The sequence below is a fragment of the Rhizobium sp. rho-13.1 genome (assembly GCF_007000305.1).
GTDB classification, from domain to species: domain Bacteria; phylum Pseudomonadota; class Alphaproteobacteria; order Rhizobiales; family Rhizobiaceae; genus Rhizobium; species Rhizobium rhododendri.
Window position 1 is genome coordinate 955,980 of sequence record NZ_SCFL01000001.1, and the last position, 115,343, is coordinate 1,071,322.

Annotated in this window: 104 protein-coding genes and 1 pseudogene (1 of these 105 only partly in view); 57 read left to right on the plus strand and 48 right to left on the minus strand. The window is 61.2% G+C overall.

Annotated elements, in window-relative coordinates:
• From EQW76_RS29235 to dnaG, 6 genes are all read right to left on the minus strand, one after another.
• A protein-coding gene (locus EQW76_RS29235; protein ID WP_142823283.1) for a DUF930 domain-containing protein crosses the window boundary here: on the minus strand, positions 1-1,287 show its 5' portion. Its footprint begins 42 nt before the window's first position; only the first 1,287 of its 1,329 coding nucleotides appear in the window; the start codon lies at positions 1,285-1,287; its stop codon lies beyond the left edge, outside the window.
• Positions 1,288-1,716: 429 nt separating this feature from the next.
• Positions 1,717-3,771, minus strand: coding sequence for an RNA polymerase sigma factor RpoD (gene rpoD, locus EQW76_RS04810; protein ID WP_142823284.1), 2,055 nt, complete (start codon positions 3,769-3,771; stop codon positions 1,717-1,719).
• 438 nt (positions 3,772-4,209) lie between these two features.
• A complete protein-coding gene (locus tag EQW76_RS04815) occupies positions 4,210-7,032 on the minus strand; it encodes a type I restriction enzyme HsdR N-terminal domain-containing protein (RefSeq protein WP_142823285.1) in 2,823 nt (940 codons plus the stop codon).
• Between the two features lie 34 nt (positions 7,033-7,066).
• Complete coding sequence (gene recQ / locus EQW76_RS04820) at positions 7,067-9,061, minus strand: DNA helicase RecQ (protein ID WP_142823286.1); 1,995 nt, start codon at positions 9,059-9,061, stop codon at positions 7,067-7,069.
• Between the two features lie 295 nt (positions 9,062-9,356).
• Positions 9,357-10,745: a gluconate:H+ symporter gene (locus EQW76_RS04825; protein WP_142823287.1), complete on the minus strand. Its 1,389-nt coding sequence runs from the start codon at positions 10,743-10,745 to the stop codon at positions 9,357-9,359.
• Positions 10,746-11,277: 532 nt separating this feature from the next.
• Positions 11,278-13,284 (minus strand): DNA primase, encoded by a 2,007-nt coding sequence (gene dnaG / locus EQW76_RS04830; protein ID WP_142823288.1) that lies wholly within the window; start codon positions 13,282-13,284, stop codon positions 11,278-11,280.
• Between the two features lie 419 nt (positions 13,285-13,703).
• Between dnaG and EQW76_RS04840 the strand changes: the two genes are divergently transcribed.
• Positions 13,704-14,039, plus strand: coding sequence for a BrnA antitoxin family protein (locus EQW76_RS04840; protein WP_142823289.1), 336 nt, complete (start codon positions 13,704-13,706; stop codon positions 14,037-14,039).
• Between the two features lie 244 nt (positions 14,040-14,283).
• Positions 14,284-14,460 carry a hypothetical protein gene (locus EQW76_RS28990; protein ID WP_153816481.1) on the plus strand — a complete coding sequence of 59 codons (177 nt, stop codon included), beginning with the start codon at positions 14,284-14,286 and terminating at the stop codon, positions 14,458-14,460.
• A gap of 175 nt (positions 14,461-14,635) precedes the next feature.
• Here EQW76_RS28990 and EQW76_RS04845 read toward each other — a convergent pair whose 3' ends face one another.
• Positions 14,636-15,088: a GatB/YqeY domain-containing protein gene (locus tag EQW76_RS04845; protein ID WP_142823290.1), complete on the minus strand. Its 453-nt coding sequence runs from the start codon at positions 15,086-15,088 to the stop codon at positions 14,636-14,638.
• A gap of 285 nt (positions 15,089-15,373) precedes the next feature.
• On the opposite strand from EQW76_RS04845, the gene carA reads away from it, so the two are divergent.
• Positions 15,374-16,579 (plus strand): glutamine-hydrolyzing carbamoyl-phosphate synthase small subunit, encoded by a 1,206-nt coding sequence (gene carA, locus EQW76_RS04850; RefSeq protein WP_142823609.1) that lies wholly within the window; start codon positions 15,374-15,376, stop codon positions 16,577-16,579.
• Positions 16,580-16,618: 39 nt separating this feature from the next.
• Here the strand turns inward: carA and EQW76_RS04855 are convergent, their stop codons facing one another.
• The 5 genes from EQW76_RS04855 to EQW76_RS04875 form a co-directional block, all read right to left on the minus strand.
• On the minus strand, positions 16,619-16,915 hold the full coding sequence (locus EQW76_RS04855; RefSeq protein ID WP_307877639.1) for an addiction module antidote protein: 297 nt from the start codon (positions 16,913-16,915) through the stop codon (positions 16,619-16,621).
• A gap of 6 nt (positions 16,916-16,921) precedes the next feature.
• Positions 16,922-17,215: a type II toxin-antitoxin system RelE/ParE family toxin gene (locus EQW76_RS04860; protein WP_142823292.1), complete on the minus strand. Its 294-nt coding sequence runs from the start codon at positions 17,213-17,215 to the stop codon at positions 16,922-16,924.
• An 82-nt stretch (positions 17,216-17,297) separates the two neighbouring features.
• Complete coding sequence (locus EQW76_RS04865) at positions 17,298-18,704, minus strand: MATE family efflux transporter (RefSeq protein WP_142823293.1); 1,407 nt, start codon at positions 18,702-18,704, stop codon at positions 17,298-17,300.
• Between the two features lie 146 nt (positions 18,705-18,850).
• Positions 18,851-20,089: a TCR/Tet family MFS transporter gene (locus EQW76_RS04870; RefSeq protein ID WP_142823294.1), complete on the minus strand. Its 1,239-nt coding sequence runs from the start codon at positions 20,087-20,089 to the stop codon at positions 18,851-18,853.
• Positions 20,090-20,259: 170 nt separating this feature from the next.
• The gene (locus tag EQW76_RS04875; RefSeq protein ID WP_142823295.1) at positions 20,260-21,171 is read right to left on the minus strand and encodes a LysR family transcriptional regulator; all 912 of its coding nucleotides are present in this window, start codon (positions 21,169-21,171) and stop codon (positions 20,260-20,262) included.
• Between the two features lie 114 nt (positions 21,172-21,285).
• Here EQW76_RS04875 and EQW76_RS04880 point away from each other — a divergent pair, with 114 nt between their 5' ends.
• Together EQW76_RS04880 and EQW76_RS04885 are read left to right on the plus strand one after the other, a co-directional pair.
• The gene (locus EQW76_RS04880) at positions 21,286-22,290 is read left to right on the plus strand and encodes an aldo/keto reductase (RefSeq protein ID WP_142823296.1); all 1,005 of its coding nucleotides are present in this window, start codon (positions 21,286-21,288) and stop codon (positions 22,288-22,290) included.
• 97 nt (positions 22,291-22,387) lie between these two features.
• A complete protein-coding gene (locus EQW76_RS04885) occupies positions 22,388-24,199 on the plus strand; it encodes a tetratricopeptide repeat protein (protein ID WP_143134236.1) in 1,812 nt (603 codons plus the stop codon).
• 27 nt (positions 24,200-24,226) lie between these two features.
• Here the strand turns inward: EQW76_RS04885 and EQW76_RS04890 are convergent, their stop codons facing one another.
• Positions 24,227-25,075, minus strand: a complete 849-nt coding sequence (locus EQW76_RS04890) for a helix-turn-helix transcriptional regulator (RefSeq protein ID WP_142823298.1) — start codon at positions 25,073-25,075, stop codon at positions 24,227-24,229.
• A 95-nt stretch (positions 25,076-25,170) separates the two neighbouring features.
• On the opposite strand from EQW76_RS04890, the gene EQW76_RS04895 reads away from it, so the two are divergent.
• A complete protein-coding gene (locus EQW76_RS04895; RefSeq protein ID WP_142823299.1) occupies positions 25,171-26,058 on the plus strand; it encodes an SDR family oxidoreductase in 888 nt (295 codons plus the stop codon).
• Between the two features lie 76 nt (positions 26,059-26,134).
• Here the strand turns inward: EQW76_RS04895 and EQW76_RS04900 are convergent, their stop codons facing one another.
• Together EQW76_RS04900 and EQW76_RS04905 are read right to left on the minus strand one after the other, a co-directional pair.
• Positions 26,135-27,058 carry a neutral zinc metallopeptidase gene (locus tag EQW76_RS04900; protein ID WP_142823300.1) on the minus strand — a complete coding sequence of 308 codons (924 nt, stop codon included), beginning with the start codon at positions 27,056-27,058 and terminating at the stop codon, positions 26,135-26,137.
• Between the two features lie 94 nt (positions 27,059-27,152).
• Entirely contained in the window at positions 27,153-27,635 is a 483-nt protein-coding gene (locus EQW76_RS04905) for a DUF2306 domain-containing protein (protein ID WP_142823301.1), read from the minus strand.
• Between the two features lie 184 nt (positions 27,636-27,819).
• Here EQW76_RS04905 and EQW76_RS04910 point away from each other — a divergent pair, with 184 nt between their 5' ends.
• The 4 genes and pseudogenes from EQW76_RS04910 to EQW76_RS04920 all read left to right on the plus strand — a co-directional run bounded on the left by EQW76_RS04910 (position 27,820) and on the right by EQW76_RS04920 (position 33,761).
• On the plus strand, positions 27,820-28,854 hold the full coding sequence (locus EQW76_RS04910) for a zinc-dependent alcohol dehydrogenase family protein (RefSeq protein ID WP_142823302.1): 1,035 nt from the start codon (positions 27,820-27,822) through the stop codon (positions 28,852-28,854).
• A 159-nt stretch (positions 28,855-29,013) separates the two neighbouring features.
• Complete coding sequence (gene carB / locus EQW76_RS04915; RefSeq protein WP_142823303.1) at positions 29,014-32,499, plus strand: carbamoyl-phosphate synthase large subunit; 3,486 nt, start codon at positions 29,014-29,016, stop codon at positions 32,497-32,499.
• A gap of 72 nt (positions 32,500-32,571) precedes the next feature.
• Positions 32,572-32,664, plus strand: a pseudogene (locus tag EQW76_RS30130) (hypothetical protein); the annotation flags it as partial.
• Positions 32,665-32,765: 101 nt separating this feature from the next.
• Positions 32,766-33,761, plus strand: a complete 996-nt coding sequence (locus EQW76_RS04920) for a DUF2235 domain-containing protein (RefSeq protein WP_279309157.1) — start codon at positions 32,766-32,768, stop codon at positions 33,759-33,761.
• 4 nt (positions 33,762-33,765) lie between these two features.
• Here the strand turns inward: EQW76_RS04920 and EQW76_RS04925 are convergent, their stop codons facing one another.
• Both EQW76_RS04925 and EQW76_RS04930 read right to left on the minus strand, forming a co-directional pair.
• Positions 33,766-35,274 carry a UdgX family uracil-DNA binding protein gene (locus tag EQW76_RS04925; protein ID WP_142823610.1) on the minus strand — a complete coding sequence of 503 codons (1,509 nt, stop codon included), beginning with the start codon at positions 35,272-35,274 and terminating at the stop codon, positions 33,766-33,768.
• Between the two features lie 14 nt (positions 35,275-35,288).
• Entirely contained in the window at positions 35,289-36,521 is a 1,233-nt protein-coding gene (locus tag EQW76_RS04930) for a putative DNA modification/repair radical SAM protein (protein WP_142823304.1), read from the minus strand.
• A gap of 248 nt (positions 36,522-36,769) precedes the next feature.
• On the opposite strand from EQW76_RS04930, the gene greA reads away from it, so the two are divergent.
• Both greA and EQW76_RS04940 read left to right on the plus strand, forming a co-directional pair.
• The gene (greA, locus tag EQW76_RS04935) at positions 36,770-37,246 is read left to right on the plus strand and encodes a transcription elongation factor GreA (protein ID WP_142823305.1); all 477 of its coding nucleotides are present in this window, start codon (positions 36,770-36,772) and stop codon (positions 37,244-37,246) included.
• A gap of 5 nt (positions 37,247-37,251) precedes the next feature.
• On the plus strand, positions 37,252-38,316 hold the full coding sequence (locus EQW76_RS04940; protein ID WP_224127746.1) for a glycosyltransferase family 4 protein: 1,065 nt from the start codon (positions 37,252-37,254) through the stop codon (positions 38,314-38,316).
• Here the strand turns inward: EQW76_RS04940 and EQW76_RS04945 are convergent.
• Together EQW76_RS04945 and EQW76_RS04950 are read right to left on the minus strand one after the other, a co-directional pair.
• Complete coding sequence (locus EQW76_RS04945; RefSeq protein WP_142823306.1) at positions 38,280-39,194, minus strand: glycosyl transferase; 915 nt, start codon at positions 39,192-39,194, stop codon at positions 38,280-38,282. The two genes, EQW76_RS04940 and EQW76_RS04945, sit on opposite strands and share 37 nt — an antisense overlap.
• A gap of 2 nt (positions 39,195-39,196) precedes the next feature.
• A complete protein-coding gene (locus EQW76_RS04950) occupies positions 39,197-39,664 on the minus strand; it encodes an Lrp/AsnC family transcriptional regulator (protein ID WP_111223008.1) in 468 nt (155 codons plus the stop codon).
• A 243-nt stretch (positions 39,665-39,907) separates the two neighbouring features.
• Between EQW76_RS04950 and trxB the strand changes: the two genes are divergently transcribed.
• The 5 genes from trxB to EQW76_RS04975 all read left to right on the plus strand — a co-directional run bounded on the left by trxB (position 39,908) and on the right by EQW76_RS04975 (position 44,970).
• A complete protein-coding gene (gene trxB, locus EQW76_RS04955; RefSeq protein ID WP_142823307.1) occupies positions 39,908-40,882 on the plus strand; it encodes a thioredoxin-disulfide reductase in 975 nt (324 codons plus the stop codon).
• A gap of 23 nt (positions 40,883-40,905) precedes the next feature.
• Positions 40,906-41,802, plus strand: a complete 897-nt coding sequence (locus tag EQW76_RS04960) for a LysR family transcriptional regulator VtlR (protein WP_111222730.1) — start codon at positions 40,906-40,908, stop codon at positions 41,800-41,802.
• A gap of 541 nt (positions 41,803-42,343) precedes the next feature.
• Positions 42,344-42,637, plus strand: a complete 294-nt coding sequence (locus tag EQW76_RS04965) for a metalloregulator ArsR/SmtB family transcription factor (RefSeq protein ID WP_142823308.1) — start codon at positions 42,344-42,346, stop codon at positions 42,635-42,637.
• 1 nt (position 42,638) lies between these two features.
• A complete protein-coding gene (locus EQW76_RS04970) occupies positions 42,639-43,808 on the plus strand; it encodes an MFS transporter (protein WP_142823309.1) in 1,170 nt (389 codons plus the stop codon).
• A gap of 37 nt (positions 43,809-43,845) precedes the next feature.
• Positions 43,846-44,970, plus strand: a complete 1,125-nt coding sequence (locus EQW76_RS04975; RefSeq protein ID WP_142823310.1) for an alkene reductase — start codon at positions 43,846-43,848, stop codon at positions 44,968-44,970.
• Between the two features lie 57 nt (positions 44,971-45,027).
• On the opposite strand, the gene EQW76_RS04980 is transcribed toward EQW76_RS04975, so the two are convergent.
• Positions 45,028-45,993, minus strand: a complete 966-nt coding sequence (locus EQW76_RS04980) for an SDR family oxidoreductase (RefSeq protein ID WP_244615315.1) — start codon at positions 45,991-45,993, stop codon at positions 45,028-45,030.
• A gap of 95 nt (positions 45,994-46,088) precedes the next feature.
• Here EQW76_RS04980 and EQW76_RS04985 point away from each other — a divergent pair, with 95 nt between their 5' ends.
• Positions 46,089-47,006: a LysR family transcriptional regulator gene (locus tag EQW76_RS04985; protein WP_202617113.1), complete on the plus strand. Its 918-nt coding sequence runs from the start codon at positions 46,089-46,091 to the stop codon at positions 47,004-47,006.
• A gap of 31 nt (positions 47,007-47,037) precedes the next feature.
• Here the strand turns inward: EQW76_RS04985 and EQW76_RS04990 are convergent, their stop codons facing one another.
• Positions 47,038-47,319, minus strand: coding sequence for a DUF2188 domain-containing protein (locus EQW76_RS04990; RefSeq protein WP_142823313.1), 282 nt, complete (start codon positions 47,317-47,319; stop codon positions 47,038-47,040).
• Between the two features lie 208 nt (positions 47,320-47,527).
• Here EQW76_RS04990 and EQW76_RS04995 point away from each other — a divergent pair, with 208 nt between their 5' ends.
• Positions 47,528-48,625 (plus strand): calcium:proton antiporter, encoded by a 1,098-nt coding sequence (locus tag EQW76_RS04995; protein WP_142823314.1) that lies wholly within the window; start codon positions 47,528-47,530, stop codon positions 48,623-48,625.
• 721 nt (positions 48,626-49,346) lie between these two features.
• On the opposite strand, the gene EQW76_RS05000 is transcribed toward EQW76_RS04995, so the two are convergent.
• Positions 49,347-50,549 (minus strand): pyridoxal phosphate-dependent aminotransferase, encoded by a 1,203-nt coding sequence (locus EQW76_RS05000; RefSeq protein WP_142823315.1) that lies wholly within the window; start codon positions 50,547-50,549, stop codon positions 49,347-49,349.
• A gap of 232 nt (positions 50,550-50,781) precedes the next feature.
• Here EQW76_RS05000 and EQW76_RS05005 point away from each other — a divergent pair, with 232 nt between their 5' ends.
• The 4 genes from EQW76_RS05005 (at position 50,782) to EQW76_RS05020 (ending at position 54,120) form a co-directional block, all read left to right on the plus strand.
• Positions 50,782-51,927: a PQQ-dependent sugar dehydrogenase gene (locus tag EQW76_RS05005; RefSeq protein WP_244615313.1), complete on the plus strand. Its 1,146-nt coding sequence runs from the start codon at positions 50,782-50,784 to the stop codon at positions 51,925-51,927.
• A 117-nt stretch (positions 51,928-52,044) separates the two neighbouring features.
• A complete protein-coding gene (locus EQW76_RS05010) occupies positions 52,045-52,935 on the plus strand; it encodes a DMT family transporter (protein ID WP_142823316.1) in 891 nt (296 codons plus the stop codon).
• A 409-nt stretch (positions 52,936-53,344) separates the two neighbouring features.
• Positions 53,345-53,560: a cold-shock protein gene (locus EQW76_RS05015; protein WP_142823317.1), complete on the plus strand. Its 216-nt coding sequence runs from the start codon at positions 53,345-53,347 to the stop codon at positions 53,558-53,560.
• A gap of 137 nt (positions 53,561-53,697) precedes the next feature.
• Positions 53,698-54,120 carry a BA14K family protein gene (locus tag EQW76_RS05020; protein ID WP_142823318.1) on the plus strand — a complete coding sequence of 141 codons (423 nt, stop codon included), beginning with the start codon at positions 53,698-53,700 and terminating at the stop codon, positions 54,118-54,120.
• 60 nt (positions 54,121-54,180) lie between these two features.
• Here EQW76_RS05020 and EQW76_RS05025 read toward each other — a convergent pair whose 3' ends face one another.
• Entirely contained in the window at positions 54,181-54,825 is a 645-nt protein-coding gene (locus tag EQW76_RS05025; protein ID WP_161991057.1) for an MBL fold metallo-hydrolase, read from the minus strand.
• 228 nt (positions 54,826-55,053) lie between these two features.
• On the opposite strand from EQW76_RS05025, the gene EQW76_RS05030 reads away from it, so the two are divergent.
• Genes EQW76_RS05030 through EQW76_RS05045 form a run of 4 tightly spaced genes read left to right on the plus strand, consistent with a single transcriptional unit; the run spans position 55,054 to position 58,255 of the window.
• Positions 55,054-55,548, plus strand: a complete 495-nt coding sequence (locus tag EQW76_RS05030) for a MarR family transcriptional regulator (protein WP_111222719.1) — start codon at positions 55,054-55,056, stop codon at positions 55,546-55,548.
• Positions 55,549-56,250, plus strand: a complete 702-nt coding sequence (locus EQW76_RS05035) for a response regulator (protein ID WP_142823319.1) — start codon at positions 55,549-55,551, stop codon at positions 56,248-56,250.
• 34 nt (positions 56,251-56,284) lie between these two features.
• Positions 56,285-57,664, plus strand: coding sequence for an ATP-binding protein (locus tag EQW76_RS05040; RefSeq protein WP_142823320.1), 1,380 nt, complete (start codon positions 56,285-56,287; stop codon positions 57,662-57,664).
• Between the two features lie 9 nt (positions 57,665-57,673).
• Positions 57,674-58,255, plus strand: a complete 582-nt coding sequence (locus tag EQW76_RS05045; protein ID WP_142823321.1) for a DUF1349 domain-containing protein — start codon at positions 57,674-57,676, stop codon at positions 58,253-58,255.
• A 13-nt stretch (positions 58,256-58,268) separates the two neighbouring features.
• Here EQW76_RS05045 and EQW76_RS05050 read toward each other — a convergent pair whose 3' ends face one another.
• The 4 genes from EQW76_RS05050 to EQW76_RS05065 all read right to left on the minus strand — a co-directional run bounded on the left by EQW76_RS05050 (position 58,269) and on the right by EQW76_RS05065 (position 60,611).
• Entirely contained in the window at positions 58,269-58,610 is a 342-nt protein-coding gene (locus EQW76_RS05050) for a tRNA-binding protein (protein ID WP_142823322.1), read from the minus strand.
• A gap of 16 nt (positions 58,611-58,626) precedes the next feature.
• Entirely contained in the window at positions 58,627-59,460 is an 834-nt protein-coding gene (gene proC / locus EQW76_RS05055; protein ID WP_142823323.1) for a pyrroline-5-carboxylate reductase, read from the minus strand.
• A gap of 1 nt (position 59,461) precedes the next feature.
• A complete protein-coding gene (locus tag EQW76_RS05060) occupies positions 59,462-59,962 on the minus strand; it encodes a YbjN domain-containing protein (protein ID WP_111222713.1) in 501 nt (166 codons plus the stop codon).
• A 388-nt stretch (positions 59,963-60,350) separates the two neighbouring features.
• A complete protein-coding gene (locus EQW76_RS05065) occupies positions 60,351-60,611 on the minus strand; it encodes an accessory factor UbiK family protein (protein ID WP_142823324.1) in 261 nt (86 codons plus the stop codon).
• Positions 60,612-60,816: 205 nt separating this feature from the next.
• Between EQW76_RS05065 and lgt the strand changes: the two genes are divergently transcribed.
• From lgt to EQW76_RS05095, 6 genes are all read left to right on the plus strand, one after another.
• On the plus strand, positions 60,817-61,683 hold the full coding sequence (gene lgt, locus EQW76_RS05070) for a prolipoprotein diacylglyceryl transferase (protein WP_142823325.1): 867 nt from the start codon (positions 60,817-60,819) through the stop codon (positions 61,681-61,683).
• A gap of 19 nt (positions 61,684-61,702) precedes the next feature.
• Positions 61,703-62,803: a class I SAM-dependent methyltransferase gene (locus tag EQW76_RS05075; RefSeq protein WP_142823326.1), complete on the plus strand. Its 1,101-nt coding sequence runs from the start codon at positions 61,703-61,705 to the stop codon at positions 62,801-62,803.
• Positions 62,804-62,893: 90 nt separating this feature from the next.
• On the plus strand, positions 62,894-63,691 hold the full coding sequence (gene pgeF / locus EQW76_RS05080) for a peptidoglycan editing factor PgeF (RefSeq protein ID WP_142823327.1): 798 nt from the start codon (positions 62,894-62,896) through the stop codon (positions 63,689-63,691).
• A gap of 1 nt (position 63,692) precedes the next feature.
• Positions 63,693-64,844, plus strand: coding sequence for a Xaa-Pro peptidase family protein (locus EQW76_RS05085; RefSeq protein WP_142823328.1), 1,152 nt, complete (start codon positions 63,693-63,695; stop codon positions 64,842-64,844).
• 95 nt (positions 64,845-64,939) lie between these two features.
• On the plus strand, positions 64,940-65,833 hold the full coding sequence (locus EQW76_RS05090; protein ID WP_142823329.1) for a hypothetical protein: 894 nt from the start codon (positions 64,940-64,942) through the stop codon (positions 65,831-65,833).
• Positions 65,834-65,938: 105 nt separating this feature from the next.
• Positions 65,939-66,871: a ribose-phosphate pyrophosphokinase gene (locus EQW76_RS05095; RefSeq protein WP_142823330.1), complete on the plus strand. Its 933-nt coding sequence runs from the start codon at positions 65,939-65,941 to the stop codon at positions 66,869-66,871.
• 28 nt (positions 66,872-66,899) lie between these two features.
• On the opposite strand, the gene EQW76_RS05100 is transcribed toward EQW76_RS05095, so the two are convergent.
• From EQW76_RS05100 to EQW76_RS05115, 4 genes are all read right to left on the minus strand, one after another.
• Entirely contained in the window at positions 66,900-67,286 is a 387-nt protein-coding gene (locus EQW76_RS05100) for a DUF779 domain-containing protein (RefSeq protein ID WP_142823331.1), read from the minus strand.
• Positions 67,287-67,361: 75 nt separating this feature from the next.
• On the minus strand, positions 67,362-68,870 hold the full coding sequence (gene adh / locus EQW76_RS05105) for an aldehyde dehydrogenase (protein WP_142823332.1): 1,509 nt from the start codon (positions 68,868-68,870) through the stop codon (positions 67,362-67,364).
• 245 nt (positions 68,871-69,115) lie between these two features.
• Positions 69,116-70,075 (minus strand): GAF domain-containing protein, encoded by a 960-nt coding sequence (locus tag EQW76_RS05110; protein ID WP_142823333.1) that lies wholly within the window; start codon positions 70,073-70,075, stop codon positions 69,116-69,118.
• A 119-nt stretch (positions 70,076-70,194) separates the two neighbouring features.
• Complete coding sequence (locus tag EQW76_RS05115) at positions 70,195-71,649, minus strand: hypothetical protein (protein WP_142823334.1); 1,455 nt, start codon at positions 71,647-71,649, stop codon at positions 70,195-70,197.
• A gap of 435 nt (positions 71,650-72,084) precedes the next feature.
• Here EQW76_RS05115 and EQW76_RS05120 point away from each other — a divergent pair, with 435 nt between their 5' ends.
• The 5 genes from EQW76_RS05120 (at position 72,085) to EQW76_RS05140 (ending at position 77,332) form a co-directional block, all read left to right on the plus strand.
• Positions 72,085-72,705: a 50S ribosomal protein L25/general stress protein Ctc gene (locus tag EQW76_RS05120; protein ID WP_142823335.1), complete on the plus strand. Its 621-nt coding sequence runs from the start codon at positions 72,085-72,087 to the stop codon at positions 72,703-72,705.
• A gap of 233 nt (positions 72,706-72,938) precedes the next feature.
• Positions 72,939-75,305, plus strand: a complete 2,367-nt coding sequence (locus tag EQW76_RS05125) for an EAL domain-containing protein (protein WP_142823336.1) — start codon at positions 72,939-72,941, stop codon at positions 75,303-75,305.
• A gap of 20 nt (positions 75,306-75,325) precedes the next feature.
• Complete coding sequence (locus EQW76_RS05130) at positions 75,326-76,045, plus strand: transporter substrate-binding domain-containing protein (RefSeq protein WP_142823337.1); 720 nt, start codon at positions 75,326-75,328, stop codon at positions 76,043-76,045.
• Positions 76,046-76,139: 94 nt separating this feature from the next.
• Positions 76,140-76,874, plus strand: a complete 735-nt coding sequence (gene pth / locus EQW76_RS05135; RefSeq protein ID WP_142823338.1) for an aminoacyl-tRNA hydrolase — start codon at positions 76,140-76,142, stop codon at positions 76,872-76,874.
• Entirely contained in the window at positions 76,871-77,332 is a 462-nt protein-coding gene (locus tag EQW76_RS05140) for a GNAT family N-acetyltransferase (protein WP_142823339.1), read from the plus strand. The genes pth and EQW76_RS05140 overlap by 4 nt, the downstream gene beginning before the upstream one ends.
• 44 nt (positions 77,333-77,376) lie before the next feature.
• Here the strand turns inward: EQW76_RS05140 and clpS are convergent, their stop codons facing one another.
• On the minus strand, positions 77,377-77,688 hold the full coding sequence (clpS, locus tag EQW76_RS05145; protein ID WP_142823340.1) for an ATP-dependent Clp protease adapter ClpS: 312 nt from the start codon (positions 77,686-77,688) through the stop codon (positions 77,377-77,379).
• 358 nt (positions 77,689-78,046) lie between these two features.
• On the opposite strand from clpS, the gene ychF reads away from it, so the two are divergent.
• From ychF to EQW76_RS05160, 3 genes are read left to right on the plus strand one after another with little or no spacing between them, the layout of a single operon-like run.
• Positions 78,047-79,150 (plus strand): redox-regulated ATPase YchF, encoded by a 1,104-nt coding sequence (ychF, locus tag EQW76_RS05150; protein ID WP_142823341.1) that lies wholly within the window; start codon positions 78,047-78,049, stop codon positions 79,148-79,150.
• A gap of 41 nt (positions 79,151-79,191) precedes the next feature.
• On the plus strand, positions 79,192-79,662 hold the full coding sequence (locus EQW76_RS05155) for a MaoC family dehydratase (protein WP_142823342.1): 471 nt from the start codon (positions 79,192-79,194) through the stop codon (positions 79,660-79,662).
• Positions 79,659-80,126 (plus strand): MaoC family dehydratase, encoded by a 468-nt coding sequence (locus EQW76_RS05160; protein ID WP_142823343.1) that lies wholly within the window; start codon positions 79,659-79,661, stop codon positions 80,124-80,126. Before EQW76_RS05155 ends, EQW76_RS05160 begins: the two co-directional genes overlap by 4 nt.
• 27 nt (positions 80,127-80,153) lie before the next feature.
• On the opposite strand, the gene EQW76_RS05165 is transcribed toward EQW76_RS05160, so the two are convergent.
• From EQW76_RS05165 to petA, 4 genes are all read right to left on the minus strand, one after another.
• A complete protein-coding gene (locus tag EQW76_RS05165; RefSeq protein ID WP_142823344.1) occupies positions 80,154-80,696 on the minus strand; it encodes an adenine phosphoribosyltransferase in 543 nt (180 codons plus the stop codon).
• Between the two features lie 166 nt (positions 80,697-80,862).
• Positions 80,863-81,720: a cytochrome c1 gene (locus EQW76_RS05170; protein ID WP_142823345.1), complete on the minus strand. Its 858-nt coding sequence runs from the start codon at positions 81,718-81,720 to the stop codon at positions 80,863-80,865.
• Positions 81,721-81,743: 23 nt separating this feature from the next.
• On the minus strand, positions 81,744-83,066 hold the full coding sequence (locus tag EQW76_RS05175; protein WP_142823346.1) for a cytochrome b N-terminal domain-containing protein: 1,323 nt from the start codon (positions 83,064-83,066) through the stop codon (positions 81,744-81,746).
• Between the two features lie 15 nt (positions 83,067-83,081).
• Positions 83,082-83,660 carry a ubiquinol-cytochrome c reductase iron-sulfur subunit gene (petA, locus tag EQW76_RS05180; protein ID WP_142823347.1) on the minus strand — a complete coding sequence of 193 codons (579 nt, stop codon included), beginning with the start codon at positions 83,658-83,660 and terminating at the stop codon, positions 83,082-83,084.
• Positions 83,661-84,039: 379 nt separating this feature from the next.
• On the opposite strand from petA, the gene EQW76_RS05185 reads away from it, so the two are divergent.
• Positions 84,040-84,972 carry an endonuclease/exonuclease/phosphatase family protein gene (locus tag EQW76_RS05185; protein WP_142823348.1) on the plus strand — a complete coding sequence of 311 codons (933 nt, stop codon included), beginning with the start codon at positions 84,040-84,042 and terminating at the stop codon, positions 84,970-84,972.
• 5 nt (positions 84,973-84,977) lie between these two features.
• Here EQW76_RS05185 and EQW76_RS05190 read toward each other — a convergent pair whose 3' ends face one another.
• Entirely contained in the window at positions 84,978-86,840 is a 1,863-nt protein-coding gene (locus EQW76_RS05190; protein WP_142823349.1) for an ABC transporter ATP-binding protein, read from the minus strand.
• A 256-nt stretch (positions 86,841-87,096) separates the two neighbouring features.
• On the opposite strand from EQW76_RS05190, the gene EQW76_RS05195 reads away from it, so the two are divergent.
• Positions 87,097-88,077: an acyltransferase gene (locus tag EQW76_RS05195; RefSeq protein WP_142823350.1), complete on the plus strand. Its 981-nt coding sequence runs from the start codon at positions 87,097-87,099 to the stop codon at positions 88,075-88,077.
• 27 nt (positions 88,078-88,104) lie between these two features.
• On the opposite strand, the gene EQW76_RS05200 is transcribed toward EQW76_RS05195, so the two are convergent.
• Positions 88,105-89,955 (minus strand): ABC transporter ATP-binding protein, encoded by a 1,851-nt coding sequence (locus EQW76_RS05200; RefSeq protein WP_142823351.1) that lies wholly within the window; start codon positions 89,953-89,955, stop codon positions 88,105-88,107.
• Between the two features lie 381 nt (positions 89,956-90,336).
• Here EQW76_RS05200 and EQW76_RS05205 point away from each other — a divergent pair, with 381 nt between their 5' ends.
• Positions 90,337-90,798 carry a tRNA (cytidine(34)-2'-O)-methyltransferase gene (locus EQW76_RS05205; RefSeq protein ID WP_142823352.1) on the plus strand — a complete coding sequence of 154 codons (462 nt, stop codon included), beginning with the start codon at positions 90,337-90,339 and terminating at the stop codon, positions 90,796-90,798.
• A gap of 201 nt (positions 90,799-90,999) precedes the next feature.
• Positions 91,000-92,646, plus strand: coding sequence for a Na/Pi cotransporter family protein (locus EQW76_RS05210; RefSeq protein ID WP_142823353.1), 1,647 nt, complete (start codon positions 91,000-91,002; stop codon positions 92,644-92,646).
• A 68-nt stretch (positions 92,647-92,714) separates the two neighbouring features.
• Here the strand turns inward: EQW76_RS05210 and EQW76_RS05215 are convergent, their stop codons facing one another.
• Entirely contained in the window at positions 92,715-92,975 is a 261-nt protein-coding gene (locus EQW76_RS05215) for a hypothetical protein (protein ID WP_161990946.1), read from the minus strand.
• A gap of 170 nt (positions 92,976-93,145) precedes the next feature.
• Here EQW76_RS05215 and hemF point away from each other — a divergent pair, with 170 nt between their 5' ends.
• Positions 93,146-94,054: an oxygen-dependent coproporphyrinogen oxidase gene (hemF, locus tag EQW76_RS05220; RefSeq protein ID WP_142823355.1), complete on the plus strand. Its 909-nt coding sequence runs from the start codon at positions 93,146-93,148 to the stop codon at positions 94,052-94,054.
• An 83-nt stretch (positions 94,055-94,137) separates the two neighbouring features.
• The gene (locus EQW76_RS05225; protein WP_111222682.1) at positions 94,138-94,407 is read left to right on the plus strand and encodes a hypothetical protein; all 270 of its coding nucleotides are present in this window, start codon (positions 94,138-94,140) and stop codon (positions 94,405-94,407) included.
• 66 nt (positions 94,408-94,473) lie between these two features.
• Here the strand turns inward: EQW76_RS05225 and EQW76_RS05230 are convergent, their stop codons facing one another.
• From EQW76_RS05230 to EQW76_RS05240, 3 genes are read right to left on the minus strand one after another with little or no spacing between them, the layout of a single operon-like run.
• A complete protein-coding gene (locus EQW76_RS05230; RefSeq protein WP_142823356.1) occupies positions 94,474-95,724 on the minus strand; it encodes a CCA tRNA nucleotidyltransferase in 1,251 nt (416 codons plus the stop codon).
• Positions 95,721-96,356, minus strand: a complete 636-nt coding sequence (locus tag EQW76_RS05235) for a CoA pyrophosphatase (RefSeq protein ID WP_142823357.1) — start codon at positions 96,354-96,356, stop codon at positions 95,721-95,723. Before EQW76_RS05235 ends, EQW76_RS05230 begins: the two co-directional genes overlap by 4 nt.
• Entirely contained in the window at positions 96,349-96,975 is a 627-nt protein-coding gene (locus EQW76_RS05240) for a DUF1285 domain-containing protein (RefSeq protein WP_142823358.1), read from the minus strand. The genes EQW76_RS05235 and EQW76_RS05240 overlap by 8 nt, the downstream gene beginning before the upstream one ends.
• Before the next feature lie 160 nt (positions 96,976-97,135).
• Here EQW76_RS05240 and EQW76_RS05245 point away from each other — a divergent pair, with 160 nt between their 5' ends.
• Genes EQW76_RS05245 through EQW76_RS05265 form a run of 5 tightly spaced genes read left to right on the plus strand, consistent with a single transcriptional unit; the run spans position 97,136 to position 104,408 of the window.
• On the plus strand, positions 97,136-98,149 hold the full coding sequence (locus tag EQW76_RS05245; RefSeq protein ID WP_142823359.1) for a MoxR family ATPase: 1,014 nt from the start codon (positions 97,136-97,138) through the stop codon (positions 98,147-98,149).
• Positions 98,150-98,163: 14 nt separating this feature from the next.
• The gene (locus tag EQW76_RS05250) at positions 98,164-99,084 is read left to right on the plus strand and encodes a DUF58 domain-containing protein (protein ID WP_142823360.1); all 921 of its coding nucleotides are present in this window, start codon (positions 98,164-98,166) and stop codon (positions 99,082-99,084) included.
• A complete protein-coding gene (locus EQW76_RS05255) occupies positions 99,081-101,906 on the plus strand; it encodes a DUF4159 domain-containing protein (RefSeq protein WP_142823361.1) in 2,826 nt (941 codons plus the stop codon). The genes EQW76_RS05250 and EQW76_RS05255 overlap by 4 nt, the downstream gene beginning before the upstream one ends.
• Position 101,907: 1 nt before the next feature.
• Positions 101,908-103,977: a hypothetical protein gene (locus tag EQW76_RS05260; protein WP_142823362.1), complete on the plus strand. Its 2,070-nt coding sequence runs from the start codon at positions 101,908-101,910 to the stop codon at positions 103,975-103,977.
• A 2-nt stretch (positions 103,978-103,979) separates the two neighbouring features.
• Positions 103,980-104,408 carry a GNAT family N-acetyltransferase gene (locus EQW76_RS05265; RefSeq protein WP_142823363.1) on the plus strand — a complete coding sequence of 143 codons (429 nt, stop codon included), beginning with the start codon at positions 103,980-103,982 and terminating at the stop codon, positions 104,406-104,408.
• 9 nt (positions 104,409-104,417) lie between these two features.
• Here EQW76_RS05265 and EQW76_RS05270 read toward each other — a convergent pair whose 3' ends face one another.
• The gene (locus tag EQW76_RS05270) at positions 104,418-104,987 is read right to left on the minus strand and encodes an N-acetyltransferase (RefSeq protein ID WP_202617111.1); all 570 of its coding nucleotides are present in this window, start codon (positions 104,985-104,987) and stop codon (positions 104,418-104,420) included.
• Between the two features lie 198 nt (positions 104,988-105,185).
• Here EQW76_RS05270 and EQW76_RS05275 point away from each other — a divergent pair, with 198 nt between their 5' ends.
• Complete coding sequence (locus EQW76_RS05275) at positions 105,186-106,163, plus strand: glutathione S-transferase family protein (RefSeq protein WP_142823364.1); 978 nt, start codon at positions 105,186-105,188, stop codon at positions 106,161-106,163.
• A gap of 10 nt (positions 106,164-106,173) precedes the next feature.
• On the opposite strand, the gene EQW76_RS05280 is transcribed toward EQW76_RS05275, so the two are convergent.
• Positions 106,174-106,572, minus strand: a complete 399-nt coding sequence (locus tag EQW76_RS05280) for an NUDIX domain-containing protein (protein WP_244615318.1) — start codon at positions 106,570-106,572, stop codon at positions 106,174-106,176.
• Positions 106,573-106,767: 195 nt separating this feature from the next.
• Between EQW76_RS05280 and EQW76_RS05285 the strand changes: the two genes are divergently transcribed.
• The 3 genes from EQW76_RS05285 to EQW76_RS05295 all read left to right on the plus strand — a co-directional run bounded on the left by EQW76_RS05285 (position 106,768) and on the right by EQW76_RS05295 (position 109,341).
• Positions 106,768-107,676, plus strand: coding sequence for a metallophosphoesterase (locus tag EQW76_RS05285; RefSeq protein ID WP_111222671.1), 909 nt, complete (start codon positions 106,768-106,770; stop codon positions 107,674-107,676).
• A gap of 316 nt (positions 107,677-107,992) precedes the next feature.
• Positions 107,993-108,505 (plus strand): RNA polymerase sigma factor, encoded by a 513-nt coding sequence (locus EQW76_RS05290; protein WP_142823366.1) that lies wholly within the window; start codon positions 107,993-107,995, stop codon positions 108,503-108,505.
• A 2-nt stretch (positions 108,506-108,507) separates the two neighbouring features.
• Entirely contained in the window at positions 108,508-109,341 is an 834-nt protein-coding gene (locus EQW76_RS05295) for an anti-sigma factor (RefSeq protein ID WP_202617110.1), read from the plus strand.
• A gap of 77 nt (positions 109,342-109,418) precedes the next feature.
• Here EQW76_RS05295 and leuA read toward each other — a convergent pair whose 3' ends face one another.
• From leuA to EQW76_RS05310, 3 genes are all read right to left on the minus strand, one after another.
• On the minus strand, positions 109,419-111,161 hold the full coding sequence (leuA, locus tag EQW76_RS05300) for a 2-isopropylmalate synthase (protein WP_142823368.1): 1,743 nt from the start codon (positions 111,159-111,161) through the stop codon (positions 109,419-109,421).
• A 523-nt stretch (positions 111,162-111,684) separates the two neighbouring features.
• Positions 111,685-112,875, minus strand: coding sequence for a benzoate/H(+) symporter BenE family transporter (locus tag EQW76_RS05305; protein ID WP_142823369.1), 1,191 nt, complete (start codon positions 112,873-112,875; stop codon positions 111,685-111,687).
• A gap of 233 nt (positions 112,876-113,108) precedes the next feature.
• Complete coding sequence (locus EQW76_RS05310) at positions 113,109-113,693, minus strand: ATP-dependent Clp protease proteolytic subunit (RefSeq protein WP_142823370.1); 585 nt, start codon at positions 113,691-113,693, stop codon at positions 113,109-113,111.
• A 228-nt stretch (positions 113,694-113,921) separates the two neighbouring features.
• Between EQW76_RS05310 and EQW76_RS05315 the strand changes: the two genes are divergently transcribed.
• Positions 113,922-114,743, plus strand: coding sequence for a DUF2076 domain-containing protein (locus EQW76_RS05315; RefSeq protein ID WP_142823371.1), 822 nt, complete (start codon positions 113,922-113,924; stop codon positions 114,741-114,743).
• 63 nt (positions 114,744-114,806) lie between these two features.
• Here EQW76_RS05315 and queF read toward each other — a convergent pair whose 3' ends face one another.
• On the minus strand, positions 114,807-115,271 hold the full coding sequence (gene queF / locus EQW76_RS05320) for a preQ(1) synthase (protein ID WP_142823372.1): 465 nt from the start codon (positions 115,269-115,271) through the stop codon (positions 114,807-114,809).
• Positions 115,272-115,343: the final 72 nt, after the last annotated feature.

Genomic DNA, 115,343 nt, shown 5'->3' on the forward strand with positions numbered 1-115,343 from the left:
TATAATTCCATTTATGCGAAACGCAAAATTGACTACCTGGGTTGCGTCGTCGTCGACTTCACACCGAAAACTCACATCGTAAGCCTTGCCATCCCCTAGCACGGGACTACTGGAAACCTCCAAGACATTGCTGGCGATAGCTCTGTATGTCCAAACCACCGGAGTTCCAAGAAGTTGTAGAGCGTGACCAATCTGTGAGGTTAGTTCGGAAGCGCAGAGCCTGGTAAATCGCGCACTCCGTGGCATGCCGCTGGTCGACTGGGTTGCTATGGCATCGCCCGTCTCGCTGCGAGAAAACAGCGTCTTGGCCTTCGTGAGACCTGCCTGTTTGGGGTTTCCACCCGGCTTTGGCGGAGCAGGCTTGCCTTTCGGCAGATCGGAGGGCGGTGCTGGCGCAAGTTCGACTTTGGCACTGTCGGGGCTGTTGGAGGGCGGGCCATTTTTTTCGGCGGAGTTGTTGGGGACATCGACCTGCGGAAGGTCGATTTGCGGCGGCAAAGGCCCTGCCCCGGCCGGAGGATCCATCGGCGACGTATCGGCGAGAGGCGTCTCGCTCGGTGGTTTTGCAGCTGGCGGCTGGTCGCTAGGAGGCGCCTCAGGGGGTGTTTCCGGGTTTTCCGCGTCATCCGGCGTTTGCGCCGCTGCGGCATCTGGCTTGACATTAGTCGCATCAGCCTTTGCTGCCTCGTCAGGCGTCGCCGGTTTGGTATCGCCCTCGGCGCTGCTGCCGTCCTCCGATTTTTTCGGCCCGGCATCCTTGTCGCCATAACGGAACGCCCCATCGAGCGCGCGGACCTGTGACTGCCGGGCGGGAGGCTCTGCCTTCGGGGGCTCCTCGGGCGGCTTTTGCTCTGGAGGTGGCGGCTTTTCCTCCGGCGCCTTCTCAGCTGGCGGCGGCGGCGGCGGCGGTGGTGGCGGCGGTGCCGGCTTTTCCTCTGGCGGCTTTTCAGCCGGAGGCGGCGGCGGGGGCGGTGGCGGCGGTTCGGGAGGAGCCGGCGGTTGCTCGGCTTTCGCAGGTTCGGCTGGTTTGGCCGGTTCGGGCGGCTTTTCCGGCTCCGGCATTTTCAAAGGCTCGGGCGGCTTTTCAGCCGGAGGCTTTGGCTCCGGCGGTTTCGGCTCTTCCGGCGGCGGCACCAGTTCGACGCTGACGGTATCCTCCTTGGCGGGCTCCGGCATCTTCACGGCGTCCGGCAGGAAGAACAAAGCTACGACCAGCACATGCACGACAAGCGAGGCAAGCACCACCCAAAGCGTCTTCCGCCACCGCACAAGCCGTTCGCTCGCCATGCTTCAGTGCCGGTCAAGCGACGCGTCGCCGCCTGGAAAATATGCCAGAATACCAATCATACGAATTCCTTAACGCCTGCCGACTTGCGAAGATACCGGATTCTCGATCACCATCCCGTCAGCAGACAGAGAGAGCAGAGATGGGGATTGCGGGACGGCGCGTCCAGCCATGACCGACAGAGCTCGCGAAATTGCCGCAAGATTGCCGGTCTTCGAGGCTGCGGCACTCCTGTGTGACCGACATGAGCTCGGGATACGCGCCGCCGGCGCTGCATCTGACGATTGCCATGGACGCGTCCCCAACCCTGCTCACCTTCGACCATCTTCTCCTGAAAGCCGCGTCGAGCCTTGGCCACCCCAGCCCGCCCCATAAAAAAACCCGGCCAGTGAAAACTGACCGGGTTTCTGTTGGTAACCTCTCGCAAAACCTCAGCTGTCGAGGAACGAGCGCAGCTTGCGGCTGCGGCTTGGGTGCTTGAGCTTGCGCAGCGCCTTGGCTTCGATCTGGCGGATACGTTCGCGTGTGACCGAGAACTGCTGGCCGACTTCTTCCAGCGTGTGGTCCGTGTTCATGCCGATACCGAAGCGCATGCGAAGCACGCGTTCTTCACGCGGGGTGAGCGAGGCCAGCACCCGGGTCGTCGTTTCGCGAAGGTTCGCCTGGATGGCGGCGTCAATCGGCAGCAGCGCGTTCTTGTCCTCGATGAAGTCGCCGAGATGGCTGTCTTCCTCGTCGCCGACAGGCGTTTCGAGCGAGATTGGCTCCTTTGCGATCTTCAGGACCTTGCGGACCTTTTCGAGCGGCATGGCGAGCTTTTCGGCCAGTTCTTCCGGCGTGGGCTCGCGGCCGATCTCGTGCAGCATCTGGCGCGATGTCCGGACGATCTTGTTGATCGTCTCGATCATGTGCACCGGAATGCGGATCGTCCGCGCCTGGTCGGCGATCGAGCGGGTGATCGCCTGGCGGATCCACCAGGTCGCATAAGTCGAGAACTTGTAGCCGCGGCGATACTCGAATTTGTCGACCGCCTTCATCAGGCCGATATTGCCTTCTTGGATAAGGTCGAGGAACTGCAGGCCACGGTTGGTGTACTTCTTGGCGATGGAAATGACGAGACGCAGATTTGCCTCGACCATTTCCTTCTTGGCGATGCGCGCCTCGCGCTCACCCTTCTGCACCATGTGGACGATGCGGCGGAATTCCGAGATGGAAATGCCGGTTTCGGTCGCAAGGCTCTGGATATCGCCCCGGATGTCGAGGATCGTCTTGGCTTCGCTCTCGGCAAACTGCTTCCAGCCGCGGCCGGTCAGGTTGGAGATGAAGGTCATCCAGTTCGGATCGAGCTCGGCACCGGAATAGTGCTCGAGAAAACTGTCGCGCTTGACGCCGTAGGATTCCGACAGGCGCAGCAGCTTGCCCTCGTTCTGCACGAGACGCTTGTTGATGTCATAAAGCTGCTCGACCAGCGCATCGATGCGGTTCTGGTTGAGCGACAGCGACTTGACCGACTTGATGAGCTCGTCTTTCAGCTCCTTGTAGCGGCGCTCCTGGGCCGACGACAGGGCGCCGGCGGCAGCAAGACGCTGCTCGACCTGCTGGTCCTGCAGCTTGCGCAGCTTCTTGTAGGTCTCGGCAATGGTGTCGAGGGTCAGCATGACCTGCGGGCGCAGCTCGAATTCCATCGCGGCAAGCGAAAGGCTGGACTCGTCGTCCTCCTCTTCCTCTTCCTCGCGCTGGCCTTCGCCGCCGACATTGGTGATGTCGTCGTCGCCGAAGCGTGCCTTGCGGGTCTTTTCCTTTTCCTCGGCGAGCTTACGGTCGGCCTCGATCTTCTCAGGCGACTGGAATTGCGGAGCGGCCTTTGCTTCCGGGCCGGAATAGGTGGTTTCGAGATCGATGATCTCGCGCAGCAGCGTCGTGCCCTCGTTGAGCTCGTCGCGCCAGATGATCAGCGCCTGGAAGGTCAGCGGGCTCTCGCAGAGACCGCCGATCATCGTCTCGCGACCGGCCTCGATGCGCTTGGCAATGGCGATTTCGCCCTCGCGCGACAGAAGCTCGACAGAGCCCATTTCGCGCAGGTACATGCGCACCGGATCGTCGGTGCGGTCGGTCGGCTCTTTCTTCTTGGCGGTGGCCAAGGCGGTGCCAGCCGAAGGCGCAAGCTCGCCGCCTTCGCTCTCTTCCTCGTTATTGTTGTCATCGTCGTCGGAAGAGGCCGGCGTGCCGGGCTCCTCGACGTCCTCGTCTTCCACGACGTTGATGCCCATGTCCGAGAGCATGGCCATCGTATCTTCGATCTGCTCGGAGGTGACTTCCTCGGACGGGAGGACGGCATTGAGCTCGTCCATCGTCACGTAGCCGCGCTTCTTGGCGGCCTTGATCATCTTCTTGACCGCGTCATCGGAAAGATCGAGAAGCGGGCCGTCGGAGGCGCCGTCGCGTTCGACTTCAGCTTCTTCGTTTTCTTTGACTTTGGTTGCCATCTATATAGTCGCTTTCCCTGACGCTGCCCTGCCTGCGGTTGGGCTTGAGAGCCCCGGGCAAAAAACTCGCCCGCCGCAATTGTTCACGAACACCTACGGAATGATCTTTAATTCCGAATTAACCACGCGCGCCCAAAAGCTCAAGGCCAGACGGTTCACCTGGCGAACTGCTGGACATTTCTGCCCCATGACGCGCGAGACCTTCTCTGCCTGAAATGGTGATTCCCACTATTTCCCTTCCCGTCAAGCTATTCCGCGAAGAATGATGCGGAAAACCCGGAAAAAGCCCGACATACATGGGCCGACTTGGCACGGAGGCCGGTATGGGTGGGATATGGGGAGGATTGGGGGGAAAGACAAGGGTGGGGGTGGGAGGGGTGAGGCCCTACCATTCAGATAACTTGAAGCGCGCGCATATCGGATCGAACGGCACCGTTCTTACGTCGCGGAAAAATCCGAGAAAAGCATTTTTAGTTCCGCCGCGATCCAATCATGCGCAAGGGTAAGCGCCGGAGTTTCACCTGTGAAGCCACCGGTCGGAGCGTAGCCATCAAACGCAGGCAATTGTCCAGACCTTGTCTCAACAGTCACATCAGACGGCCTACCCAACTTATCCAGTCGTGACAGAACATTTTGGTAATGCCCATTAAATTCAACCCGCCGACTACTACCGATGTCAGGTCCTGAAACAGGCTGAACAACAACTTTGGGATCAGTGTAGCTTTCAACAGGAATCCACCACTGCTTCAGTTGCCAATCCCCATCTTCTGAACCATTCAATCTCAGGCACCACTGAATTGGCCTAATTAGATATCCCTGCATTTCGTCGCGGATAGAGAGAAAACTGAATTGAACAATCTCAACAAATATTTTTTCTGCGCGCTCATATGTCTCAATAAGTGCTTCGGGCGCTTTTCCAATATCAATTCCGCCGCATTGGCCAGAATATTTTGTCCACCAAACATCAATTTGGACGTCACCAGCGTCTAGGCAGATTTGCAAGTCATCTAACAGCGCGCTGATAGCGAAATCTCTGTTGTCACTCCCGAAATCACTAACACTGACAAAACTCTCCCTTGCAGGATCGAGAGCCATCTTGATCGAAACAAGATCAATGCAGTCTCGCGGGAAATTTTCCTGCTCAACCAATATCCTCATACGAGACACTAACCGCTCTCGGGAAAGGTTAACTCCACCCTTTAACTTTCGCCCTTTAATAATATTCTTGAGGGTTTCACGTAAGACTCCGACACCGATCGCGCGGCCATCGTCTGGCTTTAATCTTGAAAGTAGGATATTTACATATCGTTGACGAAAACGGGTATCAGTCTGACCCAATGAGACCCGAGCATCATTTACTGAACGCATTTGGAACGAGTATGAGACGCTCGACAAACGGGTGTCCAACATTCCTTCTATACCTAATCCACAATTGTTAACCCCTACTTCCTCAAGACAAATTTCATCCCATAACTCTGGAAAATAGGCTAAACTTGTCCCCTCGAAGCCATCAAGAATGTCTTGCAACACATTTTGTTGAGCCTCCATCTCCGGAAGCTGGAATAGCATGGAAGACGCGTCGGCTCGAAATTTGAAAGCTCCAAGATATTCGCATATGCCAGACTGGCTGAGACGTTCCCACAGCGCACGTTGGTAGTGGGGATTGGGTATTTGGCCCATCAGCAACGTTGCTAACAATGAATCGTTTCGAAAGGTAGTCCGCTCGGTAGAGGTCCTAAATTCTTCTAGCGAGAGCGATGCAAGATGCTTCGCCCTTAAAAAATCCGCCAGCGCCTCATGTACAAGCTCGACATTGCTCTGCGAAATGTTAAGCGCATCAGATTGCACCAACGCATTAAAAATCTCCTCATCGAAACCAGCTTTTATTAACATACCAAAGGCGGCTATGTTTGAAAGTGGCTCGACAAGGCTCTGCTGCGCAAGCAAAAGCAGGGCTGCTTCACGCCGCACACGTATTGCAGGCGACCCATCCGACCATCCCAAAAACTTTGTCAGCCAGTCATCAAAGAGCTTTGTTAGTGTTTCTGGGCGACTTCCAAATTTGCTGTAGTGTTCACAGATTAACCTGAGGAATAAAGGGTGCCCCAACCGAGCATTGAGCGCCTTCGGCAAATCCCACGATATATTGTGAGCTATTCCTGAAATTATGCCCTTCTGGAACTCTTGTCTTTGTTCGTAGTCCAGCTCCTTAAGTCTGACCGCGGGGAGGTAGACATCAGCCGTAGCGGATGGACGTGAAAAGACGAATAGGACAACTTTCGGAAAGTCGCGTCGAATGGCAGAAATTTCTGCGGCAATGTGTGCTCTACGTGAACTCTGGACTCTCTCTAACCCATCGCAGAATATTATCGCGCCATCCTGCCTACAGACATCCCGCCATTTAGAATCTGTAATATGTGGACAATGCGCATTGATCCGCTCATGGGCATATTTGAAAATAGAGATCCCTTCTGCCACCAACTCTACTAAGGGAACTTCAACTGGAATTTTATTACTGGCAGATTTAGAATAAGATCCGACGGCAACATGAAAAAGATGCTCACATAGCTGAGTTTTGCCGAATCCGGATGGTCCGGTTATTAAAGCGCCCTTAGGAAATTCTGCTTGCAACTCGGCGCTTGAAATTGTCGGCAGATCCTGTCCCCTAGCTAATGACCGTTGAACAAATCGCTTCGGAGGATTTGTCCTATCGATCTCTGCCGCAATGTAAGCCGCCATTTCACCCGCAGCGGTGGCAAAATCCTTTCCCCACAGTCCCTGACAATGTGATATAGCGGCCTGACGCGATATCAATGCCTCAACATCACCGCGCCGTAAGGCCAGTTCAGTTACGCTGCATGTAAACACCAGACTGTTTTCAGCGGACAATTGCTGCTGCCATATTTCAAACTTGAGGCCGTTTGTAATAATAATGAAGGGTGTTCGAAGCACTCGAGCGTAAGATTCTACCTGCTGAAAAGCACCCTTTATATCTTTACTTGGGCGCTTCGCCTCAATGACAGCAAGGGAGGTATTTTCGTCTTTTATTGGACCGCAATATACGACGAAATCCGCTTCAAACGGCCGCCCCTTTTTTACTTGCCCCTGATGAAATTCGACACTTTTTTTTGGAACTATGTCATCATCTTTGTCGTACCCCAGCGCATGCAACAATGGAGTTACTAGCCGAGATTCGACAACGGCCTCGGTGTCATCCGGATCAAAAATGATAGCTCCAACCGAACTCCAGAAGTCGTTCATAGACAGACCCAAAACACCAGCATCATCCCCCCAATCACCCCCGCCCAATCACCGCCAAAAACGCATCCCCATAGCGCTCCAGCTTCGCCTGCCCCACGCCCGAGATCGCCAGCATCTCGTCCGCACTGCCCGGCCGTTCGCTGGCCATGGCGATCAGCGTCGTGTCCGGAAACACGACATAGGGCGGCACGCCCAGCGTCTTGGCGATCTTCATGCGCTCGGCCCTCAATTCCTCGAACAGCGCCGCATCCGCTGCCGACAGGCCGGCCGTCCTCGGCGCGCCGCCGCTTGCAGCGCTCGCGCCGGCACCGCGCCTCGCGGACTTGGCCGTGGCCGGGCGATCCTTGCGGAACTGGATGCTGCGTTCCTTCTTGAACACGGCCTTGGCATCCGGCGTCAGCTTCAGCGCGCCATAGGCGGTATGATCGACGCTGACGAGGCCGGCGGCGAGAAGCTGGCGGAAGACGGATTGCCAGGTGCGGACGGGGATGTCCTTTCCGACGCCGAAGACCGGCATGTCGGCATGGCCGAAGCGCTGGGTCTTCTCGTTGACATTGCCTGTGAGCACATCGATGACGTGGCCGGCGCCAAAGCGTTCGCCGGTGCGGTAGATGGCGGCCAGCGCCTTGATCGCCGCCTCCGTGCCGTCCCAGGTTTCCACCGGCTTCAGGCAGGTGTCGCAATTGCCGCAGTTCCCCGCATGGCTCTCGCCGAAATGGGCAAGAATCGCCTGGCGGCGGCAGCCGGAGGTCTCGCAGATGGCGAGCAGCGCGTTGAGCTTGGCGCGCTCCACCCGCTTGATTTCGGGGGCCGACGCGCCTTCGTCGATCATCTTGCCGCGCTGGATGACGTCGGCCATGCCATAGGCCATCCAGACGTTGGACGGCAGGCCATCGCGGCCGGCGCGTCCCGTTTCCTGATAATAGGCCTCGACGGAGCCCGGGATGTCGAGATGGGCGACATAGCGCACGTTCGGTTTGTCGATGCCCATGCCGAAGGCGACCGTGGCGACAAGGCAGAGGTCTTCCTCCTTCAAAAATGCATCCTGGTTGGCATCGCGCACCGCCCGGTCCATGCCGGCGTGATAGGCGAGTGCCCTGATGCCCTGCCCGTTCAGCCATTCGGCGGTGTCTTCGACCTTGGCGCGCGACAGGCAGTAGACGATGCCGCTGTCGCCCTTGTGGCCGGAGAGAAAGCGCAGCAGCTGCTGGCGCGGCTGGTCGCGCTCGACGATCTCGTAGGCGATGTTGGGGCGGTCGAAGCTGGTGGAGAAGATTTTTGCGGTGTCGAGCTGCAGCCGGGCGATGATGTCGTCGCGGGTGTGAGGATCGGCCGTCGCCGTCAGCGCGATGCGCGGCACGCCCGGAAACTGTTCGGCGAGCTTGCCGAGTTCGCGGTATTCCGGCCGGAAATCATGGCCCCACTGCGACACACAATGGGCCTCGTCGATGGCAAACAGCGCAATCTTCGCGTCACCGATGGTCTGACGGAAATTGTCGGTAAGGATGCGCTCGGGCGTCATGTAGAGCAGTTCGAGCGTGCCGTTGCGGATGTCGCGATAGATGGCTTGCGCCTCTTCGCGGGTGATCGACGAATTCAACGCTGCCGCGTTGACACCCAGCTGCTTCAGCGCCTGCACCTGGTCGCGCATCAGCGCAATCAGCGGCGAGACGACAATGCCAATGCCGTTGCGGCAGAGCGCCGGGATCTGGAAGCACAGCGACTTGCCGGCGCCGGTCGGAAACAAAACGACCGCATCGCCGCCGGAAACGACGTGCTCGACCACCTGCTGCTGCTTGCCGCGAAAGGCCGGATAGCCATAGATCCGCTTCAGCACATCGAGCGGCGCCTGCCCGGCGGACGACCTCGGTAACGCCCGCGAGGTGTGCGGCTCTGGCGCAGCGTACGGCTCGCCGTAGGGCTCCCATCCGGCCGCTTGATCCGGCTCGAAGACATCCCTCGGCGGTTCGAGGCCAAACAACGCCTCGTCGGTGGAAAACCGTGGATCGTTCTTCTCCGGCTTCGACATTATCTTCCTTCGCTCGGCAGGTCTTCACGCCCGCCCTGGCCCTTCCCGGGCTGCTGTTTCATTTCGGCCGCCGCCGTCGAATCGACGGGTGGGAGGCACCCCCGGGGCTGGCCCACCATGGCATGTTTCGAAGTCGACTGCACCCGCTGCACTTCCCTTCTCCCCTCGGGGAGAAGTGCCGAGCGAATGCGCGGCGATGAGGGGGTCTTCGCGCCGTCGCCGTCGGCTCAAGGCCCCTCATCCGCCCTTCGGGCACCTTCTCCCCCGAGGGGAGAAGGGGAAACGTCCTTCCCGATCAGATCAGCGGCGGCAGCAGGTTCATGAGCAGCACCATGACCAGCCCGACCGCCGAGACGATGGACTGGACCACGGAGATCGTCTTCGTCGCTTCGCCCATAGACATGCCGAAGGATTCCTTCACCAGCCAGAAGCCGGCATGGTTGGCATAATTGAAGAACAGCGAGCCGCAGCCGATCGAGAGCGCCAGCAACGGCACATTGAGCCCCTCGCCGCCCGCTAGCGGCCCGAGCAGGCCGGATGCTCCGACGATGCCGACGGTGGCCGAACCCGTCGACACCGACAACAGCATCGAGATGATCCAGCCGAGGATAAGCGGCGATAGGGAGAACTGCTGGCTGAGATGCATGATCGCATCCCCGACCTTGGCGTCGGTCAGGACGTGCTGGAACGCGCCGCCGCCAGCGATGATCAGGAGCACGTTGGCGACCGGCTTGACGCTCGCCGACATCGAGCTGCGCAGCGTCTCCGTGTTTCCATTTCTGATGTAGACGAGCATCAGGGCGGCAAACAGCACACCGATCAGCATGGCAATGGCCGGCTCGCCCAGAAACCCGGTGACATGGACGATAGCCGCGTCCTTGGGGAAGACCAGTTCGGCAATCGCGTTCGCCAGCATCAGCAGCGCCGGCAACAGGGCTGTGAGCAGGCTGAGCGCGAGGCCAGGCGGTGTATGGTCTGCACCGTCGACGGGGCCTTCGGACGAGAACTGGTCGATGAGCGCCTGATCCGGCCGAACGGACAGTCGCGGGGTGATGAAGGCGCCATAGACCGGTCCGCCGAGAATGATGGCCGGGATTGCGGCGAGGAAGCCATACAGCATCGTCGCGCCGATATTCGTATGCAGCGAGGCGATGGCGGTGAGCGGTCCCGGATGCGGCGGCACCATGCCGTGCATGGCGGCAAGCGCGGCGATCACGGGAACGCCGACATAGACATAGGCCGAGCCGCGAATACTGGAGGCCGCATCGAGCTTGCGCGCCACGCTGAAGACCAGCGGCAAGAGGACGACCAGCCCGACCTCGAAGAACATCGGGATGCCGATGATGAAGGCCGCCCCGGCCATCGCCCAGGGAAGCAGGCGCACGGAGGTCTTGCGGATGATGATGTCGGAGATGCCTTCGGTCACCCCACCATCCGCCAGTATCCTGCCCAGCATCGCCCCCAGCGCGACGACGAGACCGACGGCGCCAAGCGTGTTGCCGGCACCCGACTCGATGGACTTGACCAGCTTGTCCGTCGGCATCCCCGTCAGCAGACCGACAGCGATGGACGTGATGATCAGCGCGATCAGCGGATGCAGACGCGCGCGGGAAACGATGAGAACGACGAGAAAAATGACGCCGCCAAGGGCGGTCAGCAAGAGCGCAATGTCCGAGTTTTGCATGGTCTTTTCCAGCGCCCCCACGGGCCTCGGCGGCTGTCCGCCCGGGCTCGGGAAGCGAATCCTTGATGCCTCGACGATAATGTCGGCCCCTCTTCGCAGAGCGCCCGGTTTCTGTAAACCGTAGTTGCGCGAACGATGCGTTCCGACTTCGGCCCTCTGCACCGGAGGCGCCGCTGCAGAGGCTGCGGGGCAGACGCTGTGTCAGCGCAGGTTACCTGGTCCACAGACCGATCGGGATCGGCGGTGATCAAAGGGAACGGGAGACGCATGAGAGGAAGCGCGTCCCGGCGCGTCGCTTCCCTCCGGCTCAGGCGGAAAATGGGACGGTTCCGCTGATCGAGAATCATCTGGCGCGGTGACCGCAATGGATTGTGAGTTTGCGGCGGCGCCCCCCTCTGTCCCTACGGGACATCTCCCCCACAAGGGGGGAGATTGGCCGAGAGCTTTGGGCCCAAAAGGGAAAAGAATGATCTCCCCCTTTGTGGGGGCAGATATCAGCGCAGCTGACAGAGGGGGGTATAGCCCATAGTCATCAGCCGCCGTGGGTGACGGCTGCCTTGACGCGGCCGGACAGCAGGCCAAAGCCGTCGATGATGGCTTCCTGGTTTTCCATGCGGGAGATTTCCAGCTGGATCTCGTTCAGCGCCCGCATCAGTTGATCGATGTCATCCTCGGCACCGGCCTCGGTGGCATCGGCAATCTCGCGCTCGAGCTCGATCTTCTGCCAACGCAGCGCTTTGGTGCGCTTGTGCAGGCCAAGCGCCTGACGATATCCCTCGCGGGCATCCTCGATGGCGGCCTCCTCGGTGGCAGTCCAGAGCCGCGCATTGCGCACCTGCTGGTCCAGCCCCTTGATCAGCGCCGCAAACCCCTGCGCCTCCAGCCTCTCGACCAGATGCTCGCGGGTCAGGTGCGGCCCGGCCAGTGCCGCCGCGGTACCGAGCATGGCCGACCACAGGCGCTGCAGATCACGGTTGTCGTAGTCGATCGAGGCGATCTCGTCGTACTCATCCTGCAGCAGCAGCGGATGGTTGACGATGGTCAGCGCCAGCACGCTTTCGCGTAAGGCCGGCGCAGCGCTATGGCCGCGCACCATGCCGGAGCCGGTCAGCCGGTTGGAAATGGCATTCGGCGCCTTGGTGCTGGCAGGGCCGTTGCCGCGCGGATCGTTGCGACCGGCGCGACCGCCGCTGGCGTTGCCGCTCCTGAAATTGCGGCCCTGCTGGTTGCCGCCGTTGCGAAACTGCGGCTGGAAGAAAGCATTCAGCCGGTCGCGGATATCCTGCTGGTAGTGGCGGCGGACATTTTCGTCGGCAATGACCGATACCATCTGCTTCAGTCGTGCCTCGAGTTCGGCGCGGCTTTCCGGCGTGTCGAACTTGCCGCTCGAGACCTCGCGGCTCCAGACCATCTCGGCCAGCGGCCGCGCCTGCGACATGACCTTGTCGAACGGAGCCCTGCCCTCGTGGCGGACCATGTCGTCGGGGTCCTTGCCGTCGGGCAGCATGGCAAAGCGCACCGAATAGCCGGGCTTCAGCCGCGGGAGGGCGAGATCGACGCCCCGGTTGGCGGCGCGGATGCCGGCGGCATCGCCGTCGAAGCACAGAACCGGCTGCGGCGTCATCCGCCAGAGCAGCTCCAGCTGGTTTTCCGTCAGCGCCGTGCCGAGCGGCGCCACGGCATTCTCGATGCCCGCCTGATGCAGCGCGATGACGTCCATGTAGCCTTCGACGGCAATGATCGTGCCTGATCCATCAGCGCCCTGGCTGGCGCGCCGGGCGCGATTGAAATTGTAGAGCACGTTGCCCTTGTGGAAGAGCTCGGTCTCGTTCGAGTTCAGGTACTTGGCCGGCGCATCCGGCGCCATGGCGCGGCCGCCGAAAGCAATCACCTTATCGCGCGACGACAGGATCGGGAACATGATGCGGTCGCGAAAGCGGTCGTAGGCAACGGGGATATCCGGCCCGTGGACCACGAGCCCGCAGGCCTCGATCTGGTCCTTCGGGACGTTCTTTCCCGCCAGATATTCCTTCAGCGCGTTGCGGCTGTCGAGCGCAAAGCCAAGCCGGAAGGTCTCGATGGTCCGGCCCGTCAGGCCACGGTCACGCAGATAGGCCCGCGCCCGCGCACCGCTCGGGCTCTGCAGCTGCTCCTGGAAATACTGCGTCGCCATCTCCATCACGTCGAGCAGCGAGGTCTGCTCGCGCTGGCGTTTTTCCGCGACAGGATCGGCCGCCGGCATGGCGATGCCGGCCATGTCGGCCACCTGCTGCACCGCCTCGGGAAAGCTCAGGCCCTCGAGATCGGTGAGGAAGCGAAAATGGTCGCCGGTGACGCCGCAGCCAAAGCAATGATAGCGGCCCTTGCGGTCCTCGCAGTGAAAGCTCGGCGATTTCTCGCCGTGGAACGGGCAGCAGGCCCAGTAGTCGGCCCGCGACACGTTGGTCTTGCGCTTGTCCCAGCTGACGCGCCGCGCGATCACGTCCGATATCGGAACGCGGTCGCGGATCTCGTCAAGAAAGGTCGGGGAAAATCGCATGGACACCTCTGGCTGATGCTTCTCCTATAAGCCCTAACGTCCGCCATTGCCATGAAACTCGTGGGGGTCAGTGCTGATCCACAGGATTGACAAAGCGGGTGCTGTATATACAAATTGAAATACAGAAATCGAGTTTAGCGGCTGTGAGGGACGAGAGAACTCCATGCCGCTGATCCGAATACAATTTGCCTCCCACGAATGGGATGAGGACAAACGCCAATCGAATTTGCGCAAACACTGAATAGATTTCGAAGATGCCGTTCTCGCTTTGCGTGAACCGCATATCGAATACGGCTTTGACAGAGAAGGAGAAGTCCGCACGGTGGCAATCTGCCCCGACTCCGGAAAACTGATCGCCGTTGTCTATACGATGAGAGGCGAGATCTGCCGGATCATTTAAGCCTGTGCGGCACGAAAGAATGAAATCAGAGAATATCACCAGAATAACCGCTGACGAAATCCTTGCGAAACGCGCCCGTGGCGAGGTGAGCGAGACAGACTGGGCGCGCGTCGATGCCATGAGCGACGAGGACATCGAGCGCGCCATGCGCGACGATCCCGATTGGGCTGACTTCATCGACATCGACTGGTCGAAGGCCGAGTGGGTCGTTCCCGTTGCCAAGAAAGCCCTGTCGATCCGGCTCGATCAGGATATCGTCGATTTCTTCCAGGCCAGCGGCAAGGGCTACCAGACCCGGATCAACGCTGTCCTGCGTCACTACATGAGCGAGGAAAAGAAGCGGCGCGCCAAATAGTGGCGGCATCGGTCGCAACAAGGATGCAGATCGCCGCTGCCGACACCTCGATCACGGCGCATTTGCGGCCGAACTTGCCGCGCGAAACATTATTTTTTTGTAATTTGAAAAGCATGCTGCAGCGCAATAGCTTGCAGATACGGACTGGGACATGCCGGCAGAGTTGATATCTTTGCGACGCGACATGTCCGGACAGCCCCGCCAAACCGGAAGCCGAGGAGAGCTTCCTGTTTAGGAGACTGGCATGCGAATACTGATCGTCCCCTTTGCCGCCGCAGCCATCTTCGCGATGGCAAACTACAGTGCCTCGGCCATGAACGACAGCCAGGCAAATAGCCTGAAATCTTTCGACCAAGCTGTCATGGCTTGGCAGATGGCGCATCACCCCGCGACACCAACGAAGGCCTCGACAAACCGCTGATTTCTCGAATTCCCGTGTGAGACACCATCCCTACCCCCGGCGCGGTCTCACATGGGTGGCTTTGCTATAGACGTCTGATTTTGGGCCCCACCCTGCGTCATCAGACGGCTGCAAAGTACAAAGGCAGGAGCTCCCCCCAGCTCCTGCCTTTTTTATGTCCTTGGGCTCGTCGGGATTATTTCAGCAGATCCTTCAGTATCCCGGAGGCTTTGGCGAAATCCATCTGGCCGGCATAGCGCTCCTTCAGCACGGCCATGCACTTCCCCATGTCCTTAATGCCGGCAGCGCCGGTCTCGGCGATGACCCCGGCAATGATCTCCCGGGCCTTGTCGTCGGAAATCTGCTCCGGCATGTAGCCTTGGATAATGGCGATTTCCTCGCGCTCCTTGGCAGCCAGTTCCGGGCGCTTGCCCTCGTCGTAGATCTTGGCCGATTCGTCGCGCTGCTTGATCATCTTGGCGAGGATCTGCAGGATCTCGTCGTCGCTGGCCGCCTCCTTGGCGACGCCGCGATTGGCGATGTCGCGGTCCTTGATGGCCGACAGGATCAGCCGCACGGTCGAAAGCCGGGCAGCATCCTTGGCACGCATCGCATCTTTCTGGGCGTTGGCAAGCGTTTCGCGGATCATGGTACACTCCTTCAACGGGCCAGCCGCGAAAATCGGCCGCCCCTCATCTGTTTGCATGTCTCTTAGACTATCGGGTCGCGACCGATCAACGCAATTGCACCGGAATTGCCCTAGATAGATTGACCGGCGGGACACATTTGGCTATTGACCGGGACCTGCACACACATCGATATCAGGACCTGATACAGCGCGACCCTTGTCGTGCGCTCCTGTCCGCGAACCAGAATGGCGACTGCGGCCGACCTTTGCAAGGTTTGGCACGCGCACGCCGGAAACGGGATGACAATGACCGCGACTGCCCCTTGGACGACCGAACTGCCGACCGCCATGCTGGTTCTTGCTGATGGCACCGTGATCGAGGGCAAGGGCATCGGGGCCACCGGCAAGGTGCAGGCCGAAGTCTGCTTCAACACGGCGCTGACCGGCTATGAGGAAATCCTCACAGACCCCTCCTACCTCGGCCAAATCGTCACCTTCACTTTCCCGCATATCGGCAATGTCGGCGCCAATGACGAAGACGTAGAGGATCTGACGCCCGCCGGGCGCCACGGCGCCGTCGGCGTCATTTTTAAGGCCGACATCAGCGACCCTTCGAATTATCGGTCGCTCAAGCATCTCGATGCCTGGCTGAAGGGCCGCGGCATCATCGGCATGTGCGGCATCGACACAAGGGCGCTGACCGCCTGGATCCGCGAGCATGGCGCGCCGAACGCCGTCATCGCCCACGAACCGACCGGCACCTTCGACATCGACCAGCTGAAGGCCGACGCCAAGGCGTGGAGCGGCCTCGAAGGCCTCGATCTCGCCAAAGTCGCGACTTCGGGCCAATCGGCCCAATGGGCTCAGACCCCTTGGGTCTGGAACGAAGGCTATGGCGAACTCGGCCCCGAAGAGGCAAAATACCACGTCGTCTGCCTCGACTACGGGGTCAAGCGCAACATCCTCCGACTGTTTGCCGGCCTCGACTGCAAGGTCACGATCCTGCCGGCCAATGCCTCGAGCGAAGATGTGCTTGGCCTCAAGCCGGACGGCGTCTTCCTGTCAAACGGGCCTGGCGACCCAGCAGCAACCGGCGAATATGCCGTGCCTGTCATCAAGGACCTGATCGACAGCGACATCCCTATGTTCGGGATCTGCCTCGGCCACCAGATGCTTGGCCTGGCGCTCGGCGGGAAGACCGAAAAGATGCATCAGGGCCACCACGGCGCCAACCATCCGGTCAAGGACCACACGACAGGCAAGGTCGAGATCGTCTCGATGAACCATGGTTTCGCGGTCGACGCGAAGTCGCTGCCGGAAGGCGTTGAAGAGACTCACGTATCTCTGTTCGACGGCTCGAACTGCGGCCTCAGGCTTTCCGGTAAGCCGGTGTTCTCCGTCCAGCACCATCCGGAGGCTTCGCCAGGCCCGCAGGACAGCCACTACCTCTTCCGCCGCTTCATGAACATGGTGCGCGAGAAGAAGGGCGAACCGGCCCTGACTGAACGCTAAACCTTATTGAGGAAGATAGATCGAGCCCCGGCTGAATTTTCAGTCCGGGGCTTTTTTGTTGCGAGGGGCCAATTTCAGCTGGATGTCGAGAGCGTTGAGCACGCCAAGCAGCGTGCTCAGCTTCGGATCGCCGTCGGCGCTGAGAGCTTTGTATAGCGCTTCGCGGGTTATGCCTGCCGTTTTCGATACTTCCGTCATGCCTTTGGCGCGCGCAATGACGCCCAACGCCACCGCGACATAGGATGCGCTCCCGGAATTAAAAGCATCGCTCAGCAACTCAAGCTGGGATTGGCCGCTCTGCAAATGATCTGCAGCATCGAAAGGTAGCGTCTTCACTGGCAATCAAATCTCCAAATCATCCGCCATGGCCTTGGCTTTCCGTATATCGCGGGTTTGAGAACTCTTGTCGCCGCCCCACAGTAAAATGACCAGGACAGATCCGCGCTGCACAAAATAAACCCGATACCCAGGCCCATGATCGACGCGCAACTCGCCGATGCCATCGAAGAATTTTATGTCTCCAAACAAACCGGCTTGCAGTCGAACGATACGCTGGGTGATCCGCTCGACCGCACGCTTGTCTTTCAGGCCATCGAACCAACGCCTGAACAAGATCGTCTGCCGAACTTCGAGCATCGACACAATGTAGAGACAGCTCACAGTTTTGTAAACTGTAGATTACAGCTTCTTCACAGGACTCATCCTCCGAGCCGCAAATTCAGTCAGCCAACTCGTCGCGCCCTTCCGCCTTCACCAGCAGATAAAGCCGGACGCACAGCATCGTTGCTGCTGCGGCGAGACCTAGAAGGAAGCCGAGCCAGATACCTATGCCGCCGAGGCCGAGTGGGAAGGCCAGCACCCATGCTAGCAGGAAGCCGATAGGCCAGTAGGCGACCAGCGCGATGATCATCGGCACCCGCGCGTCCTTCAGACCGCGCAAGAGGCCGCTGGCGATGGCCTGCAAACCATCCACCAGCTGGAAAATTCCGGCAACGACGATCAGCGGCGCGGCATAGGCGAGCACCTGCGGCGCCTCGGCAGAGGTCACATCGAGGAACCAGCTGCCGAAATATTCAGGCATCGTGGCAAACAGGATGCCGCCAATGACGGACAGCGTCGAGGAGATGATGAGCACGGTGATGGCGGCCCGCACGAGTGCGGTGCGGTCGCCACGGCCATGGGCAACACCGATCAGCACGGTGGCCGCCTGCGAAAGCCCGAGCGGGATCATGAAGGCGATCGATGCCCATTGCAGCGCAATGCCGTGGGCGGCAAGCTCGATGGTGCCGATCCTGCCGATCAGCAACGAGGCTGCGGTAAACAGGCTGACTTCGGCAAGGATGGTAATGCTGATGGGCAGGCCGAGCCGGACGACGTCCCACAAGGCATGCCAGTCCGGCCGCCAGAGGCGAACGAAAATCTCATAGCGGCGTGTCTCGGCAATGCTCTGCACATAGCCGACGATGAACAGGAAGCCAGCCGTCTGCACCGCAAGCGCCACATAGGCGGCACCCCGCAGACCCATGGCAGGCAGGCCGAAATGGCCGAGCACCAGCCCGTAGGCCAGCAGCGCATTCATGGCGAGCATGGCGATGGTGACGTATAGCACGATACTCGCCCGCCCGATGGCGCTGACCAGCGAGCGGATCACATTGTAGAGCGACGCCGGCAGCAGCGCGAAGTGGCCGATCTCGATATAGCCTGCGGCAAGTCTGGCGACATCCGGCTTCTGCCCGGCGGCAAGCAGAATGTCCTCGGCGTAGTAAAACGCCGGCTGCATGATCAGCCAGTAGGCAACGGCCACCCACAGCCCCATCCGCAGAGAGCGGCGAACGCTGATGACGTCGTCGCGCCCATAGGCCTGCGCCACCATCGGAATGACGGCGATGGAAAAGCCGGAGCCGAAGATCAGGATGGTGAACAGGAACTGGCCCGAAAGCACCATGGCGGCCAGTTGCTCGGCCCCGAGCCTGCCGACGATCATCACATCCGTCGTGTTTATACCGAGCTGCGCCAGCTGTGCGCCGATCAGCGGCACGCCAAGCATGATTGCAGCGCGGAAATGCGCTGGCCAGGAATTGTCGTCGTTATGCGCAAAACGCTGCGCAAGCAAAGGCGTATCCATGTCGAAAGTCTCGTCGTTCGCTGCGCCGGTCGACCGGATGGGTCGCAAGCGTTTCGGGCGCTGGTAGCGCAAATAGGCTTTATAAGCCAGTCGCGAGAGCAATTTTGACGAAGAATGCGGCAGATTCCATGAGGAATGACTAAGCCTTAGGCATTTTCTTCAATGTCTCGCGCTTTCGAGCGCACCCTGACCACAAAGACCACAAGCGCCACCAGCAGGAAGACCGATGCCATCGCATAGGGAGCCCCGGCAAAGACGATGGGTGCGCTGGGCCCGGTGAACCAACCGAACAACTGGGTGAAGATCAGCGGTCCGATGATCGTCGTCAGACTGGAAAGGCTGCTCATGGCACCCTGCAACTCGCCCTGCGCCGAGGCCGGCACCGAGGCTGAGGCAATGCTGCGCAGCGGCGCATCCGCCACGCTTTCCAACGCTGTCGCAACGATGACCGCATAGACCATCCACCCCTCCCAGGCGAAGGCATAGCCGGCAAGACCAAAGGTACAGAAGGCAAGGCCGACCAGCGCCGTCCGCCATTCGCCGAGGACGGGCACCAGGCGCGGCATGACGAAGCCCATGACGACGGCGCTGCCGATGCCGAACACGCCGAGCGAAAGACCGATCTGCCGTTCGTTCCAGCCGTACCGGTCGGCGCTGACGAAAGGCCAGACGGCGGGATAGACGGTGTGAGCCAGCCAGTAGAGAAAAAACACCAGACCGATCCAGCCGATACCGGGATAGCTGCGCATCTGCTTCAGCGCACCGAAAGGGTTGGCCCGCGAGAGGTCGAACCGGCGGCGGTTCTTCGCCTCCAGCGTCTCCGGCAACATGAAGCAGGCGAGCACGAAGTTGACCAGCGACACGAATGCAGCGCCGAAAAACGGCACGCGCGCACCGAACCCGCCGAGAAAACCGCCGATGATCGGCCCGAGCACGAAACCCACGCCGAAAGCGATGCCGATCAGCCCGAAATTTTTCGAGCGGTTCTGGTCATCGCTGACATCGGCGATGTAGGCCGAGCATGTGGCGATGCTGGCACCGCTGATGCCGGCCAGGATTCGGCCGACGAACAGCATCCAGTAACTTGTCGCCAGCGCGCAGATCAGGTTGTCGATGGCAAAGGTCAGTACCGACGCCAAAAGGACGGGCCGGCGCCCGAACCGATCCGAGAGATTGCCGATAAGCGGGGCAAACAGGAACTGCATGCCGGCATAGGCGAGCAGCAGCCATCCCCCTTCCACCGCAGCCTCGCTGATCGAGGCCCCCGTCAATTCCTCGAGATAGGCCGGCAGCACCGGCATGATGATGGCTATGCCGATGATGTCGAGGAGCAGGATGACAAAAACGAGGAAGAGGCCGCGGCGGGCAAATGTCGGATCGATCATGAAAGGCGCCTGTATTGATACGCCCGGGCGTCTGAAGAGACAGAACGGGAACGCAAAACCGCAGTACTTGTGAGCGCTATCGTAGCGCAGAAACAATGGGTGAACAGATCAAATTTATTGATCGATAAATCGCTAAAATTCGTTCCAGACCAGAACATTAGATATTGATTTCACGGCTGCACGGCCCGTTTCTGGTCGGCCTTCAGAAAATCCACGAACGCGCGCAGCGGCCCGGGCATGTGGCGGCGGCTGGCATAGTAGAGAAACGGTCCGGGAAAACGGCTGACCCATTCGTCGAGAATAAGGACCAGCTCTCCCGTTGCGACGGCTGGCGCGACAATCTCCTCGAAGCAGCGCAGCACGCCCAGTCCGCGCACGGCGGCACCGACCTCGATCTCGAGCGAATCGGTGATCAGCGAGGCCGGCGGCGACAGGACGAGGCTCTCCTCGCCTCGCTCGAATTCCCAAAGTCCCACCGAACGGCTGACGAAGCGGTGTCGGATGCAGCGGTGCTCGAGCAGGTCGCTCGGATGTTGCGGCGTACCATTGGCTTCGAGATAGGCCGGAGACGCGGCGGTCACATAACGCTGCTCGCGCGGCCCGAGCGGTACCGCGATCATGTCCTGTTCCAGCCGCTCGCCATAGCGCACACCGGCGTCGAAGCCGGCGGCCAGCACGTCGATGAAGCTATCGTCGGCCGCCACCTCCAGCCGGATATCCGGATAGAGCGCCATGAAACGACCAAGCAGCCCGGGCATGATATAACGGGCAACGATGGAGGGGATGTTCAGCTTCAACGTGCCGGCCGGGTTATCGTCGGAACTGTTGATCTGGTCGAGAGCGGCAGCAACGTCGCTGAACGCCGGCGCCAGCCGCTCCATTAGCCGCTCACCGGCTTCCGTCGGTGTAACGCTGCGGGTGGTACGGTTCAACAGCCGCAGGCCGAGCTTTTCCTCCAGCCGGCGCACTGCCTCGCTAAGCGCCGAAGGCGAGACGTTGCGCTTGCGGGCGGCGGCGCGAAAACTGCGCTCTCGGGCAACGGCATGGAAGGCGGCGAGGTCGCCGAGCGGCAGGTCGTCCATTGTGCAAAAATCCGTACGGCCTGTTTCTAAATATACCGATTATCGCACAACGCGGGACGGAGTAAACGTCTTTCGAAGACTTCAGACGGAAGTCCGCCATCAAGGAGAATGAGCATGGAAAAGGTTCGTCTGGGCACCACCGGCCCGCAGGTATCGTCAATCGGCCTCGGCTGCATGGGCATGTCCGGCATGTACGGTCCATCGGACCGGGCAGAAAGCATCGCCACCATCCACGCGGCTCTCGATGCAGGCGTCAACCTGCTCGACACCGGCGACTTCTACGGCATGGGCCACAACGAGTTGCTGATCGGCGAAGCCATCAAGGACCGCAGTCGCGACGACTTCCTGCTCAGCGTCAAGTTCGGTGCGCTCCGCGATCCCGCCGGCGGCTGGAGCGGCTATGACTGCCGGCCTGCGGCAATCAAGAACTTCGTCGCCTACACGCTGCAACGGCTCGGCGTCGATCACATAGACATCTACCGCCCTGCGCGGCTCGATCCGAACGTGCCAATCGAAGAGACGGTCGGCGCCATCGCCGACCTCATCAAGGCGGGATATGTCAGGCATATCGGCCTTTCGGAAGTCGGTGCCGATACCATCCGCCGGGCCGCAGCCGTGCACGAGATCGTCGACCTGCAGATCGAGTATTCGCTGATCTCGCGCGGCATCGAGGAGAAGATCCTGCCAACGTGCCGCGATCTCGGCATTGCCATCACCGCCTACGGCGTCCTGTCCAGGGGCCTGATCAGCGGCCACTGGCAAAAGGATGGCGGCAAGTCCATGGGGGATTTCCGCGCCTTCAGCCCGCGCTTCCAAGAAGGCAATATCGATCAGAACCTCGCACTGGTAGAGGCGCTTCGCACGGTTGCGAAAGCCCGGAATGCCTCGGTGGCGCAGATTGCCATTGCCTGGGTGGCGGCCAAAGGCGCGGACATCATCCCCCTCGTCGGTGCCCGCCGTCGCGACCGTCTGAGCGAGGCGCTCGGCTCGCAGGCCGTGCATCTTTCCGCCGACGATCTGGCCGACATCGAGACAGCCGTCCCGAAAGATGCTGCCGCCGGCGACCGTTACCCGACCGCAATGCTGGCCCACATGGACAGCGAAAAGAGCCAGCGCTGAATTCACCAATGCGCTGGTCAGCTTCAAACAAGACTGAATTGGCAATGAGACAACGGGGCAGAAACTACGATTACCGCGTCTCTTGAAAGCCGATTTTATGAACCAGTACGTCGTGCCTTTGTCTCCCGAGCCGTCAGCCCTGCCCGCCATCCTCGGCCGAACGGCGGAATTGCTGGGCGCGGCAGACTATCATGGTGCCATTGCCCTCCTGCAGTCGGAGCACAGGCTCGTCACCGGCGAACCTGTCGCCTGCAATACGCTCGCCTATCTCCTGATCCAGGTCGACAGGCCATTGGAAGCCGTTTCCTGGTTCGAAGCATCGCTGCGCATCCGACCGGACGATATTCAGGCGCTGAACGGCCTGGCGATGGCACTGCGATCGACGGGCGATGCGGCAGGTGCCTTGCAATGCTACGACAGGCTCGTGACCTTGCGGCCGGACGATGCTGTCTGCTGGTACAACCGCGGCGAGTTGCAGGCAGAAGGCCGGCGTCTGCAGGAAGCCCTCTCCAGTCTCGACCGGTCGATTGCCCTGAAAAACGATCATGCCCCGGCCTTCGTGAAGCGCAGCCATGTGCTGGAATCGCTGGGCGACCTGCCGGCGGCGATCGATGCCGCTGCCCGAGCCTGCACGCTTCAGCCGGCCGACGTCTCGTCGTGGTCGTTGCTCGGCGATCTCCTGCAGAAAGCAGGCAACCTCGGCCAGGCGATTGCTGCCTATGGACGCGCCCTGACGCTCTCGCCCGATGATATCTCATGCATGACGAACCTCGGTGTAGCCCTGAAAGCTGCGGGAAAGATGGACGAAGCGCTGCTGGCCGCTCGTGCCGTGCTGGCACTCGAACCCGGCAACCAGGACGCGCTGCTTCTCTGCGGCAACGCCGAACTGCATCTCGGCAACGCCGATGCCGCAAGGACGAGCTTTCTTGCCGCCGCCAAGGCCGGCGTGGCCTGCAGCTATCCGGCATCGCAACAGCCGGCAGCTTTCCGGGCGCTGATGCTGTTCTCACCCTTTGCTGGCAATACACCCTACGAAGATCTCATCCGGAATGTCCGCTTCGATACGGACCTCGTGATCGTGCTGGAGAACCATTACTACGATGTCGCGGCACTCGCCAAAAGTGCCGACGTCGTCGTCAACCTCATCTCCGATGCCGACCTCGGCCTCGACATGATCGGCGCTCTCGGTGAACTCGTCGCGTCGCTGCGCAAACCGGTAATCAATCATCCGGCGCTGATCGTCGGAACCGACCGCCAGACAATCTCGCGGCGCCTGGTCGCCGTCCGCGATACCGTCGTGCCCGCTACCAGCCGTATCGGCGCGGCCGAACTCCTGCGCCGCCTTGCCGATGGTGAGAGCCACGCCTTTCCGCTGATCGTGCGCCATGCCGGCACGCATGGTGGCGAGATGATGGAAGTTGTGGCCAGCCGGCAAGAATTGCGGACTTTTGCCGAGCAAGCCGGCGATCAGCCGCTCTATCTCACAGACTTCGTAGACTATCGCTCGCAGGACGGTTTCTTTCGAAAATACCGGCTGATTTTCGTCGGCGACGAGATCTTTCCCTACCATCTGGCGATCGGCGAAAGCTGGAAAGTCCATCATATCTCGACACGCATGACGGAACTCGAATGGATGCGCCGGGAGGAACAAGCTTTCCTGGAAAAGCCGACGCATGTCTTCGGCCCATCCGCCATGGCAGCCCTCGAGACCATCAGGCGCATCGTCAATCTCGATTATTTCGGCATCGACTGCTCCATCGATGCAAGTGGCAAGGTCGTGGTCTTCGAGGTCAACGCCACCATGCTGGTCCATCTCCACAATGAAGGCTTCGAATACAAGACGCCGCATGTCATGAAGATCAAAGCGGCTTTCGAACGGCTCCTGGAGAAGCGGGCGTCCGCCGTTTGAAGGTCTCTCAGGCTATTCTGGCGGCGTTCAGGTCGAATTTCCCTCGCGAGCATGTTGACGCTCTGCGGCAAGCACGCGGATGCGGCCGGCGATATCTGGGTCGACTGGATTGTAGATGAACAGGCTGAGATCGGGCCGGCCATCGACGGCGAAGGCGGAGTATTCCAGTTCAACCAGGCCGAGGATAGGATGCTGGATCCGCTTCAGGCCATCGCCGTGGATCTTGACGTCGTTTTCCCGCCATAGCGCCGTGAATTCGGGGCTGGCCTGACACAGTTCCTCGACAAGATCTGCAACCTCGGACACTGCGCCTGCCCGCGCCACATCGGCCCTGAAGGCGCTGACGACGACGCGCGCGACACTTTCCCAGTCGTGCTGCTTGCCCTTGATGGCTGGGTTGCAGAACATCAGGCGCAGGATATTGCGCTGCTCGGCCGGAAGTGCGCCGTAGTCCGTCAAAACGACCGCAGAGGCCTGGTTCCAGGCGACGACATCCCAGGTGGCTGTCTTGATGAACGCAGGACTGGCGTCGAGCGTATCCAGCAGTCGTTGAAGACGGGGAGAGACGCCCTCGACCGATTTGTAGCAGACCTCGGGTGGCCGCCCGAGACCAAGCATGAACAGATGCTCGCGTTCCGGCTCTGTCAACATCAGCCCGCTGGCAATCCGGTTCAGGACGTCGGCAGACGGTGCGCCACCGCGCCCCTGCTCCAGCCATGTGTACCAAGTCGGACTGATGTTGGCGCGCTGGGCGACCTCCTCCCTGCGCAGTCCGGGCGTCCGCCTGCGTCCCGAGAACCCGAACGCCGCCGGGTCGAGCCGTGTGCGACGATCCTTCAGGAAGGACGCCAGTGAACCTGCGGCATTTGTCGGCATAGCGATCCCGTTATAGTTTATACCCTGATAAGGTCACTACTTTAACAGGATAAGTATGTCGGCGATAGTGATTGCACCCAACAAGGAGGTCTATCGTGCGAATATTTCTGACCGGTGCTACCGGCTTCATTGGTTCGGTCCTGGTGCCCGAACTCCTTAAGGCAGGCCATCAGGTGATCGGCATGACGCGCTCGGATGCGGGTGCTGCGGCGTTGGCTGCAGCGGGTGTCGAAGTCCACCGTGGAACGCTGGAGGACACCGACAGCCTGCGCAGCGGAGCGGCAAAGGCGGACGGCGTCATCCACGCTGCATTCGACCACGAGTTCTCGCGATTTGTCGAGAATTGCGCAAAAGACGGACGCGCTATCGAAGCACTGGGATCGGCGCTTGCCGGTTCGGACCGGCCGCTGGTCATCACATCAGGCACCGGCATCGGTAGCCGCGGCCCTGGCGAGCCTGCCACGGAAGACGTGTTCGATGTCAGCCATCCCAATCCACGCATTGCCTCGGAGTTTGCCGGCAACGCGCTTCTGGAACAGGGGATCAACGTCTCGGTGATGCGGTTGCCGCAGGTCCACGACACGTACAAACAAGGCCTGATAACGCCGCTGCTCGATATAGCGCGGCAGAAAGGCGTCTCGGCCTATGTTGGCGATGGCCGCAATCGCTGGCCTGCCGGCCATCTCCTGGATGTCGCGCGCCTCTATCGGCTCGCCATCGAAAAGGCCGAACGGGGAGCGCGCTATAACGCTGTTGGCGAGGAAGGCATCGAGAGCCGCGCAATCGCCGAAGCCCTTGGGCGAGGTCTCAACGTGCCAGTCGTCTCGATCGCACCTGAAAAGGCGTCGGAGCATTTTGGCTGGATGGGCATGTTTGTCGGCATGGACATGCCCGCATCGAGCGCCCACACTCAGTTAGCGCTCGGCTGGCGCCCAACAGGCCCGACGCTGCTGTCGGACCTCAATGCCATGAAATACGCGTAACAAGCAAAAGGCCGGCGTCGCAGTATCCCTGCAATGCCGGCCTCTATCGATACCAAACCGGACAGCGAGCGTTCGCTCAGACCGGGTTCGAGAACGTGTCGCAGGAGGTCAGTTTGCCGCTGTCGAAACCCTGCTTGAACCATTTGACACGCTGCGCCGACGTGCCGTGGTTGAAGCTGTCAGGCACGACATAGCCCTGGCTCTTCTTCTGCAGCGTATCGTCGCCGATCTGCTGGGCTGCGTTCAACGCCTCCTCCAGATCGCCATTGTCGAGAATACCCTTCTGCTGCGTGAACTTGCCCCAGATCCCGGCAAAGCAGTCAGCCTGCAACTCGATGCGAACGGACATCTTGTTGCTGTCCACCTCGTTCATCTGGCTGCGGGCCTGATCGGCCTTCGGCAGGATGCCGAGCAGGTTCTGCACGTGATGGCCGACTTCGTGCGCGACGACATAGGCCTGCGCGAAATCGCCTGAAGCACCGAACTTGTCCTTCATCTCCTGGAAGAATCCCATGTCGAGATAAATCTTGCGGTCGGACGGGCAGTAGAACGGTCCCGACGCGGTCGACGCGAGGCCGCAGCCCGAGTTCAGCCTGTTGGTGAACAGCACCAGCTTCGGGTCCTCATAGGTCTTGCCCATGGATTTGAAGATGCCGCCCCAGGTATCCTCGGTCTCGGCAAGCACGGTGGCGACGAACGCCTTTGTTTCATCGTTGCCCGGGTTCTGCGGCGCCGAGTTGCTCTGCTGGTAGCTGGAACCGGTATTGCCGGTGTCGCCTTGGCTGAGGATCTGTAGCATGTCGATGCCCATCGCCTTGAGAATGAGGTAGATCACCACCAGGAAGACGATCGTGCCAATGCTGAGGCCGCCGCCGGCCCGCCGCATGCCACCGCCCGGAAAGTTGAAACCTCCACCACCGCCGCCAAGCGGTCCGGTGCCTCCTGAAGAGCCACGCTCATCCTCGATATTGTCGGACTGTCGACGTCCCTTCCATTCCATGACCTGTCTCCCCGGCTGCGCTCACGGATATCCCGTTAAAGCCTATATATCCGCCGCATGCCCAATGACCAGTCGCGAAGGCCAACATCGCACATCAGACAGGAATGCTCGGGGCGCCCCAGGCGGCCCATGCAAGAAATAATGCCATCGCCACCAGCAGCAGCAGGGGCATCGTCTCGTGACCGGTAAAGACCACAGCGTTCATGATCCGGTGCGGCAGCAGCGTGAAGGCGCCGGCACCCCCGATGCCACCAAAATAAAGTCCCAGGACAACACGACGATGACGCGCAATGTCATGCCGGCGGGCAGCGACAATCGCCTGGACGCAGGAATAGAGGACGAAGACCGACAGAAGATGGATCGGGCTGAAGCCATGAAAGACGTTCAACTCATGGATGAAGAAGCTGGAAAACGCCCCGACGGCCATCAGCAAAAGCCAGATCTTGCCAAGCAGCCGATGCAGCCACGTCCCCTTGCGCCGCAACAGCACGTAGGCGCCGAGCAGCGCTGATGTGACCACGGCAACCACATGGATGTGAATGGCGGGCGAAGCCGACAGCAGCGGTTCGAGGGTCATGGTACAGCACCTCACAAGGCTACCGATCCGACGTCGGCTGGCTCGATCATACCCGACGGCTGCCCGAAGTCGAGGGGCCAACGCGGGCGAGAATTCAATTATAATAGCAGCAGATAGCCTTGACGCGGCAAGGCTTTTGACGCCCATTGCCCGCCAGTCCTTATATCTCTGGGAGGAGACATCGATGCAAGCCATACGTCTCGACGCCGTCGGCCAATTGACCGTCAGCGAGATCGAAAAGCCGGTGCCCGGTAGAGGCGAACTGCTCGTCCGCGTCGAGGCTTGCGGCATCTGCGGCACGGATCGCCATATCCTCCACGGCGAATTCCCGTCCGCACCGCCGGTCACGCTGGGCCACGAATTTGCCGGCATCGTCGAGGCCGTCGGCGCTGATACGACAGGCTTTGCGCCCGGTATGCGCGTCACCTGCGATCCGAACATTTCCTGCGGCCTCTGCAGCCAGTGCCGCAGCGGCCGCGTCAACCTCTGCGAACGGCTGCAGGCAATCGGCATCCACCGCGATGGCGGCTTTGCCGACTACGCGATCCTGCCCGTCACCCAGGCCTTCGAACTGCCGCTTGGGCTCGACCCGCTGCACGGCGCCTTCTGCGAGCCCCTCGCCTGCTGCCTGCACGGCGTCGACATGGCGAAAATCGAAACCGGTGCCTCGGTGGTCGTGCTCGGCGGCGGCGTCATAGGCCTGCTGGTGGTGCAACTGGCACGGTTGGCCGGCGCCACCCGCGTCGTCCTAATCACCCGTCACAAGGAAAAGCGCGCCCTTGCCGAGCGCCTCGGCGCCACCGCGACACTCGATCCAGGCCTCAGCGACCCCATCGCCGCCATATCGGGGCCGGATGGCCTGCTGCCCGGCGGTGCCGATGTGGTGTTCGAATGCGCCGGCGTCGCCGAGACGGTGCAGCAATCGACGCGCATGGCAAAGAGCGGCGGCACCGTTGTCATCCTCGGCGTCATGCCGCAGGGGCAGACCGTGCCGATTGAGCCCTTCGACCTTCTGTTCCGCGAACTGAAATTCATCGGCTCCTTCATCAACCCGTTCACCCACCGGCGCGCCGCCGATCTCATTGCCTCGGGCGCCGTCGACGTCGCACCACTCATCTCCCGCGTCGTCGGCATGACAGACGGTGCCGAAGCCATCCGCCAGCCGGCCCGCCCCGGCGAAATCCGCGTCCTGGTGGTGCCCGATCACGCCGCAAGGTAGGCCACACTCGGAATCCTGTCGATTGGACGATTTATGGGGTTCCGTTTGCAAAAACATTTGCCTATAAGCCGCTTCTAGCCTTTTGAGATGCAGAGCGCGCGCCCGGCCGGTGGACACACCTGGCTGGTTTTTGGCGCACGCAGAAAATGGATAGAGATCATGCCGAAGCGCGAAGACATTAAATCGATCCTCATCATCGGCGCGGGGCCGATTGTCATCGGTCAGGCATGCGAATTCGACTATTCAGGCACCCAGGCCTGCAAGGCACTGAAAGAGGAAGGCTACCGCGTCATCCTCGTCAACTCTAATCCGGCGACGATCATGACCGACCCGGATCTGGCCGACGCCACCTATGTCGAGCCGATCACGCCTGAAGTCGTCGCCAAGATCATTGCCAAGGAGCGCCCCGACGCGCTGCTGCCGACCATGGGCGGCCAGACTGCGCTCAACACCGCGCTCTCCCTGAAGAGAATGGGCGTCCTCGACCGCTACAATGTCGAGATGATCGGCGCCAAGCCGGCCGCCATCGACATGGCTGAAGACCGCGCCCTGTTCCGCGAAGCCATGGCCCGCATCGGCCTCGAAACGCCGAAGTCGCTGCTCGCCAACGCCACCGACATCAAGGAACTTGATCGCAACCGCCACGAAGCAGCGCGCGACGAGGTCAGGTCCAGGTTGAGCGGCGCCGAGCTGGACACAGCGCTTGACGACCTCGAAAACACCTGGAACCTCGGCGAAACGGACCGCAAGCAGCGCTACATGAGCCACGCCATGGCTCTGGCAGCCCAGGCGATCGACGTCGTCGGCTTGCCCGCCATCATCCGTCCGTCCTTCACCATGGGCGGCACCGGCGGCGGCATTGCCTACAATCGCTCGGAATTCTTCGAGATCGTCGGCTCCGGCCTCGACGCCTCGCCGACCACGGAGGTGCTGATCGAGGAATCGGTGCTCGGCTGGAAGGAGTATGAAATGGAAGTCGTCCGCGACAAGGCGGACAACTGCATCATCATCTGCTCCATCGAGAACATCGACCCGATGGGCGTCCACACCGGCGATAGCATCACAGTCGCCCCGGCCCTGACGCTGACCGACAAAGAATACCAGATGATGCGCAACGCCTCGATCGCCGTGTTGCGCGAGATAGGCGTCGAGACCGGCGGCTCAAACGTGCAGTTCGCCGTCAACCCGGCCGATGGCCGCCTCGTCGTCATCGAGATGAATCCGCGCGTTTCGCGCTCATCGGCGCTGGCCTCCAAGGCGACCGGCTTCCCGATTGCGCGCGTCGCCGCCAAGCTCGCGGTCGGCTACACGCTCGACGAACTCGACAACGACATCACCGGCGGCGCGACGCCTGCTTCGTTCGAACCGTCGATCGACTACGTCGTCACCAAGATCCCGCGCTTTGCCTTCGAGAAATTCCCGGGCGCCTCGCCAGTGCTGACGACAGCGATGAAGTCGGTCGGCGAAGTCATGGCCATCGGCCGGACCTTTGCCGAATCCCTGCAGAAGGCGCTTCGCGGCCTTGAAACCGGCCTCACCGGCCTCGACGAGATCGAGATCCCCGGCACCGAGGAAGGCGAAGGCAGCCGCAACGCCATTCGCGCAGCCATCGGCACGCCGACGCCGGACCGCCTGCGCATGGTGGCCCAGGCGCTGCGCATGGGCATGAGCGCCGAAGAGGTGCACGAAGGCTGCAAGATCGACCCATGGTTCATCGCGCAACTCAAGGCCATCGTCGACATGGAAGCCCGTGTTCGCGAACATGGCCTGCCGGACGATGCGGTCAATCTGCGCATGCTGAAGGCCATGGGCTTTTCCGACGCGCGCCTGGCGACCCTCACCAACAAGCGGCCGAAGGAAGTGGCCGAGAAGCGTAACGCCCTCAACGTGCGTCCGGTTTTCAAGCGGATCGACACTTGCGCTGCCGAATTCGCCTCGCCGACTGCCTACATGTATTCGAGCTACGAGACGCCCTTCGTCGGCGAAGCGCGCTCCGAAGCCAATGTGACGTCGGCCAGAAAGGTCGTCATCCTCGGCGGCGGTCCGAACCGCATAGGCCAGGGTATCGAGTTCGACTATTGCTGCTGCCACGCCGCCTTCGCGCTGCAGGATGCCGGCTATGAAGCGATCATGATCAACTGCAACCCTGAAACCGTGTCGACCGACTACGACACCTCGAACCGCCTCTATTTCGAGCCGCTGACGGCCGAGGACGTGATCGAGATCCTGCGCGCCGAGCAGGAAAGCGGCGAAGTCGTCGGCGTCATCGTCCAGTTCGGCGGACAGACTCCGCTGAAGCTGGCCGAAGCGCTGGAAAAGAACGGCATCCCGATCCTCGGCACCGCGCCAGATATGATCGATCTCGCCGAAGACCGCGACCGGTTCCAGAAGCTGCTGATGAAGCTCGACCTCAACCAGCCCAACAACGGCATCGCTTATTCGGTCGAACAGGCTCGCGTCGTCGCTTCGGAAATCGGCTTCCCGCTGGTGGTCCGCCCATCCTACGTGCTCGGCGGCCGGGCGATGCAGATCATCCACTCGGAATCGATGCTGCAGAGCTACCTGCTTGATACCGTCCCCGGCCTCGTGCCGGAAGATATCAAGCAGCGTTACCCGAACGACAAGACCGGCCAGATCAACACGCTGCTCAGCAAGAACCCGCTGCTGTTCGACAGCTACCTGTCGAATGCCATCGAGATCGACGTTGATTGCCTGGCCGATGGCGAGAACGCCTTCATCGCTGGTATCATGGAACACATCGAGGAAGCCGGCATCCACTCCGGCGACAGCGCCTGCTCTCTGCCGCCGCGCACGCTGTCCTCGGAGATGATCGACGAACTGGAACGCCAGACCAAGGCGATGGCCAAGGCGCTGAATGTCGTCGGCCTGATGAACGTCCAGTACGCCATCAAGGACGACGTCGTCTACGTGCTCGAAGTCAATCCGCGCGCCTCGCGCACCGTGCCTTTCGTTGCCAAGGCGATTGGCGCGCCCATTGCCAAGATCGCTGCTCGCATCATGGCCGGCGAAAGCCTTGACGCAGCTTTTGCCGCCTACGGTGAAAAACCCGATCCGCGCAACCTCAAGCACATTGCCGTCAAGGAAGCCGTTTTCCCGTTCGCCCGCTTCCCCGGCGTCGACACGCTGCTCGGCCCTGAAATGCGCTCGACCGGCGAAGTCATCGGCCTCGATACCGACTTCGCTCTCGCCTTCGCCAAGGCGCAGCTGGGCGCCGGCGTCGAACTGCCACGCGGCGGCACGGTTTTCGTGGCCGTGCGCGACGATGACAAGCCACGCGTCCTGCCGGCCATCCGCATGCTCGTCGAACAGGGCTTCAAGGTGATGGCAACCGGCGGCACGGCCCGCTTCCTCGCCGAACACGGCATCGCCACGACCAAGATCAACAAGGTGCTGGAAGGCCGCCCGCACATCGAGGACGCCATCCGCAACCGCCAGGTCCAGCTGGTGATCAACACGACGGACAGCAACAAGGCGATCTCGGACTCCAAATCGATCCGCCGCGCAACGCTGATGCAGAAGGTGCCCTACTACACGACCATGGCCGGCGCCGAAGCCGCCGCCATGGCGATCCAGGCCCTGAAAGCCGGCAATCTCGAAGTCCGGCCGCTGCAGAGCTATTTTTGATCGGCAAAATCTACCATTAGTTGCATTCTCCTTGAAGGCGCGCTAGCGTGGCCAGTCTTCAGGGGGAATTCAATGTCGAAGAATATTGTTATCCTTTTTGACGGTACCTCGAACGAGATATCGAACGACCGTACGAACATTCTGCGCTTGTTCGGCACACTCGAGCATTCAGCACGCCAGATCGTCCGGTACGACCCCGGCGTTGGCACCTTCGGAGCCGACGACAGCTGGTCCCGCTGTGGCGTGGAACAGTCGAGGTCTGGGGCTTGGCAACGGGTTGGGGTCTGGATCAGAATGTCAAGGAAGCCTACCGCTTCCTCGTCGAGAACTATGATGCGGGACCAGTCGAGGATGGCCAGAATGTTGACCGGGACCGGATCTTTATCTTCGGGTTCAGCCGTGGCGCCTACACCGCCCGCGTTCTTGCCGGCTTCCTTCACGCCTTCGGATTGACGAGCAAATACAACCTCAACCTCATCGACTATGCATACAGGACCTACAAAAGCGTCAACGCCGACGGCGATGCCGCGGCGGTGGACGGAACATCGCGCTTCGCCAAAATGCGCCTGTATGAGAAAACACTCGTCAACGACCACCCGCCGATCAAACTCCTCGGTCTTTTCGAAACGGTAGCGTCGCTGCTTGAAGTTGGCCACGGCCGTCTGCAGATGAAAACGCATCCCTTCACGGACGCTAATCCCAGCGTCGAATGGGTGCGGCAAGCGCTGGCGATCGATGAGAAGCGAACGATGTATCGGCCGGAGTACTGGAAACCCGACCAAGACTATCACGCCCGTCACTCTGCTACCGCGAAGTCGAAGCAGAATTTCATGGAAGTCTGGTTTGCGGGCGTACATTGCGATGTCGGCGGCGGCTATCCCGAAACGGAGAGTGCTCAGATCAAGATACCCCTCGACTGGATGATCCGGGAGACGGAACCAACCGGGCTCCATTACCGGCACGAAGTCATAGACCGGATCGTTCTCGGCAAAGATCCGGAGATGCCAAGATATCAACCTCTTTCACCGACCGGGCCGCTGCACAATTCGATGAATGCCGCGTGGCGTATCCTGGAGTGGATACCGAGGGAGATTCCACGATCCTCGTTGCGAAAGGCACACGCTCACGGCATGTATATTCCCCGCAGCGATCCACGTCTGATCCCCGCAGGCGCGCTCCTGCACGAATCCGTCAGGACAAGGCTAGAGACGGGTGACTACAAACCGCAAAACCTGCCGCGCACCCATCACTATGTGCCCTGAGAACTCAAGATGCGCCCTCCGCCTGCCCTACGAGACGGCTTATGGAACGAATTTCCGCTTGAAACCGCGCCAGTTCCTCGGCCTTGCGCCCCGCGTCGGGAATGCGCAGCAGATAGGACGGATGGACGGTGACAAACAGGTTGCTGCCATCTGCCAGCGGAACCGGACGGCCCCTCATATCCTCGAGCCTCTCCCGGCTGTCGGTTAGTGCGAACAGCGCCGTAGCGCCGAGTGCCACGGTCAGTTTCGGGCGGATCAGGGCCCGTTCTCCATCCAGCCACCAGCGGCAGTGGCGGACCTCGCCCATCGTCGGCTTCTGGTGGATGCGCCGCTTGCCCCGCAGTTCGTATTTGAAATGCTTGACGGCATTGGTCACGTAGAGCGTCGTCCGGTCTATGCCGGCATCGTCGATCGCCTGATTGAAGACCTTGCCGGCCGGACCAACGAACGGGCGGCCTGCAAGATCCTCGTGATCGCCCGGCTGCTCGCCAACCACCATCACCGATGCGTCGACAGGCCCCTCACCGAACACCGTTTGCGTGGCGTGGCAGTGCAACTCGCAGCGGGTGCATTGGCGGGCCGCCTCCCGCAGCCCTTCCATGCTGCCCGCTGGCGCCGCCGATACGGGCATTTGCTCGGCAGCTGCGGCCGCCTGCAGCCTCTGGTGAAACGGCAGCGGCTCGGTTGCCGCGCGCCTTGCCATCGCCAGCACGCTGGCCTCGGCGCCGGCGATAAGACCGGGAATGAGATCGGCCTCCGGCAGGTTTTTCCAATATTTTTTCGGCATCTCGGCCTGCATGGCCTTCACCTTCAATCGTGCAGGATTGAAAATATTGCTGAAATAGGTGCGCCACAGCGTGTCCGCCTCGTCTGTCAGCGATGGTTTCTCAACCGGCAGATCGGAGATCGTCAATTGGGTGCCGTCCCAGGCGGCCGAGCCGCGCGGCGTGGCGATCAGCCAGTCCATGTCGTTGAACCGGCGCTGGAAGAACGGTGCGCTGCGGGCGACGATATGGTGATCCGGTTCGAACCAGGCAACGAAGCGCCGCCGCGGCAATGCCAGCGCGCTATCCACCTCCTTGAAGCGCACAAAGGCGGTCATCTTGTGACAGTCCCGACGGACAGACTTCTGCAGCATCAGCGCCCGGTGAACATCGACATCCGCGACCATGCCGAGCAGATGGCGGTCGCTGCAAAGACGAAACAGGATGCGGTAAAGCAGCGCAAAACGACCGGGATCGGAATGACAGATCACGGCCTCCGCCAGGCTGATGAAGGCCGGAGGCACGGAAACGGGTGATGAGCCTGCAGGCCTGACGCCCGCCTCGCAACCTGATGGACGCTCCGTCGGCTCCAGCAACAGGCGCTCGCCAGCAGTGCCAAACAGGTCTCCGCCCAACGTGGCCTCGTGCCAGTCGATGGCCTCAGGCAACACACCTTCCGCAAGCAGCCGCCGCGCCACGTCGCGCCATTCGGCCAAGTCACCCCTACCCTTCAGCGTTACGCGACGCATCGCTGCCGAACCCATCAGAGCAGCGTCAACTGTACCGGCTTGGGCGCGAACATCGCACGAAGATCCTGCCGGTCGGCCAGCTTTCGCGGGCTCCAGCCCTCGGCAACGATGAAGGCCTGCACCTTCTTCACGGACACTCCGAGGCGCGCGAGGTCCTCGATCCGAAGCCGGCAAAAACGACGGGCCGACAGAATGGCCTTGACCGTCTTCGTGCCGAGCCCCGGCACGCGCAGCAGCGTCTCGCGCTCAGCGGAGTTAATGTCGACCGGGAATGCGTTTCGGTTGCCAAGCGCCCAGGCCAGTTTCGGATCGAGATCGAGATCCAGCATGCCGCCCGCCTGTTGGCCAGTAATCTCGGCGATCCCAAAGCCGTAAAATCGATACAGCCAGTCCGCCTGGTAAAGGCGATGCTCGCGCATCAGCGGCGGCTTGATCAGCGGCAGGTTCTTTGACGAATCAGGGATCGGGCTGAATGCCGAATAGTAGACCCGCCTCATCCCGTAGCTGCCGTAAAGCCGTGCGCTGGTCCCGAGAATGGTTGCATCGTTCGCATCGTCGGCGCCGACTATCATCTGGGTGCTCTGGCCGGCCGGTGCGAAGCGCTTGCGCTTTTTGCTCTGCAACGTCGGATCGCTGGCCTCCTCGATCTTTAGCCGCAGCGCACCCATCGCCTGGCGGATGCCGGCTGGCTTCTTTTCCGGCGCCAGACGGGTGATACCGACATCGGTCGGAAGCTCGATGTTGAGAGACAGGCGGTCGGCATAAAGCCCCGCCTCCTCGATCAGCTTCGGCGACGCCTCCGGAATGGATTTCAGATGGATGTAGCCCCGGAAATTATGCGTAGTCCGCAGCTCACGTGCGATCCGGACCATCTCTTCCATCGTGTGGTCGGAGGAGCGGATGATGCCGGAGGACAGGAACAGGCCCTCGATGTAATTGCGCCGGTAGAATTCCATCGTCAGCCAGACGACCTCCTCGACCGTAAACCGGGCTCTCTCGACGTTGCTTGAAGATCGGTTGACGCAATAGGCGCAGTCATAGATGCAAAAGTTGGTCATCAGGATTTTCAGAAGCGAAATGCATCTTCCGTCCGGCGCATAGGAATGGCAGATGCCGGAGCCTTCCGTTGACCCCAATCCGCCGGACTTCGCCGAACTGCGCGTCGAGGTACCGCTGGAGGCACAGGACGCATCATACTTGGCGGCATCGGAAAGAATGGCTAGACGATCGTTCAGCGACTTTTTCATATCATGTTCACTATATGTTCTATCGCTAATCGTCAAGACGGACCGCTTCGGAATGTCGGTAAAATAAGCAGGCTAACGAAAAGAACCACATGCACTTGCACCGTTGCGGTGCGAATTCTCTGGAAATTGGCGGTCGTATTCTGTTATAAGTGCCCCATATAGCGGCTATTGCACGGTTCCGAAGTTTTCCTTCGGGACCTGTTTTCTTTTGTGTCGGCAGCTACGACATAGGACTGAAGGACAGAGACATGGTTGACAAGGTACCGATGACGCAGAGCGGCTTCGCCAATTTGCAGGAAGAACTGCGCTGGCGCCAGCAGCAGGAACGGCCGCGGATCATCGAGGCAATTTCCGAGGCTCGCGCCCACGGCGATCTGTCGGAAAATGCGGAGTATCATGCTGCCAAGGAAGCCCAGAGCCACAACGAAGGTCGCATCGGCGAAGTCGAGGATCTTGTGGCCCGTGCCGAAGTCATCGACCTGTCGAAAATGTCCGGCACCACAGTCAAGTTTGGCGCCCGCGTCAAACTGGTTGATGAGGACACCGAGGAACAGAAGACCTACCAGATCGTCGGCGACCAGGAAGCCGACGTAAAGGCCGGCCGCATCTCCATATCTTCGCCTATCGCACGTGCGCTGATCGGCAAGGAAGTCGGCGATTCCATCGAGGTCAATGCCCCCGGCGGTTCCAAGGCCTACGAAATCCTCTCCATCACCTGGGGCTGAGCCCGGTGGCAGCGGACCTGCGCGAGACCGAGATCGTCGCGCCGAATTTCAAGCGGCGATTGTCGGGGGTCACCTCGACCATCGTGCAGCTCGTTCCCAAGCAGGTCGCGCTCGGCACCCGCATCGTAACGCTCGGCCCAGGCTTGCCGCCGCACCTGCCGAAACTCGGCTGGAGCCAGGTTCCGGGCCTCTGGGTCCGGCCACGCCGCTACGAGGTTCGCGTCTGGCATGCCCGCCGCAACAATGAAATGCTGTTTGGCCTCCTGTTGCGGGCTGTGTTGCGCATGCCGATCAAGCTGCTGTTCACATCGGCAGCGCAACGGCGCCATTCGGCTTACACGCGTTTTCTGATTCGCCGCATGCACGCCGTCATCGCCACCAGCACCCGTTCCGGCAGCTTCCTGCAGGTGCCCCACACTGTCATCCAGCACGGTGTCGATCTAAACCTGTTCCATCCGCCGGAAGGGCCGGCCGACCGCATGGCCGCGACGGACCTCCCCGGCCGATACCTGATCGGCTGCTTCGGCCGCGTGCGTCACCAGAAAGGCACGGATCTTTTCGTTCAGGCAATGATCGAGCTGCTGCCCAACCATCCCGATTGGACGGCGATCGTCTGTGGCCGTGTGACACCGGAGCATAAGGTATTTGCCGACGGTTTGACCAAGGCCGTCGCTGACGCCGGCCTGTCGGATCGCATCCGCTTCATGGGAGAAGTCAACGACATCCGCCCCTGGTATCGCCGCGCAACGCTCTACGTGGCGCCTTCGCGCAATGAGGGTTTCGGCCTGACGCCGCTGGAAGCCATGGCCTCGCAGACGGCGGTCGTCGCCTCCGATGCCGGTGCCTACGCCGAGATGATCGTGCCGGGCGAGACCGGCATGGTCGTTCCGGCCGGCGACGGCCCTGCCCTCACGGCAGCCATCGAAACCTATCTGGCCGATCCCGACGAGGCCCGCCGCCAGGGCCAGAACGCTGTCGTCCATGTTCGCAGCAATTTTGCGCTGGAAAAGGAAGCCACCGCTATCGCCGCCGTCTATGCAGGCCTGCTGGGCGAAAAGCGGTCGTTATAGCCAAAGCCGGCACCGGCCAGTGCCGACACCGGCGAATAATTGACGATCTCGATGCCCCGCTCAGCCGCAACTGACTTGGCAAGCACGAAATGCGCAACGATGCGGGCTTCCGCGTCCGCAATGCCGGATGAAGCGGTTTCGCCGGTGGTCTCGTAGAAGCGCGGCTGATGGGCGTTGGATATGTCGATGCCGAACAGCCCGATTGTCTTCGGTTCACAATAGAGAGCAAACTGCAGGGCAGACACGGCAACCGAGCCACCACGAAACACCCCGCGATCCGGGTCGAACGAAAGGCCGGCATTGACCTCCGCATCCCTGCGAATGAAATCGAAGGCCTGGATCGTATCGTACCGCCGCCGCCTTGCACCGTAGGGTTTACGGATATCATCGATCAGCACGATGGTCCGGTCGCGCAGGAACCCCAGGTCTATCTCGCAAATAGCCCGCAACACCTCGACGGAAAACAGGCATGGCGTATTGTCTTTCACACGCTGCTTCACGAGATCGAAGTGCCGCCAGATGAAACGTTCGTCCTCGACGGCGACGGCCAGCTCGTCTGCGACAGGCTGACCCGACAGGCTGATGGCGCCGTTCAGCAGAATGGCAGTTTGCGGCGGCAGACGGGAAAGATCGTTACCGGCTATCGAGGGGCCGGAGCCGACGATCGCCACCGTGTCGCCGGATCGCCTTCGGAGGACAGAGGCGCTCGACAGCGCTGCGACAGCAGCGCCGCGATAGCGAACCTCACCCGGCGCATCCACGGTTGCCCGCACGACGGACAGTCCCGGAAACGCATCCTGGAAATGCGCGCGCGCGCTGCCGAGCAGCAGGCGCGTGCCCGTCTTGATCAGTGAACGGTGCCAGGGGCGATCGGACATGCCTAGAGTTCCACCAATCCCAGCTTCTTGACCTGGCGGATGGTGAGCATGGTGCGGACCGTGTCCACATGCTCGTTGGCCGTCAAAACCTCGATGACGAAATCCTGGAAAGCGGTCAGGTTCTGGGCGACGCAATGCAGCAGGAAATCGCTGTCTCCGGATACCATCCACGCCTGGCGGACGAGCGGCCATTGCAGCGTGGTGGCGGCAAATGCCTTAAGGTTGGTTTCCGACTGGTGCTTCAGCCCGACCATGCAGAAGGCGACAAGATCAAAGCCGAGCCGCGGGCTGTTGAGCATCGCATGGTAACCCTCGATGATGCCTGCTTCCTCGAGCTTGCGCACCCGCCGGAGGCAAGGCGGCGCCGAAATTCCGACTCGGTCGGCGAGCTCGACATTGGTCATGCGGCCGTCCTGCTGCAGTTCGCGAAGAATTTTTATGTCGATGGCGTCAAGTTCTGCCCGCAGCACGGTCATGCCTTTCTTTAATTCCTCCGTCGCACCTTCTATATAAAGAGCAGAAATTCGCAACAATGTTTCCCGCGCACGCCTGAATCTTGCCCGTTGGCCATTTGCCCTGTTGGTAATGCAAGGCTGCCCTTGAATAAATGCATGCGACAATCATAAATGAGGCAGCGCATGGGAAAGATCGACGGCAATGCCGCTAGCAGGCAGTGCCACCATCCCATCGCTGCCATTGAAAGGACTTCCCTCATGTCTGCCCGCCACACGAAGGTGCTCATCATCGGTTCCGGCCCCGCCGGCTATACGGCTGCAGTCTACGCTGCCCGCGCCATGCTGAAGCCGGTGCTGATCGCCGGCATGGAACAGGGTGGCCAGCTGATGATCACCACCGATGTCGAAAACTATCCGGGCTTTGCCGATCCGATCCAGGGCCCCTGGCTGATGGAGCAGATGCTGCAGCAGGCCAAGCACGTCGGCACCGAGATTGTCAACGATCTCGTCACCGAGGTCGACACATCGCGCCGCCCCTTTGTCCTCAGCACCGATTCCGGCACCGTCTGGACCGCCGATACGCTGATCATCGCCACCGGTGCCAAGGCGAAATGGCTCGGCATAGAGAGCGAGCAGCATTTCCAGGGGTTCGGCGTTTCCGCCTGCGCTACCTGCGACGGCTTCTTCTATCGCAACAAGGACGTCATCGTCGTTGGCGGCGGCAATTCGGCCGTCGAGGAGGCGCTTTATCTTTCGAACATCACCCGCTCGGTAACCGTGGTTCATCGTCGCGATTTCTTCCGCGCCGAAAAAATCCTTCAGGAGCGGCTGTTCGAGAAGCCCAACGTCAAGGTTCTATGGAATTCGGAAATCGCCGAAATCACCGGCACGCCAGCCAAACCGCCAATGCCGCCATCGGTGTCGGGCGTCAGGCTGCGCGACATCAAAGCCGGCACTGTCACCGACATGCCGATCGACGGCGTGTTCGTTGCCATTGGCCATGCGCCGGCGACCGAACTCTTCAAGGGAAAATTGAAGCTCAAGGACAACGGCTATCTCTGGACGGCCCCTGATTCGACTGCCACCGACGTGGAAGGCATCTATGCCGCCGGCGACGTGACCGACGATACGTTCCGCCAGGCGATAACAGCTGCCGGCATGGGATGCATGGCGGCGCTGGAGGCGGAGCGCTACTTGACCGGGCTTATGCCGGTCGCGATGGCTGCGGAGTGAAGCAGCCAATGAGGGGGAGCGGAATGCCATTGGATTGGGACAAGCTGCGGATTTTTCACGCGGCTGCCGAAGCCGGATCGTTCACCCATGCGGCAGACAAGCTGCATCTGTCCCAATCCGCCATCAGCCGCCAGGTCAGCGCCCTCGAGCAGGATGTCGGCATCAAGCTGTTCCACCGCCATGCCCGTGGCCTCATCCTCACCGAGCAGGGCGAACTGCTGTACCGCACCGCCCATGACGTGCTGCTGAAGCTCGAAACCGTCAAGATGCAGTTGACGGAGACCACCGACAAGCCGAGCGGCAAGCTGCGCGTCACCACGACGGTCGGTCTCGGCCAGGGCTGGCTGACGGACAAGATTCAGGAGTTCCTGCAGCTTTATCCTGACATGCAGATCCAGCTGATCCTCGACAACGAGGAGCTGGACGTCAACATGCGCCACGCCGACTGCGCCATCCGTCTTCGACAGCCGCAGCAATCGGACCTGATCCAGCGCAAGCTGTTCACCGTCCACATGCATGTCTACGCCGCCCCCTCCTACATCAACCGCCACGGCGAGCCGCAGTCCGTCGACGATCTCGACGATCACAGGATCATCTCGTTCGGCGAACCCGCTCCGCAATACCTGCTCGACATCAACTGGCTGGAAGTCGCCGGGCGCTCGTCCGACAACAAGCGATTGTCGCACCTGCAAATCAACAGCCAGACCTCGATCAAGCGCGCCTGCCTGCTCGGTATCGGAATTGCGGTGCTGCCGGACTATATCGTTGGCCGCGACCCTGGTCTGATCCAGCTGTCGCTGAATGCCGACGTGCCATCCTTCGACACCTACTTTGCCTATCCGGACGAAATGAAGAACGCCGCGAAGCTCAAGGTCTTCAGGGACTTCATCGTCGCCAAGGCTCGGAACTGGAACTTCTAGCAAAGGGCAAAATCATTAGCCGCGCTAACGAGCCATGTGCCTGCCACATGGCCGATATGCACAAACAGTCATTGATGCGTGCCCATTTTACGACCATATCGATTACAGCTGATGCATACGGTGGCTTTTCCTCCCAGTTCCACCGCAGAAGCTGTTCCCCTCTGGAGGTTTTTGACCTTCATACCTACAGGGCCCTGGTTTCGATCGGCGGCCCTCTTTTTTTGCCAATTTTCCGGATTTGTCGCTGCGACGCACAAACGCATAGCTGCCGTGCACAAAAAAACATTGCCACCTGCACAAATTGAAGACATATTGCCCACAGCTGATGCACATGGTGGCTTTTACCTCCCAGTTCCACCGCAGAAGCTGTTCCCCTCTGGAGGTTTTTAACCTTCATACCTATAGGGCCCCGGTTTACCGGTGGCCCTCTTTTTTTGCCTATTTTTTAGCCTTTCTCGATCACGCCCATGTGATCGCGCCGTCCTATTGCATCGTGTCCAGCCGATATACATATCGTCTCAACACGATGCAGGTCTGGATCATGGACAGAGATGAAATTCTGAAAGCGCTGGCTCACCCCACCCGGCTGGAAATTCTCAGCTGGCTGAAAGAGCCGGAAAAGCATTTCGCCACGCAGGACCACCCGCTTGAACTCGGGGTCTGCGCCGGACAGTTCGAGCGCTGCGGCCTCTCCCAATCGACAGTCTCGGCCCATCTCGGCACTCTGCACCGCGCCGATCTGGTGACTACCAAGCGGCTTGGCCAATGGGTCTTCTACCGACGTAACGAGGCCATCATCGCCGAGTTCCTCGCGTCGCTTCAAAAGGAACTTTAGAATGCCTTTAGCCCTATTCATCCTCGCGCTGAGCGCTTTTGCGATCGGCACGACGGAGTTCGTGGTGCTTGGCCTCCTGCCCGACGTCGCCGGCGACCTTGCGGTGACCATTCCACAGGCCGGATGGCTGGTGACCGGCTACGCGCTGGCGGTTGCAATCGGCGCACCGATCATGGCCGTCGCCACAGCGCAGCTGCGCCGCCGCTCCGCACTTATCATGCTGATGGGCGTATTCATCCTCGGAAACGTAATGTGTGCGCTTGCTCCCGACTACTGGATCATGATGATCGCCCGCGTCGTGACGGCGCTCTGCCATGGCGCCTTCTTCGGCATAGGTTCGGTTGCCGCGGCAAACCTCGTCGCCAGCGATCGCAAGGCCAGTGCCGTTGCGCTGATGTTTACCGGCCTGACACTTGCCAACGTGCTCGGCGTACCGCTCGGTACAGCCCTCGGCCAGGCCTATGGCTGGCGTGCACCTTTCTGGGCCGTCGCCATTCTCGGCGTCGCATCGATCATCGGCCTGATGCTCGTTTTGCCGAAAACGGAAACCGCCCCAAAGAGCAATATTTTGGGAGAAATCTCTGCGTTGCGCGGCGCCGGCCTCTGGCTATCGTTGCTGATGACGGTGTTCTTCTCGGCGGCAATGTTTGCGCTGTTCACCTATATCGCCCCTATCCTGCGCGATGTCACCGGCGTCTCGCCCCAGGGCGTGACATGGACCCTGTTCCTGATAGGCCTTGGCCTGACGGTCGGTAATCTCGTCGGCGGCAGGCTTGCAGACTGGCGCCTCGGTACCAGCCTTGCTCTTATCTTTGCCGCCATAGCGCTGACATCGGCGATCTTCAGCGTCACCAGCAAAGCGCTTGTTCCAGCCGAGATTACCCTGTTTGTCTGGGCTTTCGTCACATTCGCTGCCGTCTCGGCCCTGCAGATCGGTGTGCTCCGCTACGGCAAGGACGCACCGAACCTTGTCTCGACCATCAACATCGGCGCCTTCAACGTCGGCAATGCACTCGGCGCGTGGGCCGGTGGCGTGGTGATCGCAAACGGCTTTGCGCTAACCCGAGTACCCCTCGCCGCCGCAGCACTGGCCTTGGTCGGCCTCGCCATCGTCGCCCTCACCTTCGCAACCCCACGTGCACGTCGCAACGCCATTGCGGCCGCCGAATAAGTCACTACCTCCCAACCACCAACAACGAGGAAATACCATGACAAAACTGTTCGAACCGACCAAGCTCGGCGATATCTCCATCGCCAACCGCGTCGTCATGGCCCCGCTCACCCGCAACCATTCCCCGGGCGCCGTACCCAACGACCTGAACGTCACCTATTACGTGCAGCGCGCCAGCGCCGGCCTGATCATCACAGAAGCCACTGCCATCACCCAGCAGGGTCAGGGCTACGCCGACGTACCGGGCCTCTACACCAAGGACGCCCTCGATGGCTGGCGCAAGGTCAACGACGCCGTCCACCAGGCAGGCGGCAAGATGGTCGTGCAGCTCTGGCACGTCGGACGCATTTCCCACGACAGCCTGCAGCCAAACGGTGGCAAGCCGGTCTCCTCGACTGCCAAGCAGGCCGACGCCAAGACCTTCATCATCCAGGACGGCAAGGGTGCATTTGTCCCGACGTCCGAGCCACGCGCACTGGAAACCTCCGAGCTCCCCGGCATCGTCGAGGATTACCGCAAGGCCGCACGTGCCGCTATCGATGCCGGCTTCGATGGCGTCGAGATCCATGCCGCCAACGGTTACCTTATCGACCAGTTCCTGCGCTCCGGCGTCAACGACCGCACCGACCAGTATGGCGGCTCGATCGAGAACCGCGCCCGCTTCCTCTTCGAAGTCGTCGAGGCCATCACCAAGGAAATCGGCGCCGGTATCACCGGCATCCGTCTCTCGCCCGTCACCGCCGCCGGCGACAGCAGCGACCCGCACCCGCAGCCGCTCTTTACCTACGTGATCGAGGGACTGGCGAAATACGGCCTGGCTTATATCCACGTCATCGAAGGCCAGACCGGCGGCCCGCGCGACTTCCAGCAGGGCGAGACACCGTTCGATTATCAGGCACTGCACGCCGCCTACAAGGCTGCGGGCGGCAAGGCTGCCTGGATGGTCAACAACGGCTACGACCGCGAAATGGCGATCGAAGCTGTCGACAGCGGCAAGGCCGATATCGTTGCCTTCGGCCGTCCCTTCATCTCCAACCCCGACCTCGTTGCACGGTTGAAGCTGAATGCCGAGCTGACGCCGATGGATCCCGCCAAGCTCTACGGAGCCGTCAACGGCGCTGAAGGGTATACGGACTACCCGACGCTCGACAGCGCCGCCTGATCGCAAACCATATCCAAGGAAAATCCCGCCACGATGGCGGGATTTTTTGCGAACGGCTCAAAGACTGCCTATCGATTCCAGCGTCGCACGAACCGCGACATCGATGGGTGTCTGCGGCTCCTCGCCGATCGCAGCCACGAGCCGGTTGTTCGGCATCTGCAACGGTTCCGACCAGAGATAGCGCATCTCGCGCAACTCGCGCATGAAGCCGACGAACGGCGCTGCCAAGGGAAGCAACCACCAGGGGAAACTTCCCCGCTTCAAGGGCCGACCTGCGACTCGCTCGATTGATGCCACCATCTGTCTCCCGTCGGCATCCCAGAAACCCCGCATATGGTAGACGGCAAAGACCGGCAGGCTGTCGCCTTGCTCGAGAAGCCGGATCATCGTCTCCGCAACATCCGGCACATAGGCCCATTGATGGCCGATGCCCGGCTTGCCGGGATAGGTAACCGAGGCGACCGGCTTGCCTGATTTGACCAACCCTTGCGAAAACCAGCTGCTATCCGCGTGCGGCCCGAAATAGTCGCCCGCCCTGACGATGATGACAGGCACGCCCTGCCCCGCCGCCACCTGCAGGCGCCGTTCCATCTCGACGCGGATCGCGCCCTTTACGCTTGTCGGATGCTGGGGGCTTTCCTCGGTGATTTCCGGAAAGGTATCGGGACCGAAATTGTAGATCGTACCGGGCAACACGATCCGGGCACCAACGGCCTTTGCGGCTGCGACCGTATTATCGATCATCGGCAGGACCAGCTTGCCCCAGTTGACATAACCGGGGGGATTGACCGCATGGACGATGACACTGACGCCTTGCGCTGCCCGAAGCACATCGGCGGCATTCATCGCATCGCCTTTCACCCAGAGAAAGTCCGGCAAGCGGGAGGCGGCCTTTTCCGGGTCACGGTTCATTGCCACGACCTGCCAACCCCGTGCGGAAAGCCCGCGCGCTACGGCACCGCCGATACCACCCGTTGCGCCGAGTACCATTGCCGTTTTCTTCATGTCTATCTGATTTTGCATCGTCGTCTCCATTGGTTCGATGAAGAGACAATGCGCCCAAAGGCCACATAAACGAAATTGCCGAAATATGTGGACATGCTATACGAATATGCATGATTAGGAACGAACCCAGCTGGGACCTCTACCGCAGCTTCCTCGCCGTGCTCCAGCATGGATCGCTGTCGGCGGCAGCGCGCGAGCTCGGACTGACGCAGCCGACCATCGGACGTCACATTGACACGCTGGAACAAACGATCGGTGCCGAGTTGTTCACCCGCTCGCAGCTTGGCCTGCTGCCAACGGATGCCGCCGCCGACTTGAGACCCTATGCCGAGGCGCTACAATCGACTGCAGCCGCCTTGCTGCGAAGCGCATCCGCACGGCGCGACCGCGTATCGGGCACGGTCCGCATCAGCGCCAGCGAAGTCATCGGCGTCGAAGTGCTGCCGCCGATCCTTGCCGACCTGCAGGAGGCACATCCCGACCTGACGATAGAGCTGTCGGCCTCCGACACGGTGGAGGACCTGCTGCACCGACAGGCCGACATCGCCGTGCGGATGGCCGAGCCGTCGCAGGCGGCCCTCGTCGTCCGGCGCATCGGCGATATTCCGATAGCGTTCTTCGCCCATCGCCAATACCTCGAACGCCATGGGGTACCCACCACTCTCGAGGAGTTGGCCGGACACAGGCTGATCGGCTTCGACCGCCAGAGCGCCTATATCCGCTCAATGATACGCCGCTACCCTATTCTCGATCCCCAGCGTTTCTCGTTTAAAGCCGACAGTACGCTGGCGCAGATTGCCGCCATCCGGGCCGGCGTCGGCATCGGCCTCTGCCAGTCTCCGCTTGGAAATGCCAATCCGGACCTCGTTCGCCTGCTGCCGGAGGTAAGCCTGCCGCTTGGAACCTGGGTCGCCATGCATGAAAACCTGAAGGGATCGCCGCGATGCCGCGTCACCTTCGATGCGCTCGTGGCGGGATTGCTGGCCTATGGCGGGGAGAAACGGGTGGATGACGCCAGAAGAGTGACTTGAAGCCCGCCACCGCGGCAGGCCGTCATTTCGCTCAAGCGTCGGGCGATGCGCCCTCGCCGCTTTTTGTCCAGCTGCTATCGACGACCTCGGTTTCCGGCCTGTCGCCGCCGTCGGTATATTCCTCGTGCCACTTGCCCTTGTCATCCTGATAGCTGATCTCGGCCGGCTCGCCGCCGACCTGCTGTTCCGCCGCCACGATGCGCGCCGCCTGCAGCGCATCGGAGTGTGTCGGAAACGTCTCCGAGTAGACGTCCAGAAACTTGTAGGCCCAGCCGCCATCATGGGGAACGACTTCGTAGGTGACCTTGACCATATCCCTGTCTCCCGTTTCCTGCCCAAACCGTCCGTCTTCCCGATAAATCGAGCAGGCAGACAAGGCCCTCCCAAGCCTGTCAGCACTATCCCACCAAATGCCCTCAACTTCAACTTGAGCGGCGACCGACGCTTGATGTAGCGCCTCATTGCTTTAGATAGGACGAAACATTGAAGGGGCCGGGGGCCCAACAAAGGGGCCGGGGCCGTTGACGATATCGACTATTCTGAAGGAAGAGCGGCTGTTGCTGGTCGCCGTCGCCGTGGCTGTCGCCGCGTATTTCCTCGAGCATGCCGTGCTCGAGATGGGCCAGATGGCAGCTGTGATTAGCGCGGTCGTTTTGATCGCTACCATCGTCATCGCCTCGATGCGCGTCGCCCACCATGCCGAAGTCCTGGCGACAAAGGTCGGCGATCCCTACGGCACGATGATCCTGACACTGGCCGCCGTTGCCGTCGAAGTCATCATCCTCGCCATCCTGATGACCGGCGAAAGCTCGCCTACGCTGGTGCGCGACACGATCTATTCCGCAGTCATGCTCGACATCAACGGCATTCTCGGGCTGGCCGCCCTGCTGGGCGGGCTGAAGCATGGCGAGCAGTCGTACAATGACGATTCCGGCAAGACCTACGGTGTGATGATCCTCACGGCCATCGGCATATCGATGATCGTCCCGGAATTCGTGCCGCACGACAAATGGCACTATTATTCCGCCTTCACGATCTTTGCGATGATAGCACTCTACGCCCTCTTCCTGCGCATGCAGGTCGGCCAGCACAGCTATTTCTTCAGCTACAGCTATCCGCGCGCCGAAAAGAAGCGCAGCACGCACGAGGCCGAGGAGACGGAAGATTCGACCACCGCGTCGATCGTCACCATCCTCGTCGGTGTCGTCATCATCGGCGTGCTCGCAGAGTTCATGTCGGCCTTCATGAGCGTCGGGTTGAAGGATACCGGTGCGCCACCAGCCGTCGCCGCTGTCGTCGTCGCGGCAATCTCCGCCGCCCCCGAAATTCTCACGGCCCTCCGAGCAGCTTTGCGAAACCGCATGCAGGCGACCGTCAACATCGCCATGGGCGCCTCTCTGTCGACAGTCATTCTCACAGTGCCCGTCATGGAAGGCATCGCCCTCTACACCGGCCAGCCCTTCGTCATGGCGATGTCGCCGGTGCAAACCGTGATGGTCGTCATCACCCTCGTCGCCGCCGCTATCAATCTCAACGACGGCGAGACAAACGCCATCGAAGGCATGACCCATTTCATCCTCTTCGCCACCTTCGTGATGCTTACGGGATTAGGGCTTTGACTGCGATATCAAGGCGATAGGTGCGCGGGCGGAATCACGCCGGCAGCGAGTTCATGCGGGATGGCAGGTTGGACACCCGGCTTGCATTTGGATCCCCGGATCAAGCCCGAGGATGACGACGCGGCGGGGATGGCGGCGCTGTTGGCTTCGGTAGTGTGGTGCGCAGTTCGCGTGGGACTTGCCAGGCGAATGAACGTCCGTAAATCGCCGCCTCGCCCGATGACTATTTTTGCCAAGCCAAGACCACCGAACTTCGTCATCCTCGGGCTCGACCCGAGGATCCACGCCCAAGCGCTGCGGGATATCAATACGCTCTGTCGTCAATTCGACGCATAGACACGCATCGGCCATCGTTGCGGACGGTTTGTCGAGATCGGACACCCGTTGCGCGCAATGTGCGGCGGCCATCGAGTCAGCGTATTTGGCGTTCCACAGAAGCCGACCAACGGGCTTGCGTATGGATCCTCGGGTCAAGCCCGAGGATGACGATGCCGAGGGGGTGGCAGCGCTGCTGTTGGCTTCGGTGGTGTGGTGCGCAGTTCGCGTGAAGGACTCGCCAGACGGAAAAACGTCCGTAACTCGCCGCCTCGCCCCGACGTCTCATTCTGCCAAGCCAAGACCACCAAACTTCGTCATCCTCGGGCTCGACCCGAGAAAGCGCATTTATACCAAAAAGGCCGCCATCGCTGACGGGCCTTCAAAATCTCGAGAGATCTGAAGCTTACTTGCAGGCGCCGCAGAAGCGCTGGATACGGCGGCAGGCTTCTTCGAGCAGATCTTCGGACGTCGCGTAGGAGATGCGGAAGTTCGGGCCGAGACCGAAGGCCGAACCGTGAACGACGGCAACGCCTTCGGACTCCAGCAACTCCGTGACGAAATCCTCGTCGTTGGTAATGACCTTGCCCGATGGCGCGGTCTTGCCGATCAGGCCGGCGCAGGACGGATAGACGTAGAATGCGCCTTCCGGAACCGGGCAGGAAATGCCCTTCGCCTGGTTGAGCATGCCGACGACCAGATCACGGCGGCCCTCGAAGATCTTCTTGTTTGCGGCAATGAAATCCTGCGGACCGTTGAGCGCCTCGACAGCCGCCCACTGGGCAATCGACGAAGCACCGGATGTCTGCTGGCCCTGGATCATGTCCATGGCCTTGATAAGCGACAGCGGGCCGGCAGCGTAGCCGATACGCCAGCCGGTCATCGCATAGGCCTTGGAGACACCGTTCATCGTCAGCGTCCGCTCATAGAGCGAAGGCTCGACCTCCACCGGAGTGACGAATTTGAAATCGCCGAAAGTCAGGTGCTCGTACATGTCGTCGGTGAGGACCCAGACATGCGGATGCCGGACCAGCACGTCCGTCAGCGCCTTCAACTCGGCGTGGCTGTAGGCCGCGCCTGTCGGGTTGGACGGCGAGTTGAACAGGAACCACTTCGTCTTCGGCGTGATCGCCTTTTCGAGATCGGCCGCCGTCAGCTTGAAATTGTTTTCCTGGGTCGCCGCCACGAAGACGGGCGTACCGCCGCACAGTGCCACCATCTCCGGGTAGGATACCCAGTAAGGTGCCGGGATGATGACTTCATCGCCCGCGTTCATCGTTGCCATGAAAGCATTGAAAAGAATCTGCTTTCCACCGGTGCCGACGATTGTCTGCTCCCAGCTGTAGTCGAGGCCGTTCTCGCGCTTGAACTTCGCCGCAATAGCCTTGCGCAGTTCAGGGATGCCGGAGACAGGCGTGTACTTCGTCTCGCCGCGATTGATCGCGTCGATGGCAGCCTGCTTGATGTTGTCCGGCGTGTCGAAGTCCGGCTCGCCGGCGCCAAGCCCGATCACATCGCGTCCCTTGGCTTTCAGCTCGCGCGCTTTCTGGGAAACGGCGATGGTGGCGGAAGGCTTCACACGGGAAAGAGCGTCGGCAAGAAAGGCCATGATGATCGGTCCTATTCGGTTGAGACAACAGAAACGCTGTGGGACCAGTTTTCTGCGGTAAGGTCTATGTCGAATGTACAGCCGCGTTTCAAGCAGAAAGGCGTCACCGGGACGTTATTTGTGTAACTCGCGCGCGCGGCCTATCACACGATGGCGTGAGACGCGACGGCAATGGCTTGAACCTGCCCTCTCCGCCCCCAGATCTCTCTGCTATCGATCCCGGGAGAAACAGATGACCCTTTCCACCAGAATGCGCGTCGCGATGCTATCTGCAGCTCTGCTGTCGGCCGGACCTCTGGCGGCGGCCGACGACATGGAGGTCATCAAGACGGACAAGGTCCGCGTCCAGGTCGAAACGATTGCCAGCGGACTGGACCACCCCTGGGCAGTCGAAGTTCTCCCCGACGGCGCCTATATCGTGACCGAAAGGCCGGGCGCGCTCAGGATCGTCCGCAACGGCACGATCGAGGCACCGATCTCCGGCCTGCCGAAGATCGCGGCAACCGGTCAGGGCGGGCTGCTCGACATCGCCCTCGATCCGCAATTTGCCACCAGCCGCACCCTGTATTTTACCGCCACCATTGCCGGCCCCGGAGGAACAGGCACCGCTGTTTACAGCGCACGTCTCTCCCCGGACGAAAAGCAGCTGACGGACGTCAAGCGCCTGTTCCTGATGAACCGCCTCAGTGGCGGCGGGCTGCAATTCGGCGCTCGCATCGCCATAGCGGCCGATGGCAGCCTGTTCGTCGGCCTTGGCGACCGTGGCGAGATGGATCGCGCGCAGGATTTCGAGGATGACGCCGGCTCCATTATCCACATCAATACCGACGGCAGCATACCGGCCGACAATCCGTTCAGGAAAAATCCAAAGGCACTGCCGGAAATCTGGTCCAAGGGTCATCGCAACCCGGAAGGCCTCACCTTCGACAGCGCCGACGGAACGCTGTACAGCGTGGAGCACGGCGCAAAGGGCGGCGATGAGATCAACCACCCCGAGGCCGGCAAGAATTACGGCTGGCCTGTCATCACCTACGGCCGTGACTACTCCGGCGAAAAGATCGGCGTCGGCACCGAAAAGGAGGGCATGGAGCAGCCACTGTTTTACTGGGATCCCTCGATCGCGCCTGGCGGACTTGCCGTTTATCGCGGCAAGATGTTCCCCGAATGGAACGGCGACTTCCTGGTGGCCGCGCTGAAATTCAAGCTGCTTTCGCGGCTGGAAAAGGATGCCTCCGGAAAAATAGTCGAGCGCGAAAGGATGTTCACCGGCGCGTTCGGACGGCTGCGGGATGTCATCGTTGCCCCCGACGGCGCATTGCTTCTTACAACCGACGCAACCGACGGCGCGCTCATCCGGATTTCCCGCGCCGTCGATTGAGCCCTGCAGCCGCACAACCTGACCTTGCCTGCCTGAAAAGCAGCTGCTAACAAGCCGCACTCCATCAGGGTGCACTCGCGCCTAGTCTGCCCTCCCCATAAGTTCCAGTTGCATGACATGACGCGCGTTCAGGCGAATCTTCTTCTATTGCTCGCAGCCGCGATCTGGGGCGGCGGATTCGTCGCCCAGTCGACGGCGATGCAGGCCATCGGGCCGCTCTGGTTCATCGGCCTGCGCTTTGCCGTGGCCGCAGTCGTCATCCTTCCGTTCGCCTGGTTCGAAAACCGCCGCGCCGCCACGCCCGTCAGCCCGAAACACTGGCGCGCCTTTATCCTGATCGGTCTTGCGCTGTTCGGAGGTGCTGCCACGCAGCAGATCGGGCTCCTGACCACCAGCGTCACCAATTCGAGCTTTATCACCGGCCTCTATGTTGTCTTCGTGCCATTGATCGCCGTCGGCATTCTCCGGCGTCCGCCACACTGGATCGTCTGGCCGGGCGCCCTGATGGCGCTGCTGGGCATTTTCCTGTTGTCCGGCGGCGCGCTGTCGCGGCTGACGGTCGGCGATATGCTGACGGTCGTCTGCGCCATCTTCTGGGCCATCCAGATCACTCTCGCCGGCACCGCCGTGACCGAGAGCGGCCGCCCGCTGATGCTGTCCGCCGTACAATTCGCCGTCAGCGCCGTGGCCGGGCTTGTTATCGCTGCGGCGCTGGAGCCGATCAGCTTCGACATCATACGCGCCTCGCTCGGTGAAATCCTCTATGTCGGCGTTTTTTCGTCGGGGCTCGCCTTCGCGCTGCAGGTCATCGGCCAGCGCTATACGACGTCGTCGCAGGCAGCGATCTTCCTATCGTCGGAAGCGCTGTTCGGCGCCTCGCTTGGGGCGCTTCTCCTGGGGGAAACCATCTCGCCGATCGGCTATGTTGGCTGCGCCCTGATGTTTGCCGCCATGCTCGTCGTCGAGATCGTCCCCGAGGTCCTCCGGCGACGGGATCGAACCGGCTGAATTCGCGAAAAAATTTGCGCACGAAATCCGTTGTCGACGATGGAAAAAAGCTACGCGTAGCCTGGCTGGTGAAAAATTGCCGCCGACGGCAGCACACTCCGCGCAAGTCATGGGATCGAGGCGCTTCCGACGCTTTAAAGTTTCCCTTGCCAAAGGCGAACAAAGACAGCACACTTGACCCGTTCAGGCGTTTTACGAGCTTGGAAAGTCCTAAAAAGAATTGCGCACCGGGAACGCAAATATTCCGGTCCGCCTCGTCCAAGAGCGATGTTTACAGGTCGTCTTTGGGCAAGGTTCGAGAGACGGGACAATTCCTTAAAATTCGAGAACCGCCTGAAAACTCCCGCAAGGGGTTGAGACACTGGTGCTGTCCGCGGGCATGGCGGGCAGCGAGAGAGGGACATAAGGCATGGCCGAGACTGGCATCGTGAAATTTTTCAACATCGACAAGGGCTTCGGCTTCATCAAGCCTGACAACGGTGGCGCGGATATCTTCGTGCATATCTCTGCCGTACAGGCCTCCGGCCTGGATGGACTGACTGAAAACCAGAAAGTCAGCTTCGACACGGAGCCGGATCGTCGTGGCAAGGGGCCGAAGGCCGTCAACCTGCATGTTTCCGCGTAAACCGGGTCTCTGCCTTTACACGAAACTCAGGCAGAGAGAGCCATCAATATTCAGTCTGGGTTCACCTTGCTGCCGCTAGATTGGCACAATCGAAGCATACGAAACAATTGTTCAAGTTTCTCTGCAAGGACAGGACCATGAAGACTCTCGGAAAGACCATTATCTTGTCGGCCGCTGCTGTCGCATTGACGGTGGCGTCCTTGACACCGGCTGCTGCCGACGATCGCTGGCATCATCACGGCAACGGCTGGGGCTTCGGCGCTGCTGGCCTCGCCACCGGCCTGATTGTCGGCTCGGCTATCGCCAGCCAGCCACGCTATGTCGAACCCGGCTACTACTATGACGACGGCTACGCGCCGCCGCCCCCGCCGCGCTACTATTACCCGCGTCGCGCTTACTACGCACCGCCACCCCCGCCGCCGGCCTACTACGCTGGCGGCCTGCGTCCGTGGTCGCCTCAGTGGTCGCGGTATTGCTATGACCGGTATGCCACTTTCGACGGCCGGACCGGCACCTATGTCGGCTACGACGGCGCACGTCACTTCTGCACCGCCGGCTGAGCGATCATCCGCCATCATACAAAAGCGTCGCCCTCCGGCGGCGCTTTTTTTATGCCGAGGTCACAGACCTCGCAGGTAGGGATTGCTGCGGCGCTCCTCGCCGATCTGCCCGCCCGGCCCATGGCCGCAGATGAAGCCGACGGCATCGCCAAGCGGCAGCACCTTGTCGCGAATGGAGTCCAGCAGCTGCTGGTGATTGCCGCCCGGGAGATCCGTACGCCCGATCGAGCCGTGAAACAGCACGTCGCCGACAAGGGCGAAATTCTGCACCTTGTTGAAATAGATGACGTGGCCAGGCGAATGGCCGGGCGTGTGGAACACCTGGAACTCGTGCTCGCCGAAGGAGACGATATCGCCGTCCTTGAGGAAGCGGTCCGGAATGACGTTCTGGACACCCTCGATGTTGAAGGCCCGACCGCGAGCCTCAATCTGCCCGAGCAATGGCAGATCGTCCTCGTGGGGTCCGATAATCTCCAGCCCCAGCGCCTCCTTGACCTCCTTGGCACCGCCTGCGTGGTCGATATGGCCGTGGGTCAGCCAGATCTCCTTCAGCGTGATGCCGTTTTCCTTGACGGTCTGCAGGATCACGTCGACATCGCCGCCGGGATCGACCAGTACCCCCTCCTTGGTGTCGGGATCGAACAGGATGGTGCAGTTCTGCTGGAAGGGAGTTACCGGAATGATGCCGGCCTGGAGCATGCCCATGGACGCCTCGCGCGTTGAGTGACGATAAGGATCGATATAACGTCAAATGCCGGTCGGGGCAGCCCAGAGACGATAGAAAAGAATGCTCTGTCCTATCCTCTCCTCCGCCGACAGGTGAGCAGCCAGGCTAAAACCCTGCAAACACTGGATGACGTTCATTCCGTGAACGACACCGCCGCCGCTCTGCGCTAGGTTATCCCTGTCCCAAAAGAGGAAGGATGTGCCAAGGTGCCACGCCAGACGAACGAGAACGAGAAATCGGACCTGCTGTCGACGCCGCTTCAGGATACCGGGGGCATCGATTTCGAGATCATTGAGCTTCTCTTCTTCGCCTATCGCGATTTCGTCTCGGATCCGGACGCAATTCTGGCCATCGGCGGCTTTGGCCGGGCTCATCACCGCGTGGTGCATTTTGTTAACCGTGAACCGGGCATGACCGTTGCGGACCTTCTGGAAACTCTCAAGATCACCAAGCAGAGTCTGGCGCGGGTGCTCAAACAGTTGATTGATTCGGGTTATATTCATCAGGTTGCCGGCGACGAAGACCGGCGACAGCGCAGGCTCTATCCAACCAGAACAGGGCGCGACCTCGCGCTGGCGCTGGCCGAGCCGCAATCGCGCCGTATTGAAAAGGCATTCGAAGGAAGTTCGGCTCCGGCGCGAGACAGCGTCAAGGCCTTCCTGCGGGGGATGCAGGATCGACAGAAAAACGAGACGGATTGAATGACGACAAAAATGCCCATTTCGGACGATGCCCCGCACCTTCTGGTGGTGGACGACGACACCCGTATCCGGGTCCTTCTCAACCGCTACCTGATGGAGAAAGGCTTTCGCGTGACTGTTGCCGCCGAAGGCGCAGAGGCCCGGCGCAAGCTCGAAGGTCTGGATTTCGACCTGATCATCATGGACGTCATGATGCCCGGCGAATCCGGCATATCGCTCACCGCAGCCCTGCGGGAGATCAAGAACATCCCGATCATCATGCTGACGGCTCTCGCCGAATCCGATTCCCGCATTGCCGGCCTGGAGGCAGGAGCCGACGACTATCTCTCCAAGCCCTTCGATCCGCGCGAACTGGTGCTTCGCATCACCAACATCTTGAAACGAAACTCGCCGGCCGATGCACCGAAGATCGAACAGGTGATGTTCGGCCCCTATACCTTCTCGCTGTCGCGCAAGGAATTGAAGCGCGCCTCCGAGGTCATACGGTTAACCGACCGCGAGCAGGACATCATGCTGCTGTTTGCAAGGAAAGCCGGCGAAACCATTCCGCGCCATGAATTGATCGGCGATGATGCCGATGTCGGCGAGCGCACCATCGACGTCCAGATCAACAGGCTGCGCCGCAAGATCGAGGACGATCCTGCAAACCCCGTCTGGCTTCAGACGGTGCGCGGTATAGGCTACCGTCTCAGCATCGACTAGACTGAAGCGGACAGAGCCGGCAGGACCCGTAACGATGGCAGCATTCGACACGATCAGGCGCAACCACGAGCACGTGCCGACGTCGCGCATCAAGTCGGCAAACCGCTGGCTGCGTCGCCGCCTGCCGACCGGTCTCTATACGCGCTCGCTGCTGATCATCATCATCCCGATGATCCTGCTGCAGGCCGTCGTCGCCGCCGTGTTCATGGAGCGCTACTGGCAGATGGTGACCCAGCGGTTGTCGATGGCGACGACCCGCGATATCGCCAGCATTATCGACATCATCCAAACCTATCCCCAGGATGCCGACTACACCGAAGTCACCCGTATCGCTCGCGACAAACTCGGGCTCAGCATATCGATCGAGGCTAACAGCGAACTGCCGAGGCCGCTTTCCAAACCGTTCTTCTCCATCCTCGACGATATCCTCAGCGAGGAAATCCATGAGCAGATCAACCTGCCCTTCTGGATCGATACGGTCGGTGATTCCGGCGTCGTCGAAATCCGCATAAAGCTGAAGGACAAGGTCCTGCGGGTCTTTGCCCGCCGCAGCCAGACCTATGCCTCTAACACCCAGATCTTCATTTTCTGGATGGTCGGCACCTCGTTGGTGCTCATCATTATCGCGGTTCTGTTCCTGCGCGGCCAGATCAGGCCGATCGAAGCGCTGGCCAGGGCCGCCGAGAGCTTCGGCAAGGGCCAGAAGATGGAAACCTTCCTGCCACGCGGCGCCGACGAAGTCCGCCGCGCCGGCCTCGCCTTCATCCTCATGCGCGAGCGCATCGAGCGCCAGATCGAGCAGCGCACGGCGATGCTGAGCGGCGTCAGCCATGACCTGCGCACTGTCCTCACGCGGTTCAAGCTGCAACTGGCGCTGGCCGGCGACAATCCTGACCTCGCGGGCCTCAACGAGGACGTCGAGGACATGCAGAGCATGCTTGAGGGCTACATGGCCTTTGCTCGTGGCGAAGCGGAGGAGGACGTCGGAAGCCTGAAGCTGACCGATCTTTTCGACAGGCTGGAGGTCGATTTCAGCCTGCATGGCAAGTCGTTCGCCTATGAACTCGAAGGCGACAACGTCGTCTCCGTCCGCCCCAACGCCTTCAACCGGCTGGTCACCAACCTTGCCTCGAATGCACGGCGCTACGCCAATACCCTGCGTATCGAGGCCAAGCACAGCGCCCGCTGGCTGACGGTCGTTTTCGATGACGACGGCCCCGGCATTCCGGCCGCCAACCGCGAGGACGTCTTCAAGCCGTTCTTCAGGCTCGACGCCGCACGCAATCTGGACAATTCCGGCACGGGCCTCGGTCTGTCGATCGCACTCGACATCGCCCGCAGCCATGGTGGCAACATCACGCTCGGTGACAGTCCTCTTGGTGGCCTGAGAGCCACCGTCCGTATTCCTGCCTGAGGAGGCCCTATGACGTTCGATCTTTCGGCAATGACCTGGCTGAATGAACCGCCTTTATCGGAGTTGCGCGACGGACGACTGTTCGTCCGGTCCGGCGAAAAAACCGACTTCTGGCAGGGTACCTATTACGGCTTCCACCGGGACGACGGCCACTTCCTGCACCAGCCACGCCACGGCGATTTCACGGCCAGCGTCAGCTTTTCGGGCCATTACGAACATCTCTATGACCAGGCGGGCCTGATGATCCGCCACGACGCGACGCACTGGGTCAAATGCGGCATCGAATTTACAGATGGCGCCAAGCATTTCAGCGTCGTCGTCACCAACGGGCATTCCGACTGGTCGGCCTTCAGGCTCGATCACGACTTCGATGCCTTGTCGGTGCGTGTGACCCGCAACGGCGACGCGCTGTTCATCCAGTACCGCACGGACGCAATGACCGACTGGCGCATGGCAAGGCTCGCCTATTTCAACCCGGCGATCACGGAGTTGATGGTCGGCCCGGCCTTCTGCTCACCGCAGCGCGCCGGCTTCGAAGCGGAGTTTTTCGATTTCAGCGTTACCGACCCAGTGTCGCGGGATATCCACTGAGCGGCAATGCCGTTCACATCATCCGGCGCCCGTTCGGCGCGCCACGCTCGACAGCGGCAAGCACGATGGCGCCTGCCTCGTCCTCGAAACCGAGGGTGAGCACTTCCGAGCGGAACGGCCCGATCTGGCGTGGCGGGAAATTGACGACGCCGAGCACTTGGCGACCGATCAACGTTTCAATTGTGTAGTGGACGGTGATCTGTGCCGAGGATTTCTTGATGCCGATCTCCGGGCCGAAATCGATTTTCAGCTTGAAGGCCGGCTTGCGTGCCTGCGGAAAATCCTCCGCCTCGACGATCGTGCCGACGCGGATGTCTACCTTCTCGAAATCGCCATAGGTGATCTCTTCGGTCATGGGGAGCTCCGTTGTGTCAGCCAGCCAGTTCCTGCGCACGCAGACGGGCAGCAGCGATCGCCTCGTCGAACAACGGCTGCATGCCGTCCTCTGCCATCAGCACGGCGAGAGCCGCTGCGGTGGTGCCGCCCGGCGAAGTGACGTTCTGGCGCAGCCTCGACGCATCGTCGGGGAGCTGGTGAAGAAGTTCGCCAGCTCCCGCGACGGTTTCCCGTGCAAGACGCATGGCGAGGTCCGCCTGCAGGCCAAGCTTGCGACCTGCCTCCGCCATGCATTCCACGAGATAGAAGACATAGGCCGGTCCGCTTCCGGAAACAGCCGTGACGGCATCGATATCTGCTTCCTCGGGCACCCATTCGACGGGGCCGGAAACTTTCAGGAGATTCTGGACGATCTGGCGACGGCGCTCGTCTGTCGCCTCGTTGGCATAGGCGCCGGTGACGCCACGACCGACCATGGCCGGCGTGTTCGGCATGGCGCGGACCATGGCTGCCTTGCCGAGATGGGTCTCGAGGAAAGCCAGCGTCTTGCCGGCCGCAACGGATACGATGACTGTCTCAGTGCCCACGGCATGGCGCAGCGACGGCAGCACCGCTTCCATCACCTGCGGCTTCAGCGCCAGAAAAAGAACGCCGGCCTCTATACCCTCGGGCAAACTGGTGACATGACGGGCGCCGGCTTCCGCAATCATCGTCAGCATCGGGGCTGCCGGACCCGGATCGACGACGATCACCGAAGAACCGGCAACACCGCTCTTCAGCCAGCCAGTCAGCAGCGCGCCGCCCATATTACCAGCACCGACCAGAACGATCGGCCCCGAAGAAGGGACGGAAGCGGCGGCAGGCGTCATATCAGCACTCACCAACGGTTTCGAACAGGACAGCTTCCATCGCGCTCTTGGCCTCCATGCCGGACCAGACGACAAACTGGAAGGCCTGATAATACGCTTCGCAGGTTTCAAGACCGTTGGAAAGCAGCACTTCAACCTGACGGTTGGTCGGCTCGGCGCCACCGGCGAGCAGCAGCGACTGGCGGAAAATCACCACGTCTTCCTGGCGCCACAGGTCGAAATGACCCATCATCACCTGGCCGTTGATGCAGGAGAGCAGACGGATGACTTCGTTGACGCGGGTTTCTGCGACCTTGATGTCGAACGCGCAGGCAATGTGCAGGGCCTCGCACTCTTCCATCCATGAAAACGACACGTGATAATCGGCCCAGTGGCCGGCTACGGTCATGGCGATCTCGTCTTCGCCCGACCTCTCGAAGGACCAGTCGTTATTGGCAGCGACGAACTCGATCATATCGACCGGGTTGGACTGGCGCTCAAGTTCAATTTCCATCAGGCTCATACAGCACCTTTTCAACCGGAGTGAATGCAGCTGCTTGTGCTTCAACACACTACCCTGCAGACAGTAACTCCGGCACAACCACTGGGATGATGTTGAACGGGGCCAGTATATCGTGACCACCATGCCCGGAGCTTACCAAGGCCGTTCCGAATCATCATTTAAAATCAGTGTATAGGCGCTGTAGGCCGGCGCCATCCCCTCAAATTACAAATCCCCGATCCGCCTGTGGAAAGGTGTTGCGAGATCGATTCAGAAGCGAGTCATAAATGACTCTGGCGATTGAGTTTTTTGTACATGTCCACAGGTCTTAAAAAATTCGTTCAAATGATAACAAAACGGGCATGGTGGAGATCCACCATGCCCGTCGGACCAGCCTTGGGGGCTGAAATCACTTTGCCTTGGCGGAAAGCTTCGCCTCGAGCGCTTCGATACGGGCCTTGAGCGCATCGTTTTCGTCACGCGCCTTGACCGCCATTTCGCGCACGGCTTCGAACTCCTCGCGCTTGACGATGTCCATGCTGTTAAGCCAGCGTTCGGCCTGGGCATTGAAGGCGGTTTCGATTTCGCGGCGGACGCCCTGCGCGGCGCCAGCGGCATCGGTCATCAGCTTGGCGAATTCATCCATGATGCGGTTCGGTCCTGTGGTCATGCTGCTCTCCTTTGCGGCCAACGGCCCGGTGAAGGGTTTTCACCTCCAAGATAGTGTTGAGTTAGGATTTCGGAAGTCCCGTTGCAAGCGGTTTAAGCCGTGGGCAACTCAGCACAGCGCTTGCAATTGTCATGGTTCGGTTTAATCGACATCATCATGCCTCGTTTCGGCAGCATGTTCAGCGCGCATTATTGGATCGATCACCTTGCAGACACCCGCCCTTCTTATGGCAATGATTCCCTTCCCGGATATCGATCCGGTGGCCTTCTCCATAGGTCCGCTGGCGATACACTGGTACGGACTTGCCTATGTCATCGGCATCCTGCTCGGCTGGGGCTATGCGAGGCGTCTGGTCACCAACGAACGACTGTGGCGTGATGGCAAGGCGCCGATGACCATTGCCCATCTCGATGACTTCGTTGTCTGGATTGCACTCGGCATCGTGCTTGGTGGTCGCATTGGCTACGTGTTGTTCTACGACATGCAAGCCGTCAGCGAAAATCCGCTGCGCGCATTCGAAATCTGGAACGGAGGAATGTCGTTCCATGGTGGCCTTATAGGCTCGACCGTCGCGATGATCCTGTTCTCCCGCCGCAATGGCATTCCGATGTGGAGCCTGTTCGACGTCATCGCCACCGTCGTGCCGATCGGACTGTTCTGCGGACGCATCGCCAATTTCGTCAACGGCGAACTCTGGGGTCGCGTCTCGACGGTGCCGTGGGCTATCGTCTTTCCGACAGGCGGGCCGCTCAGCCGTCATCCGAGCCAGCTCTACGAGGCAGGCCTCGAGGGCATCGTGCTGTTCCTGGTGCTGTTTGTCATCACCCATTGGCTGCTGACCCTGAAGCGACCGGGCCTCACCAGCGGCGTTTTCGTCACCGGCTATGCGCTGTCGCGCATCTTCGTCGAGTTCTTTCGCGAACCGGATGCGCAGCTCGGCTATCTCCTCGGTACCGACTGGCTGACCATGGGTATGGTGCTGTCGCTGCCGATGATCCTGCTCGGTCTCTGGGCTGCCATACGCGCTGTTCGGGCTGTCCGGGCCGATACCATCCAGCGACATCCAGTCTGAGCGTTTCGGGGGAGATGCGATGACAACCGCGCTAGGGGAAAAGATCAAGACCATCATCCGCGCCAACGGGCCGATCAGCGTCACCGATTATTTCTCGCTGTGCCTCGCGGACCCGCAGCACGGCTACTACCGCACGCGCGAACCCTTCGGCCCTTCCGGCGACTTCGTGACCGCGCCAGAGGTCAGCCAGCTGTTCGGCGAGATGATCGGCGTCTTCATGGTGCATGCCTGGCAGCGCCACGGCACGCCGCCGGGTGTGCGCCTTGTCGAGATCGGCCCCGGTCGCGGCACGATGATGTCGGACATGCTGCGCGTCATTCGGCGCCTTGCACCGCTGCTCTACGACAGCATGCAGGTGCATCTGGTCGAAACCAGCGAACGACTGCGCGACATCCAGCAGGAGACGCTGCAGTCCCATGGCGCCAAGGTCGCCTGGCATGTGGATTTCAACGACGTCCCCCATGGCTTCACGCTGCTGGCCGCCAACGAGCTGTTCGATGCCATCCCGATCCGCCAGTTTGTACGCACCGCAACGGGCTTTCGCGAGCGGGTGGTGGTGCTCGACATCGATGACGAGCTCAGCTTTGCTGCCGGCATCGCAACCCTCGATCCAGCACTGATGCCTGAATCCGCGCCCAAGACGCCGCTCGGCACTGTCTTTGAAATCGCCCCTGCCCGCCAGGCGGTGATGAGCGCCATCTGCGAGCGGCTCGGCAGCAATGGCGGCACTGCCGTCATCATCGACTACGGCCATCTGTCGACGGGTTTCGGCGACACGCTGCAGGCCGTGCGGATGCATGAATACGATCCGCCGCTCGCCCATCCCGGCGAAGCGGACCTCACCAGCCACGTCGATTTCCAGAGCCTTGCCGAAGCAGCGCTCGCCGAAGGCATCCACGTCAACGGTTGCGCCTACCAAGGCGATTTCCTGATAGGGCTCGGACTGGCGGACCGCGCCGGTGCGCTTGGCCGGGGACAGGACGGCACGGTGCAGCGCGATATCCAGCTAGCCGTGGACAGGCTGGCCGGCGCTGGCGAAGGCAAGATGGGGGAACTGTTCAAGGTGCTGGCAGTTTCCAGTCCGGCCATCGACCTGATGCCGTTCCGCCCGGTGGATTGACAGCCCGCCTGCCGTGGGGAAAACATCTGCGCCATCGAAGCAGCGGACCGCACGCCAGGCAACGGCTGCGCAAGCCAGACGAAACCGGACGTGAAGGACGACTCATTGCTGCAACCCCTGGAAAGCCCGCTGCTGGCGGCAATCGGCCGTCCCGGCATCCGCCACGGCTACTTTACCCGACAAGGCGGCGTCTCCGAGGGTATCTATCGTGGCCTCAATGTCGGACTCGGCTCCCGCGATGAGCGGGCTGCGGTCGAGGAAAACCGCCATCGGGTCGCTGCGTGGTTCGGCCAGCCGGTCGAAAGGCTCGCCACCGTCCATCAAATCCACTCCGCCGACGTCGTTACCATCGATGCCGGCTATGACGGCACAAGACAGCAGGCCGACGCGCTGGTGACAGCCGTGCCCGGCATAGTGCTCGGCGTGCTGGCAGCCGATTGCGGCCCGATCCTTTTTGCCGATGCCAAGAACCGGGTGATCGGTGCAGCCCACGCGGGATGGAAGGGTGCGCTGACAGGCGTACTCGAAAACACCATCGACGCGATGGTGTCGCTTGGCGCAGAGCGCAGATCGATCGTTGCCTGCCTCGGCCCGTCGATCAGCAGCAGCAGCTACGAAGTCGGCCCGGAGTTCGTCGAACGCTTCCTCGCCCATGATCCGGCCTACACGCGCTATTTCTCGGGGTCGGCCAATCAGGGCCACGCGATGTTCGACCTGCCGGCCCTCACCATCGACCGGTTGACGGCAGCCGGCGTCACGGCCGAAAGCCTGGGCCTTTGCACCTACCCCGATGCCGACCGCTTTTTTTCCTACCGCCGCACGACCCATGAGCGCCAGGAAGACTACGGCCGGCAGATCTCAGCCATCGCAATCGAGGACACGTTTTAACATGGCCCTGCACTTCGAACGCACCGAATTCGCCGACCGCCTCGCAAGGTTGACGGCAAAGATGGAAGAGGAGAAGCTCGACGCGATGCTGCTCTTTGCCCAGGAGAGCATGTACTGGCTGACAGGCTACGATACCTTCGGCTACTGCTTCTTCCAGACGCTGGTGGTAAAGGCGGACGGCACCATGACGTTGCTGACCCGCTCGGCAGACCTGCGCCAGGCGCGCCAGACTTCCATCATCGAGGACATCCACATCTGGGTCGACCGCATCAACGCCGACCCGACGCTCGATCTGAAGAACCTGCTGAGCGAAATGGACCTGCTCGGCGCCCGCATCGGCGTCGAATACGATACGCACGGCATGACCGGCCGCGTCGCACGCCTGCTCGACGATCAGCTGACATCGTTCGCCCAGCTGGTCGATGCTTCCTACCTCGTCGGCCGTCTCCGGTTGGTAAAGAGCCCGACCGAACTTGCCTATGTCGAGCGCGCGGCAGCCCTTGCCGACGATGCGCTGGATGCGGCGCTGGCATTGACCGGGCCCGGCGGCGATGAAGCCGCGATCCTTGCAGCCATGCAGGGAGCGGTATTTTCCGGCGGAGGCGACTATCCGGCCAACGAATTCATCATCGGCTCCGGCATCGATGCCCTTCTCTGCCGCTACAAGGCGGGCCGTCGCAAGCTGGATGCCAACGACCAACTGACGCTGGAGTGGGCCGGTACCTACGCCCACTACCATGCTGCCATGATGCGCACGATCGTCGTGGGCGAGCCGACACATCGCCACCGCGAGCTGTTCAGCGCCTGCCTCGAAACTATCCAGGCCATCGAGACCGTGATGAAGCCGGGCCATAACTTTGGCGACGTGTTCGACATGCATGCGAGGATCATGGACGAGCGCGGCCTGGCGCGGCACCGGCTCAACGCCTGCGGCTATTCCCTCGGCGCCCGCTTCTCGCCCTCCTGGATGGAACAGCAGATGTTCCACATCGGCAATCCGCAGGAGATCGAGCCCGGCATGTCGCTGTTCGTTCACATGATCATCATGGATTCCGACACCGGCACGGCGATGACCCTCGGCCAGACCTACCTGACGACCGCGGACGCTCCCAAAACTCTTTCGCGCCATCCGCTCGAATTTCTTAACCGGTAAGGGCGTATCCTGTCTCTTCGAGCGGGAACGAGGATCAAGCCGATGCTGTCCTGTCACCCGCCGGCTCAACCGGGCGATGAAGGGACGCAGGAACCATGGTGTCTGTCAGGTCGATACCGATCATCGTGGTCGCATTCGCGGCCTTGTCCGCCTGTAACACGACCGACGCGCTGACACCTCGGGTCGGTATCGGCGACGATGTCGCCTCCGCCCCGGTCACCCAGCGCGAGGTCGAGCGGATGGCGGCGGCTCCCCACCAGCCGACTTATGGCGCCCAGACCCGGGACAGCTATCAATCCAGCTACCAGCAGCAGGGCTACAGCACCACCGGCAGTTCATCCGCAACGCTGGACGAGCAGGCCGATGCGCTGCGCAGCGGCGGCCGCAACCCGGTTGCGTCCAAGCCGCTCCACGATGGCATGTCGCAGGGTCAGGATGACGCGGAAAATTCCCTGCCGTCGCAATCCGACGAGCAACGCGAGGCCGAGCGTCGACTGAGCGACCCGCAGCCTGCGCAAGAGCAACAACAGGCCGCCGAGCAGAGCGATCAATCCGACGCCGGGCAACAACAGCCCGATGGCGAGCAGCAGCAAGCATCGCTTCCGCCGGCTGCAGCGAGCGACGGCAACACCATCCGCTTCCTGCCGATTATCGGAGGACCGGTTGAGGCCGTTACGCCGCTATCGCGACAGCTGGGCGTTGAGGCGCGCGCCAACGGGCTGACGATCAAGGGATCGGGCGACACCGCCGCCGCCTACATTCTGAAAGGCTACCTCACGACCTTTGCAGACGGCCCCCAGATCACCGTCTCCTACGTCTGGGACGTGCTGGACAGCACCGGCGGACGCCTGCACCGTATCCAGGGCACGGAGAGCGTACCGCTGAAGCGCGGCGATCCATGGGCCGCTGTTCCGCCCTCCGTCATGCAGAAAATCGCCTCGAAGACGATCGCCGAATTCAATGGCTGGCGTCAGACACGCGGTGGATAGCATCCCCCCTACACACAATTCTGGGCTTCACTTGTCCTAAGCCCTTGCATTCGAGACCGGGGCGGTTAAAAGCGCGGCTATCAAACTGGAAATGGGCGGACCAAAATGAAGGTTTTCGCAGGGAACTCGAACCGGCAACTTGCCGAAGCGATCTGCAATTATCTCAACGTGCCCTTGGGCAGGGCAACTGTCCGCAGGTTCGCAGACCAGGAGATCTTCGTCGAGATCCAGGAAAACGTCCGCGGCGAGGACGTCTTCCTTGTACAGTCTACTTCATATCCTGCTAATGATCACCTGATGGAACTGCTGATCATGATCGACGCAATGCGTCGGTCTTCCGCTCGGCGCATTACTGCCGTTCTTCCCTATTTCGGTTATGCCCGCCAAGACCGCAAGCCCGGTCCGCGCACGCCCATTTCTGCGAAGCTGGTGGCCAACCTAATCACCGAGGCCGGGGCTGACCGTGTTCTCACACTCGACCTTCACGCCGGGCAAATTCAGGGCTTCTTCGACATCCCGACAGACAATCTTTACGCCTTGCCAATCCTGACGCGGGACATCAAGGCGCATTACGACATCAGCAACATCACTGTTGTTTCCCCTGATGTCGGCGGCGTAGTTCGCGCACGGGCGCTTGCCAAAAGATTGGACTGTCTGCTCGCGATCGTTGACAAGCGGCGCGACCGCCCGGGCGAATCCGAAGTGATGAACATCATCGGCGACGTCCATGGCAAAGATTGCATCTTGATCGACGATATTGTTGATTCCGGCGGTACGCTAGTCAACGCCGCCGAAGCATTGTTGAAGAACGGCGCCCTTAGTGTCACCGCTTACATTACCCATGGGGTGTTGTCCGGTGGCGCCGTCACCCGCGTAACATCGTCGAAACTGAAAGAGCTGGTCATCACCGACTCGATCCAGCCGACGACAGCGGTACAATCTGCCCACAACATCCGCGTCATCTCGACGGCGAGCCTCATGGGCGAGGCGATAAACCGGACCAGCCTGGAAGAATCAGTTTCCAGCCTGTTCGACTGAGACTGCCGTCACCGCAAATGTATGACTCCTAGACCCTTTTCACCAAGGGGATCGCGCAGGCTTCGCCTCCGTCGAACATTCGTGAGCGCGTCAGAAACCTTTTCTCGCGGCCGTTGTCGAGCGAGAACATGCCGCCCCTGCCCGGCACAACGTCGATGATCAGCTGTGTGTGCCTCCAGGCTTCGAACTGGCTGCCGGATATGTAGACCGGGACGCCGCCGATCTCGCCGAGCTTCACGTCATGATCGCCGATCATGAACTCCTCCACGGGGTAGCACATCGGCGACGATCCATCGCAGCAGCCGCCGGACTGGTGGAAAAGCACGTGGGGATGGTCGACCTGGATTTCGCGGATCAACTCCAGCGCCGCATCGGTCGCCAGAACCCTCGGTTCGCCATTGATGGTTTCGGACATCTCGCCTCCTGCAAACGCTTTGCCCTCCCCCTTTGTCAGGGAGAGGGCCGATAGCTTCAGCCATTCGCACCGCTCTCAGAAGAAACCGAGAGCCTTTGTGCTGTAGCTCACCAGCATGTTCTTGGTCTGCTGGTAGTGATCGAGCATCATCTTGTGGTTTTCACGGCCGACGCCCGACTGCTTGTAACCGCCGAATGCCGCATGGGCCGGATAAGCGTGGTAACAGTTGGTCCAGACACGTCCCGCCTGGATTTCGCGGCCAAAGCGGTAGCAACGGTTGGCGTCACGGCTCCAGACACCAGCACCGAGGCCGTAAAGGGTGTCGTTGGCGATCTCCAGCGCTTCCTTGTCGTCCTTGAACATCGTCACCGAGACCACGGGGCCGAAGATCTCTTCCTGGAACACCCGCATCTTGTTGTGGCCCTTGAAGATCGTTGGCTTGACGTAGAAACCGTTGGCGAGTTCGCCGCCGAGGTCGTTGCGCGAGCCGCCAGTCAGCACTTCCGCGCCTTCCTGCCGGCCGATGTCGAGATAGGCCAGGATCTTTTCCAGCTGCTCGCTGGAGGCCTGCGCGCCGATCATCGTGGCGCTGTCAAGCGGATTGCCCTGCTTGATCGCCTCGACGCGCTTGACGGCCTTTTCCATGAAGCGGTCATAGATCGATTCCTGGATCAGCGCCCGGCTGGGGCATGTGCAGACTTCGCCCTGGTTGAGCGCGAACATCGCAAAGCCTTCCAGCGCCTTGTCGAGGAAATCGTCGTCCTGCGACATGACGTCGTCGAAGAAGATGTTCGGCGACTTGCCGCCCAGTTCCAGCGTCACGGGGATGAGGTTCTGGCTAGCATACTGCATGATCAGCCGGCCCGTCGAGGTTTCGCCGGTGAAGGCAATCTTGGCGATGCGCGGGCTGGTGGCCAGCGGCTTGCCAGCTTCGAGGCCAAAGCCATTGACGATGTTGAGAACGCCGGCAGGAAACAGGTCGCCGACCAGTTCGGCCCAGATCAGCAGGGACGCCGGCGTCTGTTCGGCAGGCTTGATGACCACGCAATTGCCGGCAGCAAGCGCCGGCGCGAGCTTCCACGCGGCCATCAGGATCGGAAAATTCCATGGAATGATCTGGCCGACGACACCGAGCGGTTCATGAAAATGGTAGGCGACCGTGTCGTGGTCGATTTCGCCGATCGAGCCTTCCTGGGCACGGATGCAGGCCGCGAAATAGCGGAAGTGGTCGATTGCCAGCGGAATGTCGGCCGCCATGGTTTCGCGGATCGGCTTGCCGTTATCCCAAGTCTCGGCCTTGGCGAGCAGCTCTAGATTGTCCTCCATACGCTGCGCCACCTTCATCAGGATGTTCGAGCGCTCCGTGGTGGACGTCTTGCCCCAGCTATCCTTGGCGGCATGGGCGGCGTCGAGGGCAGCGTTGATGTCCTTCTCGTCGGAGCGAGGAATTTCGCAGAGTTTGCCGCCGGTCACGGGGGTGGTGTTGTCGAAGTATTTTCCGGAGATCGGCTCGCGCCACTGGCCACCGATGTAGTTGCCGTATTTCAGCTTGAACGGCGACTCGACGATTTTCTGATGCAGCATGTCATTCTCCCTGGGTGAACTGATCCTGCGGATCGATGGGAGGAACCTGCACCCGGAAAGGCGCCTGAGGTAGAGCCGGCAATCAATGCCGCAGTGCACAGTGTTTCACTTGTGAGACAAGATGATGCCTATGCGACAGGCAAACGATCACACGATAGGCAACATCTACCCGGTCGGCTCGGTCCACACAGCCTCATGAGACTGCGTGCGAGCCGTATTGCCCATCGTCAGCTCCGACTGAAATGTCAGTGAAGCGCGAGCTTCTTCATCTTGCGGTGCATCGTCGCGCGACTGATGCCGAGCTGCTGGGCTGCCTGGGAAACGTTGCCGTGGTTGCGCGACAGCACGCGGCGCAGGGCTGCGCGTTCGGCCTCCATGAGGTCTGCGCCATCGTCACTGCGATCCTCGTGCAAGGCATCGGATGCCGGCAGTCCAGCCTTTATCCGGGCATCGTCGAGTTTGAGCGCCAGCCTTGCAGCGCGGGTGGCGCCGAGAATGAGGTCGTCCTTGTCGACGGCCAGAAGCGCTGCCGCCGGATTGCTGCCGCTTGGAACCATGACAATTCGGGAGCCGCGAAAAGCGCTGCGGAAGAGATTGGTCTCGATGCGAAGCGCGGCATCGCGCACCGCCTGCGACAGGATGGCCAGCGCCATTTCGTTGACGTCCTCGCGGCAGGTCGAAATATCGAGCGCGGCCGTCAGCTGCCCACGATGGTCGCGGATCGGCGCAGACGTGCAGCTGAGATTGATGTTCGAAGAGAGAAAATGCTGGTCGCGATAGATAGTCACCGAACGCTCGTCGGCCAGTGCTGTACCGATGCCGTTGGTCCCGGCGCTGGCCTCGCTCCAGACGGCGCCAGGCCAAAGCCCGAGGCTGCGAAAATCCTTGTCCTCGCTGCCGGTTCCGCGCCGCTCCAGCGCAACGCCCTTGCTGTCGGTGAGAAGCAGGCAGCAGCCGGCCTTGCCGACCGTCAGGAACAGGCGGTCGAGCTCGTCGGTCGCTTCGACGATGAGTTGTGCCGATTGCTCCCTTGCCAGCCGGAACTCCTCATCCGTCAGGCGCAGCGGTGCGCGGTTCTGCTCCGGCGCCAGCTGATACATCGACATGCAGCGGTGCCAGGAGGCTATGATCGGTGAACTCGCCGCAGCCGATTTAAGCTGCGCGCTGGCGTAGACCCGCTCCGCATGAGCCATCTCATTGTGCATGCGCCCCTCCCAAGGCTTCGAAGCTGAAATCTTCGCGCGAAACGCCGGCAAGCGCAATGCCTAAGTGCAGCTTGCCATTGGTATCGGCACGTGAAGGGCAGCTCCTCGAAAAGGCGTCGTCACTTTGCCGGGGTGATTACCTGGCCATTGACGGTGAAGGCGCCATCCTCGGTCACAGTCACATCCCAGCGCTGCCGGCCGTCCGGATCGGTCTTGGCAAATCCCTTCGCCATCATCATCCCAAAGGAGATCTGGTTAAGCTCAGCGTCGGTCTTTGCGGCATTCTGGACGAAGGCGATAGTCTTGTCGTAGTCGCGGGAAAGCACGCTCATCTGCAACGCGTAGCGATTGGTTTGCTGGAGGTTGGAGACAACCTTGCCGGAGACAGCGATATCATAAACGCTGGAAACCGCGCTGATCTCGGGAAAGTCGATCGTCAGCTTGTCGTTTGGAAAGATGGCACTGCCGATCTTCCGGCCGCTTTCAGTGGACAGGCCCTCCGGCGTCGAGAAATCGGTGTTCAGCAGTATGTCGGCAGCCGCCGCGAAGTTCATGTCGGGGATACCGACTTCCACCACGGTCGTGTCGGGCACCAGCGCCTCGTAGCCCTCTGGCACCAGGCCGGAAGCAAGCTTCAGCTTTTCCGCCCTCAGCCCGAAGCCGATGCTGGACGCTTCGGTCAGGCCGTTCATCTTGAAGGAGTAGGTGAGCTTGTCCAGCGACGCCGTCCCGACATCGGTCAGTACCGAGAGATTGCTGGCGACGGCGGTTTCCTCGAGCGAGCCGAACAGCGGCAGCGCATTGCGCACCAGCTTCTGGAATTTTTCGCCACCGCGCTTCGACAGCTTCTTGGCTTCGGCGTGTTCGAAAACAAAGCGGATGAGATCGCGCAATGCATTGATCGGTACGCCGGTCGCCTTGGCGTCGAATGTCATATTGTCCGCCTTGATCTCGGCATTGCCCGAGGCCTGGCCGGCGATCTTCTCGTAAAAGCTGGGCATCGCACCGCTGGCGAGCATATCGACGGTGCCCGGCCTGGCCGTATCGATGGACGAGAACTTGTAGGTCATGCCGGCAGCGCCAGCCTCGACCTTTTGAGCCCCTGAGATCGAGGACATTCTGAAGTCCCTCGCCGTCGCATCCAGCGAGCGCATGTAGCTGATCGCAGGATCGAACACCCCGCTATAGACCATCGACCCCATCTGATATTGGATATCGGTCGCCGGCCCGTCGCCCAGCTTGGAATGAGCGGAAATATCGAGGGAATTGTCGCCATCGATGTTCCACAAGCCCTTCTCCGCAGGCGCCGCGAACATCGTGAGCGGCTTAAGGCCGGAAATCGTGAAATCAGGGGAAGGAAACCGGTCGAGCAACTTCGTGAGGTCGTAGGTAACCTCGTAACGATTGCCTATCGGCTTGACGGAGAGGAAAGTGCTGGCGATATCGTGGGGCAGGAACGCGCTGAGCGAGTTACGCAGATCCTTGGCACCCTGCTCGTTCACCTCGGCGCCGTAAGATGCGCCTGAAAGACCGGTTGTCAGAACGATTGCAGCAGCGATGGTCCGGTAACGCATAACAACTCTCCCTATGCCGTTGCACCGGGCGACTGTGAAAGACGACGCTACAACCTGTCAACCGTCGATCCGCCGAAACCCGACCGCCTCCGATATTATCCATGCGACGCGGATCGGTTCCGCACTTCGGTAAATGCCCAAGTCTCGCATGTCGGAGAAACCGCAACCGATTTTCCGTAGAATACCCGGCGCAAATAGCCTGACATTCCCGTCTCCAGAAGACGAGGCCAAACCGCTTTTCGGCGTTAATATCGCGTTTCCGTCGCGATGCGGCCGGTAGTCTTGCGTTTTACAGTCTTTTGCCCTATACGCCACGCGTCCGCGCAGACACCCTTGGAGGCAATGCGGATGGGGCCGGTTTCGGCCGTCCTCCGGTCTTGCCACGCGGTTCACCGCAAAGGCCAAGACTCTCCAGTAATCTTGAAAGGAATTGCCATGAGCAACCAAAGCTATCAGCTCAAGGCCGACGCACGCGAACGGGTCGGTAAGGGGTCCGCCCGTGAACTTCGCCGCAAAGGTCTCATTCCTGCTGTCATCTATGGCGACAAGCAGGCTCCCGTTTCCATCACCTTGAACACCAATGAAGTCACCAAGCGCGTTCACGCCGGTGGCTTCCTGACAACGATCGTAACGGTCGAAGTCGACGGCAAGTCCTACCGCGTCCTGCCGAAGGACTACCAGCTCGACCCGGTCCGTGACTTCGTTCTGCACGTCGATTTTCTGCGCGTCTCCGGCAACACCCAGGTGACCGTTGAAATCCCGGTTCACTTCCTCAACGACGACAAGGCCCCTGGCATCAAGGTCGGCGGCGTTCTCAACATCGTTCGCCACGCCGTTGAAGTCACCTGCCCTGCCGACAAGATCCCGGAATCCTTCTCGGTCGACCTGACCGGCCTGAAGATCGGCGACAGCATCCACATTTCGGACGTTACACTGCCGAAAGATGTACAGCCTGTGATCACCGATCGTGACTTCACGATTGCCACGATCGTTCCGCCGGTAGTCGACGTCGTTGAAGACGAAACGACAGAAGAAGAAGGCACTTCGGAAGAGTAAGCTTTTCCGAAAACGTCGAAGAGATCAGAACCCGCCATCCTCAACGGACGGCGGGTTTTTTCGTGCCTGCAACCAAGTTGGGACCATTGGCCTCGGGCACCGCAGTACCACACCGTTAACCCCGCCGTTTCAGCAACCCTTAACAAATCTGTGAAACTTTACGCCACAGAGTTGCAGCCGTCCGATCGACATCGCTCGAGCGCCACCTTCAACCAGGGGAAGATTCGGACGCGATGAACAATTCCGTCGAAAACAGGTTTTTTGCGATCGTCTGCGGCGCCCTTCTGGTCTTTGTCGCACCGCTGTTCGTGCTGTTCCTGTTTCTCTCGTCGGAACGCGCCGAGAAGGAAATCCGCGATCACATCACGGTCTTGCTGGCCGCCAATGCACAGGCGCTTGCCAAGCCCCTCTGGGATCTGGACGAGGATACCATCACCCAGGTCAGCGCCACCACTGTCTCCGAGGGCGAGCAGGTCCAGGTCAATGTCCGCGATACATCCGGCCAGTTGGACATCACCCAGTCGACCATTCCCAAATCCTTCGACGGCAAGCTGGAATCGATCTCGCGCGCCATCACCTACAACACGGTGGACGGCAAGAAGACGCTCGGCACCATCACCGTTCTCTACCCGCAACTCGGCATCTTCGACGGACTGAAGCACGAAGAGATCGTCTTCATCTCGATTTTCATCTTCGCCGTACTGACCGTTTTCGGAACAGCCCTGATCGGTAACCGGATATTTGTCATCCAGCCGCTGATGCGGCTCGCCCATGCCATCGAGGCGACACGCCAGCTCGGCTCCCGCCACCACGTCGACTGGCAGTCGAACGACGAAATGGGTCGGCTGGCGCGCAGCTTCAACGAGATGCAGATCAAGCTGGAGCGCGAGGAGACGGAGCTGAAGCTCGCCCATCGCGGCGCAACCGATACCTACAACCTCACGCCCGCCATGCTGTTCTCCCTCGACGAGAACGATTGCATTTCCGCCGTCAGTGATTACTGGCTGGCCGCGACAGGCTACCGACGGGAGCAGGTGCTCGGCCGCCCCTTCGCCAGCCTGCTGATGGAACAGTCCCGCGAGAAATACATTCAGCGAAAGCAGCAACACGGCCGGGCCGCACCGCAGATCGAGGTGACGGTCAAGTTCCCCTGTATCGACGGCCGGATCATGGACCTGCTCATCCTGGAATCGACAGCCGTCAAGGGCGGACGGTCGCTGTCGGTCATGACGGATGTCACCGAACTCAAGCAATCCGAAGACCGCAATCTGCGCCAGGCGATCACCGATCACCTGACCGGCCTCCTGAACCGCCAGGGTTTCGAGACCGCGCTCGATGCCAAGATCAACGAGGCAGACCTGCGTCACCGGGAACTCGCCTGCCTGTTTATCGATCTTGACCGTTTCAAGTGGATCAACGACAATCTCGGCCACGCTGCCGGCGATGCAGCACTGTGCGAACTTGTCGCGCGCCTGCAGGCCCACCTATCGCCGGGTGACATCGCAGCCCGCCTCGGCGGAGACGAATTTGCAATTCTGATCTTGTCCGAAGACGCGGAAGAAAAGGCACTCGCCATGGCAGCCAGCGTCGCAGAGATCTTCGCAGCCCCGTTCGTCGGCGACGCCCGCCTGAGCGCCAGCATCGGTATCGCTATCTATCCGCGCCACGCTGCCAACGCCTCCGAATTGCTGCAGAAGTCCGACATGGCCATGTATGCCAAGAAACGCGAGGGCAAAAATGGCGCGCAGATCTTCGACAACAGCATGCTGGACGACGCACGTGGCCGCGCCGAGGTCGAAACCTTCATCGAGACTGGGCTGACCGAAGACTGGTTCGAGGCTTACCTGCAGCCGATCGTCAACATCGAGGATCGCGCGATCGCCGGCTTCGAGGCGCTCATGCGCCTGCATCATCCGCAGAAGGGCATCCTGCCGCCAAAGCCGATCATCGATATCGCCGAGGAAACGGGATCCATCATCCGCATCGGAACGCGGATCATGGAAAAAGCCATCGCCAACCTCGCCCGCATCTCCAAGCTCGACGGGATGCAGGATGTCTATCTCGCGATCAACTTCTCGCCGCTGCAGTTCGAGCCGGCACTGCCGGCCCTGATCGCCGGTTTACTCATGCGCCACGAAATCAAGCCGCAGCGGATCGTTATCGAGATCACCGAGGCGGTCCTGATGGACGACAATCCCGAGGTCCGCAACATCATCAATGAGATCTGCAGTTTCGGATGTCGCATCGCACTGGACGATTTCGGGACGGGCTATTCGTCGCTGAGCTACATCAACCGCTTTCCAGTCGACATCATCAAAATCGACCAGTCGTTCACCAAGGCCATCAACGACGCGTCTCCGGACGTCCGTCGCAAGAGCCGGATGCTGGTCGAAAGCATCACGACCCTGTCGCACAAGATGAACTGTACGGTGATCGCAGAAGGCATAGAGACCGAGGACGAGTGCGCGACGCTGATCGCCATGGGTATCGACTATGGCCAGGGCTATCTCTTCCACAGGCCACAGCATCCGGATGCGCTGATGGAAACGCTGGCAGGCCGCATGCCCGGCGGTCGCAGCAGCATGGCCATCGCATCCTGAACCTCGCGCGGGAGAAGCCCATGATCAAAATGCTTTTGCCTCTCCTGATCGCCTCCCATCTCACCGTCACGGCCGAGGCGCAGACCGTATCCTTCGTGACCGAAGAATATCCGCCCTTCAGCTACCGCGAAGGAAGCGACATCAAGGGCGCTGCCGTCGACCAGATCAAGCTGCTGATGCGCGGATTGAACGACTTTACCATCGACGTCGTCCCTTGGGCTCGCGCCTATTCACAAGCCCGCACGACACCGATGAACTGCGTATTTGCAACTGCCCATACAACGGAGCGCGATGCCCTGTTCAAATGGGTGGAGCCACTGCTGATCGACCGCAATTTCCTCGTCAAGCATACCGGCACCGCGGTGAACGCTGCAACCCTCGAGCAAGCAAGGCAGTTTTCCGTCGGCACCTGGCGCGAGGACTATACGGAGACCCTGCTGCGCAATCTCGATTTCCCGAAGATCGACGTTGCCACCACCATGTCGGCGACGCTGAAAAAACTGATGAACGACCGCATCGACATGATGCCGCTATCGGAACCCTACATGGACAAGCTGATCAAGGAGGGCAAGCCGCTGGAGCGCGTCGTCCTCTTATCGCGCCAGGTGATTGGCATCGCCTGCCACAAGGATTTTCCGGAGGATTTGCGCCAGAAGATGCAGGTTGCCTTGACCGCACTGATCGCCGACGGAACGCAGAAGCAACTCTTCGAGCAATACGGCATGGCGCTCGAAAACTGACGCTTGGCCCCCTCACCCGTCAGAAAATCCGTCTTGACTTGACGACCCATTCGCGTCGATGAACGGCTCCGTCATCTGCGAAAGGACGACAGCCATGCTTCTTATCGCCGGCCTCGGCAATCCCGGCCCCCAGTACAAAGCCAATCGCCACAACATCGGCTTCCTGGCCGTCGATGCCATCCACCGTCGCCACAGCTTCTCGCCCTGGACGAAGAAGTTCAAGGCCGTCATTGCCGAAGGTGAACTCGATGGCCAGAAGGTACTGCTGATCAAGCCGCAAACATTCATGAACCTGTCGGGCGAGTCCGTCGCGGAGGCGATGCGCTTTTACAAGCTGCAGCCTTCGGATCTCGTCGTCATCTACGATGAACTCGATCTCGTTCCGGGCCGCGCACGGCTGAAGACGGGCGGCGGCCATGGCGGACACAACGGCATCAAGTCGATAGACGCCCATGCCGGCCGGGAATATCGCCGCCTTCGCCTCGGCATCGGCCATCCCGGCGTCAAGGACCTGGTACAGAGCTACGTGCTCGGCGACTTCGCCAAGTCCGACAAGACCTGGCTCGAGCCTCTGCTCGAAACGCTGGCCGACCACGCCGACATGCTTGTCCGCAACGAGGACTCGCAGTTGATGAACAAGCTGGCGCTCGCTGTCGGCGACAAGTCGTCGGAAGAAAAGGCACCGAAGCTGGCCGCATCGGGAAAGCCACCAGGCCAGTCGCACATCCGCGCTGCACGCAATTTCAACCAGCCCAAGGCCCTGCCGACCACAGGACCGATGGCGGACATGCTGAAGAAGTTGTTTGGCGGTAAGGACGGCGACCAATGACCGGCAGCGGGGAAGCAGGGTTTGCCGTACGCCAGGCCGAAGCTTCGGACCTTGACCAGCTTCTCGACCTCTACCGGCAACTAAACCCCGCCGATCCCGAACCGACGGCGGATGCGGCGCAGACCGCTTACGCAGAAATGCTGGCGCAGCCGGGCCTCCGTGTCTTTCTCGGGACCGCCGACCATCGACCGGTGTCCACGGCAACGCTTCTGATCATCCCCAACCTTACCCGTGGAACTCGACCTTACGCTCTCATCGAAAATGTCGTGACGCTGGAGGAGCAACGCAGCAAAGGCTATGGGCGCACTGTTATGCTGCACGCCATTGATGTCGCCTTTACCGCCGGCTGTTACAAGGTGATGCTGCTGACAGAGCGGCAGCGCGAACATATACATCGCTTCTATGAAAGCTGCGGTTTCACCCAGAACAAGGCCGGCTTCCAGATCCGCAACGATTGAACGTCAAAAGAGGATAGCCTCCCAGGCAACAATGCTCTCCCCGCCTATTCCTCCGGCTCGGTGGTGAACATCAGCGGGAATCCGGCTTCCTTGCCGTAGTCGGTGGCTTCCTTGGCCTTGGTCTCGGCAATGTCCTTGGCGCATACGACGATGACGCAGGAACCCAGTTGATGGGCTGTCATCATCATCCTCGCTCCGGTTTCCTCGCTCATGCGGAACACGGCCTTCAGCACCATGATGACGAAGTCGCGCGGCGTAAAATCGTCGTTGATCAGGATGACCTTGTACATCTTGGGCTGCTCAAGCTTAGGCTTGGTCACGGTCTTGGGTTTGAGGTTTGTACTGCTGGCACTCATGGAAAATCCGTCTCCTGAAGACGCCGGAGCTCTGCTGGGCTCGACTTGGCCTTATATTGCGCTGCGACAGGCTGTGTTCAAGCGGACAATGTTCAAGAACGAACATGCGTGTCTTACAAGCTGAGGCCCCTGCTCGATAACCAGCGCGGCCGATGGGCAAACCATAGCGCCCCCGATAGAATCGACCGGCCTTTTGACGTTATCGCGCCGCCTTTCAATCCCATCGCCTCGTCGCGGATTGTAGGGCAAATCCGCCATACCTTCAAGACAACGGCCCTGCAGGTGCCGAAAGGCTTGACCGCCCTGCTCCTTTATCTCATACGCACAGAACATTTCCAGTAAATCAGGTGTCACAGCCATGGGCTTCAAATGCGGTATCGTCGGCCTTCCGAATGTCGGTAAGTCCACACTCTTCAATGCGCTGACCAAGACGGCGCAGGCTCAGGCGGCCAACTATCCGTTCTGTACCATCGAACCGAACACCGGCGAAGTCGCCGTGCCGGATCCGCGCATGCAGAAGCTGGCCGGTATTGCGGGCTCGAAGGAAATCATCCCGACCCGCATTTCCTTCGTCGACATCGCAGGCCTCGTGCGCGGAGCCTCCAAGGGCGAAGGCCTCGGCAACAAGTTCCTCGCCAATATCCGCGAAGTCGATGCTGTCGTGCACGTGCTGCGCTGCTTCGAAGACGACGACATCACCCACGTCGAAGGCCGCATCAATCCGGTCGGCGATGCCGAGACAATTGACACGGAACTGATGCTGGCCGATCTCGAGAGCCTGGAGCGCCGCACCGAGCAGACTCGCAAGCGCGCCAAGAGCAACGACAAGGAATCGATGACGCTGTTGCCGATGATGGACGCGTCGCTCGCGCTCCTCAACGAAGGCAAGCCGGTCCGCACCCTGCTGCCGAAACTCGACGCCGAAGAGCTGGAGATCCTGAAGGGGCTGAACCTGCTGACGTCGCACCCGGTGCTCTACGTCTGCAACGTCGCCGAAAGCGATGCGGTCAGCGGCAACGCTCATACTAAGGCCGTGGAAGAAATGGCCAAGGCGCAAGGGTCGCAATGCGTCATCATCTCGGCTGCCATCGAATCCGAAGTGGCGCAGCTGCCGGATGAGGAATCCAAGGAGTTTCTGGAGGCCCTCGGTCTAGAGGAAGCCGGTCTCGACCGCCTGATCCGCGCCGGCTACAGCTTGCTCGACCTCATCACCTACTTCACCGTCGGCCCCAAGGAAACGCGCGCCTGGACGATTGCGCGTGGCACGAAGGCACCGGCAGCGGCCGGCGTCATCCACACCGATTTCGAACGCGGCTTCATCCGCGCCTTCACCATCAGCTACGACGACTACATCAACTTCAAGGGTGAAGTCGGCGCCAAGGAAGCTGGCAAGGGCCGCGACGAAGGCAAGGAATACGTGGTCCAGGACGGCGACGTCATCCACTTCCGCTTCAACACCTGATCCGGCGCAAGCCGTATCGCGCGAAACGGGAGGAGACCGCGATGGCTGACGAGAGACTTGCATTCGAAGATTTCACCGTCGGCCGCAGCTTTCCGCTCGGCCCGATGGCGGTGGCGTCGGCGGAAATCATCGCATTCGCGCAGGAATTCGATCCGCAGCCGATGCATCTTGACGAGGAAGCCGGCCGCGCCAGCATCCTCGGAGGCCTTGCAGCGTCGGGCTGGCATACCTCGTCGATGTTCATGCGGATGATGTTCGACAGCTTCCTGTGCCGTTCGCTTTCCGAAGGCTCGCCGGGCATCGACCTCATGGAATGGCGCAAGCCGGTCCTCGCCGGCGATACGCTGTCCGGTCGTTCCACGGTGCTCCAGTCCCGTCCCATGCGGTCCCGCCCGGGGATCGGTATCGTCAAATTCCGTCACGAGGTGGAGAACCAACGCGGCGAGATCGTCAGCCTCGGGGAAAACTCCATCATGTTCCGCATCGAGACTGCGGCACGGGGTCCGGCATGACCATGGCGGAGACCTATGCCATCGGCCTCAAGGTCGATATCGGCACCTATACCTTCGACGCGGATCGCATCGTCGCCTATGCGACGCGCTTTGACCCTCAGCCTTTCCACGTCGATCCGGAAGCGGCGAGACAATCGCTGTTCGGCGGCCTCTGCGCCTCTGGCTGGCACAGCTGCTCGGCCTGGATGAAGACCTTCGTCGCCTTCTGGAACGAAGAAACCGCCCGCCTCGAAGGCCAAGGGCTGAAAACGCCGAAACTCGGCCCCTCGCCCGGCTTCAAGAACCTGCAATGGCTGCGACCGATCTTTGCCGGCGACACGGTGCGCTATTCGGTGACGCTGTTGTCGAGCCGCAGCCTCGCCTCGCGCCCGGGATGGATCATCAACACCATCCTCTGCGAGGGCGGGAACCAGGACGGCATCCCGGTTCTCCGTTTCGAAAGTAGCGTCCTCGAATTCGAGTGACGCCGCTCTCGATGGCTCGGGAACCGGCTAGTGGCCCGAGAATTCCACCAGCGTGTGCACGGCCACATCCAGCGCTTCGAGCTTCCGGCGACCACCGAGATCCGGCAGGTCGATGACGAAGCAGGCAGCCACCACCTCAGCGCCCATCTGCCGCAGCAACTGCGTCGCGCCGACAGCGGTGCCGCCGGTGGCGATGAGGTCGTCGATAAGGATCACCTGTTCGCCGGGCATGACCGCATCGCGGTGCATCTCCATTTCGTCGAGGCCGTATTCCAGGCTGTAGGCGATGCTGACTGTTTCATGGGGCAGCTTGCCCTTCTTGCGGATAGGGATGAAGCCGGCAGACAGCTGGTGAGCCACAGCGCCGCCGAGAATGAAGCCACGCGCTTCCATGCCGGCGACCTTGTCGATCTTCATGCCGGCACAGATCTGCACAAGTTCATCGACGGCACGCCGGAAAGCCCGGGGATTGCCGAGCAGCGTAGTGATATCGCGGAACATGATGCCGGGCTTAGGATAATCCGGAATGGAGCGGATCGATCGGATAAGTTCATTGTCACGGGTTGTCATTGGCGAAGGAGCCTGCTGCTGTTCGTTGCAAAAAGCCACCAATAGGGTGGAGCAGCCAGCCATGTCCAGCCGAAAGCGTAATCGTCATTGCGCAAGCAGAGACAGCTTCGAACCTAGCAATGACGAGGCCGCCCGAGGCGGCATCGTCTTAAACCTATTGTCCTTCTTAGTGCTCGGTCTTGGCGTAGACCGACCGCTTTACCAGATAGATCAGGACGGTGAAGATCAGCAGGAACACCATGACCATGAAGCCGGTGTGCTTGCGCTCCTCCAGATGCGGCTCGGCGGCCCACATCAGGAAGGAAGAGACATCGCGGGCGTACTGGTCGACCGTCTGGGGCGATCCGTCGTCATAGGTCACCTGGCCATCCGACAGCGGCTTCGGCATAGCCAGCACGGCTGCCGCATGGAAGTACGGATTGTAGTGCCCGTTCGGCGGCACCTGGAAACCGGCCGGCGGTTCCTCGTAGCCTGTCAGCAGCGAGTATATGTAATCCGGCCCGCTCTCCTGATACTGCGTGAAAATATCGAAGACGAACCCCGGGAAGCCGCGCTCGACCTCACGCGCCTTGGCAAGCAGCGAGAAGTCCGGCGGTGCGGCACCGTGGTTGGCAGCCTCAGCCGCTTCCTTGTTGGGAAAAGGCGACGGGAAATGGTCGGATGGAACAGCCTTCCGGGTGTACATCTCCCCTTGCGCGTTCGGTCCGTCCTGCGTCTCGTAGTTGGCGGCGAAGGTCTTAATCTGCGCCTCCGAATAGCCGAGATCGCTGAGCGTGCGAAACGGCACGAGGCTCATCGAATGGCAGGCGGAACAGACCTCGGCATAGACCTTAAGCCCACGCTGCAGCTGCGCCTTGTCGTAGTAGCCGAAGGGACCGGCGAACGTCCATTTTTGCTCCCGCGGCTCCTTGAGCGGATAGACCGGTGTTGCCTCGGCGGGCGGCTTGGTGTCCTCGGCATGAAGCGCCGTGCCTGCGCCGGCGAGGAGTGCCAGCGTCAGAAAGCCGGCAGCAAACTTGCTCATCATCGTCTTCCCCATCGCCACGCTCATGCCCCGACCACGACCGCTGGAGCGGACTTGCGGTTCTGCTTCTCGAGTACCGCCTCGGTGATCGAGTTCGGTATTCGTCGCGGTGTCTCGACCAGGCCGAGGACCGGCATGATCACCAGGAAGAAGCCGTAGTAGAAGAGTGTCCCGAACTGCGAGTAGGCGACGTAATTGCCCCTGAGGTCGCCATGGAACAAGAGGCCGAAAAGCCCGGTCCCCTCCGCCGGCATAGCTCCGAGCCAACCGAGGAAGATTGCGTTGGCGACGAACAGCCAGAAGCACACCTTGTACCAGGGACGGTAGACAGCCGAGCGAACCTTCGACGTATCGAGCCACGGCACGAAAAACAGCACCAGGATCGCGCCGAACATGGTGAGCACGCCGGCCAGCTTCGAGTCGATGGGCCCGATGTTGAAGGTAATCGAGCGCAGCATCGCGTAGAACGGCAGGAAATACCATTCAGGCACGATATGCGCCGGCGTTTTCAGCGGATCGGCAGGAATGTAGTTGTCGGCGTGGCCAAGATAGTTCGGCAGGTAGAAGACGAAGTAGGCGTAGACCAGCAGGAACACGGATACACCGAGCGCATCCTTCATCGTCGCATAGGGCGTGAAGCGCACCGTATCCGTCTTGGTCTTGATCTCGACGCCGGTCGGGTTCGTCTGGCCCGCCACATGCAGCGCCCAGATGTGCAGCACGACGACGCCGGCGATCATGAACGGCAGCAGGTAGTGCAGCGAGAAGAAGCGGTTCAGCGTCGGATTGTCGACGGCAAAGCCGCCAAGCAGGAATTGTTGGACCCATTCACCGACGTAGGGCAGCGCAGAGAAAAAGCCGGTGATCACGGTCGCGCCCCAGAACGACATCTGGCCCCAGGGAAGCACATAGCCCATGAACCCGGCCGCCATCATCAGCAGGTAGATGATGACGCCAAGGATCCAGAGAACCTCGCGCGGTGCCTTGTAGGAACCGTAATACAGCCCTCGAGCGATGTGCAGGTAGACAGCGACAAAGAAGAACGAGGCACCGTTGGCATGCATGTAGCGCAGCAGCCAGCCATGGTTGACGTCACGCATGATCTTTTCGACGGAATTGAACGCCACGGTCGTCTCGGCGGCGTAATGCATCGCCAGAACCACGCCTGTCAGGATCTGCAGCACCAGCATGACAGCCAGCATAGCGCCGAACGTATAGGCATAGTTCAGGTTGCGCGGCACCGGATAGGCGACAAAGCTGTCATAGACCAGACGCGGCAAAGGAAGCCGCGAGTCGATCCACTTTTCAAGTCCGGTGGATGGCTCGTAGGTTGATTGACCACTCATGATTCAGTATCCCCCTCAACCGATCTTGATCACTTTGTCGGATGTAAATGCGAACGTCGGTATGGCGAGGTTCATGGGTGCGGGACCCTTCCGGATACGACCGGCAGTGTCATAGACCGACCCATGGCAGGGACAGAACCACCCGCCATATTCCCCCGACGTGCCGAGCGGCACACAGCCGAGATGGGTGCAGGAACCGATCATCACGATCCAGTTCTCCTTGCCCTTGCCGGCCGAGCGGGCGACGTCACTAGCTGGTTCTTCGGGAGGCAGGTTGGCGTTGCGCGCGACCGGATCTTTGAGATCGCCGATCGGGGCGGAATTGGCCTCGGCGATTTCTTTTTCTGTCCGGTTGCGGATGAAGACCGGTTTGCCACGCCATTTGACTGTCAACGACATGCCGGGCTCAAGGCTGGAAACATCGATTTCGACGGAAGCAAGCGCCAGTGTGGATTGATCCGGCCGCATCTGGTCGATAAATGGCCAGACGGCCGAAACGGCACCGACCACGCCGGCCATGCCGGCTGCTATATATAGAAAATCGCGCCGCGTCGGCTCGCCCAAGGTCTCGCTCTTCGTGTCGTTCTCGCTCACGCGGCCCCTCCTCTTCACGCAGAACCGCGGATGTGCCGCGGCAATCCTTCAACTCCGGCGAATCGCCCAGGCCACAATTCTGCCATAGATTTTCTCCGCCCCCAGCCGGTTTCTAAGCTTGATCGAACGCCATGTCCAGTCTTGCCAGCGGAGGTGGGCACAATGTCGCGGGCAAAACTACAGTTTTATGGGCGCATGACAGATCAAAACCGTCTACGCTTGGGGTATTGTGGTAACCGCATGAATTGCCGACGAATTCGCAAAGCAAATCCCCGCGTTGCACTGCAAAAATAACTATCGCAAACTTGCTGCGTTGCAACAACAGGGGCACCGTGCTAGTCGCTCCACAGAAGCGCCCATCCAGAGGTTACCCAGGGTCATGAGAGATACCATCTACTGCGTGATATCGGTGGTGACCACCTGCATTCTCGGCATCCTGGCGGCCCGTTATGTCACGCACCTGTGGATCCTCGCCTTCTTCGAGAGCCTGCAGACCCACATCGGCATCGCCTGCATTGTCGGAGCGCTGCTGGCGCTTGCCGTGCGTCGCCACTGGTACGCCATCGCCATGCTGGTCGTGGCGATCGCCATCACCGGTCATTCGATCGTCCTGCTTCAGGCCCGCGCAGAAACGCCGGCTCCCGCTGACGCGCAGCCATCCTACCGGCTGCTGTCTTTCAACATCGACGGCGACAATTTCGCCAATTCGGAAAAAATTGCCGATCTCGTTCTCAACTCCAAGGCCGATGTCGTGGAAATGTTCGAGGCGCCGCCGATGCTGTCGCAGATGACGCGACTGGCTGCCATCTATCCATACCGCATCGGCTGCGGCGTGATGGAGGACAATTGCGACAGCCTGTTGATGTCCAAACGCCCGTTCCTCTCGCAGTCGATTGGTAGCCTCAGCGGGTTGTGGAGAAACCGGTTCATTCTGGCGACCATCGACATCGATGGCCAGAAGATCGCCTTCGCCTCCGCCCATCTGAGCAAACCCTATTTCGACGACTTCCATGCCGACGAACTGGCTGCCCTGTCCGACGACTTGAACGCGGTCGGCGAACCGCTGCTGCTCGCCGGCGATTTCAATGCGGCCGTGGTCGAACCAGACATGCAGGCGTTTCTCCGCCGCAGCAATCTGGACCACGTTTTCCCGGAGCCCGCGACCTGGCCGATCGAGACCGGCGCCTTAGGTATCGCCATCGATCACGTGTTTGCGAGGCCGCCGCTGCAGCTGAAATCCGTGCGTCGGATCGAGGATGCCATGGGGTCAAACCACTACGGGCTCATCACCGACTTCACCATCGCCCGTTAGCCCGACTATTCCGCGTCGACGGCAATGAAGCCTCCCGATTGCCTCGCCCAGAGCTCGGCGTAGAGGCCGTTGCGCGAGAGCAGTTCCGCGTGGCTGCCATCCTCGATTATCCGCCCCTTCTCGATGACAACGAGGCGGTCGAGGGCTGCAATCGTCGACAGCCGATGGGCGATTGCCAGAACCGTCTTGCCCTCCATCATCGCCAGCAGATTGGACTGCAAGGCTGCCTCCACTTCGGAATCCAGTGCCGAGGTCGCCTCGTCGAGCACCAGGATCGGCGCATCCTTGAGCATGACCCTGGCAATGGAGATGCGCTGACGCTGGCCGCCGGACAGCTTGACCCCACGCTCACCGACATGGGCGGAGAAGCCTTTGCGGCCATTCTGGTCCTCGAGATCGGCGATGAATGTGTCCGCCTCGGCCCGCCTGGTAGCCTGAAGCAGCAGGTCGGCGCCCGCATCAGGCCGACCAAACAGGATGTTGTCGCGGATGGAGCGGTTGAGCAGCGCCGTATCCTGCGTCACCATGCCTATAGCCGCGCGCAGCGATTCCTGGGTGACGCCGGAAATATCCTGACCGTCGATCAGGATGCTGCCGGCTTCCAGATCGTAAAAACGCAGCAGCAGGTTAACCAGCGTCGTCTTGCCGGCACCGGAGCGGCCGACGATACCGACCTTTTCACCAGGCTTGATGACCAGCGAGAAATCTTCGATTACGCCGCTGCCGCGCCCATAATGAAACCTGACCTTCTCGAAGCGAATCTCCGGCCGCGACACCACCAGCGCCTTTGCGTCCGGCCGGTCGACCAGCCCGATCGGCTGAGAGATCATCTCCGCGGCGTTCTGGATGGTCCCCAGATTGCGCATGATCGAGTTGAACTGCGTCATCATCCGGCCGAACAACATGTTGAGGCGCAGCACCATGCTGAGCGTAAAGGCCACCCCGCCCGTCGTGATTGTCCCGGAGAGCCAAAGCTGGATCGCAAAGGCGGCAATGCTGGTGATCATCACACCCGACAGCAAGGCGAGCGACGAGCGCACCCCGGTCAACAGCCGCGTGAAAGGCATGACCGCCGCCTGGAAGCGGTCGAAGCCGTCGCGGATATAGAGATCGTTGCGGTCCTCGCGGCCGAAGAGCTTGAGTGTCTGGATATTGGCGTAGGCATCGACCATGCGGCCGTTGAGCATCGACGAGGCCTCGGCGGCATCGCGGGCATGGCGACGGATGCGCGGTACGAAAAAGCGTGCCAGCAGGCAGAACATGCCGATCCAGACGGCAACGATCAGCGCCAGCCTCCAGTCGAGCCCGCCGACAAGGGCTACCGTGGACGCCGCATAGATGATGATGAACCACACCACCTGCAGCAACGACACCACGAGATCGCCGGTCGACTGGCCGGCAGACCAGACTTTGGTGACGATCCGCCCGGAAAAGTCGTTCTGGAAGAAGCTCAGCGATTGGCGGGCGACATGCACATAGGCCTGCCAGCGAACCAGGTTCAGAAAGCCCGGCACGACCACCTGCTCCTCGACCAGTGCACCAAGGCTGACGACGATGAAACGCACGACGAGCACGACGAAAACCATGCCCAGCAACGACCAGCCGTGACCGGACAGAAGCCCGTGCCAGCCATCGCCTTTGGGAACCGTGTCGAGGATGTCAACGAGATGGCCGACGAACCAGAACAGCGCCGCCTCGAGCATCGCCACGGCACCACCGAGCACTGCCATCGCCAGAAACGGCCCTTTGGCCTGGCGGACATAGTACCAGATGAACGCGTAAAGCGACTGCGGCGGCCGCAGTTCGTCATTGCGATAGAACGGATCGAGCCATGTCTCGAAAAGGCGGACGACGGTGCGGATCAACATGTGTGCGATATAGGCAGTTTTCTACGGAGGGCAAAGGGTTGGTTCGCCCCAAGTGTCTGCACGTCCGTCACGTTGGCGACCGCCTTTCCGCTCGGGAGCAGCCGGCGAACGCAGCGTGATTTTGCCCCCTTTCGGCACAAATTCGCGGGCAGACAATCAGTCGGACATCGAGAGTTCACCAAAACCTGACAATGACGCTTGCACTCGAGCGGCACGCAAACGAAGACGACCTGCCCATCCTCGAGGAGATTTGCCGATGGCCGACGAAATCCTACTCGCCAGGCCAGACCGCAACACCTCCATAGATGCGATGCGCTATGTGTTCTCGTTCGTTATCGTTCTGCTGCATTGCCTGCCTCCGGCGCAGCATCCGCCTCACCCCGCATGGGCAGCACTCGTCGCCATCGCCTGTCGCGTTTCGGTGCCGTTCTTCCTCATCACCAGCGGCTATTTCCCGAAACCCTTGGCGAGGCTCGATCTATCGGTGGTCTTCAAGCCGCTGAAACGCCTGCTGCCGATCTACCTGTTCTGGATGTTCGCCTACTTCGTCTTCCTGCAAATCTGTCCGATCCAGCAATGGTCATTCGGCCCGCGCGACCTGATCTCTGGAGGCACCGCTTTCCACCTCTGGTTTCTGCCGGCACTGGGACTTGCGCTGGTGCTGGTATCGGCGGGGACGAGCCTCATCGGCATCAGGGCCACGGGCGCCCTATGCGTCGTCCTTGCAGCCATTGGCGTGATTTTCAGCAGCTATCACAATGTGCTTCACATGCCAGGCAGTCCTCAACGCGGAGGCCTGTTCATAGCACCGCTGTTCGTCTACCTCGGCCTCTGCGCCAAGGTCGGAAACTGGAGGCTGGGCAGATGGGCGGTCCCGGCGATCTGTCTCTCCTACATTGGCCTCATCCTGGAGGAATGGATGATCTACCGCGTTTCAAATGCAGCCGTTTTCATCAGCCACGACTTCACCATCGCCACCTATCTGGTCGGCCTGACGTGTTTTCTCGGGGTGCGCCAGATACCGCGTTCACAGTTTGTGGATCGGCTCGCGTGGTCTGGCCGGATCAGCCTGACTGTCTACGCAAGCCACGTCTTTTTCCTCTGGCTGCTCGCACCCGTCCTAGGCAACGATGAAATCTGGAGGGTCGGGATCCTGACCCTCCTGTGCTTCGGGCTGGCAACGCTCCTGAGCCTTGCGCTCATGCGCGTTCCGGGCCTGCAGCGCGTCATCGTATGACGACGCGCTGCCTTGTCGTTACCGCGCCTATTCCGCAGCCGCTTCCGTCGAATGGTCGGCGAGGAAGCCGCCGGACTGGCGGTTCCAGAGATCGGCGTAGATGCCGCCCCGGGTGATCAGGTCGGCATGGCTGCCGGTCTCGATCAGCTTGCCCTTGTCGAGAACCACGACCCGATCCATCTCCGTCAGCGTCGACAGCCGGTGGGCGATGGCGATGACCGTCTTGCCCTGCATCAGCGCGAACAGGTTCTCCTGGATGGCCGCCTCGACTTCGGAATCGAGTGCCGAGGTCGCCTCGTCGAGGATCAGGATCGGTGCATCCTTGAGGAACACCCGGGCAATCGCCACCCGCTGACGTTGGCCGCCGGAGAGCTTGACGCCACGCTCGCCGACCTGCGCATCGAGACCCCTGCGGCCGTTCAAGTCGACGAGGTTCTCGATGAACTCCCATGCATTGGCACGCTTGGTCGCCTCAATGATCTCAGCGTCGGTGGCATCCGGGCGACCGTAGGCGATGTTATCGCGGATGGAGCGGTGCAGCAGCGACGTATCCTGCGTCACCACGCCGATCAGCGCACGCAGGCTCTCCTGCGTCACGCCGGCGATATCCTGCCCGTCGATGGTGATCTTCCCGGACTCCAGTTCGTAGAAGCGCAGCAGCAGGTTCATCAGCGTCGTCTTGCCTGCGCCGGAGCGCCCGACAAGGCCGATCTTCTCGCCGGCATGGATATCCAGCGTCAGATCCTCGATCACACCCTTCGCCTTGCCGTAATGAAAGCGGATATGATCGAAGCGGATTGCGCCCTTCTGCGCCACCAGCGTCGGAGCCGAAGGCCGGTCGATGATGTCGTGCTTCTTGGTCATCATCTCCATGCCGTCATAGACCGTGCCGATATTCTCGAACAGCGCCGAGACTTCCCACATGATCCACTGCGACATGCCGTTGACGCGCATCGCCAGGCCGATGGCGATCGCGATCGAGCCGACCTCGATGGCGCCGTTCAGCCAGAACCATATGGAAATCGCCGAGATGACGAAGAGTGCCACGCAGTTGTTGATGTAGACCGATGCCTGGAAGAGGCTGACGTAGCGCATCTGCCCGTAAACCGTCTGCAGGAACAGATCCATGCCCGCCTTGGCATAGGACTCCTCGCGGCCGGCATGGGAGAACAGCTTGACGGTCGCGATATTGGTGTAGCTGTCGACGACACGACCGGTCATGGTCGAGCGCGCGTCGGCCTGCGTCGCGGCGATCTTGCGCAGCTTCGGGACAAAGAAGCTGACGATGCCGATGTAGATCGCCAGCCAGACCAGCAGCGGCAGCAGCAGCCGCCAGTCCGCTGTTCCGACGATGACGATCATCGTGATGATGTAAGTGACGACATAGACGAAAACGTCGAGCAGCTTCATCACCGTTTCGCGCACGGCAAGCGACGTCTGCATCACTTTGGTGGAAACGCGTCCGGCAAATTCGTTGGCAAAGAACGTCATGCTGTGGCGCAGCAGGAACCGGTGCATCTGCCACCTGGCGATCATCGGATAGTTGCCGAGCAACACCTGGTGCATGATGATGGAGTCCAGCACGGCTGCGACCGGCAGGCCTACGAGCACCATCGCCGCCATCCAGAAAAGCGTGGCGCCTTCCGTCTGCAGGAACGTTGCCTTGTCGGCATGCGACAGCCAGTCGACGATCTGGCCAAGAAACCGGAAAAGCGTGACCTCGCCGATGGCGATCAGCATCGTCAGGACGCCCATGGCGGCAAGCCAGGGGGCTGCAGGCTTTGTGTAGTGCCAACAGAAAGCAAACAGCCCGTGCGGCGGAACACTGGGTTCCTCGCTCGGGAATGGGTTCAGACGCCGTTCAAACCAGCCAAACATAAAATGCTCCAGAAACGTCGAAGCCGCATCCCGCCGCTGCGTCCAATGGTTTCGCAGCGTCATATGGGAGCGGTCGCGGAAAGAACGAGGCCGTATCAGCCGCGCGATGGTTCAGAAAGGGAGAAAGTCGTCAGATCCTGACGGAGACAACCGGATGAAACACCGGCGTACGCACCGGGAGACGAACAGCCAAAAATCGATCCATTAGCGCCTCCTGCTGGTTTGCGTTGTGAACAAGGCGTCTTTTATCGCAAAAGCGACGGCTGCAAAAGCCCCTAAGACGGCGCGAACATGCAGAACTTGCAATGGGACTCATCAGAGACGTTGATGACCGCACATTTCAGTTGCGGGTTTTGCTGCCGATCGGATAGTCGAGGAGCCATGACCGCCCTGCACATCGCCCTCTACCAGCCGGATATCGCCGGCAACACCGGCACGATCCTACGGCTTGCCGCCTGTCTCGATCTTGCCGTCGACATCATAGAGCCCGCCGGCTTCGACATCTCCGACCGCAACCTCAAGCGCGCCGGCATGGACTATCTCGCCGCGGTCTCCCTGACCCGTCATATCAGCTGGACGCATTTCGAAGCCTGGCGACGCGGCACCGGGCGCCGCCTGATCCTTGCCTCGACGAAGGCCGCGGACCGCTACACCGATTTCGTCTTCCACTCCGACGACATCCTGCTGTTCGGTCGGGAAAGCGCCGGCGTTCCGGATGCGGTCCACGAGGGAGCCGATGGTCGCATCCTCATCCCGATGGTAGAGGGCCAGCGGTCCATCAATGTTGCGATGTCGGCGGCAATGATCGCGGGCGAGGCGTTGCGCCAGACACGCTGGGCCTGAGGGCGCGCTGTCACCAGTGACGCAAATTTGACCTTTAGATGTCGCTACAAGCGTTGATTTGCAGCGGGTTTTGTCCATATAATAGTTAGCCGACGAGCAAACTTTGCCGGGTGCGGCTCTTTCCAGCGCTGAAATTACGTGCCTTTTCAGTCTCCGGTCGATGCCGGAACCCTACGGCATGAGAAGGAAATCCCGCGAAAAATGGACTCAACCACGGTCATGATCAACCTGTTCGGCGCAGTGGCATTGCTGCTGTTCGGCCTGTCGCAGGTAAAGGACGGCGTCACCCGCGCTTTCGGTGCCCGCCTGCGGACCGGGCTGGCGACCGGGACACGCAGCAGCGGCCGTTCCTTCGTCTCCGGCTTCGTCGCGACGATCGCGCTGCAGAGTTCGACCGCGACCGCGCTAATGGTCGCGTCTTTCGTCGAACGTGACCTGGTGATCCCGTCCATGGCACAGATCGTGCTGCTCGGCGCCAATGTCGGCACCGCCGTGACCGCATGGATCGTGGCAACCGGCATCGAATGGCTGTCGCCGCTGATCATACTGATCGGCATCGTCCTCTACCGCCGCTCGTCGAGCAATCAGCAGGGCGCAGGCACGGCGCTGATCGGCATCGGCCTGATGCTGCTGTCGCTGCAGCTACTGAGCATGGCAACGGCACCGATCCGCGAATCCCAGGCGCTTGCCGCCTTCATCGGCCTGCTCGACGGCGCCCTGCCGGTCGCGTTGATCTTCTCGGCCGCCCTCGCCTTCATCTCGTCGTCCAGCCTTGCCGTTGTCGTGCTGATCCTGTCGCTCGCCTCCACCGGCATCCTGTCGCCCGCTCTCTCCATTGTCCTGGTGCTCGGCGCCAACCTTGGCGGCGCCGTTCCGCCCGTCGTCGCGACCATGTCCGGTCCCGCAACCGCCCGCCGCGTGACGCTTGGCAACCTCATCGTGCGTGCCATCGGCTGCGCCATTGCCATGCCATTGGCCGGCCACGCTGGCGCCCTTCTGCAAGGCCTCGGCTTTGTGCCCGCAAAACTGCCCGTCGACGCGCATCTGATGTTCAACATCGCGCTTGCCGCCCTCGCCTGGCCGTTTTCTCCCCTGATTTCAAGGCTGATGCTGCGGCTGGTGCCTGCCGATGCCGCGACCGATGACAGCCCGAGGTTCCTCGACGAACAGGCTCTCGGCACGCCTGTGGTTGCCGTCGCCAGCGCAACCCGCGAAGTTCTGGCCGTCGGCGATCTCATCGAACGCATGTTGATCCGCACGCAGACCGCATTCGATAACAACGACCTGGCATCGTTGAAGGAAATCCCGCTGCTGGAAAAGCGCGTCGACCGGCTGCAGCAGGAAGTCAAGGTCTACCTCTCCAGGCTCGGCCGTGGCGGGCTCGACGAGGAAACCAGCCGCCGATCGATCGTCATCATCGACTACGCCATCAATCTCGAACATATCGGCGATATCATCGAGAAAGGCCTTTCGGAGCAGGTGGCAAAGAAGATCGCCCACGGCCTCGCCTTTTCCGACGACGGCTTTGCCGAGCTGCAGCGCCTGTTCACCATGACCATCGACAATCTGAGGGTAGCCCAGACGATCCTCGTGACGCGCGATTTCAATCTCGCCCGCCAAATGATGGAAGTGAAGGTCGATGTCCGCCGGCTCGAGAAGCAGTCTTCGGATCGCCATATCGCCCGGCTGCGTGACGGTCGAATGGACAGCCTGCAGACCAGTTCGCTGCATCTGGACATGCTGCGCGACCTCAAGCGGATCAATGCCCACATCGTCTCCGTCGCCCACCCCATCCTCGATGAAAGCGGCCTGCTGATCGAAAGCCGCTTGCTGAACGCAGCTGAGTGATAGCTAGCGGGATGAGCCTGGAAATCGGTACTAACGAATGAGCGTCAAACGCCGGCGCAAAAAAGCGATCAGTCTGCGGTCGGCAGGCGGCGCATGGTGAATTCGATGCGGTCGCCCTCGACCTGTCGCCAGCTTTCGACTTCCGTCCAGTAGGCAGCCTTCGGAAAATCGTCGAACCATTGGCGGGCTTTTTCGCGCGCGTCGGGGCGGCTGAGGCAATAGGTTTCGCGCACGAAATCTCCCTTGCCGCCGGCAAGCTTGCTGCGGCGGTGGCGGTCGATCTGGCGCTTGAGCCCATCAAGGGGCGGCGATCCCGTAATCTTCATGATAAACCTTGCCTTTGCGCCCAAGATAATACCAGACGGTTCATTTTGCGAGTCGATTATGCCGGTGTTCAAGCGGGGGATGCTGGCTGCCACCTTGCTTTGCTGTTATGCAAAAACCGATTTTGAAGGCCGTGCGAGTCGTGGCCGCTGCACACATGGCACCGGAGATACTTATGGAAAGACCACAGCTTCCAACCGGATTGCCTGACGACATCGAGGACAAGAAGCTTGCTGCGCGCGGCTGGTTTGAAAGCCTGCGCGACACGATCTGCGCGGAATTCGAGGCGCTGGAAGACGAGTTGACTGGCCCGCTTGCCGACCAGGAACCGGGCCGCTTCGTTGCCAAGGACTGGCAGCGCGAAAGCGATGGCGGCGGCGGCAGGATGTCGATGATGGAAGGCCGCGTTTTCGAGAAGGTCGGCGTCCACACCTCTACCGTGCACGGCGAGTTTGCCCCCGATTTTCGCAGCCAGATCCCTGGTGCCAATGAGGATCCGCGCTTCTGGGCCTCCGGCATCTCGCTCATCGCCCATCCCGTCAATCCCAACGTGCCGGCCGTGCACATGAACACCCGCATGGTGGTCACGACCAGCCGCTGGTTCGGCGGCGGCGCCGACTTGACACCCGTCCTTGATAACCGGCGAACACAGGAAGATCCCGATAGCCAGCTTTTCCATCGTGCCATGGAGATCGCCTGCGGCCGTCATAAGGTTGCAGACTATCCACGCTATAAAGCCTGGTGCGAGGAGTATTTCTTCCTGAAGCACCGAAACGAATCACGCGGCATCGGCGGGATTTTCTACGACTGGCTTCATTCGAGCGAGGAGGACGGCGGCTGGGAGGCCGACTTTACCTTCACGCGCGATGTCGGAAGGGCGTTTTCGATGGTCTACCCGCGGATTGTAAGGTCGAACTTCAACAAGCAGTGGACAGAGCAGGACCGGGACGAACAATTGATTCGCCGCGGACGCTATGTCGAGTTCAATCTTCTGTACGACCGCGGCACGATCTTCGGCCTGAAGACCGGCGGCAATGTAGAGTCTATCCTGTCGTCCCTGCCGCCCGTGGTTCGTTGGCCCTGATGTCAACAAAACGTGAGGGTCTTACAAAGTAACGCGTTGCTACTACTTTAACTTGAACATGGTACAGTCAGAGGAGGATTGTCATGTCTACGAAGAGCAGTGCAGCCCCTACCCCGACCACAGCGAGTGCGATGGACACTCCTGATTTTATCAGGAGGCTGGCGGAGGACCAGCGCATCCGAAGCGGCTCCGATCTGCCTTTGTCCTGCTTCATCGAGCAGGTGAAGATGCAACTGAAAGGCCGGCCGGCCAACGATGTATCCCGTATTCCGCAGGACCGCATCGCCAGGCGCTCCGTCGCCCACCGCCACCAGACGTCGGAGCTTTTCAAAGCCTGGGCAATGCCTGAATAGGCTGAGCGGGCTGTGACACCATCATCGGGCGCAGCTTCCGCAGTGAAGCGGAGGCTGCCCTGAAAATCAGACCATTTCTCGCAGCCGCGACAGCAGGGTCGCCTTGTCGGTCGCAAAATTCTCTTCGACCCACTGGCGTTCAAGATCGCCCAGCACCTCGCCCACGCGCGGGCCGGCAGCAATTCCTGCTTTCAACGCATCGGCTCCGCTGAGAGGAAAGACCGGTTTCTGCCAGCCGCCTGCGCGGTCCAGCAGCTTGCCGATGCGTGCCGTTCGCGCCATCTCGGCGAAGTCGCCCTCCGCCTTGCCCCGCGCCACAGCAAGCGCGAGCTTCAACTTGGTGCGGATACCCTCTGTTCCATGGCCGTACAGCAATCTCTGAAACGCTGCGTCAGAGATCTCGTCGTCGATGACGGGTGCGGCGGCCCATGCGGTAAGCCTCGCCGCCTCTGCCTTCGACAGGCGCAACCGGATCGCGAGCTTTGCCAGCCTGTCGGCATCCGGCGGCACGATGGAAGCAAGCCGCAGCAATGGATCCGGCGACCAGCCAAGCGCCCGTTCGGTGGAGACAAGCGCCGGGATGGCGTCGATGCCCCATTTTTCGGTTTCCGGCAGGATATCGGTGAGCACGCTGATCTGCCGCATCCAAAGCAGCGCACGCCCCGGATCGGGTGCTCCCAGCAACTTCTTCATTTCCGACCAGATGCGCTCGGCCGACAGCGAAGCCAGTGTGCCTCGCGCCCCGGCGCAGGCCCTGAGGCCCGCCGCGTCTGGCCGGCCGGTGCCATAGAAGGCAAAGAAACGGAAAAAGCGCAGGATGCGTAAATGATCCTCGGCGATCCGCGTTGCCGGCTCGCCGATGAACCGGATGGTCCTGGTCTCTATGTCCGCGAGGCCGCCAACGAGATCGATGACCTCGCCGCTAGCCGTTGCATAGAGCGCATTGATCGTCAGGTCGCGGCGTTCGGCATCCGCCTGCCAGTCCGTGCTGAAAGCCACTTCGGCATGACGCCCGTCGGTCTCGACGTCCCGGCGCAAGGTCGTCACCTCGAACGGCTTGCCATCGATCACCAGCGTCACTGTGCCATGCGCTATGCCGGTCGGTACGGCCTTGATGCCGGCCGCTTTGGCGCGGGCCACGACGGCGTCCGGCAGCAGCGTCGTCGCGATGTCGATGTCGGCGACATCGAGCCCCATCAGGCTGTTGCGGACTGCCCCGCCAACGATGCGCGCCTCGCCGCCGTCGCTGTTCAGCAGCGCCAGAACCTGTCCGAGCGCCGCATCCGCAAACCACGTCTCTCCGGCAACAGTCGTCATGCGTAAAGCCTCTCGTACAATGTCCGGACGATCCCGGCGGTAATGCCCCAGATCATCCATTGACCGTAGGGCATGCGGTAGAAATGACGCTCGCTGCCCTTCCACTCCATGCTGTCGCGCATGTGGTGCGTCGGGTCCATCAGAAACGACAGAGGCACTTCGAACGCATCCTCGACCTCGGTCGGGCTCAGCGTCAGCTCGAAACCCGGTTTGACGACCGCAAGGATCGGCGTGATGCGGAACCCGGTCGCAGCTAGATAATGCGGCAAGCGGGCCACCGGTTCGACAAACAGATTGGCAAGGCCGATCTCCTCCTCAGCCTCGCGCATCGCGGCAGCCTCCGGCGACGCATCTTCCGGATCTATGGCGCCGCCCGGAAAGGCGATCTGGCCGGAGTGCTTGCGCAGATTTGTCGTGCGCTGCGTAAAGATGACCCGTGCGTCGTCTCCCTCGTCGATGACCGGCACCAGCACCGCGGCGTCGCGTAGCGTCATCCCCTCGACGTCGAGAATTCTCTCTCGGTTGAGAAGGTGATCGCCGTGCTCACGCCAGGCAAGCTCGACGGGGTTACCCGTCTGGTTGAGCGCGCGGCGGCGGAATTCGGCTGCCGAATAAAGCGGAAACTCACTCATCTGCCAGGGCATTCAGCGTCAGCGCCGGCATGATCGGGAAAGTCGCGCCGCCGGAGCGGACGCAGAACATCGCGACGCCGTCGATGTCGAGCGTTTCGCCGAGAGCCACCAGATCGTACATGACGGCCCGTGACACCAGCGCCTCCAGCCGGCCGCGCACATGCAGATAGGGCTTGAGTTCGTTGTTGTCGCCATGCACGACAAAGCGCAGCGGATGGTCCTCGCCTGCCTCCACGACGTCCCCAACGTTCGTCCGGAATGTCAGTAGCGGATGGCCGTCGACCTGCGTCATCGTCATCTCGACCGCCAGAAACGGCGCATCGACGACGCGGATGCCGACTTTTTCCACAGGCGTCACGAGATAGGTCTTACCGTCCTCGTCCTTGCGCAACACCGTCGAGAACAATCGCACCAGCGGCGCACGGCCGATCGGCGTCCCCATGTAGAACCAGGTACCGTCGCTGCGGATTTCCATGTCGAGATCGCCGCAGAAGGGCGGGTTCCACTTGTCGACCGGTGGAGGCCCCTTGGCGTGGTCTCCGGCATCTCCGGCGGCGCGCGAAATCAGGGCAGCCAGGCCTGCCGCGTCGGTCGTCGCGCTGATTTCCTCGGCTGCCATTGTTCCGTCCCGGTTCGTCGCTAGTTCTTGCTGTCACACGAGATAGTCATTCGAGACGCGCTTGTCAGCATTGTTGTGAGGGATAAATTCTCTTGAGTATGGGGCAAATCTGTATGAACTGCGAATCGACACACCCGTCTTTCAGCCGCCGGAGATGCACATGGGCATGATCAATTCGACAGAGGCTAGCCTCGACGACAAGGCCATGATTGCGTCTGCAGAGCGTGCGCTTGCCGATATCGCCGCAATTCGCGACCAGGTATCGAAGGTCATTTTCGGCCAGGAAAGCGTCGTCGAGAAGACTGTGCTCGCGGTTCTGGCCGGCGGTCACGCGCTGCTGGTCGGCGTTCCCGGCCTCGCCAAGACCAAGCTGGTGACGACGCTCGGCGACGTGCTCGGGCTGGGAGCCAGCCGCGTACAGTTTACCCCCGACCTGATGCCATCGGACATTCTAGGCTCGGAAGTGATGGACCAGGACGACACTGGTCGCCGTTCATTCCGCTTCCTCAAAGGCCCCATCTTCGCACAATTGCTGATGGCAGACGAAATCAACCGCGCCTCGCCCCGCACCCAGTCGGCGCTGCTGCAGGCCATGCAGGAATATCATGTGACGATCGCCGGCCAGCGCTACGACCTGCCAGCGCCCTTCCATGTGCTCGCCACCCAGAACCCGCTGGAGCAGGAAGGCACGTACCCGCTGCCGGAAGCCCAACTCGACCGGTTTCTGCTGCAGGTCGACGTCGGCTATCCGGAATTGGCCGACGAGCGCAGAATCCTGCTCGACACGACCGGCATGTCGGAAGCCAAGGCCGGCGCTGCCATCGATGCCGGCAGGCTGTCCGAAATCCAGAAGCTGATCCGCCAGATGCCGATCAGCGACAGCGTCGTCGATGCCATCCTGTCGCTGGTCCGCTCGGCCCGACCGGGCCAGGGCAATGCCACAACAGACAAGCACGTCGCCTGGGGACCGGGCCCGCGCGCCGGCCAGGCGATGATGCTCTGCACCCGCGCCCGCGCCCTCTACCAGGGTCGCCTTGCCCCGTCGCTGGACGATGTACACGCGCTCGCCGAACCGATCCTGCAGCACCGCATGGCGCTGACGTTCGTCGCCCGCGCCGAAGGCATGTCAGTGCGCGACGTCATTTCCGACTTGGTCAAGCAGGCCAGGACCTAGGGAGAGAGCGCCGCGTGGCATCCATCGGACAGATCGTCAATCCGACATCCGGCAGTGATGCCCTTTCCCGCGCCCGGCAACGGGCAGCTCTCGTCCCCGATTGCCTGGTCGAGGCGAAACGCATCGCCAACACCGTGATTGCCGGCTGGCATGGCCGCCGCAAGCGCGGTATCGGCGAGAATTTCTGGCAGTTCCGCCCCTACAGCGATGGTGAGAGCCTGTCGCGCATCGACTGGCGGCGCTCGGCCCGCGATGACCATACCTATATCCGTGACCATGAATGGGAAGCGGCGCACACCATATGGCTCTGGGCCGACATGTCGCCGTCGATGATGTTCAGGTCGTCGCTTGGTCATGTCTCCAAGGAAAGCCGGGCGCTGGTCGTCATGCTGGCACTGGCGGAAATCCTCGCCCGCTCCGGCGAGCGTATCGGCTGCCCCGGCATCATGGAACCGATTTCCGCCCGCAACGCTGCCGAAAGACTGGCAACGGCGCTGATGCACGCGCCGCTGGGCGGTGGCCTGCCGCAGACGGCGATGATCCGCGGCTGGAGCGACGTCGTGCTGATCGGCGATCTCCTCGACGATGCCGATAGCATCATGGCCCGTCTCGGCCCTCTTGCCCGGCGCGGATTGCGCGGCCATGTGGTCGAGATCGCCGACCCTGCCGAGGAAACCTTTCCCTATAGCGGCCGCACCGAGTTCACCGATCCGGAAACCGGCGAAAAGCTGGTGGCCGGCCGCGCCGAGACCATCCGCGAGGATTACCAGCGTGCCTACCTGGCGCGTCGAGACAGCCTCGGAGAGACGCTGCGCCACCTCGGCTGGACGTTCGTCACCCACCGCACCGACCACCTCGCCTCCGAGGCGCTTGTCGCCGTGCACACCTACCTGTCCGGCATGCCCACCAGAGCCACCCATGGTGGTCAGTTGTGAGCGCGCTGGGCTTTGCCTATCCGGCGATGCTGGCAGCTCTGATCGCCCTGCCGGCGATATGGTGGCTGCTGCGCATGACGCCGCCGCGCCCGCAGATAGAAGTCTTTCCGCCCCTGAAGATCCTGGCCAAGGTGCTCAGACGAGAGGAAACCCCGGCCAACAGCCCGTGGTGGCTGACGCTGCTGCGTATGCTGATGGCGGCGGCCGTGATCCTTGCAATCGCCGATCCCGTCTTCAATCCGCGCACCAACACCCTTTCCAAGGCGGGACCTCTCGTTCTGCTGATCGACAACAGCTGGGCGAGCGCTGCCGATTGGGATCGTCGCGTGCAGACCGCCGACGCGCTTATCGGCGATGCCGATGCCAGCGAGACGCCCGTCGTCATCGCGTTCACCGCCAACCAGACCAACGATGCCATCCCCGGCACCGCGATGGCAGCGCGCGACAAATTACATGCCGCAGCCCCTATGCCGCTGGTGCCGGATCGCCCCCGCGCCGTACAGGCCCTGAAGTCGGCTCTCGGTGGCGCCAAACCCGGCACGCTCGTTTTCCTGTCCGACGGGATTGCTGCTTCAGATAGAGACGATACGGTTCAGCAGCTTGCGTCCTTGGCTCCCGCAGACCTGCGCCTGCTGGAGGGCGATGCCAGTGAAGCCATCGTCCTGACCAAGGCCGCCAACGCCGCCGACGCCATGACCGTCACCGCGAGCCGCCTCGACAGCGCCGGCCCCGCCGGTTTCACGCTCAGCGCGCAAGACGCCCAGGGGCGCCCGATCGCTGCCGGCAAGCTCGCCTTTACCGCTGGCCAATCGGTCGCATCGGGCACGATCACCGCGCCCTTCGAGATGCGCAACGACTTTGCCCGGGTCAGCATCGATGGACACACGACCGCAGGCTCGGTTCATCTCCTCGACGACGGCTTCAAGCGTCGCCGCGTTGCCCTGCTCTCCGGCCAGGCCGTCGACGAGTTCCAGCCGTTGCTTTCGCCGCTCTACTATATCCAGAAGGCACTTTCGCCTTTCGCCGACCTCGTCAATCCGGAAGCAGACGATCTGGCGAAATCGATCACCGAGCTGTTGGCTGGCAATCCGTCTGTCATCATCATGGCCGACATCGGCCGCCTGCCGGCAGATGCCTATGCCCCGATGCAGCGCTGGATCGCCAATGGCGGGACGTTGATCCGTTTCGCCGGTCCGCGCCTTGCTGCAGCACCCGCCGACGATCCGCTCGTGCCTGTGATCCTGCGCCAGGGCGAGCGGGCGCTGGGCGGCGCCATGTCCTGGGCCGAGCCGCAACCGCTCGCCGACTTTCCGGCTTTCGGGCCGTTTGCCGGCATGCCAAAACCATCAAACGTGCTGGTCAAGCGTCAGGTTCTGGCTGAGCCGACGCCAGATCTGGCCGAGCGGACATGGGCAAGCCTTGCCGATGGAACACCGCTGGTCACCGAGAAAAACGTCTCCGCCGGCCGCATCGTGCTATTTCATGTCAGCGCCGAGGCGTCGTGGTCGGATCTGCCGATTTCCGGCGATTTCGTCGAGATGCTGCGCCGTATCGTGCAGATGTCCCGCTCCGGCGGCGTCACTGCCGCCGATGGCTCCGCCAAATCATCCGCCGGTACGCTGCCGCCGTATCGGCTTCTGACGGCCAAGGGTGCGCTGAACGGTGAGACCGGCAGTGCCCGGCCCCTCGACACCGGCAAGAAGGGGCCTCTGCTCGCAAGCTTCGACAACCCGCCGGGTCTCTACGGCTCGGAAGAAGGATTTACCGCATTGAATGTCCTGCCCGAGGGCGCCGAACTGAAGCCTCTCGACGCATCCGCTTCCATGGTGGTGCAGCGAGAAGGATTGATCGGCGGACAGGCATGGTCCGCCAAGCCGGTGCTGTTCACCATCGCCCTCCTGCTGCTGCTCACCGACAGCGTTGCCGTGCTGTTCATGAACGGCGCCTTCAGCGGCATCCGGCGGCTATCTCGCTCAGCCGCAAAGACCGCCGCAATTCTCGCCATCGCCTTATCCACGGCGGCTTTCCTGCACCCGGTCGACATGCGCGCCGACGATGCGAGGCCCGGCGACGACGTCATCCTGTCACGGCTCGACAAGACGCATCTGGCCTATATCGTTACCGGCGAGGACGAAGTCGATCGGATTTCCGAGCGGGGACTTGCGGGCCTCACCGACTTCCTCACCTACCGCACGACGCTCGAACCCGGACCGCCTGTCGGCGTTGATCCCGCCAAGGACGAACTGGCGCTCTTCCCCCTGCTCTACTGGCCGGTGACCTCGACCGCACCGATGCCCAGCACTGCTACGATGAACCGCATCGACGCCTACATGCGCTCCGGCGGCACGGTGCTGTTCGACACGCGCGATGCATTGAGTTCCGTCGGCGACAATTCGGCTCCCGGCCCGAACGGCGAACGGCTGCAGGCGATCCTTGCCAATCTCGACATACCGCCACTCGAGCCCGTTCCCGCCAAGCACGTGCTGACGAAATCCTTTTATCTGCTGTCGAGTTTTCCGGGGCGCTACACCGGCAGCCCGCTGTGGATCGAATCCCATCAGGACAACCGCGCCGACACCGGTACCAAGCAGGCAGCCACATCGGACGGCGTGACACCTATCATCATCACCGGCAACGATTTTGCCGGCGCCTGGGCTGTCGACGACAACGGCACACCGTTGCTGCCAACGGTGCCGCAGGACGACATGCAGCGAGAATATGCCTTCAGAACCGGCGTCAACATCATGATGTATATGCTGACCGGCAACTACAAATCCGATCAGGTCCACGTTCCGGATCTGCTGGAACGGCTGGGGCAATAGCATGACGCTGGATTTCCAACCCTTTCTCCCCTGGCCGGTCATTATAGCCTTCGCCGCGGTCGTTGCCGTCATCGCCGCCTTCGCCATCTGGCGTCGCTTGCGTGGGGCATGGCTCCGCGCACTCGCAGCCCTCGCCTTGCTGGTGGCACTCGCCAACCCGCTGCTGATGCAGGAAGATCGCGACCGGCTCTCGACCATCGTTCCCGTCATCATCGACCGCAGCCAGAGCCAGCTGACGCCCGAACGCATCAAGATGACCAACGGTGCCCTGGCGCAACTCAAAGACCGGCTGGCCGCCTTCCCGCGCATAGAGCCGCGCTATGTGGAGTCCAAGGATACGGCGGAAACCGATGCCCCGGCGACGCGGCTGTTCTCGGCGCTTGCCGGTGCCATCGGCGATGTGCCGCCGGCTCGCATCGGCGGTGCCATCTTCCTCACCGATGGCCAGATCCACGATATCCCCTCGACCGCCCAGTCGCTCGGCTTCAACGCTCCCATCCACGGGCTGATCACCGGCAAAGCCAACGAATACGACCGTCGCATCGAAGTGGTGCGCGGCCCTCGCTTCGGCATCGTCAACGAAGAACAGCAACTGACCCTGCGCGTCGTCGACGATGGCCCAAGCCCCGGCGGCGCGGCCCCCGTTACGGTGAAAATGAACGGCAACGAGATCGCCACCCTGCAGGCGACCCCCGGCCAGGAAACGCCATTCAGCTTCAAGGTGCCGCGTGCCGGCAACAATGTGCTGGAGTTTTCCGTCGCCGAACTGCCCGGCGAGATTACGCTCGCCAACAACCGCGCCGTCCACCTGATCGAGGGCATCCGCCAGAACATGCGGGTGCTGCTGGTCTCGGGCGAGCCGCATGCCGGCGAGCGCGCCTGGCGCAACCTGCTGAAATCCGATGCCTCGGTCGATCTCGTGCACTTCACCATCCTGCGTCCGCCGGAAAAGCAGGACGGTACGCCGATCAACGAGCTGTCGCTGATCGCCTTTCCGACACGGGAACTGTTCGTCGACAAGATCAAGGATTTCGACCTGATCATCTTCGACCGCTACCAGCATCGCGGCGTGCTGCCGATCCTCTACTACGACTACATCGCCCAGTACGTTCAGAACGGTGGGGCACTGCTGATTGCCGCCGGACCGGAACATGCCGGCCAGGATTCAATCGCCCTGACGCCGCTGCAATCCGTGCTCCCGGCGGAGCCGACCGGCGAGATGATCGACAAGGCCTTCTATCCCCGCCTGTCGGAGGAAGGCCGCAAACATCCAGTCACCCGCGGCCTCGACGGCTCGGATGTCGAGCCGCCGCATTGGGGCCGCTGGTTCCGCACGGTCGATGTCGAGCCGCCGCAGGGACAGACCGTGATGGTCGGTGCCGACAACCATCCGCTGCTGGTGCTGAACCGTGCCGGCGAAGGACGCGTCGCCATGCTGCTGTCCGACCAGGGCTGGCTGTGGTCACGCGGTTTCGAGGGCGGTGGCCCGAGCGTGGCGCTCTACAGGCGCATCGCCCACTGGCTGATGAAGGAACCGGCGCTCGAGGAAGAAGCGCTGACCGCCACCGCATCCGGCCGCACGCTGCAGATCACTCGCCAGACAATCGGCGACGATCCCGGCAGTGCGACGATCAAATATCCTTCCGGCAAGTCGGAGACCGTCAAGCTGGCACAGGGCGAGCCCGGCCTCTATCGTGCCGAGAAGCACACCGACGAGATCGGGCTGTTCCAGATCACCAATGGCAACTTGTCGACACTCGTCCACGTCGGCGCCGTCGATGCACCGGAATTCAAGGCGATGATCTCGACAACGGAGACGCTGAAGCCGCTGGCCAGCCAAACCAAGGGGCTGGTGACGCGCGTGGCTTCGGCCGGCGACAGCGTCGTCGTGCCGCCGGTCCTGCCGGTGCGGGGTGCAGTGCGCATCGCCGACGACCAGCGCATGAGCATCCGGCTGACAGACGAGACGGTTCTGCGCGGCATCAACACACTGCCGCTGTTTGCAGGGTTCCTCGGCCTCGCCGCCCTGCTCTTCCTGTTGACGGCGACCTGGTGGCGCGAAGGACGATAGCCATGGCAACCCTCGACCTGACCGACGCGCCTCTGGACGGCGACATGGCCGTGATCATGAGCGGGTTGATGTCGTTCAACGCATCGGACGTCGGGCCTCCCGAGCGTCGCTCGCTGGCCGTGTTCATTCGCGGAGACGACGGCAAGGTGATCGGCGGCCTGCTGGGCGTGACTGCCTGGGGCTGGCTGTTCACCCAATGGCTGTTCGTTCCCGAAGCGCTGCGTGGCCAGGGAATGGCCGGCAGGCTGCTCGCCAAGGCGGAGGCCGAAGCCCTGGAACGAGGATGCCACAGCGCTTGGATCGATACCTTCAACCCGCAGGCGCTGCGGGCCTATCAGCGCCAGGGCTATGTTGCCTTCGGTACGCTCGCCGACTTCCCGCTCGGTCGCAGCCGGACGTTCCTGCAGAAGCAGCTCGCCGTAACACCCTGATAAGCTACGCTATTCAGTCCAGCCGATGGCGCCCTTGAGCCGCGCATGCACGTCATCCGCCATCGGCACGACAAGCACCCGGCCCGGATCGACCGGCCCCGGAAAGGCAAGCGCGTTATAGGCCACCTTCTCGAAACCGAGCGGCTCGTAGTAAGGCGGATCGCCGACGAGGATGACCGCCTCCGAGCCCTTCCGCCGTGCAGCTTCGACGGCAATGCGCACCAGTTCGCGGCCGATGCCCCGGCTCTTGTGCGACGGCCGGACAGCCAGTGGGCCTAGAAGATGGCCCTTGACGCCACCCGCCATGACGGCCGTCATCCGGACGGATGCGACTGTCTCACCGTCGTCTGCACAGATGAACGACAGTGACCGGTCGTGCGGACCCTGCTCGCGGATACGCGCTGCCGCCCGGACGAACCGTCCTGGACCAAAGGCTTCTTCGTTGATGAGTTCGATGACGGCGTCGTGGGACGCGTCCTCGGTGAGGTAGACCAGATCGTGCTTGTGCATGAAACGTAACAAACCAGATGACAAAAAGGGATGGGTCTCGGAAACGCCGGATGCGGCGTTCGGGTCCATCAGCGTCGTCGCAGGTCTCTGGTTACGGTCATCGATCACAGTCCTTGAAGTGTGCCGAGGCCGATAGCAGGAAATATTTGCCTCGTCCAACGTAAAATGCGGCAAATGCGACAGCAACGGACTGTTCAATCTTTGCACGCTCGAAAATTCTGCCCGGCAGCGTATGTATCATTCTAGGCAATTCGAAAGGACGATGACATGGGCATGCTGGTTGACGGCGTCTGGCAAGACGTGTGGTACGACACCAAGGAAACCAAGGGCCATTTCAAGCGGGCTGCATCGCAGTTTCGCAATTGGGTGACCGCCGACGGAAGTGCCGGCCCATCCGGCACTGGAGGCTTCAAGGCCGAGGCCGGTCGGTATCACCTCTATGTGGCGCTCGCCTGTCCATGGGCCCACCGGGCATTGATCTTCCGCAAGCTCAAGAAGCTGGAAAACATCATTTCCGTCTCGATCGTCGATCCGCTCATGCTGGAGAACGGCTGGGAATTCAAGAACCGCGACGGCGGCACGGTCGATCACATCTTCGGCGCCAATGCCATGTGGGAGATCTACACCAGGGCGGATCCTCATTATTCCGGGCGCGTCACCGTACCCGTCCTCTGGGACACCAGGACCGGCACGATCGTCAACAACGAGTCCTCCGAAATCATCCGGATGTTCAACAGCGCTTTCGACAGTCTTACCGACGTCACGCTGGACTATTATCCGGAGCCCCTGCGGACCGAGATCGACGAGATCAACGCCATCGTCTACGACACGGTCAACAACGGCGTCTACAAATCCGGCTTTGCGACGACGCAGGACGCCTATGAAGAGCACGTGCAAAAACTCTTCGCGACCCTAGACAGTCTCGACGCCCGCCTGGGGAAAAGCCGCTACCTTGTTGGCAACACGATCACGGAAGCCGACTGGCGGCTGTTCACGACACTGGTTCGCTTCGACGCCGTCTATGTCGGCCACTTCAAGTGCAACATCCGGCGTATCGAGGACTACCGCAACCTGCCCGGCTACCTGCGCGAACTCTACCAGGTGCCGGGCATCAGTGAGACGGTCAACATGGCGCACATCAAGCGGCACTACTACGCCAGCCACAAGACCATCAATCCAACCGGCATCGTGCCTCTGGGCCCGGCACTCGATTTCAACCGGCCACACGGTCGCGGCGCGCTGTAGCGCCCGGCGCCTACCAGTAGCCGGTGGGTGCGAGGTTGCCGTTGATTTCCTGCAGCCGCCGGTGGGTGGCGGCCGTGGTCGTGGGCGGTAGGGCGTCGAGGGCGAAGAAGCCGCTCTCGACAATCTCCCAGTCAGGGTCGCGCAGCGCCGTCTGCTCGACGTCGGCGCGGTAGAAGGCCACGTGGTCACGGCGGCTGACGGAGCGGTTGAAATAGATGCCTATCAGGGTCGGTGTGCCCAGAATGGCCAAATTGCCTTCCTCCCGCAGCTCCTTGGCCAACGCCTGGTTCACGGTCTCGTGCCTTTCGACACCGCCGCCAGGCATGTACCAGCCGGGCAGGTATGAATGGCGAACCAGGAAAATTCGCCCCTCGCTGTCGAAGCAGGCAGCCCGCACCCCGAGCGTCATGCCGCGCGACAGTGCAAAATAGAGATGTGCCAGGGGGCCGGCAAGCCTGTGCTTCCACCCGCGCCCTTCCTGTACCAGGTCGTCGTCCATGCCATCCCTCTCTCAGCGGCCCGTAGGGGCGGGCCTGCCAAAACTTCCCCTTGTGCAGGCATACGAAGCATTTGATTTGAAACGAGACTGTTCTATGTCTCACCCATGTTCAAACTCGCGCATATCTCCGATATCCACCTCGGCCCGCTCCCACGGCTTTCCCTCTGGGAGCTTGCCTCGAAGCGCATCACCGGATTTGTGAACTGGCACCGGAACCGGCGCAAGCACTTGTTCGGCGGCACTCTGGATCTTCTGCTGGCAGACATCAAGGCGAAGGAGGCGGACCATCTTTGCGTCACCGGCGATCTAGTCAACCTCGGCACAAAGATAGAGATCCGCACCGCTGCGGAGTGGCTTGCAACCATCGGGCCGCCGGCAACGACCTCCGTCGTGCCGGGCAACCACGATGCCTATGTACCGGGCTCCTATGAGAAATCCGTGCGCGCCTGGTATCCCTATGTGCGCGGCGATCTTGCGCCGGCTGCCTGGGAGGAAGACATGCACGTCTTCCCATACCTCCGCATACGCGACCGCGTCGCCATCATCGGCTGCTCGACGGCCGTTGCCACCCTGCCGTTTTCCGCTAGCGGCTTTTTCGGATCGCGCCAGGCGCGCGAGACGGTGCATATGCTGCGGGCCGCAGGCGAAGCCGGGCTGTTTCGCGTGCTGATGATCCACCATCCGCCGATCCGCGGGGCCGCGTCGTTCCACAAGCGCATGATCGGCATCCGCCGCTTTGCCGCCGTCGTCTCGACCGGTGGCGCGGAACTCGTGCTGCATGGCCATACCCACCTCAACACGCTTCACTGGCTGCGCGGGCCGATAGGCCGTGTCCCGGTGGTCGGCATCGCCTCCGCGTCGCAAGGCGTCGGCGGGTCCAAGCCTCCCGCCGCCTACAACATGTTTTCGATATCGGGCGGTCCGGGCGCCTGGAGCCTGAAAGCCGAGCGCTTCAGCCTCAACCACCGGGGCGATGGCATCTCTGCCGAGGGCACCGATATATTTGCGTCCTGAAGCAGCCATGATTGCCGCTGGATCCTTACAGGAAACAACAGTTTTATGGTTACCGCGCCTTTTACTTCGGAAAGACTGCGATATCTCCTGCCAATGGTCGTCTGCATCTGAGATCATCTGTCGCACCGGTCAACGAAGCCTTTATGCCGACTTGCGAAACGGGTCGGGAAGTGGTCATATCGCTGTCATGGATGTCTTCTCGATGCGTGGACCGACATCAGCCTTGCAAAGGCTGGTGCGAACGTCCGATGCATTTATCATGTAGTCGAAAATTCAAACCCGCGTCCGGTGACGGTCACTTCATCGTGGAAAGACAATGCGCGCTCCCATCCCTGCCCCGGACATTCGTCGCGACCTCGTTGGCCTGCTGCCCAAGTTGCGACGCTTCGCAGTGACGTTGACCGGAGACGTGGCAGATGCCGACGAATTGCTGCAAAAGGTTTGTCAGCGCAGCGTCGCGAAAATCCATCTCTGGAATACGGAAGAGCGGCTGGACAGCTGGCTCTACGCGATGACACGGCAGGTGTGGGTCGAAGAATCTCGCCGGCACCGGGTCCGCGCCGGCGCTCCGAGAGCTGTCGCCGGCCAGAAAGGCGACGCCACTTTGCAGCAGCCGCGCCCGACCGAAGGCAGCGAAAGCCATCAGGCGATAACGGCGCTCCCAGAGGGCCTTGCCAGCGTCTTCCTGCTCGCCGATGTCGAAGGCCACAGCTACAAGCAGACAGCCGATATCCTTGGCATCCCGCTGTCGATCGTCGCCTCCCGGCTTGCCAATGCCCGCCTGGCCTTTGCCGCCGCCGGGCGCAATCGTCTCAGCCAGAGGTCATGACAGTGCAGGATATCCGCAAGACACCGATCGAAGCGCGGCTAGCCGCCTATATCGATGGCGAGGCCAGCCCTGAAGAGAGGCGCACGCTGGAGGATCTGATTTCCGCCGATGCCGACACCGGCCGCGTCTATGAAAACCTGCGGCAGGGCTCAGATATCGGACGCAAGGTTTTCGACGACCTCCTGAAGGAGCCGGTGCCTCTGGCGCTTGTGCGCTCGATCAAGAGCGCTCCGGCACCGAAGGTCCGTGAAGCGCGGCGGCTTTCGCGGCCGGCCGTGAAGCTCGCGCCGTCGGGCAAGCAGGCGCTGGCGGCGGCCCTGATCCTCTTCGTCATCGGCGGCGGCATTGGATATCTCTTCGGCACCCAGCCGGGCGCTGCCCGCCTCACCCTCCCCTTGGTCCCGAACCAGGCACGAACCTGGCCCGACGACCTTGCCGCTGCCCAACGCATCTATCTGCGCCAGTCCAGCCATATCGTCGAACTCGGCGCCACAGAGAGCGATGAGATCATGACGTGGCTGACCTCGACCGTCGGCGTCAAGTTCAACCTGCCCGATCTGTCGAGCCAGGGCCTGGTATTTCAAGGCGCGCGTCTGCTGGTAGCGGGCGGCAAGCCGACCGGACAGCTCGTCTACCGCAACATCGACGGTGAAATCGTTTCGGTCTGCTTCTTCAAGGACAGCGCCGGGACCGATGGCAGCGATTTCAACGAGATCATCAAGGACGATATCGGCATCGTTCCCTGGCACCGCGCCGGGGTCGGCTATGCCATCGTCGGCGCATCCTCGGACGCACTGCTCGACGATATCGCCAACCGCGTGTCGGTGGCGATCTGAACTGTGCCAGACGCAAAATGGCGGCCTGCCGGGCCGCCATTTCGATGAGATGATGTTTCAAGCGGGAGCGATGGGCTTCAGGAGCCGGCTTTCAAGGCGAGAACCCGGTTGGCGGCCGAGACTATGGCCTCCAGCGACGCCGCAACGATATTGGTGTTGACGCCGGCGCCGAACAATTTCCCACCCGGATAGGAAGTCTCCACATACGAGATCGCCGCAGCGTTCGAACCATGCTGGAGTGAGTGCTCGGAGTAATCCTCCACAGACATTTCGACGCCGAGATAGGCCGACAAGGCATTGATGAAGCCATCGATCGGCCCGTTGCCACGACCCTCGATCTTCCTGAGTTCGCCACCGTCGGTGATTTCGGCCGTGATGATCCGTTGCCCCTTGTGCTCGGGATCGGCGAAGATGTGGTGATCGACGAACCGGATGCGGGCATCCGGCTGTTGAACGTAAAGCTCCATGAAACGATCGTAGATGCGCTTGGCCGGCAGCTCCTTGCCCTCGACATCGGTGATGTTCTGGATTTCCTGCCGGAACTCGACCTGCAGGTTGCGCGGCAGGTTCAGCCCGTAGTCCTGCTGCAGGATGTAGGCGATGCCGCCCTTGCCGGACTGCGAATTGATGCGGATGATCGCCTCGTAGGAGCGCCCGACATCCTGCGGGTCGATCGGCAGATAGGGCACTTCCCAGACAGAGGTGTTGGCGACCTTGCTCGCCTTCATCCCCTTGTTGATGGCGTCCTGGTGCGAGCCGGAAAAGGCCGTGTAGACGAGTTCGCCGACATAGGGATGACGCTCGGCAATGGTCATCTGGTTGGAATATTCGTAGACTTCCTTGATCCGCTCGATGTCCGAGCAATCGATCTGCGGGTCTACCCCTTGTGTGAACATGTTCAGCGCCATGGTCACGACATCGACGTTACCCGTACGCTCGCCGTTACCGAACAAGGTACCCTCGACGCGGTCGGCGCCGGCCAGCAGGGCCAGTTCCGCAGCGGCGATGCCGGTGCCGCGGTCGTTGTGTGGATGCAGCGAGATGATCAGGTTTTCGCGGTTGTCGAGGTTGCGGCACATCCACTCGATCTGGTCGGCATAGACGTTCGGCGTGGCCATCTCGACGGTCGACGGGAGGTTGATGATCAGCTTGTTGTCGGCTGTTGGCCGGATCTCGGCGATGACGGCGTTACAAATCTCCAGCGCCACCTCCAGCTCGGTGCCGGTGAAGCTCTCAGGCGAATATTCGAAGCGATAGTCGCCGCCGGCCTTGGACGCCATGTCGGTGATCATCTTGGCCGCATCGACGGCAATCTGCTTGATGCCGTGCACATCCTTGGCAAACACTACGCGACGCTGCAGCTCGCTGGTGGAATTATAGAAGTGCACGATCGGCCGGTTTGCACCCTCCAACGATTCGAAGGTGCGGGTGATCAGCTCGGGCCGGCACTGCACCAGCACCTGCAGTGACACGTCGTCGGCCACATTGCCTTCTTCGATGCACCAGCGGGCGAAGTCGAAATCGGTCTGCGAGGCTGACGGAAAGCCGATCTCGATTTCCTTGAAGCCCATTTCCAGCAACAGCTGGAACATGCGCGCCTTTCGGTCATGACCCATCGGGTCGACCAGAGACTGGTTGCCGTCGCGCAGATCGACCGAGCACCAGATCGGCGGCTTGGTGAGCGTCTTCGACGGCCAGGTACGGTCGGGGATGTTGACCTGCGGATAGGCACGGTATTTTTCGGCAGCTTTGGCCATGCCCTTGAAGCGGGACATGGTTGCAGGAGACTTGCCAGCGGGGGAATGAGTCTGCTCGTCCATCGTCTTTTCCTCGTGCCGTCGATTGCCCGCCTCATAGCCGATCGGCTGGGGCTTGGCGATGACAAAAGCGGCTTTGAATGTGGGCCTTGAATGATTGTCGGATGCTAGGTCGAGGAGCGAATGCCGGGCGGGCTTGTCGGCCGCCGGGCGCTCCTCAACGGACCCGGCAACCGCGCGTAAGGCCGAGGAGAAGAAGCGACGTGAAGGCGCGCGAGTTGTCACGCAGGGCGATGCGACCGCGTGCAATCTGGCTGGAAATTTTTGCGCCTGTAGACTTCATGATTGGTTGTATACCGTCGGGGCAAAAAAGAAGCAAGCCCCGCCCAGTCTTTCGGCATTTGCACCATTTAGACCTGCTACTTGCACCGTTGCGACACCTGACCGTCGAAAATTCAGGGCGCAGCTCTCTGAGGAGAGCTGCCTATCAGCAGGGCCTCTGCATTTGTTCGGGTTCAATACAAAGAGCCTAACTGTAGGACAAAACAGAGGCGGCAGAGGCGGCAAAGCCGCCAGAGTACCTTATTCAGCGGTTCGCAGGCAGCTTTCTTACCGCACCTTGCAGCAGCAGCATCAGCCCACCGGCAATCAACCCCCAGAATGCGCCCGAAATGCCGCCGAAGGACACGCCGGATGCGGTGACCAGAAATGTCACCGCGGCGGCTTCGCGCGTTTCGACCACTTGAAACGCAGCCATGGCCGAGCCGGAGAAGGCGCCGATCAGTGCAAGGCCGGCCACCGCTTCGATGAGGATGGGCGGCGCCAGCGCGACGAAGGCGGTGACAGCGCCGGCAAGCAGTCCGAAGACGATGTAGACGATGCCGGCGATAACGGCGGCCCAATAGCGGCGGTCTGGATCGGCGTTGGCATCCTTGCCCGCACACATGGCGGCCGTTATCGCCGCAAGATTGACCGCATGCCCACCGAAAGGCGTGCTCACAAGCGAAAATAGGCCGGTCACGGCAAACAGCGGACCGGGTTTCGGATCGTACTGGTTGACCTTGAGCACGGCGATGCCGGGAATATTCTGCGACGCCATGGTGACGATGAACAGCGGCAGCGCGATCGACACCAGCCCGGCCATGGTGAACAGCGGTTGGACCAGTTCCAGGCGCGGCATCAGCGACTGCTCGAGCGAAGACAGCGCGCCCGCAGGCATCTGCACCCCGAATGCCAGCACGGCGACAAAAGCGGCCAGCGCAGCAGGAACCGCCCAGAGCCGCCGGAAAGCGCCGACGACGACCCAGGCGAGCACGATCGGCAATCCCAGCAACGGATTGAAGGCGATGGCCTTCACCGGCGCGAAGCACAAGCCGATCAGCACGCCCGCAAGCATCGCATTGGCGAGAGGCGCCGGGATAGACGCAACCGCACGCCCCAGCGGCCGGAACAGCCCTGCAACGATAATCAACGCCGCACAGACGACGAAGCCACCCACCGCCGCCTGGAACCCGCCGGCAATCGCGCCGGAGCTTGCCAGCAGCGCCGCACCCGGCGTCGACCAGGCAATGCTCACCGGCAACCGCGTCGTCAGGCTGAGCACAATGGCACAGAGCCCCATTGAGATCGACAGCACCGTCAACCCCGAAGCCGCCTGCCCCGGCGTTGCCCCAACCGCCTGCAGCCCATGCAGCACCACCGCAAAGGAACTGGCAAATCCAACGAAAGCGGTGAGGCAGCCCATAAAGACGGCTTGGGCGGAAAGATCTTTGAGCATGGCGGCGGTAATGACTCGTAAGGGCGTGAGAGCTCAATGGAGCATTACAGGCCGGATTGGCGCAAGAGCACTTCACCGTCATTTTGTAACGAAGATGGCTGTTTGAAACGTAAGATCAAAAGAACGAGACGGTGAGTTCGGTGCAGAATAAACGATGCAGCCGAGCACATTGCCAAAAACAAAAAAGCGCCCTCGCCCGCATTATGCAGGCAAGGGCGCTTGGTGTGCAACAATCAGAGTTCGCTTTGCGATGTCACGATGCGGGAGACCAGACCGTAGGTCTTGGCGTCTTCGGCCGAGAGCCAGTAGTCGCGGTCGGTGTCCTTGGCGATCTTTTCCAGCGGCTGGCCGGTCGCGGCTGCGAAGATCCGGTTCAGGCGCTCGTTCATCTTGATGATCTCGCGGGCCTGGATCTCGATATCCGATGCCATGCCGCGTGTGCCGCCCGAGGGCTGATGCAGCAGGAAGCGGGTGTTCGGCAGGCAAAGCCGGCGTTCCTTGGGAACGCTGACGAAGATCAGCGCGCCGGCAGATGCAACCCAGCCGGTGCCGATGATCCAGACCTTGGGCTTGATGAACTTAATCATGTCGTGGATCGAATCGCCGGATTCGACGTGGCCGCCGGGCGAGCTGACATAGATGCGGATGTCTTCGTCGCTGGCAGCGGCAAGGGCGACCAGCTGCGAGCAGACCTTCTGCGCCAATTCCTGCGTAATGCCGCCATAAATGAAGATCGAACGCGACTTGAAGAGGTTCGCCTCCGTTTCCTTGCCGAGCGGCAGTTCCGTCTTCTTGTCTTCCTGTTCGTCGTCGTTCATGAACAACTCTCCACCGTGATTTGTCGTATGCCGCACATAATGCTGTTCCATGCGTAAAACAATGCGGGAAAAAGACAAGCCACGGAACCGGTGAAGATATCCTTGCCGCTTTGCCCATTACCGACCCGATTACCGAAATGTAACTTGGCAGGGCTTTGAAAAGCCGAATTCCCTTCCTACGTCAGGTGATGCGATCCGGAATCGCATCAAAGTTTTCATGGAGCCGTCATGTCGCCCGAAGAACGTCAACTGCTTAGCTCTCTCTTCGACCGCGTCAAAGCCGCAGCGGCGACCCCGCGCGATGCAGACGCCGAAGCCTTCATCAACCAGTCGGTACGCGACAATCCCACCGCGCCCTACCTGCTCGCCCAGGCGGTCATCGTCCAGGAGCAGGGCATGAAGGCCGCTGCCGACCGCATCAAGCAGCTCGAAGACCAGGTCAAGGAACTGCAGGACAGTGCCGAACACCAGCCCGCCGCCTCGCAAGGTGGCGGAAGCTTCCTCGGCGGCCTCGGCTCCATTTTCGGCGGTGGACAATCCGCAGCACCGCAGCCACAGCGTGCCGCCCCGCCCCAGCAGAGTTATGGCCAGCAGCAAGGCTATTCGGCTCCACAGCAGGGCTATGGGCAACCGCAGCCGGGTCCCTGGGGCCAGCAGAACCAGCAGCAGCAGCCGGTTGGCCCATGGAGCCAGCAGCCGCAGGCCCAGTCGGGCGGCGGCGGCTTTCTGCGCGGTGCGCTCGGCACGGCAGCCGGCGTTGCCGGCGGCGTGATGCTGGCGGAATCGCTGAGCAGCCTGTTCAGCCCGCATATCGGTGGCGCAGCGGCAGGGCTTGGCGGCCTTGGAGCAGCAGCGGCGGCACCGGCCGCAGCACCCGCCGTCGAGGAAACGGTCGTCAACAATTATTATGGCGACAGCAACGGCAACAACAACGACCAGAACGCTGGAAACGACGACAATGCCAATGACCAGAACCTGGTCAGCGACGACAGCGACACCGATTTCGACAATTCCTACGATAGCGGCGGCGACGACAGCTTCAACGTCTGACGTTTTCGCAGAGCCCCGATGCGACGCCGCGCTTCGCCTGAAGCGCGGCGTTTTTAATGAGGGTCAGCCGCGACCGCGATAGGTCGGGACGCCCTGGTCCGGCAACCACAGGCCTTCCGGCGGCTTGCCGGTCTGCCAGAAGACGTCGATGGGGATGCCGCCGCGCGGATACCAGTAGGCGCCGATACGCAGCCATTTCGGCTGCAGCAGGTCGACGATGCGCTTGGCAATGTAGACGGAGCAATCCTCGTGGAAGGCGCCGTGATTGCGGAATGCATGCAGGAAAAGCTTCAGCGACTTCGATTCCACCAGCCATTCGCCGGGCACGTAGTCGATGACGATATGGGCGAAATCCGGCTGGCCGGTCATCGGGCAGAGCGAGGTGAACTCGGGCGCGGTGAAGCGCACGAGGTATTCGGTACCCTGATGGGTGGCCGGCACCTTTTCGAGGATTGCAGTCTCGGGGCTGGTGGGCGTTTCGGTGTGGCTGCCGAGCATGGACAGGCCGGAAACATCGGTATTGGGCATGGCTTCAAGCCTCCTTGTTCGTTCTGACGCTGCGCCCTGGCTTGACCGCCTGGCGCCGTGCTTGTTACTTCG

Bases quoted from the DNA above. Each gene is read 5' to 3' on its own strand.
- EQW76_RS05225 (WP_111222682.1), top strand. From the start codon at position 94,138: ATGTCTACGAAGAGCAGTGCAGCCCCTACCCCGACCACAGCGAGTGCG.
- rpoD (WP_142823284.1), bottom strand. From the start codon at position 3,771: ATGGCAACCAAAGTCAAAGAAAACGAAGAAGCTGAAGTCGAACGCGAC.
- EQW76_RS04905 (WP_142823301.1), bottom strand. From the start codon at position 27,635: ATGACCCTCGAACCGCTGCTGTCGGCTTCGCCCGCCATTCACATCCAT.
- EQW76_RS04925 (WP_142823610.1), bottom strand. From the start codon at position 35,274: ATGCGTCGCGTAACGCTGAAGGGTAGGGGTGACTTGGCCGAATGGCGC.
- EQW76_RS05270 (WP_202617111.1), bottom strand. From the start codon at position 104,987: ATGGACCCGAACGCCGCATCCGGCGTTTCCGAGACCCATCCCTTTTTG.
- EQW76_RS05275 (WP_142823364.1), top strand. From the start codon at position 105,186: ATGGGCATGCTGGTTGACGGCGTCTGGCAAGACGTGTGGTACGACACC.
- EQW76_RS05095 (WP_142823330.1), top strand. From the start codon at position 65,939: ATGAAGGTTTTCGCAGGGAACTCGAACCGGCAACTTGCCGAAGCGATC.
- EQW76_RS04945 (WP_142823306.1), bottom strand. From the start codon at position 39,194: ATGTCCGATCGCCCCTGGCACCGTTCACTGATCAAGACGGGCACGCGC.
- adh (WP_142823332.1), bottom strand. From the start codon at position 68,870: ATGCTGCATCAGAAAATCGTCGAGTCGCCGTTCAAGCTGAAATACGGC.
- EQW76_RS04960 (WP_111222730.1), top strand. From the start codon at position 40,906: ATGCCATTGGATTGGGACAAGCTGCGGATTTTTCACGCGGCTGCCGAA.
- EQW76_RS05085 (WP_142823328.1), top strand. From the start codon at position 63,693: ATGGCCCTGCACTTCGAACGCACCGAATTCGCCGACCGCCTCGCAAGG.
- EQW76_RS05280 (WP_244615318.1), bottom strand. From the start codon at position 106,572: ATGACGCTCGGGGTGCGGGCTGCCTGCTTCGACAGCGAGGGGCGAATT.
- EQW76_RS05115 (WP_142823334.1), bottom strand. From the start codon at position 71,649: ATGCGTTACCGGACCATCGCTGCTGCAATCGTTCTGACAACCGGTCTT.
- EQW76_RS05210 (WP_142823353.1), top strand. From the start codon at position 91,000: ATGGACTCAACCACGGTCATGATCAACCTGTTCGGCGCAGTGGCATTG.
- EQW76_RS05045 (WP_142823321.1), top strand. From the start codon at position 57,674: ATGACGTTCGATCTTTCGGCAATGACCTGGCTGAATGAACCGCCTTTA.
- EQW76_RS05000 (WP_142823315.1), bottom strand. From the start codon at position 50,549: ATGGCCTTTCTTGCCGACGCTCTTTCCCGTGTGAAGCCTTCCGCCACC.
- EQW76_RS05205 (WP_142823352.1), top strand. From the start codon at position 90,337: ATGACCGCCCTGCACATCGCCCTCTACCAGCCGGATATCGCCGGCAAC.
- EQW76_RS05200 (WP_142823351.1), bottom strand. From the start codon at position 89,955: ATGTTTGGCTGGTTTGAACGGCGTCTGAACCCATTCCCGAGCGAGGAA.
- EQW76_RS05010 (WP_142823316.1), top strand. From the start codon at position 52,045: ATGACGCGCGTTCAGGCGAATCTTCTTCTATTGCTCGCAGCCGCGATC.
- EQW76_RS05125 (WP_142823336.1), top strand. From the start codon at position 72,939: ATGAACAATTCCGTCGAAAACAGGTTTTTTGCGATCGTCTGCGGCGCC.
- EQW76_RS05100 (WP_142823331.1), bottom strand. From the start codon at position 67,286: ATGTCCGAAACCATCAATGGCGAACCGAGGGTTCTGGCGACCGATGCG.
- trxB (WP_142823307.1), top strand. From the start codon at position 39,908: ATGTCTGCCCGCCACACGAAGGTGCTCATCATCGGTTCCGGCCCCGCC.
- greA (WP_142823305.1), top strand. From the start codon at position 36,770: ATGGTTGACAAGGTACCGATGACGCAGAGCGGCTTCGCCAATTTGCAG.
- EQW76_RS05190 (WP_142823349.1), bottom strand. From the start codon at position 86,840: ATGTTGATCCGCACCGTCGTCCGCCTTTTCGAGACATGGCTCGATCCG.
- EQW76_RS04975 (WP_142823310.1), top strand. From the start codon at position 43,846: ATGACAAAACTGTTCGAACCGACCAAGCTCGGCGATATCTCCATCGCC.
- EQW76_RS05310 (WP_142823370.1), bottom strand. From the start codon at position 113,693: ATGAACGACGACGAACAGGAAGACAAGAAGACGGAACTGCCGCTCGGC.
- hemF (WP_142823355.1), top strand. From the start codon at position 93,146: ATGGAAAGACCACAGCTTCCAACCGGATTGCCTGACGACATCGAGGAC.
- EQW76_RS04825 (WP_142823287.1), bottom strand. From the start codon at position 10,745: ATGCAAAACTCGGACATTGCGCTCTTGCTGACCGCCCTTGGCGGCGTC.
- EQW76_RS05175 (WP_142823346.1), bottom strand. From the start codon at position 83,066: ATGAGTGGTCAATCAACCTACGAGCCATCCACCGGACTTGAAAAGTGG.
- EQW76_RS04860 (WP_142823292.1), bottom strand. From the start codon at position 17,215: ATGCTCGAAGTTCGGCAGACGATCTTGTTCAGGCGTTGGTTCGATGGC.
- EQW76_RS04865 (WP_142823293.1), bottom strand. From the start codon at position 18,704: ATGGATACGCCTTTGCTTGCGCAGCGTTTTGCGCATAACGACGACAAT.
- EQW76_RS04910 (WP_142823302.1), top strand. From the start codon at position 27,820: ATGCAAGCCATACGTCTCGACGCCGTCGGCCAATTGACCGTCAGCGAG.
- EQW76_RS04845 (WP_142823290.1), bottom strand. From the start codon at position 15,088: ATGATCCGCGAAACGCTTGCCAACGCCCAGAAAGATGCGATGCGTGCC.
- EQW76_RS05020 (WP_142823318.1), top strand. From the start codon at position 53,698: ATGAAGACTCTCGGAAAGACCATTATCTTGTCGGCCGCTGCTGTCGCA.
- EQW76_RS05050 (WP_142823322.1), bottom strand. From the start codon at position 58,610: ATGACCGAAGAGATCACCTATGGCGATTTCGAGAAGGTAGACATCCGC.
- EQW76_RS05245 (WP_142823359.1), top strand. From the start codon at position 97,136: ATGGGCATGATCAATTCGACAGAGGCTAGCCTCGACGACAAGGCCATG.
- EQW76_RS05305 (WP_142823369.1), bottom strand. From the start codon at position 112,875: ATGCTCAAAGATCTTTCCGCCCAAGCCGTCTTTATGGGCTGCCTCACC.
- clpS (WP_142823340.1), bottom strand. From the start codon at position 77,688: ATGAGTGCCAGCAGTACAAACCTCAAACCCAAGACCGTGACCAAGCCT.
- EQW76_RS04890 (WP_142823298.1), bottom strand. From the start codon at position 25,075: ATGCCGACAAATGCCGCAGGTTCACTGGCGTCCTTCCTGAAGGATCGT.
- EQW76_RS04980 (WP_244615315.1), bottom strand. From the start codon at position 45,993: ATGCAAAATCAGATAGACATGAAGAAAACGGCAATGGTACTCGGCGCA.
- EQW76_RS05235 (WP_142823357.1), bottom strand. From the start codon at position 96,356: ATGAGTGAGTTTCCGCTTTATTCGGCAGCCGAATTCCGCCGCCGCGCG.
- EQW76_RS05185 (WP_142823348.1), top strand. From the start codon at position 84,040: ATGAGAGATACCATCTACTGCGTGATATCGGTGGTGACCACCTGCATT.
- EQW76_RS28990 (WP_153816481.1), top strand. From the start codon at position 14,284: ATGCGAATACTGATCGTCCCCTTTGCCGCCGCAGCCATCTTCGCGATG.
- EQW76_RS04990 (WP_142823313.1), bottom strand. From the start codon at position 47,319: ATGGTCAAGGTCACCTACGAAGTCGTTCCCCATGATGGCGGCTGGGCC.
- proC (WP_142823323.1), bottom strand. From the start codon at position 59,460: ATGACGCCTGCCGCCGCTTCCGTCCCTTCTTCGGGGCCGATCGTTCTG.
- EQW76_RS05285 (WP_111222671.1), top strand. From the start codon at position 106,768: ATGTTCAAACTCGCGCATATCTCCGATATCCACCTCGGCCCGCTCCCA.
- queF (WP_142823372.1), bottom strand. From the start codon at position 115,271: ATGCCCAATACCGATGTTTCCGGCCTGTCCATGCTCGGCAGCCACACC.
- EQW76_RS05120 (WP_142823335.1), top strand. From the start codon at position 72,085: ATGAGCAACCAAAGCTATCAGCTCAAGGCCGACGCACGCGAACGGGTC.
- EQW76_RS05315 (WP_142823371.1), top strand. From the start codon at position 113,922: ATGTCGCCCGAAGAACGTCAACTGCTTAGCTCTCTCTTCGACCGCGTC.
- EQW76_RS05060 (WP_111222713.1), bottom strand. From the start codon at position 59,962: ATGAGCCTGATGGAAATTGAACTTGAGCGCCAGTCCAACCCGGTCGAT.
- EQW76_RS05230 (WP_142823356.1), bottom strand. From the start codon at position 95,724: ATGACGACTGTTGCCGGAGAGACGTGGTTTGCGGATGCGGCGCTCGGA.
- EQW76_RS04875 (WP_142823295.1), bottom strand. From the start codon at position 21,171: ATGGACGACCTGCCGCTCGGCGACCTCGCCGCCTTCCATGCCGTTGCC.
- EQW76_RS05040 (WP_142823320.1), top strand. From the start codon at position 56,285: ATGGCAGCATTCGACACGATCAGGCGCAACCACGAGCACGTGCCGACG.
- dnaG (WP_142823288.1), bottom strand. From the start codon at position 13,284: ATGCGATTTTCCCCGACCTTTCTTGACGAGATCCGCGACCGCGTTCCG.
- EQW76_RS05025 (WP_161991057.1), bottom strand. From the start codon at position 54,825: ATGGGCATGCTCCAGGCCGGCATCATTCCGGTAACTCCCTTCCAGCAG.
- carB (WP_142823303.1), top strand. From the start codon at position 29,014: ATGCCGAAGCGCGAAGACATTAAATCGATCCTCATCATCGGCGCGGGG.
- EQW76_RS05165 (WP_142823344.1), bottom strand. From the start codon at position 80,696: ATGACAACCCGTGACAATGAACTTATCCGATCGATCCGCTCCATTCCG.
- EQW76_RS05075 (WP_142823326.1), top strand. From the start codon at position 61,703: ATGACAACCGCGCTAGGGGAAAAGATCAAGACCATCATCCGCGCCAAC.
- EQW76_RS05140 (WP_142823339.1), top strand. From the start codon at position 76,871: ATGACCGGCAGCGGGGAAGCAGGGTTTGCCGTACGCCAGGCCGAAGCT.
- EQW76_RS04870 (WP_142823294.1), bottom strand. From the start codon at position 20,089: ATGATCGATCCGACATTTGCCCGCCGCGGCCTCTTCCTCGTTTTTGTC.
- EQW76_RS05160 (WP_142823343.1), top strand. From the start codon at position 79,659: ATGACCATGGCGGAGACCTATGCCATCGGCCTCAAGGTCGATATCGGC.
- EQW76_RS05035 (WP_142823319.1), top strand. From the start codon at position 55,549: ATGACGACAAAAATGCCCATTTCGGACGATGCCCCGCACCTTCTGGTG.
- EQW76_RS05195 (WP_142823350.1), top strand. From the start codon at position 87,097: ATGGCCGACGAAATCCTACTCGCCAGGCCAGACCGCAACACCTCCATA.
- ychF (WP_142823341.1), top strand. From the start codon at position 78,047: ATGGGCTTCAAATGCGGTATCGTCGGCCTTCCGAATGTCGGTAAGTCC.
- EQW76_RS04970 (WP_142823309.1), top strand. From the start codon at position 42,639: ATGCCTTTAGCCCTATTCATCCTCGCGCTGAGCGCTTTTGCGATCGGC.
- EQW76_RS04840 (WP_142823289.1), top strand. From the start codon at position 13,704: ATGAAATCAGAGAATATCACCAGAATAACCGCTGACGAAATCCTTGCG.
- EQW76_RS04965 (WP_142823308.1), top strand. From the start codon at position 42,344: ATGGACAGAGATGAAATTCTGAAAGCGCTGGCTCACCCCACCCGGCTG.
- EQW76_RS05090 (WP_142823329.1), top strand. From the start codon at position 64,940: ATGGTGTCTGTCAGGTCGATACCGATCATCGTGGTCGCATTCGCGGCC.
- EQW76_RS05065 (WP_142823324.1), bottom strand. From the start codon at position 60,611: ATGACCACAGGACCGAACCGCATCATGGATGAATTCGCCAAGCTGATG.
- EQW76_RS05005 (WP_244615313.1), top strand. From the start codon at position 50,782: ATGACCCTTTCCACCAGAATGCGCGTCGCGATGCTATCTGCAGCTCTG.
- EQW76_RS04815 (WP_142823285.1), bottom strand. From the start codon at position 7,032: ATGAACGACTTCTGGAGTTCGGTTGGAGCTATCATTTTTGATCCGGAT.
- EQW76_RS05110 (WP_142823333.1), bottom strand. From the start codon at position 70,075: ATGCACAATGAGATGGCTCATGCGGAGCGGGTCTACGCCAGCGCGCAG.
- EQW76_RS05155 (WP_142823342.1), top strand. From the start codon at position 79,192: ATGGCTGACGAGAGACTTGCATTCGAAGATTTCACCGTCGGCCGCAGC.
- EQW76_RS05130 (WP_142823337.1), top strand. From the start codon at position 75,326: ATGATCAAAATGCTTTTGCCTCTCCTGATCGCCTCCCATCTCACCGTC.
- EQW76_RS05290 (WP_142823366.1), top strand. From the start codon at position 107,993: ATGCGCGCTCCCATCCCTGCCCCGGACATTCGTCGCGACCTCGTTGGC.
- EQW76_RS04880 (WP_142823296.1), top strand. From the start codon at position 21,286: ATGGAAAAGGTTCGTCTGGGCACCACCGGCCCGCAGGTATCGTCAATC.
- EQW76_RS04885 (WP_143134236.1), top strand. From the start codon at position 22,388: ATGAACCAGTACGTCGTGCCTTTGTCTCCCGAGCCGTCAGCCCTGCCC.
- carA (WP_142823609.1), top strand. From the start codon at position 15,374: ATGACCGCGACTGCCCCTTGGACGACCGAACTGCCGACCGCCATGCTG.
- pth (WP_142823338.1), top strand. From the start codon at position 76,140: ATGCTTCTTATCGCCGGCCTCGGCAATCCCGGCCCCCAGTACAAAGCC.
- EQW76_RS05240 (WP_142823358.1), bottom strand. From the start codon at position 96,975: ATGGCAGCCGAGGAAATCAGCGCGACGACCGACGCGGCAGGCCTGGCT.
- EQW76_RS04900 (WP_142823300.1), bottom strand. From the start codon at position 27,058: ATGGAATGGAAGGGACGTCGACAGTCCGACAATATCGAGGATGAGCGT.
- EQW76_RS05260 (WP_142823362.1), top strand. From the start codon at position 101,908: ATGACGCTGGATTTCCAACCCTTTCTCCCCTGGCCGGTCATTATAGCC.
- EQW76_RS04930 (WP_142823304.1), bottom strand. From the start codon at position 36,521: ATGAAAAAGTCGCTGAACGATCGTCTAGCCATTCTTTCCGATGCCGCC.
- EQW76_RS05015 (WP_142823317.1), top strand. From the start codon at position 53,345: ATGGCCGAGACTGGCATCGTGAAATTTTTCAACATCGACAAGGGCTTC.
- recQ (WP_142823286.1), bottom strand. From the start codon at position 9,061: ATGTCGAAGCCGGAGAAGAACGATCCACGGTTTTCCACCGACGAGGCG.
- leuA (WP_142823368.1), bottom strand. From the start codon at position 111,161: ATGGACGAGCAGACTCATTCCCCCGCTGGCAAGTCTCCTGCAACCATG.
- EQW76_RS05170 (WP_142823345.1), bottom strand. From the start codon at position 81,720: ATGAGCAAGTTTGCTGCCGGCTTTCTGACGCTGGCACTCCTCGCCGGC.
- EQW76_RS05265 (WP_142823363.1), top strand. From the start codon at position 103,980: ATGGCAACCCTCGACCTGACCGACGCGCCTCTGGACGGCGACATGGCC.